General features: G+C 34.1%; 91 protein-coding genes and 1 pseudogene (2 of these 92 running past the window's edge). 35 read left to right on the top strand and 57 right to left on the bottom strand.

Annotated features, from left to right (window positions below; genetic code table 11):
- From QMG60_RS13440 to QMG60_RS13365, 16 genes are all read right to left on the bottom strand, one after another.
- Nucleotides 1–316 carry the 5' portion of a hypothetical protein gene (locus QMG60_RS13440; RefSeq protein ID WP_281865251.1) on the bottom strand. Its footprint begins 218 nt before the window's first position, so 316 of the gene's 534 nt are visible here — the first part of the coding sequence; it begins with the start codon at nucleotides 314–316; its stop codon lies off the left edge, out of view.
- Complete coding sequence (gene prfH, locus QMG60_RS13435; protein WP_281865250.1) at nucleotides 303–992, bottom strand: peptide chain release factor H; 690 nt, start codon at nucleotides 990–992, stop codon at nucleotides 303–305. Before prfH ends, QMG60_RS13440 begins: the two co-directional genes overlap by 14 nt.
- Before the next feature lie 17 nt (nucleotides 993–1009).
- On the bottom strand, nucleotides 1010–2401 hold the full coding sequence (locus QMG60_RS13430) for an RtcB family protein (protein WP_281865249.1): 1392 nt from the start codon (nucleotides 2399–2401) through the stop codon (nucleotides 1010–1012).
- 587 nt (nucleotides 2402–2988) lie between these two features.
- Complete coding sequence (locus tag QMG60_RS13425) at nucleotides 2989–3705, bottom strand: response regulator transcription factor (protein ID WP_057118447.1); 717 nt, start codon at nucleotides 3703–3705, stop codon at nucleotides 2989–2991.
- A gap of 3 nt (nucleotides 3706–3708) precedes the next feature.
- Nucleotides 3709–5292 carry a HAMP domain-containing sensor histidine kinase gene (locus tag QMG60_RS13420; protein WP_057118448.1) on the bottom strand — a complete coding sequence of 528 codons (1584 nt, stop codon included), beginning with the start codon at nucleotides 5290–5292 and terminating at the stop codon, nucleotides 3709–3711.
- A gap of 59 nt (nucleotides 5293–5351) precedes the next feature.
- A complete protein-coding gene (gene coaE / locus QMG60_RS13415; protein ID WP_057118449.1) occupies nucleotides 5352–5948 on the bottom strand; it encodes a dephospho-CoA kinase in 597 nt (198 codons plus the stop codon).
- Between the two features lie 2 nt (nucleotides 5949–5950).
- Nucleotides 5951–6949, bottom strand: coding sequence for a glycosyltransferase (locus QMG60_RS13410; RefSeq protein WP_057118450.1), 999 nt, complete (start codon nucleotides 6947–6949; stop codon nucleotides 5951–5953).
- 126 nt (nucleotides 6950–7075) lie between these two features.
- Nucleotides 7076–8266, bottom strand: coding sequence for an enoyl-ACP reductase FabV (fabV, locus tag QMG60_RS13405; RefSeq protein WP_057118451.1), 1191 nt, complete (start codon nucleotides 8264–8266; stop codon nucleotides 7076–7078).
- 21 nt (nucleotides 8267–8287) lie between these two features.
- On the bottom strand, nucleotides 8288–8809 hold the full coding sequence (locus tag QMG60_RS13400; RefSeq protein ID WP_057118452.1) for a tetratricopeptide repeat protein: 522 nt from the start codon (nucleotides 8807–8809) through the stop codon (nucleotides 8288–8290).
- 10 nt (nucleotides 8810–8819) lie between these two features.
- On the bottom strand, nucleotides 8820–10472 hold the full coding sequence (recN, locus tag QMG60_RS13395; protein WP_281865248.1) for a DNA repair protein RecN: 1653 nt from the start codon (nucleotides 10470–10472) through the stop codon (nucleotides 8820–8822).
- Nucleotides 10473–10526: 54 nt separating this feature from the next.
- Nucleotides 10527–11411 carry a DUF4835 family protein gene (locus tag QMG60_RS13390; RefSeq protein ID WP_281865247.1) on the bottom strand — a complete coding sequence of 295 codons (885 nt, stop codon included), beginning with the start codon at nucleotides 11409–11411 and terminating at the stop codon, nucleotides 10527–10529.
- A 65-nt stretch (nucleotides 11412–11476) separates the two neighbouring features.
- Entirely contained in the window at nucleotides 11477–12691 is a 1215-nt protein-coding gene (gene coaBC / locus QMG60_RS13385) for a bifunctional phosphopantothenoylcysteine decarboxylase/phosphopantothenate--cysteine ligase CoaBC (protein ID WP_281865246.1), read from the bottom strand.
- A gap of 7 nt (nucleotides 12692–12698) precedes the next feature.
- Entirely contained in the window at nucleotides 12699–13016 is a 318-nt protein-coding gene (locus QMG60_RS13380) for a DNA-directed RNA polymerase subunit omega (RefSeq protein WP_008463064.1), read from the bottom strand.
- An 8-nt stretch (nucleotides 13017–13024) separates the two neighbouring features.
- The gene (bamD, locus tag QMG60_RS13375; RefSeq protein ID WP_057118455.1) at nucleotides 13025–13819 is read right to left on the bottom strand and encodes an outer membrane protein assembly factor BamD; all 795 of its coding nucleotides are present in this window, start codon (nucleotides 13817–13819) and stop codon (nucleotides 13025–13027) included.
- 135 nt (nucleotides 13820–13954) lie between these two features.
- Nucleotides 13955–14836, bottom strand: coding sequence for a 4-hydroxy-tetrahydrodipicolinate synthase (dapA, locus tag QMG60_RS13370; protein ID WP_281865245.1), 882 nt, complete (start codon nucleotides 14834–14836; stop codon nucleotides 13955–13957).
- Nucleotides 14837–14850: 14 nt separating this feature from the next.
- The gene (locus tag QMG60_RS13365) at nucleotides 14851–15255 is read right to left on the bottom strand and encodes a hypothetical protein (RefSeq protein WP_281865244.1); all 405 of its coding nucleotides are present in this window, start codon (nucleotides 15253–15255) and stop codon (nucleotides 14851–14853) included.
- Nucleotides 15256–15410: 155 nt separating this feature from the next.
- On the opposite strand from QMG60_RS13365, the gene QMG60_RS13360 reads away from it, so the two are divergent.
- Both QMG60_RS13360 and QMG60_RS13355 read left to right on the top strand, forming a co-directional pair.
- On the top strand, nucleotides 15411–16190 hold the full coding sequence (locus tag QMG60_RS13360) for a 5'-nucleotidase (RefSeq protein WP_281865243.1): 780 nt from the start codon (nucleotides 15411–15413) through the stop codon (nucleotides 16188–16190).
- Between the two features lie 45 nt (nucleotides 16191–16235).
- On the top strand, nucleotides 16236–17147 hold the full coding sequence (locus tag QMG60_RS13355) for a metallophosphatase (protein ID WP_281865242.1): 912 nt from the start codon (nucleotides 16236–16238) through the stop codon (nucleotides 17145–17147).
- Here QMG60_RS13355 and QMG60_RS13350 read toward each other — a convergent pair.
- The 9 genes from QMG60_RS13350 to rpsF all read right to left on the bottom strand — a co-directional run bounded on the left by QMG60_RS13350 (nucleotide 17134) and on the right by rpsF (nucleotide 35684).
- Nucleotides 17134–17826 (bottom strand): lysoplasmalogenase family protein, encoded by a 693-nt coding sequence (locus QMG60_RS13350; RefSeq protein WP_281865241.1) that lies wholly within the window; start codon nucleotides 17824–17826, stop codon nucleotides 17134–17136. The two genes, QMG60_RS13355 and QMG60_RS13350, sit on opposite strands and share 14 nt — an antisense overlap.
- Nucleotides 17813–19819, bottom strand: a complete 2007-nt coding sequence (gene ligA / locus QMG60_RS13345; protein ID WP_057118461.1) for an NAD-dependent DNA ligase LigA — start codon at nucleotides 19817–19819, stop codon at nucleotides 17813–17815. The genes QMG60_RS13350 and ligA overlap by 14 nt, the downstream gene beginning before the upstream one ends.
- Before the next feature lie 238 nt (nucleotides 19820–20057).
- Complete coding sequence (locus tag QMG60_RS13340) at nucleotides 20058–21995, bottom strand: OmpA family protein (RefSeq protein WP_134141794.1); 1938 nt, start codon at nucleotides 21993–21995, stop codon at nucleotides 20058–20060.
- 11 nt (nucleotides 21996–22006) lie between these two features.
- A complete protein-coding gene (locus QMG60_RS13335) occupies nucleotides 22007–22939 on the bottom strand; it encodes a type IX secretion system membrane protein PorP/SprF (protein ID WP_057118463.1) in 933 nt (310 codons plus the stop codon).
- 47 nt (nucleotides 22940–22986) lie between these two features.
- Nucleotides 22987–32691 (bottom strand): gliding motility-associated C-terminal domain-containing protein, encoded by a 9705-nt coding sequence (locus QMG60_RS13330; RefSeq protein WP_281865240.1) that lies wholly within the window; start codon nucleotides 32689–32691, stop codon nucleotides 22987–22989.
- A 1224-nt stretch (nucleotides 32692–33915) separates the two neighbouring features.
- Nucleotides 33916–34389 (bottom strand): DUF6495 family protein, encoded by a 474-nt coding sequence (locus QMG60_RS13325; RefSeq protein ID WP_281865239.1) that lies wholly within the window; start codon nucleotides 34387–34389, stop codon nucleotides 33916–33918.
- 144 nt (nucleotides 34390–34533) lie between these two features.
- Nucleotides 34534–34974 carry a 50S ribosomal protein L9 gene (rplI, locus tag QMG60_RS13320; RefSeq protein WP_134141799.1) on the bottom strand — a complete coding sequence of 147 codons (441 nt, stop codon included), beginning with the start codon at nucleotides 34972–34974 and terminating at the stop codon, nucleotides 34534–34536.
- A 66-nt stretch (nucleotides 34975–35040) separates the two neighbouring features.
- Entirely contained in the window at nucleotides 35041–35337 is a 297-nt protein-coding gene (gene rpsR, locus QMG60_RS13315; protein ID WP_002987043.1) for a 30S ribosomal protein S18, read from the bottom strand.
- A 5-nt stretch (nucleotides 35338–35342) separates the two neighbouring features.
- Nucleotides 35343–35684, bottom strand: coding sequence for a 30S ribosomal protein S6 (rpsF, locus tag QMG60_RS13310; protein WP_041518692.1), 342 nt, complete (start codon nucleotides 35682–35684; stop codon nucleotides 35343–35345).
- Between the two features lie 177 nt (nucleotides 35685–35861).
- Here rpsF and QMG60_RS13305 point away from each other — a divergent pair, with 177 nt between their 5' ends.
- Nucleotides 35862–36560, top strand: a complete 699-nt coding sequence (locus tag QMG60_RS13305) for a LytTR family DNA-binding domain-containing protein (protein WP_057118467.1) — start codon at nucleotides 35862–35864, stop codon at nucleotides 36558–36560.
- 6 nt (nucleotides 36561–36566) lie between these two features.
- Here QMG60_RS13305 and priA read toward each other — a convergent pair whose 3' ends face one another.
- From priA to nadC, 5 genes are all read right to left on the bottom strand, one after another.
- Nucleotides 36567–39014 (bottom strand): primosomal protein N', encoded by a 2448-nt coding sequence (gene priA / locus QMG60_RS13300; protein WP_057118468.1) that lies wholly within the window; start codon nucleotides 39012–39014, stop codon nucleotides 36567–36569.
- A 24-nt stretch (nucleotides 39015–39038) separates the two neighbouring features.
- Nucleotides 39039–39785, bottom strand: coding sequence for a subclass B1 metallo-beta-lactamase (gene bla-B1-FLAV, locus QMG60_RS13295; protein WP_281865238.1), 747 nt, complete (start codon nucleotides 39783–39785; stop codon nucleotides 39039–39041).
- Between the two features lie 9 nt (nucleotides 39786–39794).
- Nucleotides 39795–40223, bottom strand: a complete 429-nt coding sequence (locus QMG60_RS13290; RefSeq protein WP_281865237.1) for a DUF2147 domain-containing protein — start codon at nucleotides 40221–40223, stop codon at nucleotides 39795–39797.
- Nucleotide 40224: 1 nt separating this feature from the next.
- Nucleotides 40225–41148: a YihY/virulence factor BrkB family protein gene (locus tag QMG60_RS13285; RefSeq protein WP_057118471.1), complete on the bottom strand. Its 924-nt coding sequence runs from the start codon at nucleotides 41146–41148 to the stop codon at nucleotides 40225–40227.
- 77 nt (nucleotides 41149–41225) lie between these two features.
- Nucleotides 41226–42083 (bottom strand): carboxylating nicotinate-nucleotide diphosphorylase, encoded by an 858-nt coding sequence (gene nadC, locus QMG60_RS13280; RefSeq protein ID WP_281865236.1) that lies wholly within the window; start codon nucleotides 42081–42083, stop codon nucleotides 41226–41228.
- Between the two features lie 338 nt (nucleotides 42084–42421).
- On the opposite strand from nadC, the gene QMG60_RS13275 reads away from it, so the two are divergent.
- From QMG60_RS13275 to rlmH, 6 genes are all read left to right on the top strand, one after another.
- Nucleotides 42422–43522, top strand: coding sequence for a DNA alkylation repair protein (locus QMG60_RS13275; RefSeq protein WP_281865235.1), 1101 nt, complete (start codon nucleotides 42422–42424; stop codon nucleotides 43520–43522).
- A gap of 442 nt (nucleotides 43523–43964) precedes the next feature.
- Entirely contained in the window at nucleotides 43965–44846 is an 882-nt protein-coding gene (locus QMG60_RS13270; protein ID WP_281865234.1) for a pirin family protein, read from the top strand.
- 2 nt (nucleotides 44847–44848) lie between these two features.
- Nucleotides 44849–45244 (top strand): OsmC family protein, encoded by a 396-nt coding sequence (locus QMG60_RS13265; protein ID WP_281865233.1) that lies wholly within the window; start codon nucleotides 44849–44851, stop codon nucleotides 45242–45244.
- A gap of 5 nt (nucleotides 45245–45249) precedes the next feature.
- A complete protein-coding gene (locus tag QMG60_RS13260; protein WP_134141808.1) occupies nucleotides 45250–45531 on the top strand; it encodes a GNAT family N-acetyltransferase in 282 nt (93 codons plus the stop codon).
- 241 nt (nucleotides 45532–45772) lie between these two features.
- Nucleotides 45773–47182 (top strand): adenosine deaminase, encoded by a 1410-nt coding sequence (locus QMG60_RS13255; protein WP_281865232.1) that lies wholly within the window; start codon nucleotides 45773–45775, stop codon nucleotides 47180–47182.
- A gap of 91 nt (nucleotides 47183–47273) precedes the next feature.
- Entirely contained in the window at nucleotides 47274–47747 is a 474-nt protein-coding gene (gene rlmH, locus QMG60_RS13250) for a 23S rRNA (pseudouridine(1915)-N(3))-methyltransferase RlmH (protein ID WP_026982293.1), read from the top strand.
- Between the two features lie 41 nt (nucleotides 47748–47788).
- Here the strand turns inward: rlmH and QMG60_RS13245 are convergent, their stop codons facing one another.
- Nucleotides 47789–48421: a hypothetical protein gene (locus QMG60_RS13245; protein ID WP_281865231.1), complete on the bottom strand. Its 633-nt coding sequence runs from the start codon at nucleotides 48419–48421 to the stop codon at nucleotides 47789–47791.
- A gap of 140 nt (nucleotides 48422–48561) precedes the next feature.
- Nucleotides 48562–49386 (bottom strand): dihydropteroate synthase, encoded by an 825-nt coding sequence (gene folP / locus QMG60_RS13240; RefSeq protein WP_281865230.1) that lies wholly within the window; start codon nucleotides 49384–49386, stop codon nucleotides 48562–48564.
- Between the two features lie 146 nt (nucleotides 49387–49532).
- Here folP and QMG60_RS13235 point away from each other — a divergent pair, with 146 nt between their 5' ends.
- The 17 genes from QMG60_RS13235 (at nucleotide 49533) to QMG60_RS13155 (ending at nucleotide 61922) form a co-directional block, all read left to right on the top strand.
- Nucleotides 49533–50075, top strand: coding sequence for a DUF1599 domain-containing protein (locus QMG60_RS13235; RefSeq protein ID WP_281865229.1), 543 nt, complete (start codon nucleotides 49533–49535; stop codon nucleotides 50073–50075).
- Between the two features lie 87 nt (nucleotides 50076–50162).
- The gene (locus QMG60_RS13230; RefSeq protein ID WP_134141814.1) at nucleotides 50163–51263 is read left to right on the top strand and encodes a BT_3928 family protein; all 1101 of its coding nucleotides are present in this window, start codon (nucleotides 50163–50165) and stop codon (nucleotides 51261–51263) included.
- Nucleotides 51264–51403: 140 nt separating this feature from the next.
- A complete protein-coding gene (locus QMG60_RS13225; protein WP_281865228.1) occupies nucleotides 51404–52063 on the top strand; it encodes an alpha/beta hydrolase in 660 nt (219 codons plus the stop codon).
- A 317-nt stretch (nucleotides 52064–52380) separates the two neighbouring features.
- Entirely contained in the window at nucleotides 52381–52878 is a 498-nt protein-coding gene (locus QMG60_RS13220; RefSeq protein WP_281865227.1) for a TlpA disulfide reductase family protein, read from the top strand.
- Between the two features lie 97 nt (nucleotides 52879–52975).
- Nucleotides 52976–53728, top strand: coding sequence for a triose-phosphate isomerase (gene tpiA / locus QMG60_RS13215; protein WP_281865226.1), 753 nt, complete (start codon nucleotides 52976–52978; stop codon nucleotides 53726–53728).
- Nucleotides 53729–53943: 215 nt separating this feature from the next.
- The gene (gene prmA, locus QMG60_RS13210; protein ID WP_281865225.1) at nucleotides 53944–54777 is read left to right on the top strand and encodes a 50S ribosomal protein L11 methyltransferase; all 834 of its coding nucleotides are present in this window, start codon (nucleotides 53944–53946) and stop codon (nucleotides 54775–54777) included.
- A gap of 37 nt (nucleotides 54778–54814) precedes the next feature.
- Nucleotides 54815–55090 carry an ATP-dependent Clp protease adaptor ClpS gene (locus QMG60_RS13205; protein WP_057118487.1) on the top strand — a complete coding sequence of 92 codons (276 nt, stop codon included), beginning with the start codon at nucleotides 54815–54817 and terminating at the stop codon, nucleotides 55088–55090.
- Between the two features lie 64 nt (nucleotides 55091–55154).
- Nucleotides 55155–56438 carry a sterol desaturase family protein gene (locus QMG60_RS13200; RefSeq protein WP_281865224.1) on the top strand — a complete coding sequence of 428 codons (1284 nt, stop codon included), beginning with the start codon at nucleotides 55155–55157 and terminating at the stop codon, nucleotides 56436–56438.
- Complete coding sequence (locus QMG60_RS13195; protein WP_281865223.1) at nucleotides 56435–57115, top strand: lysoplasmalogenase; 681 nt, start codon at nucleotides 56435–56437, stop codon at nucleotides 57113–57115. Before QMG60_RS13200 ends, QMG60_RS13195 begins: the two co-directional genes overlap by 4 nt.
- Nucleotides 57116–57179: 64 nt before the next feature.
- Complete coding sequence (locus QMG60_RS13190; protein WP_134141127.1) at nucleotides 57180–57626, top strand: 2-dehydro-3-deoxyphosphooctonate aldolase; 447 nt, start codon at nucleotides 57180–57182, stop codon at nucleotides 57624–57626.
- A 184-nt stretch (nucleotides 57627–57810) separates the two neighbouring features.
- Entirely contained in the window at nucleotides 57811–57960 is a 150-nt protein-coding gene (locus QMG60_RS13185; RefSeq protein ID WP_166669299.1) for a hypothetical protein, read from the top strand.
- A complete protein-coding gene (locus tag QMG60_RS13180) occupies nucleotides 57944–58438 on the top strand; it encodes a DUF6169 family protein (protein WP_281865222.1) in 495 nt (164 codons plus the stop codon). Before QMG60_RS13185 ends, QMG60_RS13180 begins: the two co-directional genes overlap by 17 nt.
- Nucleotides 58439–58547: 109 nt before the next feature.
- Complete coding sequence (gene kdsA / locus QMG60_RS13175) at nucleotides 58548–59366, top strand: 3-deoxy-8-phosphooctulonate synthase (protein ID WP_057118492.1); 819 nt, start codon at nucleotides 58548–58550, stop codon at nucleotides 59364–59366.
- An 18-nt stretch (nucleotides 59367–59384) separates the two neighbouring features.
- Nucleotides 59385–60290: a hypothetical protein gene (locus QMG60_RS13170; protein ID WP_281865221.1), complete on the top strand. Its 906-nt coding sequence runs from the start codon at nucleotides 59385–59387 to the stop codon at nucleotides 60288–60290.
- 99 nt (nucleotides 60291–60389) lie between these two features.
- Nucleotides 60390–61064: a YiiX family permuted papain-like enzyme gene (locus tag QMG60_RS13165; RefSeq protein ID WP_281865220.1), complete on the top strand. Its 675-nt coding sequence runs from the start codon at nucleotides 60390–60392 to the stop codon at nucleotides 61062–61064.
- A gap of 89 nt (nucleotides 61065–61153) precedes the next feature.
- Nucleotides 61154–61606, top strand: a complete 453-nt coding sequence (locus QMG60_RS13160) for a hypothetical protein (RefSeq protein WP_281865219.1) — start codon at nucleotides 61154–61156, stop codon at nucleotides 61604–61606.
- 4 nt (nucleotides 61607–61610) lie between these two features.
- Entirely contained in the window at nucleotides 61611–61922 is a 312-nt protein-coding gene (locus tag QMG60_RS13155) for a hypothetical protein (protein ID WP_281865218.1), read from the top strand.
- Nucleotides 61923–61993: 71 nt separating this feature from the next.
- Here the strand turns inward: QMG60_RS13155 and QMG60_RS13150 are convergent, their stop codons facing one another.
- The 23 genes and pseudogenes from QMG60_RS13150 to QMG60_RS13040 form a co-directional block, all read right to left on the bottom strand.
- The gene (locus tag QMG60_RS13150; protein ID WP_281865217.1) at nucleotides 61994–63385 is read right to left on the bottom strand and encodes a M20/M25/M40 family metallo-hydrolase; all 1392 of its coding nucleotides are present in this window, start codon (nucleotides 63383–63385) and stop codon (nucleotides 61994–61996) included.
- 165 nt (nucleotides 63386–63550) lie between these two features.
- The gene (locus tag QMG60_RS13145; RefSeq protein ID WP_281865216.1) at nucleotides 63551–65470 is read right to left on the bottom strand and encodes a discoidin domain-containing protein; all 1920 of its coding nucleotides are present in this window, start codon (nucleotides 65468–65470) and stop codon (nucleotides 63551–63553) included.
- Nucleotides 65471–65498: 28 nt separating this feature from the next.
- Nucleotides 65499–66287 carry a glycerophosphodiester phosphodiesterase family protein gene (locus QMG60_RS13140; RefSeq protein ID WP_281865215.1) on the bottom strand — a complete coding sequence of 263 codons (789 nt, stop codon included), beginning with the start codon at nucleotides 66285–66287 and terminating at the stop codon, nucleotides 65499–65501.
- Nucleotides 66288–66374: 87 nt separating this feature from the next.
- Nucleotides 66375–68675: a beta-glucosidase BglX gene (gene bglX / locus QMG60_RS13135; protein ID WP_281865214.1), complete on the bottom strand. Its 2301-nt coding sequence runs from the start codon at nucleotides 68673–68675 to the stop codon at nucleotides 66375–66377.
- Between the two features lie 10 nt (nucleotides 68676–68685).
- Nucleotides 68686–69399, bottom strand: coding sequence for a prolyl oligopeptidase family serine peptidase (locus QMG60_RS13130; RefSeq protein ID WP_281865213.1), 714 nt, complete (start codon nucleotides 69397–69399; stop codon nucleotides 68686–68688).
- Between the two features lie 9 nt (nucleotides 69400–69408).
- Nucleotides 69409–70782 carry a glucoamylase family protein gene (locus QMG60_RS13125; RefSeq protein WP_281865212.1) on the bottom strand — a complete coding sequence of 458 codons (1374 nt, stop codon included), beginning with the start codon at nucleotides 70780–70782 and terminating at the stop codon, nucleotides 69409–69411.
- 68 nt (nucleotides 70783–70850) lie between these two features.
- Nucleotides 70851–72326, bottom strand: a complete 1476-nt coding sequence (locus QMG60_RS13120; protein ID WP_057118503.1) for a RagB/SusD family nutrient uptake outer membrane protein — start codon at nucleotides 72324–72326, stop codon at nucleotides 70851–70853.
- A 4-nt stretch (nucleotides 72327–72330) separates the two neighbouring features.
- Nucleotides 72331–75360, bottom strand: a complete 3030-nt coding sequence (locus QMG60_RS13115; RefSeq protein ID WP_281865211.1) for a SusC/RagA family TonB-linked outer membrane protein — start codon at nucleotides 75358–75360, stop codon at nucleotides 72331–72333.
- Between the two features lie 244 nt (nucleotides 75361–75604).
- Nucleotides 75605–78349: a histidine kinase gene (locus tag QMG60_RS13110; protein ID WP_281865210.1), complete on the bottom strand. Its 2745-nt coding sequence runs from the start codon at nucleotides 78347–78349 to the stop codon at nucleotides 75605–75607.
- A gap of 98 nt (nucleotides 78350–78447) precedes the next feature.
- Nucleotides 78448–79632 carry an acetate kinase gene (locus QMG60_RS13105; RefSeq protein ID WP_281865209.1) on the bottom strand — a complete coding sequence of 395 codons (1185 nt, stop codon included), beginning with the start codon at nucleotides 79630–79632 and terminating at the stop codon, nucleotides 78448–78450.
- A gap of 96 nt (nucleotides 79633–79728) precedes the next feature.
- Entirely contained in the window at nucleotides 79729–81822 is a 2094-nt protein-coding gene (gene pta / locus QMG60_RS13100; protein ID WP_281865208.1) for a phosphate acetyltransferase, read from the bottom strand.
- Between the two features lie 67 nt (nucleotides 81823–81889).
- A complete protein-coding gene (gene corA / locus QMG60_RS13095; protein WP_281865207.1) occupies nucleotides 81890–82963 on the bottom strand; it encodes a magnesium/cobalt transporter CorA in 1074 nt (357 codons plus the stop codon).
- Nucleotides 82964–83441: 478 nt separating this feature from the next.
- Nucleotides 83442–85934: a S8 family peptidase gene (locus QMG60_RS13090; RefSeq protein ID WP_281865206.1), complete on the bottom strand. Its 2493-nt coding sequence runs from the start codon at nucleotides 85932–85934 to the stop codon at nucleotides 83442–83444.
- Between the two features lie 5 nt (nucleotides 85935–85939).
- The gene (locus tag QMG60_RS13085; RefSeq protein WP_281865205.1) at nucleotides 85940–86893 is read right to left on the bottom strand and encodes an ATP-binding protein; all 954 of its coding nucleotides are present in this window, start codon (nucleotides 86891–86893) and stop codon (nucleotides 85940–85942) included.
- Between the two features lie 583 nt (nucleotides 86894–87476).
- Nucleotides 87477–87830 carry a 3'-5' exonuclease gene (locus tag QMG60_RS13080; RefSeq protein ID WP_281865204.1) on the bottom strand — a complete coding sequence of 118 codons (354 nt, stop codon included), beginning with the start codon at nucleotides 87828–87830 and terminating at the stop codon, nucleotides 87477–87479.
- 80 nt (nucleotides 87831–87910) lie between these two features.
- Nucleotides 87911–88573: pseudogene (locus QMG60_RS13075) on the bottom strand (IS6 family transposase).
- A gap of 104 nt (nucleotides 88574–88677) precedes the next feature.
- On the bottom strand, nucleotides 88678–91488 hold the full coding sequence (galA, locus tag QMG60_RS13070) for a beta-galactosidase GalA (protein WP_281865203.1): 2811 nt from the start codon (nucleotides 91486–91488) through the stop codon (nucleotides 88678–88680).
- A gap of 40 nt (nucleotides 91489–91528) precedes the next feature.
- The gene (gene bglX / locus QMG60_RS13065) at nucleotides 91529–93796 is read right to left on the bottom strand and encodes a beta-glucosidase BglX (protein ID WP_281865202.1); all 2268 of its coding nucleotides are present in this window, start codon (nucleotides 93794–93796) and stop codon (nucleotides 91529–91531) included.
- Nucleotides 93797–93883: 87 nt separating this feature from the next.
- Nucleotides 93884–95380, bottom strand: coding sequence for a hypothetical protein (locus QMG60_RS13060; protein ID WP_281865201.1), 1497 nt, complete (start codon nucleotides 95378–95380; stop codon nucleotides 93884–93886).
- Nucleotides 95373–97661: an FAD-dependent oxidoreductase gene (locus tag QMG60_RS13055; RefSeq protein ID WP_281865200.1), complete on the bottom strand. Its 2289-nt coding sequence runs from the start codon at nucleotides 97659–97661 to the stop codon at nucleotides 95373–95375. The genes QMG60_RS13060 and QMG60_RS13055 overlap by 8 nt, the downstream gene beginning before the upstream one ends.
- On the bottom strand, nucleotides 97662–99395 hold the full coding sequence (locus QMG60_RS13050; RefSeq protein WP_281865199.1) for a hypothetical protein: 1734 nt from the start codon (nucleotides 99393–99395) through the stop codon (nucleotides 97662–97664).
- Nucleotides 99396–99423: 28 nt separating this feature from the next.
- Nucleotides 99424–101112 carry a RagB/SusD family nutrient uptake outer membrane protein gene (locus QMG60_RS13045; protein ID WP_281865198.1) on the bottom strand — a complete coding sequence of 563 codons (1689 nt, stop codon included), beginning with the start codon at nucleotides 101110–101112 and terminating at the stop codon, nucleotides 99424–99426.
- Between the two features lie 12 nt (nucleotides 101113–101124).
- Nucleotides 101125–104178 carry a TonB-dependent receptor gene (locus QMG60_RS13040; RefSeq protein ID WP_281865197.1) on the bottom strand — a complete coding sequence of 1018 codons (3054 nt, stop codon included), beginning with the start codon at nucleotides 104176–104178 and terminating at the stop codon, nucleotides 101125–101127.
- 214 nt (nucleotides 104179–104392) lie between these two features.
- Here QMG60_RS13040 and QMG60_RS13035 point away from each other — a divergent pair, with 214 nt between their 5' ends.
- Entirely contained in the window at nucleotides 104393–105568 is a 1176-nt protein-coding gene (locus QMG60_RS13035; protein WP_057118522.1) for a substrate-binding domain-containing protein, read from the top strand.
- Between the two features lie 16 nt (nucleotides 105569–105584).
- On the opposite strand, the gene QMG60_RS13030 is transcribed toward QMG60_RS13035, so the two are convergent.
- Nucleotides 105585–106589: a LacI family DNA-binding transcriptional regulator gene (locus QMG60_RS13030; RefSeq protein ID WP_281865196.1), complete on the bottom strand. Its 1005-nt coding sequence runs from the start codon at nucleotides 106587–106589 to the stop codon at nucleotides 105585–105587.
- A 252-nt stretch (nucleotides 106590–106841) separates the two neighbouring features.
- Between QMG60_RS13030 and QMG60_RS13025 the strand changes: the two genes are divergently transcribed.
- Together QMG60_RS13025 and uraH are read left to right on the top strand one after the other, a co-directional pair.
- The gene (locus QMG60_RS13025) at nucleotides 106842–109364 is read left to right on the top strand and encodes an Ig-like domain-containing protein (RefSeq protein ID WP_281865195.1); all 2523 of its coding nucleotides are present in this window, start codon (nucleotides 106842–106844) and stop codon (nucleotides 109362–109364) included.
- Nucleotides 109365–109947: 583 nt separating this feature from the next.
- Complete coding sequence (gene uraH, locus QMG60_RS13020; protein WP_281865194.1) at nucleotides 109948–110355, top strand: hydroxyisourate hydrolase; 408 nt, start codon at nucleotides 109948–109950, stop codon at nucleotides 110353–110355.
- 539 nt (nucleotides 110356–110894) lie between these two features.
- On the opposite strand, the gene QMG60_RS13015 is transcribed toward uraH, so the two are convergent.
- The gene (locus QMG60_RS13015) at nucleotides 110895–111119 is read right to left on the bottom strand and encodes a hypothetical protein (protein ID WP_281865193.1); all 225 of its coding nucleotides are present in this window, start codon (nucleotides 111117–111119) and stop codon (nucleotides 110895–110897) included.
- A 158-nt stretch (nucleotides 111120–111277) separates the two neighbouring features.
- Here QMG60_RS13015 and QMG60_RS13010 point away from each other — a divergent pair, with 158 nt between their 5' ends.
- The 6 genes in view from QMG60_RS13010 to QMG60_RS12985 are tightly spaced (at most 20 nt apart) and all read left to right on the top strand, a layout consistent with a single transcriptional unit that may run on beyond the window.
- Nucleotides 111278–111583, top strand: coding sequence for a TIGR03643 family protein (locus QMG60_RS13010; RefSeq protein WP_057118527.1), 306 nt, complete (start codon nucleotides 111278–111280; stop codon nucleotides 111581–111583).
- A 13-nt stretch (nucleotides 111584–111596) separates the two neighbouring features.
- Nucleotides 111597–112016 carry a DUF2452 domain-containing protein gene (locus tag QMG60_RS13005; protein WP_281865192.1) on the top strand — a complete coding sequence of 140 codons (420 nt, stop codon included), beginning with the start codon at nucleotides 111597–111599 and terminating at the stop codon, nucleotides 112014–112016.
- Between the two features lie 15 nt (nucleotides 112017–112031).
- Nucleotides 112032–112682 carry a flavin reductase family protein gene (locus tag QMG60_RS13000; protein WP_281865191.1) on the top strand — a complete coding sequence of 217 codons (651 nt, stop codon included), beginning with the start codon at nucleotides 112032–112034 and terminating at the stop codon, nucleotides 112680–112682.
- 20 nt (nucleotides 112683–112702) lie between these two features.
- Nucleotides 112703–114106 carry a deoxyribodipyrimidine photo-lyase gene (locus QMG60_RS12995; RefSeq protein ID WP_281865190.1) on the top strand — a complete coding sequence of 468 codons (1404 nt, stop codon included), beginning with the start codon at nucleotides 112703–112705 and terminating at the stop codon, nucleotides 114104–114106.
- Nucleotides 114051–114230 (top strand): DUF2256 domain-containing protein, encoded by a 180-nt coding sequence (locus QMG60_RS12990; RefSeq protein WP_348773894.1) that lies wholly within the window; start codon nucleotides 114051–114053, stop codon nucleotides 114228–114230. The genes QMG60_RS12995 and QMG60_RS12990 overlap by 56 nt, the downstream gene beginning before the upstream one ends.
- A 1-nt stretch (nucleotide 114231) precedes the next feature.
- A protein-coding gene (locus tag QMG60_RS12985) for a cryptochrome/photolyase family protein (RefSeq protein ID WP_281865188.1) crosses the window boundary here: on the top strand, nucleotides 114232–115343 show its 5' portion. Its footprint extends 427 nt past the window's final position; 1112 of the gene's 1539 nt are visible here — the first part of the coding sequence; it begins with the start codon at nucleotides 114232–114234; its stop codon lies beyond the right edge, outside the window.

Genomic DNA, 115343 nt, shown 5'->3' with positions numbered 1-115343 from the left:
TGTTTATTCCTTTTACAGTCAAAGCAAAATCAATTAGCTTTTCAGCTTCTTCATAATCTTCATTCACAATCAATGTCTGCAAATAATACGGATATACTTCAAGAGCATGAATATTAATAGCTAACGCTTGCTGAAAATAAGATTTTGCTTCTTCGTAATTCATTAATTGTTCTGCTTGAATTCTTCCGTATAAACATAACACCATTGTGTTTTTATCATCATAAGAAAAAGCATAATCCAAAGATTCGATTGTTCCTTCAAGCCAAAACGGATAATTATCCAAGGCCTGAAAAAGATATTTATCAGTTGTTTTCATTTCGTAAATCGTTTTTTAATTTCTGACGAGTTCCTTTGTAACTCTTCTCCGCTTTATTCTTTTTAAAATCACTTCCGGTAAAAACTCTAATAGGATTTCCACGCTCAACATTGAGTTGATTTTCCCATTGTTTACCAACATGATTTTTAAGCTGAATCAGTTTTTCTTCTTCTAATTTTTTTAATAATCTTTCTGTTGCTAGTTTTTTGTTTTGGTGTTGAGAACGACTGTCCATCGAAACAACTGCAATTCCTGTTGGAATATGTGTTGCCCGAATTGCCGAACTCACTTTATTTACATGCTGACCGCCCGCTCCAGAACTACGCATTGCCTGATATTGAATATCATTTTCTGAAACCGCTGTGTTTTTCTGCGGTTCGATTTCAAAAATTCCAATAAACCAGTTCTTGCGTTTATGCATTTTTCTAAACTGACTCTGCCCAATCCATTGAATCGTTCCAATCCACGATTTTACAAATTTCTCAGCATTTTTTCCTTTTACAGCAATTGAAGCCGTTTCAACCGTTCCATTTTCCTGACCTGCTTCGCGCTGCAGTAAAACGGTTTCTAATTGTTGATCCTGCGCCTCTTCCAAAACTTTTTTAAGCACTTGGGCAACAACCCAAGTGCATTCTGCAGGTCCGCGACCCGCTGTTATCTGAATTATTCTTTCCATTTTTTTTTAATCTCTTTTTAACGATCCATTCTAACGATCTTTGGCGTAAAAGTTCCCAAAACTTCTACTAAATCGGTTTGATTCGCCATAACTTTTGTAATGTCTTTGTACGCCATTGGAGCTTCGTCAATATTTCCTCCAATCAAGGTTACATCATTGGCTTTCAAAACCTTTTTGATCTCACTTTGCGTAAAAGTACTTTTACATTTTGCTCTCGAAAACAAACGGCCAGCTCCATGAGAGGCAGAGTTTAAACTTTCTGCATTTCCTTTACCCTTTACAATGTAGCCAGGCGCAGTCATCGAACCCGGAATAATTCCCAATTGACCTTCAGCTGCTGGCGTTGCTCCCTTCCTATGAACAATACATTCTTGACCATTTACCATTTCTTTCCAGGCAAAATTGTGGTGATTTTCTATCGTTACTACTACTCTTTTCCCAATAGCTTTGGCAATTCTTCTATGAATATCATCATGACAAGCTTTTGCATATTCTCCAGCTAAATTCATTGCAAGCCAATATTCCTGACCATCATGTGTATTCAAATCCAGCCATGCTAAATGCTGCACATTTTTTGGTAACGGACATTGCTTTGTCGCCAAATAAGTATAATGTTTGGCAATGTTTGCGCCCAAACCACGCGAACCACTATGCGAAAGAACAGCGAAATACTCCCCATTTTCGAGCTTCCACTCGTTTTCTGGGTTATCGATTTTAGCAATTCCAAATTCTACAAAATGATTTCCTCCGCCTGAAGATCCCAATTGTTTGTAAGCTTTAGGTAAAAGATTCTTCAACAGCGGAATATCTTGAAATTCACTTTTATAAAAAACGTCATGGTCTACTCTTGATGCATGCGTTTCATACATCCCAAACTTGGTATTGTCTTTTAAAATAGCCTCAAGCTGATGCTCTCTCCCTTTAAAATGAGAAGCTGGCAAATCAAATATTGAGAGACTCATTCGGCATCCAATATCAACCCCAACTCCGTATGGAATCACAGCATTATCGGTTGCTAAAACACCGCCGATTGGTAAACCATATCCAGAATGTGCGTCTGGCATTAAAGCTCCTGCAACCGAAACTGGCAGTTTCAAAGAATCATACAATTGAAATTTTGCCTGCTGATCGATTTCATTTTCACCAAAAATTGTAAAAGGAGCTCTGGTTGTTTTCAACTGATGCATCCTTACTTGAACTGGTTTTATCAAGCCTTCGGCTACTTTCCCCCAGGTTCCGTTTCCTTCGTACTTTTCAGGATTTAGCAAGACATCTTTTGCTTCTGTTAGAATAGATTCCTTTTTTTCTCTTTTTCTATATCTGTTTATCTGCCCTAAGGCGATATTTATTGAATTGTTTTTTGGAAATCCCAATTTAATCAGGTCTTTTCCAGATAATTTATTTCCCATAAATTTTTTATACTACTATTTACAGCATGCCCAAGTCCACTTAATACAAAAAGGATTAAATAAAATTTAAGCATACAAACTTTTATCCTTCCGGATAATTACTTTGAATCTTTTTTCGGGAAAATTTGAAGTGTCTAGAATAAAAAAAGCCCGAAACTAAATGTCTTCGGGCTTTTTTATATATCTAAAAATGTATTTCTAAGATTGAAATAAGCCACGAAGAAGTGCTGCACCAAATCTGTTTGGTGTGAAGCTTTGTGATGTCGATGTAAGTACAAACATTTTTTCTTCGTTTTAAAGGGTTATTATTTTTTTCGTCTGCAAATATTCAGAATTGTTTTTTGATTTTCCAAATTTATTTAAAGAAAATACATCTAAAAAAATAATTGATGAATTCTAAATATATAAAAATTAGATTATCTATCTAAAAATCAAAACCCTAACTCTAGCAATAATTCTATGTGTTTTTCTCTCTTTTCAGCAAGAAAAAAAATCATACGAATCCAAGATTTAGAGTTGTAAGCTAAAAAATGGAGCATAAAAAAAGCCCTGATTTCTCAGAGCTTATATTTTTTAGTGTGAATTTGTTATTCAGTAACTTTGCTTTTTACTACTAATCTAAAACCTTCACCGTGAATGTTTAAGATTTCAACATCTTCATCTGCTTTTAGGTATTTTCTAAGTTTAGCGATGTAAACGTCCATACTTCTTGAAGTAAAGTAGTTGTCATCTCTCCAGATTTTTGTTAAAGCTAATTCTCTTGGCATTAAGTCATTTTCATGAAGAATAAGCATTTTAAGCAATTCATTCTCTTTTGGAGATAATTTGATTGGCTCTTCATCTTGGAAAGTCAAGAATCTCAATTTTGAATTTAAATGAAACTTACCAATATTAAATTCAAATTGTACTTGTTCTGCTTTTGTATCTGCTGATTTTCTTTGAATGATTGCTTTAATTTTCATTAAAAGAACTTCAGAATCAAAAGGTTTATTTAAATAATCATCTGCACCAGCTTTATATCCTTTTAAAACATCTTCTTTCATAGACTTGGCTGTCAAAAAGATAATTGGCACTTCACTGTTCTTTTCTCTAATTTCTTTGGCCAAAGTGTAACCATCTTTATAAGGCATCATTACGTCAAGAATACATAGATCATATACGTCTTTCTTGAATTTTTCGAAACCTTCCATACCGTTTTTAGCTAAAGTAACTTCAAAGTCATTTAACATTAGATAATCTTTAAGAACTGCCCCAAAATTTAGGTCATCTTCTACTAAAAGTATTCTTTTGTTAGTATTTTCCATATTTTAATTTATTAATGGTATTTTTATTATAAAGGTGCTACCTTTTCCTTTTTCGCTTTCTACATATACTTGACCGTTGTGGTCTTCAACAATTCTCTTAACATAGGCCAAACCTAAACCGTGGCCTTTTACATTGTGCAAATCTCCTGTATGCTCTCTGTAAAACTTCTCAAAAACTCGTTTTTGAGCTATCTTACTCATTCCCAAACCATGATCTCTTACTTTTATCAAAATCATATCTTTTACATTTTCTGTAAAGATTTCAATCTCTGGTGTACCTGGTGAGTATTTGATGGCATTTTCCAAAATATTAACCAATACATTTGTAAAATGAACTTCATTTATCAAACAGGTTGTTCTTGCTGCATTATAATGCCTCACTACAGTACCCTTTCTATCCTCTAGAATTAGATTCACGTGTTCAATTGCATCATCAATAATATCATGAACTACAGTTGGCTCTTTGGTGATGTCAAGTTCTCTTTTTTCTAATTTAGAAATACGAAGAACATTTTCCACCTGTGCATGCATTCTTTTATTTTCATCTCGAATCATTTGAAGATAGCGATAAACTTTTTCTTTATCTTCTATAATTCTTGGATTTTTAATAGCATCTAATGCTAAATTTATAGTTGCAATTGGAGTTTTAAACTCATGCGTCATATTGTTTATAAAATCTGTTTTGATTTCAGAAATATGTTTTTGACGCAGTAATTGATTTAATGCACTCGTGTAAGCAACAATTATAATTAAGGTAAAAACTATTGATAAAATAGTGATACTTAATAATTCAGATAATAAAAATTTCTTTTTATGCGGAAAAGTAACTGACAATTCATATTTACTATTTCCTTCATTATCTGTATAAACTGGAATATTGTAAGTTGCATCCTTGTCATAATGAAATCCGTCAGATTTTATTTTTGTTGGAACGCCGCTGCTATAAATTCCGAATTCAAATTTGGTTTTAACTCCATATTCTTCCAGCTCTTTCTTTAATAATTTAGAAAGCTTGTCTTTTGTAATTCTTCCTTCAATTGGAGTCAAAGAGGCAATGTCTTTATATTGAATCTGCTGTTGAACTTTATTTAAAATATCCAAACTTCCAGATTTTTCATCCCTTATATCTGGAATAATACTTTGTCCTAAACTATTATTATCAATTCCATTGTTATTATAAACTTCAGTTACTCTTTTTGAACTAAAATTTTTAAAACGTTCACTGCTGAACTTTTTGTTAAAAATAGAACCATTAATATCGTAATCTTCAGATGTCAAGGTATTCGAATAAACAATTGTTTTATTCGTTTTAGTGTTTCTCTGTACGTATAGTACTTCAAGTAAATCTTCTTTTTTTGGAATTTTACCCGTACTATCTTTTATACGGTTGTATTTGTCGTAGAAACTATACTCTTCTTGTTGTTCCAGTTTGTCTGCAACATTTCCAATTACTTGAGTAACGTGGTATTTAAATTGTTCTTCATTATTCTTGAACGAAGAATTAAACCAAAATACCTGTACCAGAATTATCCCGATTAAGGACAAACTCATCAATAAAACAAGTATTCTAAAAAATAATTTATTCATCGAAACAAAATTAATATTTTAACAATATACTAAATAATACATTAACCAAATATTAACATTTAAGACTGATTTTGTTTTATATTCAAAATTTTAAGAATTTTAACAACTTCTTCTTTAGCAATTTTAAGATTATCGTTATTAATCACGAAATTGCTCATAGAAATTCGTTTTTCGTCATTCCATTGCATTTTCATCCTGCTTAAAACTTGTTCCCTTGTAGTTTTATCTCGTTCAATAACACGCTCAATCCTTACTTCTTCTGGAGCTGTAACCGTTATGATTATATCGCATTCTTTATAACGTCCGCTTTCAAATAAAATGGCAGCTTCGTAAATTACATAATCAAAATTTTTATACTCCTGCATCCATAATTCAAAATCTTGTTTTACTGCTGGATGCACAATTGCATTTAATTTTGCTAATTGTTCTTTATCATTAAAAACTATCTGAGCTAACTTTGCTCTATTTAAAACTTGTCCGTCAAAAATATCTTGGCCAAATACAGCTTTAACTTCTTTAAGAATAACATCTGACTGCATTACTCTTTTGGCTCCATCATCTGCGATATAAACTGGAATTCCCATTGCTGCAAAATAGTTTGCAATAGTTGTTTTACCGCTTCCAATCCCTCCTGTAAGACCAATAACTTTTGTCATTATTATACTTTAAAAAACATACGTGGAAAAGCTTCCTGAGGTTTCTTTTTTAATAAAATTACTTTTATAAAAGATTCCAAAAATCCTGTTCCGTAGCCATAGAACTGTTTCCACACTGCTATTACAGAAAGATATCCAATTTTAATACTTTTATTTTGGACACTTGATGTAAGAAAAATTATAACGAAATATACGAAATATAATTGTAATAAAATATCAATATTGAAAATTAACAATAAAAAAGCTAATAATAATCCTAATATAAATACTGTTGGAAAGAAGAAAGTTAGCTTATTATGTTCTGGATACCAGCTGTTTAAAATCGGTCTTGCGATACCAAATTTTTTTACTTGAAGAGAGAATTTTTCCCAGTCAATTCGACGTTTATGATACACATAAGCCTCAGAAAACAGTCTTGTTTCGAATCCTAAATTCCATAAACGGATAGATAAATCAGGATCTTCACCTGGATGAATGTTTCCAAAACCTTTTGAAGCTTCAAAAGCTTTCTTAGAAATTCCCATATTAAAACTTCGCGGCTGAAATTTATTGATCTTCTCAGAACCACCTCTAATTCCTCCTGTAGTTAAGAAAGAAGTCATTGCAAAATTGATTGCTTTCTGAATATCCGAAAAACTATCAAGCGCTTTATCTGGTCCTCCAAAGCAATCAACATATTTTTCATTTAATGCTTTACGGACTTCCGTCAAATAGTTGGAAGGAATAATACAATCTGAATCAAAAATGATAAAATAATCTCCTCTCGCCTTTTGCATTCCAAAATTACGAGAATCTCCAGGTCCTGAATTTTGTTTAAAATAGTAGGATATATTTAATTTTCCTTGATAATTCATTACCACATCTCTGCATGGTATTGAAGATCCATCTTCGACAAGAACAATTTCAAAAGCTTCATTATAATCAGATTTTGAGAGACTTTCTAAAAGTTCATCAACTTCATCTGGACGATTATACACGGGTATAATTAAGGAAAAAATCATAGCAGAATGCGCGTTATTAAAGGGTATATTTTTTAGGTTTCAAAATTTTAACAAAGATATGGTATATTCACAAAAAAACCATCAACTTTTGGTTGATGGTTTTTGCTTACTAGTAAGTAAATATTGTTATTTGATACTTTCAATTTGAACAACTTCATTTGCTTCTGCATTATAATCAACACCAGCAAATTCAAATCCGAATAAATTTAAGAAATCATTTCTATAACCTGCAAGATCACCAATTTCTGGTAATGTTTCTGTAGTTGCTTCTAACCAAAGTTTAGCCACTTTAGCCTGAACATCTTCACGCATTTCCCAGTCATCAATTCTAATTCTTCCTTTTTCATCTACAGGAACATCAGAACCATTGTATAATCTATCTTGGAATAAACGTTGAATTTGCTCGATACAACCTTCATGAATTCCTTCTTCTTTCATTATTTTGTATAAAAGAGAAATATATAACGGAATTACAGGAATTGCAGAACTTGCTTGAGTTACTAAAGCTTTATTTACAGAAACATAAGCTTTTCCTCCAATAGATTTTAAAGAATCTCCAATTGTAAACGCTGTAGCTTCTAAATGATCTTTTGCACGTCCTATCGTTCCTTTACGGTAAACCGCTTCTGTTAAAGATGGCCCGATGTAAGAATAAGCAACAGTTGTAGCTCCTTCTGCTAATAAATTTTCATTTTTTAACGCATCGATCCACATTGCCCAGTCTTCACCACCCATTACAGCAACTGTATTCTCAATATCTTCTTCATTTGCTGGAGCGATAGAAACTTCAGAAACTTTTCCTGTATGAAAATCAACAGTTTTGTTTGTAAAAGTTTGTCCAATTGGTTTTAAAACTGAACGATGTGTAACTCCGGTAGTAGGATTGGTACGTACTGGCGAAGCTAAACTATAAATAATAAGATCTACTTGTCCTAAATCAGCTTTGATTAAATCTAGAGTTTCTTTTTTAATTTCATTTGAAAACGCATCTCCGTTGATGCTTTTTGCATATAAACCTGCTTTATGAGCTTCTTTTTCAAATGCTGCAGAATTATACCATCCTGGAGAAGCAGTTTTTCCTTCAACCGGCGGTTTTTCAAAAAACACTCCAATTGTTGCAGCACCAGAACCAAAAGCACTAGTAATTCTTGAGGCCAATCCGAAACCTGTTGAAGCACCAATCACTAAAACTTTTTTAGGACCAGCAATTTCTCCTTTAGATTTTACATATTCAATTTGATTTTTAACATTTTGCTCAGCTCCCGTTGGGTGGGCAGTCAAACAAATAAATCCTCTCATTCTAGGTTCTATAATCATCTTGCAATTATTTTTTTTGTATTATTTCAATTTCAGTTTTAATTTTTCAAAAATAGACATTTTATCCTTAACCCTTTTCATATTAGCATTCATATTGTCAATAAAATTTGGGTTTAATGCATTTTTGGTTGCTGCTTTATAATAATTATAAGCCATAATATATTGACTTTCATACTCTGCCATTCTACCTAATTCACTATTGTAAGTCGAATTATCTGCATTTTCTAAATTAGCCAAAGTAAAATTAATATGCTCTTTTGCTTCGGCATATCTGCCAATATCAATTAATAAATAAGTATAATTTAAATAAGGGGCAGGATATTTAGTATCGAACTTCATCGCAAGTTTGTAATGATAAATTCCTTTCTCATAATCACTTAATTTATTGTAATAAATCCATCCTAAATGATTGTGAGCTTTTCCAAAATCAGGATACTGCGCTAAAATTTCTTCAAGTAATTCTTTTGCGTCTGCCGAATTTCCCTCAGAAATTAACGCATCTGCTTTTATAAATTGATTTTCGTAAAAACTCAAACTTTCCATTCCTATGTTTTTAATTCAATAATTGTTTTGCATGGTTTAAAGCCGAATCAGAAATATTTGCTCCAGATAACATCTGCGCAATTTCTAAAATTCGTTCTTCCTGCGATAAAAGCTTTAATTCAGACTGCGTATCATCTCCAACTGTTGATTTTGAAACTTTAAAATGAGAATCTCCTTTTGCTGCAATCTGCGGCAAATGCGTAATGGCAAATATCTGCATGCTTGCACTCATTTCTTTCATAATTTCACCCATTCTAATCGCAATTTCTCCAGAAACTCCTGTATCAATTTCGTCAAATATAAGGGTTGGCAATTTCGAATATTTTGCTAAAATAGCTTTTACAGCCAGCATAATACGAGACATCTCTCCTCCAGATGCTACTTTTTTCAACAAACCAAAATCCATTCCTTTGTTGGCAGAAAATAAAAATTGCAATTCGTCTTTTCCGTTTTGAAAGTAAACTTCAGAAGGTAATAATTCCATTTTAAAACGAACATTTGGCATTCCTAAAGTTTCTAAAATAGAAATTAATTGTTCTGAAAGCTTCGGAATTGCATTTACTCTGTTTTGGTGAATTTGAACTGCATAATTATCTAGTTCTATAGTTTTCTCCTCAATAATTTTAGATAAAGCTTCTATTTCTTCATCCATATTATCGAGTTCCAATAAACTGTTACCTAATTCAGCTTGAATTTGAAGCAGATCATCAACAGAATTTACTTGATGTTTTTTCTGCAAATTATAAATCAATTGCAATTTCTGATTTACTAACTCTAATTGCACCGGATCATTTAGCAATTTTTCCGAACAATTTTCCAGTTCTTTAGAAACATCATCGAATTCGATAGCTAAGCTTGTTACTCTTTCAAATAAATTTTGATATTCTGGTGAAAATGGAGCCACTTTCTGCAAAGCTGCTTTAATTTCATTTAAATTATGAAAAACGCCAAACTGTTCCTCGTTTGCAATTGTAAGCGATTTATCAAGAGATTCTTTGATTATTTCAACATTATTCAGCTTTTCATAATCAGCTTCTAACTCTTCTTGTTCGCCAGATTTCAATTGTGCAGATACTAATTCATTTAACAAAAATGTATTGTATTCCTGTTCCTTTCCTGAATCACTCTGCTTTTTAATCAAAGCATTCCATTTTGATTTATCCGCTTTATAAGATTTAAGCAATTTTTGATATTCTGCAATAACTCCTCCATTATTGGCAATAGCATCTATAATCTTGAATTGCACATTTTCATCTGACAATTCCTGAGTTTGCTGCTGCGAATGAATATCTATTAAATACAAACTTAAATCTTGAAGTTCCTGCAGATTAACAGGACTGTCATTTATAAAGGCACGCGATTTTCCAGAAGGCAAAATTTCACGTCTAATGATCGTTTCATCTTCATAATCCAGATCATTAGCTTCAAAAAAGTCTTTTAAATTGTATTTCGAAATTTCAAAATGTGCTTCAATAACACATTTTTCTTCTTTATTTTTTAAAGAAGTAAGATCTGCTCTTTTACCTAAAACGAGACCAATAGCACCTAAAATAATTGATTTTCCTGCTCCTGTCTCACCTGTAATTATAGAAAAACCTTTAGAAAAATCTATTGCTAGTTTTTCAATAAGAGCATAATTTTTAATTGACAGTGAAGTGATCATAGAGCAATTTTGTAAAAATAAAGGTTAAAGTAGGTTTTGAAAAATGAAACAGATTTAATATTTAATCTGTGACCATTTAGTAGAATTTAATGGCGAAACTTTGTTTAAAACATCTGTTAAATCGGTAACAGATATACTTGGTCCGCCAGAAAAAATAGAAACAATTTCATCTGATTTTGCATCAAAGAAAACTCGGGTTATAAACGCATTTGGTTTAACTGAATTTAATTTACCTATAAGCATTAATGCAGATTTTATTTTTTCTTTTGAGGCTTTTAAATCTAAACTCATACCATCTAATCCAGTATGATAAGCGTACATAGTTTGGCGTAAATCGCTGTAAGTTGGCGCAATCATATCATTAATCAAATAGTAACGATTTTGAAGTCCGTCTGACTGATTCCAGCCTTTAAATCCACCCTGTTGTGCAACATTGGCAATATTTTGAGCTGTTTGAAGATATTGATTTCCTGCACCCATTTGAAAAGTATCAGCATCCATGCCCAAGATCATATAACAGTAAAAAGATATAACAGAAACTAAGTTCGAGTCATAAGTATTTGGATTAAATAACAATGGCTCGTATTCTGTATATCTAAAATTAAAATCTTTGTCGTTGTAATTTAAAACAGGTGAAGAATACGTAGAATTAAAAATCAATCTTGAAGATTGAACCTGAACAGTCCCTGTAAATTGATCTGAACTGTTAGATGATAAAGTAATATACATCGAGCAGTTAATTCTTTCGTTTTGTTTTAAAATTGAACCTGTCCAGTCTGTTTTGTTTACAAATTCAGACAATGAGGTTTGAAGCGTTTTAAAAACCTGATTATTCGGGTTCGTAAGTCGCTCTGTATTAATAGTTACTGTACAATTTAGCTGCTGCCCTTGCACAAAACCAAAGCTTAGAAATACTAACAGCGTAACTATCTTATTCATAATTGTATAAATATTAAATTAAACATAAATTGTTTGGATTTATGTTCTCGGCGTATATTTTAAATCTAAGATTTTGAAAAATGCAGAATAACTTTATTCAAAATATCAGCCGCTACAGATTCTTTTAATTTTAATTCCATTGGTTCGATTTCAAAATTTTTATCAATAAAGGTTACTTTATTGGTCTCTTTTTTAAAACCTGCTCCTTTATCTTGTAAGGAATTTAAAACAATCAAATCTAAGTTTTTTTTCTGAATTTTCAACTTAGCATTTTCAATTTCATTTTCAGTTTCTAATGCAAATCCAATTAAAAACTGATTTTTTTTAATAGCTCCCAAAGAAGACAAGATATCTTTTGTCTTTTCAAGTTCTATCGAAAACTCAGCTACAGTTTTCTTAATTTTCTGGTCTGCAACAAATTTCGGTTTGTAATCTGCAACAGCTGCAGCTGCGATCGCCGCATCGACTTCATTAAAATACAAATGACAAGCATCGTACATTTCTTGAGCAGATACAACATCTACAACTTTAACTAAAGCGTTCTTAGCCTTATAGTGTGTTGGACCCGCAATTAAAAACACCTCTGCTCCTAGACTTGCAGCTTCATTGGCAATATCAAACCCCATTTTCCCAGAAGAATGATTTCCTATAAAACGTACGGGATCTATCGCTTCGTATGTTGGTCCTGCAGTAACTAGTATTTTTTTTCCTTTTAACGGCAGTTTACTCTCTAAATCAGCTTCTAAGAAAGCAATTATATTTTCAGGTTCAGCCATTCTTCCTTCACCAGATAAGCCACTAGCCAATTCGCCATTTTCAGCTGGAATCATTACATTTCCAAACTGTTTTAATGCCGCAAAACTGGATAAAGTTGAAGGATGCTTATACATATCCAAGTCCATTGCAGGTGCAAAATAAACTGGACATTTGGCCGATAAATAGGTTGCAATTAAAAGATTATCACAGTTTCCTGTAGCCATTTTCGATAATGTATTGGCTGTAGCGGGAGCAATCAACATAAGATCAGCCCAAAGTGCTAATTCAACATGATTGTTCCAAACTGCATCTTCATCATCTTGATTAAAGAAACTTGAATGTACTGGATTTTTAGATAACGTAGATAACGTTAATGGAGTTACAAAATCCTTAGAAGCAGGTGTCATTATCACTTGGACATGTGCACCTGCTTTTATAAAAAGTCGTACTAATGAGGCTGTTTTATAGGCTGCAATTCCACCAGAAACTCCCAGTAAAATTTTTTTCCCGTTTAAAACTGACATTATACTGTTATTTGTTTGAACTTCTGTGGTAAGTTTTACCGTCTAACCATTCTTGAACAGCTAAAGCGTGTGGTTTAGGTAATTTTTCGTAAAATTTAGAAACTTCGATTTGTTCTTTATTTTCAAAAACTTCTTCTAGACTATCATTATAAGTAGCAAACTCTTCTAATTTTTCAGTCAATTCTTTTTTAATCTCAGAATTAATTTGATTTGCTCTTTTAGCCATAATGGTAATTGCCTCATACACATTTCCTGTTGGCTCTTCAATAACTGTTTTGTTGTAAGTTATTGTGTTAACAGGAGCATTCGTCTTTTTTAAATCCATGACTTTATTTATTTAGTAAATTTTTGTAAATCTGTTTCAACTCTAGCATTCATTTCGTCTGCTTTAACTTTGTATTTTGTGTCGCTTTTAAACTTAACTAAGTTATTGTAAGCTACTTTGGCAACATTTAGGCGTTCTTCCATTTTTGAAGGTACACTATTGATTGCCAATTGATATGCTGAATCATATTTATAAAACAGCGCATCTTCTTTAAAAGGTGTTCCAGGATAATCAGCGATAAAATTATCAAAAGCAACTAAAGCTGATTTGTAATCTGAAATTGTATTGTAACCTTTAGCATTTTCATATGCTTTTTTCTCTAATTTACCATTTAACAGCTGCACAGTTTCATTTGCCTGAGCTACATATTCTGAATTTGGATAATTATCAATAAAAGCTTGTAATTTTTCTAATGCTTTTACGGTATCTGTTTGGTCTAAACTGTAAACTGGTGCAAGTTTTGAATAGCTGTATGCACCTAAAAAAGCAGCTTCCTGCACTTTTTCGCTTCGTGGATAACCTGAAACAAAACTTTCGAACTGGTAACCAGCTAAATAATATTGTTTTGTTTTATAATAAGATTGCGAAAACATGTAAAATAGCTTTTCTGCCTGAGGTTTTCCTCTATAAGATGTAGCCAATTGTTCGAAAAGACGAATCGCTTTTGAATATTTACCAGCATCATACATTTTGGTTGCCATCTCAAATTTAGCCGCAACATCTTCATTTTTTAATGCTTTTTGATACTCACTACAAGAACAAAAAAGGGCCACAACAATTAACAGCGATACTATTCTTTTCATTTTCTTACTTTTATTATGATCTCTCAGACAATTTGCCAAAGCAAAATCACACCGAAGTTTCGGTGGCAAATTTAGTTATTAATTTAGCTACTACAAAATATTTTTTAGTATAATAAAATACCGTAAAACTTACGTTTATTTAATACTGTTTTTCACAAATTCATTTAATCTTTCTGCCAATGAATCATCTACGCTTACTAAAGGAAGACGAACGGTATTATCAGCAATTCCAAGGGCTTGGAAGATTTGTTTAATTCCAGCTGGATTTCCCTGCTCAAAAATCATATCAATACTGTCTGACAAGAAATAATGGGTTTTGAATGCATCTGCCACTTTTTTATTCAATCCTAAACGAATCATTTCTGAAAATTCTTTCGGAAAACCTTGTCCAATTACAGAAATAACACCAGCGCCGCCAGCCAAAACAATTGGTAGTGCCAGCATATCATCTCCAGAAATAACTAGAAAATCTTTTGGTGCATTTTTAATAATTTGCATTGCCTGCGCCATGTCTCCTGCAGCTTCTTTAATTGCTACAACATTTTCAAAATCATTAGCAAGACGTATAACGGTTGAAGGAAGCATATTACTTGATGTTCTTCCTGGAACATTATATAGAATTACAGGAATTGGAGAAGCCTCTGCAATTGCTTTAAAATGCTGGTAAATTCCTTCCTGTGTTGGTTTATTATAATATGGTGAAACAGATAATATTGCTTCAAAAGCAGAAAAATCTCTTGTTTTTAATTCTTCAACAATCTGCATAGTATTATTCCCGCCAACTCCTAAAACTAGAGGCAGTCTTCCTTTATTTACATCGATTACAGTATTTATAACCAATTCTTTCTCTTCTGCTGTAAGGGTAGCGTTTTCTGCTGTAGTCCCCATAACAACAAGATACTCCACTCCGCCATCTATAGAGAAGTTTACAATTCGCTGTAAAGCTTCGATGTCAACTGAAAAATCTTTTTTAAATGGAGTCACAAGAGCAACACCAGTTCCTATTAATGATTGCATATTTTAATTGTAATTTATTTTATATTTTTTAAATACCTAAACAATTCTGAAACGAATAGTTTGTAATTTTCTAATTCTGTACTAATCATCCAGCGGTTCAATTTTTGATCTACAGCAGAAAATCCGACTTTAAATTTAGCTTTTGATTTATTGGTGATCATCATTAAAATGACATTTTCGACATTATAATAACTCAACAAAAGATCAAATTCTGAATTCACAAATTTGTTCAAAAAATCTTCGGTAATTTCTCCTTTCCAATTGATATGTTTTTTACCAAAAGTAGGTCTTAAATACGTTTCTTTCTCGTTAATTTTTCCTCTGTATGCAACAACTTTTATGTTTTCTGAAGCAATTCCTTTAAGCTTTAATTCGTTAATCAGCGCTTCAGAATGGTCAAAATTACTTTCATCTATCAATAAACCAATTGTTTGAACGTTCTTAGAAAAGACCTCGTTTTTATTGTTACTTAAGTTATTTTTTAATGATTTTTTTACAAAAAATTCCTTTATATAATTTAAAAACATAGTACTTTTACTAGATTACAAAATTAATTATTTAAGTTGCATTTAAAATGGTAAAACTAAAAAAGTATAACGGATTTTTGAAACTTTTTGTTATATTCTTAACACTTTTTTTTACAGTTTCCTGTAGTCAAAAAAATTACAATCTAAACAAAATTGAAGGGAAACAACTTCCTGTTACTGAAAAAACTGCTGAAACTCCAGCAATTGAAAACTTTATTAAACCTTATCGTGATCACATTAACCAAGATTTGGATAATGTTTTGGCTTATGCTCCTGAAACTTTAGACAAGAGTACAGGAAAATGGCAGACCAGCATTGGAAGTCTATTGGCTGATGTTTGCCTTCAAAGAGGAAATACCGTTTTTAAAGCCCGTGAAAATAAAGATATCGATTTGTGTCTTTTAAATCATGGTGGCATCCGCGCAATTCTTCCTAAAGGAAATGTAACTACGAGAACCGCTTTTGAAATTATGCCTTTCGAAAACAATCTGGTTGTTATAGCTTTAAAAGGGGAACAAATTTTAGAAATTGCAGCCTATATTATTAAGGAGAAAAAACCGCAGCCTTTGTCTGGAATGACTTTTACAATTGCAAAAGACAATACTGCAAAAAACATCCTAGTTCAAGGAAAACCGCTAGATGTGAACAAGACTTATTATGTAGCTACAAATGATTATTTGGCAAATGGCGGTGACAGTATGACTTTCTTTGCGAAAGGCACTCAAAAGTTTGACTTAAACTATAAACTTAGAAATGTATTGATTGATTATTTTAAAGATGTAGACACAGTTGTGGCTCCGAAAAATATCAGAATTACAGAAGAATAAAAAAATTAAAGAAAAAAGTAAGCATTCCTGCAAAAAAAATATAAAATGAAAAGAAGAGAGTTTATCGAAAAAACAGCAGCAAGCACTGCCCTACTAAGTTTAGGATTGTCTTTGAGCAGTTTTGAAACTAACGATATTAAACATTTAACAATTTTACATACTAATGATGTGCACAGCCACATTGATCCTTTTCCTGCTGATGATCCGCGTAATCCTAATATGGGCGGCGTATCTCGTCGTGCGGCATTAATAGAGTCTATTCGTAAAGAAAATTCGAATGTGCTTCTTTTAGATGCAGGAGACATTTTCCAGGGAACTCCATATTTTAATTATTATGGCGGTGAATTGGAATTTAAATTGATGAGTATGATGAAGTATGATGCTTCGACTATTGGAAACCATGATTTTGATAACGGCCTTGATGGCTTATACGCTCAGCTTCCTCACGCCACTTTTGATTTTATCTGTTCTAACTATGATTTTAAAAATACGGTTATGGAGGGACATGTAAAACCGTACAAAATCTTCAATAAAAACGGAATTAAGGTTGGTGTTTTTGGAGTTGGAATTGAATTACAAGGTTTGGTAGACAAGCAATTATACAAGGAAACTGTTTATAATAATCCTGTAGAAATTGCGCAGGACATGACACAGCTTTTGAAAAAGGAACAAAAATGTGATTTAGTAATTTGTCTTTCGCATTTGGGATATAAATATAAAGATGATCCAACTAAAATAAGCGATTTGAAATTTGCTGAACAAACTCAAGATATTGACTTAATTATTGGGGGTCATACTCATACTTTTTTAGACAAACCAACTATTGTAAAAAATAAAGCTGGTAAAGAGGTATTGGTAAATCAGGTAGGCTGTTACGGAATCAATTTAGGTCGAATAGATTTTTATTTTGATAAAGACAAACCACATACAAACCAAGGTACAACTATTGTGGTGTAGGTTTATTTTGAATTCTAGCTTTTTCTAAAAAGTATTCTACCATAAAGAAATAAGCTAGAATTTGAGTTATGTCTCGTATTAAAACCAAAACGATTGAGTACGAGAAGTATTCATTGAAAATATAGAAAATATCTGAGAAGATATAGCTTACTGCCATTAATGACATCAGTAAAGTAATATGCGTTCCTTTGGTGATGTAACTTACAAAACAGTAATAACTTAAAACACTTAAAACGATTCCGTAGAAAGTGTAAATTATGTGAAACCGTTTCATACTGTCTAATTGTAAACTCAAGACAGAAACTAATAAGTAGACAATAAAAACTACCACAATAGAAATAGGCAGAATATCGCGTTTTGTTAATTTTATTCTTTCGTGCTCTCGAATGAAGATTCTAATAATTAAAAGGTAAACGATTAAAAAACATATTACTCCCCCTATTTCAGAACTTTCAATATCCATTAAGTCATATACCTGCCCTACAAAACAAAAAAAGAAAATCACACCTTCTGATTTTCCAATTTTGAATTCATTGCTAATTAAAAAATAAATAAAAATAGCCGGGAGAACTATTGCTTTGGCATACGTCGCAAAAAAGTCTTGTTCTGTATAATCAAAAATGATTGTACATAACAATGCCAGAAAAAACAAAATTAACGACGGTTTATTCGGTTTCATTTAATTTGTTTATAAAATCTTCTTCTGATAATATAGGTATATTTAATTTAGTGGCTTTTTCTAATTTCGCTGGTCCCATATTATCTCCTGCTACAACAAAATCTGTTTTTGCAGAAATAGAGCTTCCAACTTTTCCTCCGTTATCTTCTATGGCTTTCTTCAATTCATCTCTTGAAAATTGACTAAATACTCCAGAAACCACAAATGTTTTTCCAACAAATTTCTCGGTCGCATTTGGATTTACTCTTTCTTCAATTTGAAACTGAACTCCATAATTTTTTAAGCGCTCAATGATTTTTTGATTTTCTTCATTTTCAAAAAATTCAACAACGCTTCTTGCAATTCTTTCTCCAATTTCATCAACCAAAATTAAATCCATTAATGAAGCTTTGCTTAAAGCATCGATATTTTTATAATGTTTGGCTAATTTTTTGGCTACAGTTTCTCCGACAAAACGAATTCCAAGTGCAAACAATACACTTTCGAACGGAATTTCTTTTGATTTCTGAACTCCATTTACCAAGTTTTCGGCAGATTTTTGAGCCATTCTTTCTAAATGCAGAATATCTTCTACTCTCAATTCATACAAATCTGCATAATTGTGTACTAAGCCATTTTTGAAAAGTAACGCCACAGTTTCTCCGCCTAGACCTTCGATATCCATAGCTTTTCTAGAAATGTAATGTTGAATTCTACCTATAATCTGCGGTGGACAACCGTAGAAATTAGGACAGTAATGATTGGCTTCACCCACATTTCTAACTAATTCAGTCTGGCATTCCGGGCAATAGGAAATATAATGTGTTACTTCTGAATTTTCTGGGCGTTTGGCTAAATCTACTGCAATGATTTTTGGAATAATTTCACCGCCCTTTTCTACAAAAACAGTATCATTTACCCTAATATCTAATTTTTCGATTTGATCGGCATTGTGAAGAGAAGCTCTTTTTACAATTGTTCCAGCAAGCTGCACAGGTTCTAAATTCGCAACTGGAGTTATGGCGCCAGTTCTTCCTACTTGATAGGAAATTGATTTTAATTTGGTTGAAACCTGTTCTGATTTGAATTTGTAAGCTATTGCCCAGCGCGGTGATTTTGCAGTATAACCTAATTCTTCCTGATGCTGAATGCTGTTTACTTTTATTACAACTCCATCTGTTTCGTAAGGAAGATTATGACGGTGCACATCCCAATAATCAATAAAGTCAAAAACTTCGTGCATATTATTGACTAGTTTTGCTTCTTTCGGTACTTTGAATCCCCAGCTTCTTGCAGCTTCTAAGCCTTCGAATTGTGACGAAAAAGGCAGGTTATTTCCCGTTACAAAATACAATAAACATTCTAGTGGTCGTTTTGCAACCTCAGCACTATCTTGTAATTTTAAACTTCCTGAAGCTGTATTTCTTGGGTTTGAATAAGGTGTTTCTCCAATTTCGATTAATTCCTGGTTCATTTTTTCAAAACCAGCAAGCGGCAGAATTATTTCTCCTCGAATATCAAATTTATCTGGATATTTTCCTTTTAAGTGTAAAGGAATTGATTTTATCGTTTTAATATTATTGGTTACCTCATCACCCTGAAAACCGTCTCCGCGCGTTAAGGCCTGAACTAACTTTCCGTTTTCATAGGAAATACTAATTGAAGCACCATCATATTTTAATTCGCAGGTATATTGCAGATTAACATTTCCGAGCACTCTTTGAATGCGGTTTTCCCAATCCAGCAAATCTTCTTTAGAATAGGAATTATCTAAAGAATACATTCTATATTGATGTGCTATGGTTTTAAAATTTTTGGTAACTGTTCCGCCAACGCGTTGTGTTGGTGAATTTTCATCAAAAAATTCTGGATGTTTATTTTCTAAATCTTGAAGTTCTTTCAGTTTTATATCAAAATCATAATCTGAAATCGTTGCATTATCTAACACATAATAGTTGTAATTGTGTTGATTAAGTTCATTTCGTAATGTTTGAATGGTTTCTTGAATGCTCATAAAATATTGCAAATTATAATTGTGATAAACTGAATATCAAAATTAGAATTTATTTTTGTTCAAAAGCATAAAAATTGAAAGTTTTAAAAAATCAAAAATCAGACTGCAAATTCATGCAGTCTGATTTTCTCCTTGTCCATTATTCTTAAAAAAAGAATTAATAAAAACCAACTTCCAAATGGTTTCGACGTTACATGTTTTAGAATGATAATCAATAAATTACCACGAAAACATAAAACTATTTTTGAATAATGATAAAGTCTGAACGTCTATTTAACAGGTGCTCTTCTTCTGTACATTTTACACCATTTTTACATTTATTAATTAAACGAGTTTCGCCATAACCAATTGCGCTTTCAATTCTAGAAGGATCAATGTTTTGAGAGACAATATAATCTCTTGTAGATTTAGCTCTGTTGTCTGAAAGTTTTAAATTGTAGGCGTCTTTTCCTCTAGAATCTGTATGTGATTCAATTTTGATTCTGATGTTTGGAAATTTTCGCATAATAAAAACTACTTTAGACAATTCTTCAACTGCTTTTGGCGTAATGTCGTATTTGTCGTAATCGAAATAAATTGGATTTACATCGACTTTTTCAACCCCTTGTTTTTTAACAACTAAGTCATCGTAGTTACTCAATTCAAAATTTACATCTTTGATTTCGCCTCCATTTTCTTTAGTGGTTTCAACCGTTTTATCATCACTGCTGTAGTTCGGTTTTGCCGCGATCATTTTAATTACTTTGTTGCAAGGAACTTCTATGGCATATTTTCCATCGAAATTGGTTTTTGTTTCTCCAAGAACTTCGCTGAAAGAGTTATAAGCCATTATCGTAACATCAGTCAAAGGTTTTTTACTTTTACGATCTATAGCCATTCCCGAAATACTCTGATTGCAGACTGGTTTTCCTTTTACGAAAGAATAGATATCATCATCGCCCTTTCCTCCTGCTCTATTAGAAGAAAAATATCCATAACCATCTGTTCTGTCAATTATAAAAGAAAAGTCGTCTTTGTTACTATTAACTGGTGCACCAAGATTTTTAGGGGTCGTGAAATTTCCATCTCCCAGAAATTTACTTTCATAGACATCTAAATCTCCCCAGCCATAATGTCCGTCTGAAGAGAAATACAAAGTCCCGTTTTGAAAAAATGGAAATACTTCGTTACCAATTGTATTAATGTTAGGTCCTAAATTTAAAGGCGAGCTCATAGTTCCGTCAGCTGCGATTTTTACCACGTACAAATCTGTTTCACCAAATCCTCCCGGCATGTCTGATGCGAAGAAAAGCCACTGCCCGTCTTCACTTAATGCTGGATGTCCTACGGAATAATCATCACTGTCAAAAAATACTTTCTGCGGATTCTCTAACTTATTATCAACAATTGATCCTTTGATAATCTGAAAATTATTGATTTTTGCATCGTCAACAACTAATTTGTTTTTCTTTACAATATTTGTCGAATAGTAAATCGTTTTTCCCTGAGTATCAAAACTTGCTGTTGCCTCGTGATATTTAGTCATTACATTCGGAAGAAATACTGTTTCATTAAACAAACTTCCATCGGCAGGATTTCTTTCCGCAAGATATAAATTCAGAAAAGGCTGATTGTTCCAAGTATATAGTTTTTCACTAAACTTAGTAGTGTCACGAGCCGATGTAAAAACCACATTGTCTTTGAAAAAAGTGGCTCCAAAATCTGATTTACTAGTATTAATATCTAAATTTTTAATGGTATAAAGAGGTTTTGCTTTTGCCACGCTGTCCATATATTTCTTTTGGGCAACATATCTGCTTATCTCTTTTTTATCTCCCTTTTTATCCAGATATTCTTTTGTAACTCTATCTGCTTCATCATAATCCATAACGGCTTTCATCGATTGGATATAACGCAGATAGTAAATGTCAGTCAAATTATTTCCTTGAACTTCATACAGCTTTCTATACCATTTAAGTGCATTTCTAGAATCTGAAATGAAATAGTAAGAATCGGCAGCATTTTTCAGGGTTTGAGCTGAAGGATCTTTTATGTTCTGCAAACATTCCTCATAGGCTTTAGAAGCATCTAGATAAGAAAAGTTTCTAAACAAGGCATCTGCTTTCTTTAAGTTTGTTTTTTGAGCGAAACTAAACGTAACGCTCAAAATTAAACATAGGATATATAGTTTTCTCATAGGTTTTATTTTTAGAAGAATCGAGGAGATTTAATTTTGCTTTGGTTTTTAACAAATTGATAACGCAAGATGATTTCATGCGAACCATCATTGTATTTATTCAATTGGCTTACAGTGTAATCAAAAGCATATCCAAGATAAAAACTTGGTGAAATTTGAAAACCTGCCAGTATACTCACAGAATCATCTGTTCGATAAGCTCCTCCTATAACAAACTTTTCTTGAATCATAAAATTTGCTGATATGTCTGCCGTAAGTGGTGCCCCGCTTACTGCTTTTACTAAAAATGCCGGTTTAAATTTCAAATTTGGATTCAAATCAAAAACGTAACCTCCCATTAAAAAGTAATGCAGACGATCATAATCAATAGATTCCTGAACATCGTCATAATAATCATTTCTAATAAAACTTGGAACAGAAAGCCCTACATACCATTTATCAGTATAATAATAAATTCCGGCTCCGACTGCTAATTTCATTTGATTATTGATGTTCTGATTTAACAAAACATCATCATTGTCGTAGTATCTTCCTTTAGACCAATCTATGTTTAACATTCTCATTCCTGCTTTTAATCCAAAAGCAAGTCTTTTTTCATAACCTAATGGTACTGAATAAGAGAAATTTCCATCAAGATACAGTTCATCAGAAGGACCAATTTTATCATTTACAACACTCAAACCCAAACCTATTTTTTCATTTCGAAGAGGAGAATGAATGGAAAAGGATTGTGTTTCTGGAGCTCCATCAATTCCAATCCATTGTGAACGATATAAAAGTGCTGCTTCTATGGTTCCGGTAGATCCAGCGTAAGCTGGATTTACCGCCATAGTATTATACATATACTGTGTATATTGAGGATCTTGTTGCGCTGTGGCACAAAACGTGATAAAAGAACATATTAAAATGAAATACGTTTCTAATGATTTTATATATAGTTTCATAACGATACTTATTTAGTTTAATTAATTAGATGATTAATAGAAGTGGATTATCTCATAATAGACAACCAGCCTTTTTTAACCGTTCCATCTCCAATGGTTATCACATAAAAATAAGTACCTGTTGGCAGCATATCTCCTCTATTAACAACTCCGGATACATTTGCTGTACCGTCCCAATCATTTTCATAATGCACTTTGCTGTACACTAATGCTCCCCATCTGTTGAATACTTTCAACTCGTTGTTTGGATGAGTTTCAATACAATCAATTCTGAATAGATCATTTTTCCCGTCATTGTTTGGCGTAAACTCATTGTAAACTGTTAAACAAATTGGTACTAATGTAACCGAAGCTGAATTGTTAGAAGCATCAACATCTAAAGGAGTTGAAATTTCTACAGCTGCAACGCTTGTGTAATTTCCATTAGGCAATACTTCTGCAACAATTGTCAATACTACGCTTTGGCCAGCATTTAAACTTGGTATTGTCCAAAGTTGTGTATTCGGATCATATGTTCCTGAAGTTGCAGATGAACTTACTAATTCTAAACCGCTTGGAAGTAAATCACTAACTATAGTATTTATGAAATCTCCTTCTCCAACATTGTTAACCGTTATAGTAAAGGTTACTTGATCGCCAAAATTTGGAGTCGGGTTATCTACTGTATGCGTAATTGTTAAATCTGAACAGCTTGTAACACTAACATTTAATGTTTTAATTGTTCTTTCATCACAATTGTTAACATAAGCAACGGTAACTGTTCCAGGTCCAATATCAGACCAAGAAACTGTAACAGATCCGTCAGATGTACCACCACCAGTAATTATTGTTCCTCCGTTAACTGTCCAAACATAATTAGATTTTCCATTTGCGATTGAATACGTTACTCCTTTAAATACACATGGAGTATCATCTGTAGTTGCTATTTGAACTGCAGCATCATTTTCGAATGCTATAGTAATTCCTAATCTTGGTCCGTTATCACAACCATTAAAGGTATTTGTCAATGAACTTGCGTAATACGTTGTTGCTGTAAGCGGCGTATTTGCTGCTAATGGTGTTCCTCCTGTTGCACTAGTATAGAAAACTACATTTGCTTCGTTTACTAAAATATTAGCTAACGTTGGAGCTGCATTCAAACAGAATGTTTGAGTCGTTCTTGGCGTTGTAACTACACTTGGTGTGTTTACATTTACTGTTACTGCTAATCTAGCTGGGTTTTCACAACCAATAGCACTAGAAACCGCACCATAGTAAGTACCTGTTGTCAATGCTGTTGCAGCTGGAATTGCTGTTCCTCCTGTTGGTGTGCTGTACCAAACTACATTTGCTTCATTTACTTGAATATTCGCCACTGTTGGTGAATTTAAAGTACAGAAATTTTGCGTTGTACTAGTTGTTGTTGGTGTCGCACTTGGATTAACAACTGTAACTGTCACTTGTAAACGTGTTGTGCTTTCGCATCCTGTTACAGCGTCTACAATATTTCCGAAATAAATTCCAGAAGTAAGAGCTGTTGTAGCTGGTATTGCAGTTCCGCCTGTAGCAGATGAGAACCAAGTTACATTGCTTTCATTAACTTGAATGCTGGCAACTGTTGGTGCATTTGCAGAACAGAAAGTTTGAGCGGTATTGTTAGTTGTCGGATTTATTGTGTTTCCAACTGTTACTGCTACTTGCAATCTCACACTGCTTTCACAACCTGTTGCAGGATCTTTTATAGCTCCAAAATAAGTTGCTGTTGTCAAAGCGGCTGTCGAAGCTAAGGCAGTTCCTCCTGTTTGAGTTGTATACCAAACTACGTTGCTTTCGTTCACTTGAATGTTAGCAACTGTCGGATTTGTTCCTGAACAGAAAGTCTGTGCTGCAGCATTTGTTGTTGGTGTCGCTGGATTATTCACAATTACATCAACTGTTAATCTAGCAGCGCTTTCACAGCCAGAAGCTGGATCTAAAATTGCTGCAAAATATTGACCTGTCGTTAAAGCTGTTGTAGATGGAATAACTATTCCGCCTGTTAAAGCTGTGTACCATACAATATTAGCTTCATTAGTCTGAATGTTTGCAAATGTAGGTGCATTTACCTGACAGAAGTTTTGTGTTCCTGCTGTTACCAATGTTGGTGTCGCCGGATTATTTACAATTACATCAACTGTTAATCTTAAAGCACTTTCACAGCCAGAAACTGGATCAGAAATTGCTCCAAAATATTGTCCTGTTGTTAAAGCTGTTGTAGATGGAATAACTGTTCCGCCTGTTAAAGCCGTGTACCATACAATATTAGCCTGATTCGTTTGAATACTTGCAAATGTAGGAGCATTTACCTGACAGAAGTTCTGCGTTCCTGCTGTTACCAATGTTGGTGTTCCCGGATCATTCACAATTACATCAACAGTTAATCTTGCAGAACTTTCACAGCCAGAAGCTGGATCTAAAATCGCTGCAAAATATTGTCCTGTTGTTAAAGCTGTTGTTGATGGAATTAAAGTTCCTCCTGTTAAAGCTGTGTACCATACAATATTTGTTTCATTTGTCTGAATGCTTGCAAATGTCGGTGCATCTTCCTGACAGAAGTTTTGTGTTCCTGCTGTTAACAATGTTGGTGTCGATGGATCATTTACAATTACGTCAACTGTTAATCTTGTAGCACTTTCACAGCCAGAAGCTGGATCTAAAATCGCTGCAAAATATTGGCCTGTTGTCAAAGCTGTTGTAGATGGAATTAAAGTTCCGCCTGTTAAAGCTGTGTACCATACAATATTAGTTTCATTAGTCTGAATGCTTGCAAATGTCGGCGCATTTACCTGACAGAAGTTTTGTGTTCCTGCTGTTACCAATGTTGGTGTCGCCGGATTATTTACAATTACATCAACTGTTAATCTTAAAGCACTTTCACAGCCAGAAACTGGATCAGAAATTGCTGCAAAATATTGTCCTGTTGTTAAAGCTGTTGTTGATGGAATAACTGTTCCGCCTGTTAAAGCTGTATACCACACAATATTAGCCTGATTCGTCTGAATACTTGCAAATGTAGGAGCATTTATCTGACAGAAATTTTGTGTTCCTGCTGTTACCAATGTTGGTGTTCCCGGATCATTTACAATTACATCAACTGTTAATCTTGCAGAACTTTCACAGCCAGAAGCTGGATCTAAAATCGCTGCAAAATACTGTCCTGTTGTTAAAGCTGTTGTTGATGGAATTAAAGTTCCTCCTGTCAAAGCTGTGTACCAGACAATATTAGTTTCATTAGTCTGAATACTCGCAAATGTCGGCGCATCTTCCTGACAGAAGTTTTGTGTTCCTGCTGTTACCAATGTTGGTGTTGCTGGATCATTCACAATTACATCAACTGTCAATCTTGTACCACTTTCACAGCCAGAAACCGGATCAGAAATAGCTGCAAAATACTGTCCTGTTGTTAAAGCTGTTGTTGACGGAATTAAAGTTCCTCCTATTAAAGCTGTGTACCAGACAATATTAGTTTCATTAGTCTGAATACTTGCAAATGTCGGTGCATTTACTAAACAGAAGTTTTGTGTTCCTGCTGTTACCAATGTTGGTGTTCCAAGATTAGTAACTGTAACCGTTACGGCTAATCTTACACTGCTTTCGCAGCCTGTTACAGCGTCTGTTGCTGCTGCATAATAAGTACGGCTTGTTAAAGCTGTAGTCGAAGCAATTACATTTCCTCCTGTAGGTGCATCGTACCAAACAACATTGCTTTCGTTTACTTGAATACTAGCAACTGTTGGCGTATTAGATAAACAGAAATCCTGAGTATCGTCTGTCGTTGTTGGTGTGTTTGGATCACTAATCATGATTACTGCATCTTGCAATGTTCCTGCAAGATTTTCACAAGTATTAGTACTTGAAACAGCTACATAATATGTAATTGGACTCATTGCTTTTGTTAGTCCTACAGCTGTAAGAACGCCCGCAGCATCTATTGTATAAGTTACATTATTAATAACTGCACCATTTGTAATTGGCTGCGTTTTGTTAGCATCTAAATACCAAGTAAATACAGGTGCTGTTAATGAAGGTGCTGTTGGTGTTAATGATGCTGGTAAACTATGGCAAATAGTTAAATCATCAACCAAAATATCATTTACTGTTGAAGGAGGCAGAATTGTGAATGTAATTTGTTTTCTATCTGCTGCTGCAGTTTCACAAAATTGATCTGAACTCACTCCAACATAATATGTATAAGTTCCCGGAGCTAATCCGTTTACTACTAATTGAGCTGTTGTTTCGCCAGGAATTAACACGCTTGTTGTTCCATTAAAGCTGTACCATGCATAAACTGGATTAGTTAAAACAGGCGTTCCGCTTAAACCAGTTGCTAAAGTTACAGTTCCAGACACAGAACAAACTGAAGTTGCTGTTCCTCCGTTTAAAGTGATATCAGTTAAAGCATTTACTGGAGCAGAAGCTTTTACTTCAACTGTTACTTCCCCTCTAGCAAAACTTTCACAGCCATAACGTACTGGCTGTACATAATATTTATAAATTCCTGCAGCTAAATTTGCTGGTATTGTATAGGTAAGACCTGTAGCAAGCGGATTTCCTCCAGTTTCAGCATCATACCAAATATAAGTTGAACAGGCTTCTTCTGGAATTTGAAGTGTAATGTCTGTTCCTGGGCAGACCGTAATTTTATTTTGAGGATCTGCTCCAATAACTGTTGTGTTTGCTGTTCTTTCTACAGTATGAACTCTTAAGAAATCTAATACTCCCGCAACACCTCCTAAACGAATTCTTACTCGGTCGTAAATTTCTGTTGGTGAAGATACCAGTACCATTGCCAAAGAGTTACCTGGCAGCAATCTTATGCTTAATAAATTACTCGTATTCTGAATTGGAGCTCCAACGGCAACATTCCCTAAATAACGCTGAATTGTAAATCCAGTAAGTAAATTAACATCTAAAAGCGCTCCAGGTTTAGAAATTACTATTCTTAGCGAGTCACTCACTACAGATGGAGTTTTAAATTGCACTGTTAAATCAGCCGCTGCTAATGCACCAACGCCGCTATACATAGTTGCAAAAGTTGTTACATCATTATCTGCGACATTCCATGCATCACTTACTCCTACTGCAGCCGTTACAGCTCCCACAGGAAGACCTAAGTCGGTCGTTCCGTAAAAAATATCCTGAATATCTCCAGGCGTACAAGCTACACTGGTAACTTGTCTATTATAGTGTGCATCAAAAACTTTTGTGTTTTGGGCAACACTTACAAGTGAAGCTGACTGGATACGAATTCCATCATAATCTTGTGGACCTGATGCATCTGAAGGAACAAAAGTAAATTCATAAGTATTATCTCCTGAAATTAAATTTAGTAGAGATCCAGATACTGGCTGCATTGCTCCGATATCAACTCCTCCAATAGTTCCGACTACAGATAGATTTTGACCCACAGCCAATAAACTGTATTCAGATCCAAGTTTAACAGTTACTGGCGTTCCTTTTGTTACAGTACTTGCCCAAGTTAAATTTTGCCATGTTGTACCAATTCCTAAAAGACCTAATCCTGTAGTAATTGTTGAAAATGTTTGTGGATTTCCATCGATAGCATTTGCAGGATTAGAAACTGTCCCAGTAATTATATTTCCAGTTGACTGAGCATTTGCATACACTCTCTCTGCTAATGTTTGGCAACTGCTAAGATCGATAACATTAATTATTTTTGTTGCAGTTGCTGTACAAAATCCATCATTAGCAACAGCAGTGTAAGTATAAACTCCTGGTGTATTTAAAACACCAGTTGTAAATGTAGGTCCTGTTAATGCATTTCCTTGTGGATCAAACCAAGTAATTGTTCCAGTTGAAACTGCTGCTAAAGTAACATTTGAACCAACGTTCACAGATTCTTGAGGACTAGTTACAACTAAACTAGGTAATGCTCTAATAACTACTGCTATAGTAGCTCTAGCAGAAGAACATGTATCAGTATTCAACTGAGCTTCAACTGAGTAATTTCCGCCAACGGTGATATTAGCTGCAGCATCAGCAGTTATAACATTATTTGAAGGATCATAGAAAGTATAAGTTGTATTTCCTGATGAATCAAAATTAGTAATAGCATTTCTTAAATTAGCACTTCCACAACCTTCGAGTGGAGTTGCAATTACATTTAAAGCTGTAGTTGAAGGAGCAGTAATAGTAACTTGTTTTAATGTTCCGTTCACATTCTCACAAGTACCTCCATTCAAAATAGAAACAAAATAATTGTAAGGAGCTCCCGTAGTAGTTAAACCTGAGATTGTAAGTGCTCCAGTAGTAGCATCTTTTACAAATGTTGCTCCCGGCTGAGTTGCTACTGTTGTTCCTGTTATTATTTCCTGAGTTTTATTTTGATCTGTATAATATCTAAATTGAGCTCCAGCAATAGTAGAAGTCGGTGCTATAACAGCTCCACCTGCGCAGGTAGCTTCAATAGGTGTTGTAATAACAACATCTGCATCAGTAGGAAGCGGTACAACCGTAACTGTAACTCCCTGACGCAAACTATTTACACAAGTTCCTCCACGTGTTCCTTGTAAATAATATGTTGTAGTAGAAGTTAAAGGAAGAGTTGGATTAACCGCTACAATATTTCCTCCAGTTGGTGCATCATACCATGTAAAAGTTTCTGTTCCTGTAGAAGCAGCTGTTAAAGACGCTGTTTGTCCTGCACAAATTGGAGTCGATGCTCCAGTTATTGTCGCATTCGGGAATCTATAAGAAGCCTGATAAATATATAAATTTGTCAATAGTGAAACCCCTGCATTATATCTTACTTCAACTCTATCAAATGGTGCTGTAGCAATAATACTAGCTTTAAACCTATTTCCTGAGAGTAATTGAATATTAATTAAATTATTATTGATTGCCGTTCTGTCACTATTATAAGTGGCTCCATTAAAAGTCGCTAAACTTATAAAAGATAATGCACTTACATCGAGCACACCTCCTGGGACCTCTAATTCAACATCAATAATATCACCAGTCTGACCTGGATTACCAAAAATTAATTGTTGTTCGATATATCCTCCAGTACCAATAGGAACAGAAAGCTGAGCATATGTACTAATATCTCCATCTACAGAATTATTCGGATTTGCAACAGAACATAAAACACATATCGCTGGATTAAAGTCTGTTACCTGAGTTCCTGCCTGCAAACATGTACTTGTATTAGCAATCACAATTACATTTATAGCCCCTCTCGTTGGGTTAGCACAATCAGTCGCTATACTTGAAGCCTCCACATAATACGTTTGGTTTGCAGTTAAAGCTGGACTTGGTGTATATGATGTAGTATTAGATGCTAAGACATTCCCGCCAGTTGGCGCATCCAGCCAGTTGTATCTAACTCCAGCAACAGGATTAGAAACTGATAATGTTACTGTTTGTCCAGATTGTATAATAACATCTGACGAAGCAAAAGTTGGAACGGCTGGAATAGGGCTAATAGTTAATGGTACAGCAGTACGTGTTGGTGTTGAACAACTTCCAATAACAGCCTCCACATAGTAAGTTACATTTGCTGTTAAAGCAGGTGTGGTAAAAGATGTACCAGTAAATAATAAATTCCCTCCTGTTGCATCATCGTACCAATTGTAAGTAGTACCAGCAACTGGAGTATCAACTGTTAATGTCGTTGAACGCCCACTACAAATTGTGGATGGAACTGCTGTAACAACAGGTAATACTGGATTAACTATTGATATAGCAACTGGAGTACGCTCGCCATTCACACATCCGTTTCTCGTTATTTCAACATAATAAGTTGTTGGTACAGTTATAGCAGGAGTTGTAAATGCTGCAGTAGATGCCAACGAAGCTCCGCCTGTAGCAGCACTATACCAATTAGCAGTTTCACCTACAGCAAGCGAAGCTGTTAATGTTGTTGTTTGACCACTACAAACACTTGTGTCTCCAGTAATAGTTGGAGCCTTATATCTGTAAGTTGCCTGATAAATATCTACGCTAGTTAATACTGTTGCCAAACCTCCCAATCGAATTTCCACACGATCAAAATTTGCTCCAGCAACAACACTGGCTCTAAAACGATTACCACTTAATAGTTGCAAAGTAATTAATGGATTATTAATTGCAGTTCTATCATTATTATAAGTGGCTCCATTGTAAGTTGCCAAATTAACAGCTCCTAATAATGCAACGTCTGCTAAACCGCCAGGTAATTCCAACTCTACATCTACAATATCACCAGCTTTACCTGGATTTGTAAATTGCAAAGTCTGCTGTATCCAGCCATTAATTAATCCAACAGGAACTGTAAGTCTTGCCGCTGTTGCAGGATTCCCATCTACAGAGTTATTAGGATTTGTAGAACTACACAATAAACATAAACCGTTTTGTGTGGTAGATTGACTGCTTGCTTCAAGACATCCTCCTAAAGCTGCTGGTTGAACCGTTACTGTAACAGGAACTCTAGCTGCGCTGACACAATTTCCGTTTGGACTTTCTGCTTCAACATAATATGTTTTTGTAGCAGTTAAAATTGGTGTAATAAAAGTAGCTGTATTCGTTGCAACTGCCGTTCCGCCTGAAGCCGCTTCATACCAATTTAATTGTACTCCTGGTTCAGAAGTAGTTGCGTTTAAAGTTGCATTCTGACCCGATTGAATTGTAACACTTTGTGTTAAAACTGTTGGAGTCGCAGGTACTGCTGTAGAAACAACATTTACTTGCGCACGCGTTGGGCTAATACAGCTTCCAATAGAGGCTTCTACAAAAAATGAAGTTGTCCCTAAAGAAACCGTTGGAGAATAGGTAGTTCCCGTTGCTAATACTGTACCTCCGCTCGCTGCAGAATACCAAGTATAAATAGTTCCAGGCACAGCATTTAAAACTGACAATGTCGTTTGCTGTGTTGGTCCTGTAGAACAAACCGTAAGTCCGGTATTATTAATTGCCGGTGCAACCGGATTAGAAACATTTAAAACCACAGGGACGCGAACATTTCCTTCGCATCCTGCAACTCTAGATATTCCTATATAATAAGTAGTTGTAGTTGTCAAAGCAGGAGTCGTATAAGTATTTCCTGTTGCCAATGGTGTTGTAGAAGCCGCAGAATCATACCATGCAAGAGTAGTTCCTGCTGCCGGAGTCGCAGTAAGAGTGGTTGGAGAACCAGCACAAACTGTTTGCGATAGACCACCAGTTACCGTTGGCTGAGCAAATTCTAAACGAATATCATAAATCCTCAAACTCACCAACAAACTTAATAGTCCGCCGACTTGAACTTGAATTTGATTCGCATCACCTGTCAAAGTGTATCTTGCGACTGCAACTGTGTTACCATTTAACAGGTTTAGGTTCAGCAGCGGACTGTTTAAAGGCACGCTGGAACCTACATTGACACCTGAATTTTTTGCCTGAATAGTCGCGTTCGCTAACAAACTCACATCCAGCAAGCCATTACCCGTGCCAAAGTAAATAGCAATTTGATCTCCGGCCCTCGCCGTCTGATTCAAGGTTACTGTTTCTTCAACAAAGCAACCTACACCAACGGCATTCGTCAAAGTTGCGAATGTCGTTAAGCCAGCGCTGTCATAAGCATTGGCAGGACTACTAACATTTAAACCTACACACAATAATCCACCTTGACTATTAGTTTGAGACACAGGTCTACAAATAGTCTGAGAAAATGCATTAGTGCATAAAAAGAATAAAGTTAAAAGTCCTAATAATCTCTTTTGAAGTTTGAGATTACAAAAAGTAAAATTTTTTTTCATAATTTGGAAGATTAGAAAATGGACAATAAAACACCTCTCGCAGTAAGTGCAAGCACCTACGCAATTAAACAATCAGTTAAAAATCAAATAGTTAAAACAAAATTTAAAATCTTAAAAAAAAAGTTTCAAATTATGTTTATTAAAAAAATTATGTTGAATTCGACATATCAAAATATGTCATAGAACATATCTTATCTCGAACAGATAAAAAACATTCTAGTTTTTGTGAGGAAAAATGATTATAGTCAGTTTTCCTAGAGGAGTGATTTGTTGCAGGTCTAATTTTCATAATGAAAATTTTTAGTTGAAGCAGAATTGGGGAATTCTGTTTTTGTATAATTAAATCGAATTTTCTAAGAAAGTTGATTAGTCATTCTGAGATTACTTAAACAAAAAAGATATTTAAGACTTGAAATAATTATAACAATATAAAAGATTACAGCTCTTTCCCAAGCCACCGAAATGGATAGAAAAGACACGGTAATAGAATATGTGGAGTTTTAGTTAAAAAATTAGATTTAAAAATCGCATAACGATTCATCTCATCATTATTAAGACGAAGTAAGCTTAATAGAATAAAAACTAAAGCTAAAATAAAATGAACAACTAAAGTAAATTTGATGAAGAAAGTAATTGTCAATTCCATAAGCAGGTCTATTAAGTTATAAATAATTGTAAATTTCTATCTCAATAAAACATAATTTGAATAATAATTTTAGAAGTATGAAAAACTATTTTTTATCGTTATGTTTTTGAAAAAATACCAAAGCAAAACTTTGTTTAACTTTTGTATTCTAAAATTAGAAAAAACAGAAACACAAAACAAGTGTAAAATTCTTATGTTTCACCTTTAAAAAGAAAAACAAAGAACCTTCAAACCTTTGAAACATCAGAAAAACCTACTATTTTAACATTTTTATGATGTAAAAAATTTCCTAAATAAAAGTTAAACAAAATATGTTAAAAAACAAAATTGAAATATTAATCTTACATTTATTAAAATTTTATCGACAAAATTATCCGCAATATAGACCAACTACATCTAAAATTTGAAAATCGCTTGTAAATTACTAAAATTTTGAAAGATTCAAAAAAAACAGGTAGAAGTACGCGTAAAATTTTAAATTAAAGTTTAAACAAAAGTTAAAAAGAAGCAAAAAAGGCAAACAATTAACAATCAACTGTTTGCCTTTTCAAAATCGATATACACTAAATTTTAGTAAACTACGACTCTATTATTGTATTAATCTGATTAAATAACTGGCCATCACTTAAAAATGCACCCTGTTTTATCAATTCAAAAATTGAACTATTTCGTTCTTCAGTAAATACCTTTTTCCCTACTTTCATTTCGATGTTATCAGTAAACATATTATCACTTAACCATTGAAGTCCCTCTTTAGTTAAAAAATCAGTTTCAGGAGAAAGCGATTTTAAAACAATTGATTTTATGTAAGTATCAAAACAATGAAACAAAAAGATATGATTTTTTGAAAAGTGTTCTAGATATTCAGCTCTAGTTAATACGCCTTCCCAAATTAAATCTGAAAAAACATCAAGTTCCTGCTCAGCAACTTCAGGTTTGTTAATTTTAAGCTCTTCCCATTCTTTTCTATCAATTGCCTGCGTTGCTAAAAAACTTGCAAATTCTGCATGCAGTTCATCAAATTGTTCCTTTGTTAATCTTGCGTATTTCATTTCTTTTTTAGGCTTTATGCTTTACGCTGTACGCTAGAAGCAATATGCTTTAACCATCAACATCAAGTCTAATAATTAATAATCATTTCATTAAACAAAAAAATCCCGATTTACATCGGGATTTTAGTATAGATTTTAAAACTATTACTTTTCAGCAATAATTTCGTATGGTAAGTCAACGATTACATCTCTATGTAAACGGATACTTGCGTTGTATTTTCCAGTACGTTTAACGATACCGCTAGTGATGAATTTTCTATCGATAGCATTTCCAGATTTCTCTAAAGCTTCAGCAATATCGATGTTAGTGATAGAACCAAAAAGTTTCTCTCCACCAGCTTTTGCAGTAAGTTTAATTTCAAGAGCTTTTAAAGTTTCAGCTAATGCTTTTGCATCAGCAACAATTTTAGCTTCTTTATGTGCTCTTTGTTTTAGGTTTTCAGCTAAAACTTTTTTAGCAGAAGGAGTTGCTAAAGTAGCAAAACCTTGAGGAATTAAAAAGTTACGACCGTAACCAGGTTTTACAGATACTACATCATCTTTAAATCCTAAGTTTTGTACGTCTTGTTTTAAAATAAGTTCCATGTTGTTGTCCTTATATTTTAGAAGTTAGGTTCTGTTTCAACAGAAACCAGCGACTAGAGTTTTTAATTATTTTAATAAATCGGCCACGTATGGCATTAAAGCTAAGTGACGAGCTCTTTTTACAGCTACAGAAACTTTTCTTTGGTATTTCAATGAAGTTCCAGTTAAACGACGAGGAAGAATTTTTCCTTGCTCATTAACGAATTTCAATAAGAAATCAGCATCTTTATAATCGATATATTTGATTCCTGATTTTTTGAAACGGCAATACTTTTTAGTTTTGTTAGTTTCAATGTTTAAAGGCGTTAAATATCTGATATCTCCGTCTTTTTTTCCTTTTGCAGATTGCTCTATTGTAGACATAATAATTAAGCTTTAGTAGATTTTAATTTTGCTCTTCTTCTTTCCGCCCATGAAATAGCATGCTTGTCTAAACTTACAGTCAAGAAACGCATAACTCTTTCGTCACGTCTAAATTCAGTTTCAAAAGCAATTAGAACTTCTCCAGATACTTTGAATTCGAATAAATGGTAAAAACCACTTTTTTTGTTTTGGATTTCGTAAGCCATTTTTTTCAGACCCCAATCCTCTTTCGATACCATTTCAGCTCCTCTACTAGTAAGAAATTCTTCAAATTTCGTTACTGTTTCCTTCACCTGAACCTCAGATAAAACGGGATTTAAAATGAAAACAGTTTCATAATGATTCATAAATAAAAATTTTATTTGTTAAAATTGGGTGCAAAAGTAATGATTATATTTATATATACAACACTTTTTTCCTTTTATTCGTCATAATGCAAAAAATATGCGCTCATTTTAGTTTTTTTTCCAAAAAAATAATACATTTACTACTGCTATCCTGAATTTATTCTAAATGTAAATGTTATGAAACTAAACTGTGTTGTTGTAGATGATAGTTCTATACAAAGGACAATTATTGCCAAATTGGTTAATAATCACCCAGGCTTGCATTTAATTGGTGACTTCTCTAATGCTATTGAAGCGAAAAGCTGTATCTCTTTAAATAATATCGACTTAATATTCCTTGACATAGAAATGCCTGTTATTAATGGTTTTGACTTCTTAGACGGCCTAAAATCAAAACCTCAAATTATATTCATTACTTCTAAAGCTGAATATGCTTTGAAAGCTTTCGACTATGATGCAACAGATTATTTACAGAAACCTATTGCGGTAGATCGTTTTAACGCCTCTGTTAAAAGAGCAATCGACATGCACTTGCTTAAAAAAGATGTCAAAGAAGAAGAGGGTGAACATATTTTCATCAAAAGTAATCTAAAAAAACTTAAAATTTTCACTTCTAAAATTAAATGGATTGAAGCTTTTGGAGATTACGTAAGAGTTGTGACAGAAGACGACAGCAATCTTGTTCTTTCAACAATGAAGTCTTTCGAAAATGATTTGTCAAAAGATAAATTCATTCGTGTGCACAAATCCTACATTATTAACATAGATAAAGTAGAGCGCTTTAACAGCAAGTTTGCTGAAATTGGGATAACCAAAATACCGTTAAGCCGTAACAAAAAAGAAGATTTAGTAAGAGCTCTTTCTACTTCTTCTTAATTATCATTAATAGAAATCTACATTACTCACAACTTTTATAGCTCGGTATTGAGCCACGGCCTCAAAACTATTCAACATTTTCTGAATAGTTTTTTTTGTGTTTCCGAGATGGAGGTTTTGCGGAATCTTAATTAAAATAGTCCTTATATACTCATTTCGAATTCTGCTGATAGCAGGCTCTTCTGGTCCTAAAACAGGCATTCCTAAATTTTGGCTTAAAACCTGATACAACCACATTGATCCTTCTTTTAGTTTATCAAAATCCTTGTGTTTTAAAGTCAGTTTTATAATTCTGAAATAAGGCGGATATTTATAAATCTGTCTATCATACAATTGCTCTTTATACATACCCATATAATTATGGTTTGTAACTTGCTGAATTGTATTATGGTTTGGATTATAGGTTTGAATCACTACTTTTCCTTGTTTTTCAGACCTTCCGGCTCTTCCGGCAACTTGAGTCATCATTTGAAAACTGCGTTCAAAAGCCCGAAAATCTGGATGATGCAGCATATTATCTGCATTCATAATTCCAACCAGACTTACATTATCAAAATCCAGTCCTTTGGCCAGCATTTGAGTTCCGACCAAAATATCAATTTCTCGATTTTTAAAGGTGTCAATAATCTTTTCAAAACCATATTTACCACGAGTTGTATCCTGATCCATTCTAGCGGTTTTAGCCTTCGGGAAAAGAGAGATTAACTCCTGCTCGATCTGCTCGGTACCAAACCCTTTTGTAGTCAAATCAATGCTGGAACAGCTATGACAATTAGTAGGCTTCGCTATAGAATACCCACAGTAATGACAGCGAAGCTGGTTTTTATGTTTATGATACGTCAAACTCACATCGCACTGCTGGCAATGAGGCACGTGACCGCAAGTCAAACATTCTATTATGGGAGAATATCCTCTTCTGTTTTGAAACAAAATTACTTGTTCGCCTAAAGATAAAGCTTCAGCAATTTCCTCTATTAAAAGATCACTAAAATGACCTGTCATTCTTTTTCTGAAATGTTTGTCTTTTAGGTCAACCAAAACAACTTCGGGCATGCGAACATTTTTATAACGTTCTGTAAGCGTAACCAAACCATATTTTTCATTTTGAGCATTAAAATACGTCTCAATACTTGGAGTTGCAGAACCTAAAAGAACTTTAGCATTATGAAAATTTGCTAAAACAATTGCCGCATCCCTTGCGTGGTATCTCGGTGCTGGATCAGTCTGCTTAAAAGTCTGCTCATGTTCTTCATCAACAATCAGCAGGCCTAAATCATTAAAAGGCAGAAACAAAGCTGACCTTGCTCCTATTACAATTTGTGCTTTCTCTGAATTTTCGAGTGTTTGCTTCCAAACCTCAACTCTTTCATTATTACTGTATTTCGAATGAAAAACTGCAACTTTATCTCCAAAATGAAGCCTTAAGCGTGAAACTAATTGAGTTGTAAGCGCTATTTCTGGAAGCAAATATAAAACCTGTCTTCCCGTATGAAGATACTCTTCAATTAATTTAATATAAATTTCCGTTTTTCCACTTGAAGTTACACCGTGAAGCAGACAAACTTCTTTTTCAGAAAAACTTTCTTTAATTGCCGTAAAGGCATTTTGCTGCGCTTCACTTAACTGAAGTTCTTTTTCAGATTTTTCTCCGTTAAACGAAACGCGATCATGTTGCAGATAATACTCCTCAAAAATTTCATTTTTAACCAGAGTTTTCATAACAGCCGAAGTGCAGCCTGAAACTTCTACTATTTTTTTCTCGGTTACAGGTTTCTTTTCTGAAGCGCTAATTTGAAAATAAGCCAAAACAATTTCCTTTTGTTTATTACTTTTCAAAACTTCAAGCAATTCTTGTAAACCTCGATCTGTTTCGTATTGCTGATGCAATTTCACATAGCGAACCAATTTTGGCTTATATGTTTCTTTTATTTCTTCTTCTAAAACTATAATATCTCTGGCGATTAATTTTTGAAGAATTGGCAGAATATTTTTTCGATTTAAAATTGAAGCAATTTCCTGAACTTTAAGCGAACTCTGATGTTGCAGCGCTTCATAAATCAAAAATTCATCGTCAGAAAGTTCGGAATCATTGACAATAACTTCTGGTTTATGTGAAACAATTGTTTCACTTTCTAACAATAATCCAGTTGGAAAAGCTCCACGATATACATCACCAATTCCACACATATAATAGTTAGCAACCCAAAGCCAGTGTTTGATCTGTGTTTCGGTTGCTATTGGCTTTTCATCTAAGATTTGGTGAATTTCTTTTGCCTCATATAATGTTGGTGCATTTTCATGTATATCCAGAACAAGCGCCGTATAGATTTTATTTTTACCAAAAGGCACCGCAACCCTCATTCCTTTTTTAATAAAATGGAATTCTGCCTCAGAAACGCGATATGTAAAGGTTTTTGCTAAAGAAAGCGGTAAAATAACTTCTATAAAAAACATGCAATTATATATATGAGTGGAAAATTACTTTTTTCCTAAAGATTTTTGAGCCAAATACTCATCAACCAATTTTAAAGTATGATTTAAAGATTCTGTATTAGTCCAATCTTCGTGACCTGGAATAATATAAATTGGATTTTTAAATTTTGACTTTACTTTACCTATTGATTGCTTCCATTCTTTTACATCAGAATCTCCCAAATAACCTAAATCTTTGGCATCGGCACTCTTAATAAAACAGCCTCCGTAAAGCACTTTTTCTTTCTCAAACCAAGCTACAATATTATCTGATGCGTGTCCTTTTCCTGGATAATAAACTTCAAAAGTATACTGCCCGACTGTAAAAGTTTTATCATTCGGAATTATAAATTCTGCTCTTGGTTTGTTTTCTTTTTTAAGAATATCATCCGTTAATTTTATAGTATAAGTTTTGATTCCTTTTTTTCTATAAAAATCTAATCCGCCAGCACGATCATCATGAGAATGTGTGGCAAAAAGCATCACAACCTCTTTATGATGTTTTGTTTTTATACTATCCAATAACGGTTGAAACTGAGTTTTATCCCAAGGCGCATCAAATAACACAACACCTTTGTCTGTAACCAGATACATGGCATTGGCAGAAATTTTTGTTCCCTGATAATCACTAAAAGTTCTATAAACATAAAAGTCACCTGTAAGATGACTTATTTGTAACGGCGAATTCTTAGATTGTGCAAAACTATTTGAAGCTATGACTAAGAATAAAATTATTGAAGCTAATTTTCGCATTATTTTGATTTAATTTTTCACACGTGTCCAATACTGTGTTCTTCCCATAATAGAAACTCCCACATAACCACGAAGTTTTAATTTATCTGCAGATTCTAGTGCAATATAACATTTGTATTTTTTACCGCTTGTTGGGTCTAGAATTGTTCCTCCGTTATATTCAGAACCATCTTTCTTAAGGCCGTTAATAATAACCATTCCTAAAATAGGTTTATTTTTTTCTACGCCATCACATTTAGTACAAAGATCTTTTTTATGACTTTCACGAAGAATTTCTATAACTTTTCCATAAACTTTTCCTGATTTTTCGTAGATTTCTACAATAGATTTTGCTTCACCTGTTTCGTCATCAATGGTCTTCCATTTTCCAATTACACTTTGACTTTGCATGGTCAGGGCAAAGAAGAACACTCCGATAGTTAGCATCAAATTTTTCATATTATTTTTCTTTTTTTTGTTTTAATTTTCTGATAGAAGCATTCAATTCGAACCCTAAAAGCAGAATCATACAGTTTATCCAAATATAAAACATTAGAATTAATAATGTTCCAATAGAACCATAAAGTTCGTTATATTTTGAAAATTTTATAACCCAAATCCCAAAAAAGAACGAAGATATAACAATTAAGATCGTGGTAAAAACAGAACCTATACTTATAAAAGGAACTTTATTATACTGTTTTGTTCCATAACGCAATAATATTGAAGATGTTATCAAAATCATTAAAATAACAAATAAATATCGTCCTAAAATAATCAGAGGAATCCTGTCACTTAAAACATCCTGAATGATCGTTTTTTGAATGAATACCTCAAAAACAACAATTGTTGCCACTGTCACAAACAAAATAATCGTCATAACAAGCGAAATTGCCAATGCAACCAAATACTGACTAAAAAAACCACGTTTATCAAAAACGTGTTTAGAAGATTCAAAACCGCTTAAAATTCCGTTAATACCATTTGCCATTAAAAAAATAGAAAGCAAAAATCCAGACGATAATAAGCCAGAGTGACTATTATTTAAAATATCGCTGATAATTTTACTAATCGCATCGTATGTATTTGGAGGGACACTCTGCTGCACAAACTGCAAAAAATCTTCCTGAAAATTGTCTATCGGAATAAACGGGATCAAGTTTAAAATAAACAGCGCAAAAGGAAATAAAGCCATAAAAAAGCTAAAAGAAACCGCACTCGCATGATATGAAAATGCTCCTTCAAGAATTCCTAAAGTATACATTTCAAGCAAATCATATAATGAGAAACCTTCGAGCCAAGGCAGCTTTATTCTTTTTAAAAGTCGGGCCAGGTTGCGTATTACAGGCAATTTTTCAATCCGAGCTTCTATCTCCTGCGACATATTTTTTTTGATTTTAGATTGTTGAGTTTAGATTTTAGACTGCAAACCTAACTCATAACTTATAACTCAAAACTCCACTAAAAAGCTTTTAAACTCAAATCCATGTTGTAAACTGAATGTGTTAAAGCGCCAGATGATATATAATTGACACCACAAAGAGCATATTCGCGAATTGTTTTTTCGTTGATATTTCCCGAAGATTCTGTCTGGCATTTTGTACCAATCAATTTTACTGCCGTTTTTGTGTCTTCGTAATTAAAATTGTCGATCAAGATTCTGTGAACGCCGTCACTCAACAAAATTTCTCTGATTTCATCTAAATTACGAGCTTCAACAATAATTTTTAAATCGAGATTGTTTTCTTTTAAATATTCTTTTGTTTTCGAAATTGCGCGCGTAATTCCGCCTGCAAAATCAATATGATTGTCTTTTAGCATTACCATGTCATAAAGCGCAAAACGGTGATTTTCTCCACCTCCTATTTTTACCGCCCATTTTTCAGCCGCTCTAAAATTTGGAGTTGTTTTACGTGTATCTAATATTTTAGCACCAGTTCCTTCTAAAAGCTGAACATATTGATGAGTTTTAGTAGCAATAGCCGACATTCGCTGCATAGTGTTTAAAACTACTCTCTCAGCTTTTAAAATAGACTGCGAACTTCCCGAAACTTCAAAAACAACTTCGCCATATTCTACATGCGTTCCATCTTCGATAAAAGTTTTTACTTTTAATTTTGGATCTACATGTTCAAATATCATTTTGGCGACTTCAACTCCGGCAATTATTCCCTGATCTTTTACCAATAATTTAGCCTGACCGTGTGCAGTATCTGGAATACAGGCAAGCGAACTGTAATCACCTTTACCAACATCTTCTCTAATGGCGTTGCTTATCAAAAGTTGTAATTCTGCTTGAAATTGGGCTTCACTAATCATTTTTCTATTTTTAATAAGATGCTAAATTAGGATATATTTTATGGATTTGAAAGTTTACTTTCTGCAAAAAGTTTCTTATTAACTTAAATTTATATTTAAATCGCCTATTTTTTTAAACACATAGGAACATAGATTTTTGCAGACTTTTAAAAGAAGTTCACTTATATAAATTCACATAGCAGCGCTTATAAACTATGTGTTAGAATCTAGATTTTTTTAAAACTTTTTATTGAATGTTCCTATAAAAACCTATATCTCTATGTATTAATTTTTCTAGCACAATTTACGTCATCAATTAAAAACATTAAATATCTTTGAGGTTCAATCAAGCAAAATCTATGGGGTTAATTAAAGACATTTATTCGGTTTCTTTTTACGAAAAATTTAGTCAGGCTGTCGCCGAAGTCCATCCTTCATTCAACAAACAAAAATTTATTGAAGCAATTTACGAAGACGATTTTGCTCAAAAAGAATGGAAAGAAAGAATGAAACACACCACAGTTGTGTTACACCAATTTATGCCTCAAAATTTTCCTGAAGCTGTTTTTGTAATTGATAAAATCATCGAAAATCTCAAGAAAAATAAATTTACTGAGGGCAATCTCGCATTCATATTCTTTGCAGATTATATCGAAATGTACGGTTTAGACGATTTTAAAACCTCAGCAAAAGCCTTTGTTTCGATAACACAATTTATAAGCTGTGAATTTGCTGTTCGTCCTTTTATTTTAAAGTATAAAGAACAAATGATTGACGAAATGGTAAAATGGTCACTTCACGAAAATCATCACGTACGAAGATTAGCCAGCGAAGGTTCACGCCCGAGATTACCGTGGGCAATGGCTATTCCGTTTTTAAAAAAAGACCCTTCTTCTATTCTGCCTATTTTAGAAAATCTAAAAAACGATCCTTCAGAATATGTCCGCAGAAGCGTAGCCAATAATTTAAATGATATTGCAAAAGATAATCCGCAGATTTTGCTCGAAATGGCTTCGAGATGGAAAGGTCAAACTAAAGCAACTGACGGAATTATAAAACATGGATCCAGAACATTATTAAAACAAGGTCATCCGGAAATTTTAAGCCATTATGGTTTAGAAAGCACGAATATTGAACTTTCGTCTTTTAAAATTAAAACACCGACCGTGAAAATTGGAGAATATCTGCAGTTTCAATTTCATCTCAATAATAAAAATGAAGAACCCAAAATGATTCGTTTAGAATACGCCGTTCATTATAAAAAAGCAAAAGGGCATTTAGCTAAAAAAGTTTTCAAAATCAGTGAAAAGGTCTATCATCCAAATCAATTAACTAAAATTGAAAGAAATCAGTCTTTTAAATTAATTACAACGAGAGTTTTTCATACAGGAAATCATCAACTTTCGATTATAATTAATGGAACTGAAAGTGAAGCTTTAGAGTTTGAATTGATTGATTAAAAAAAACAAATTTCGCAAATAATCAAGTTTTAGTCGTCTAGTTTGTCATTTCGACGAAGGAGAAATCTTCGAAAGAAACTCGACAAAGATTGAATTCTCGTTGTGGAACTACTTGTAGAGATTTCTCCTTCGTCGAAATGACAAAAAAACATCAAAACATCAAAATCAACTGAGAATGTACATCGCAAACAACAAGCTCCAGCGGAGCGAAATAATATCGCTCCGCTGGAGCTTTACTATTGGGATATTCTTTTTCTATAAATATTTCGTCCCGCTGGGACTACATTCATCAACTTAATTTAATAAACAAATAAAAACTTAATAAACGATTTTCCTTACTTTTATAATTCGAAAATCCAATAATAACTTTTCTTAACCTAAATTAAGTTACAGATTTCTATCACAACTGTAATTTTGTTTTCAAATCAAATCAAAATACCACATGTCAAATATCAGTTTAATTATCGAAGAACGTGCTGCCAATATCGGCAACTTTATGGTAGGCCGTTTATTGCCTTTCCGTGAAAAAAGAGCTGTTGGTCCATTTGTTTTTATCGATCATATGGGACCTGCACATTTAAGCGATCATGAAAATATGGATGTTCCGCCGCATCCGCATATCGGACTTTCGACTCTTACTTTTTTGTTTGAAGGAAGCATTATGCATCGCGATAGTTTAGGAACAGAATTAGAAATAAAACCCGGAGCTGTAAACTGGATGACCGCCGGAAAAGGAATTGTTCACTCAGAAAGAACGCCTGAATATTTAAGACATTCAGACAAAATGCTCCACGGATTACAGATTTGGGTGGCGCTTCCGAAAGAATTGGAACAAATGGATCCGAATTTCACTCATGTTGAAGCTGATGATATTCCAGCTTGGGAAGAAGATGGCGTTTCGTACAAATTAATTGCCGGAGAAGCTTTTGGCAAAAAATCTCCCGTTCCTGTTTACAGTCCGTTGTATTTTATTGAAATTAAAAGTAAAGAAGCTAAGAAGATTAACATCGGACATCATTTATTCGGCGAAAGCGGTTTGTATATTTTAGAAGGAAGTATCAAAAGCGGCGAACACGTTTACGATCCAAAACAAATCTTGATTACAAACGACAGCACACTTTGTGAGTTTGAAATTGCCGAAAACTCTACAGTTTATATCTTTGGCGGACAGCCATTTCCTGAAGAACATTTCATCTTTTGGAATTTTGTTTCTTCGGATAAAAACCTCATCGAAAAAGCAAAAACTGACTGGACAAACCAAACTTTCCCGAAAGTTCCTGGCGAAACAGAATTTGTTCCAATACCAGAACCAAGAATCAAATAAATATGGATACAATTTCAGCAAAAATAGATACGCGTTTGTATCGAACAGAAGTAAAATCAGCGAGCGAAAATGTTCTAATTTCCGATGAACCGCAAGAATTAGGAGGCAAAAATTTAGGATTGAATCCAACAGAGCTTTTGGCAGCTTCACTGGCTTCGTGCACCGTAATTACGTTGCGAATGTACATCAATCGTAAACAATGGGACGTTTCGGAAATAAATGTCAAAATTGATTTTGAAAGAGATGCTGAGCGAAGTGTATCAGTATTCACAAGAAAAATCGAAGTAATCGGCGAAGTCGACGAAACACAAAGACAACGTTTGGAAACGATTGCAAACAGCTGTCCGATTCATAAAACACTTACGCATTCAATAGAAATTAAAACCACATTAATATAATAATCATGGAAATTCAACAGATAAACGATACAAGAAAAGGATATTTTGAAGCAATAGAAGACGGAAAAGAAGCAGGAAAAATGACTTACACTTGGGCAGGAGATTCAAAATTCATAATCGACCATACAGAAGTAAGTCCAGATTTTAACGGAAAAGGTGTAGGTAAAAAATTAGTTTTAGCCGCTGTAGATTATGCAAGAGCTAACAATGTAAAAATTATTCCGCTCTGTCCTTTTGCAAAAAGTGTTTTTGATAAGGTTGAGGAAATACGTGATGTACTTTCTTAAAAGAGATGCTAAGGTTCTAAGTTGCTAAGATTCTAAGATTTTTTTAACCGCAAAGCACACAAAGAATTACGCAAAGTTCGCAAAGTTTTTTTAGGCAAAGCTTTGCGAACTTTTGCGTTTGTATTAAGCTATGTCTGGAATACAACCTTGCGTTCTTTGCGTTAAAAAACAAACACAAAGAAATTCGATTTTTAAATTTCTCCGAAAAGTCGTATATTTGCATGTAATTTAAACTTAGAGTATGACAAGGATAATTACGCTTTTCTGTATTTTTATAGCACAAATCAGCTTTTCTCAATCGGCTGAAAGTTATTTAGAAAAAATCAGAAATAATGAAGCTCTCTTAACAGCTTTTTTTCAACAAATGCCAAAAGGAGGCGATTTACACCATCATTTTTCAGGATCAATTTATGCAGAACCGCTTTTAGAAAGAGCCATTGCAGAAGACTTTTATTTGAATTTGGAAACTATGGCCGTTTCCAAAACCAAACCTGAAAAAGGAAACTGGCAGCGCTTTTCATCTCTTAAAGAAAAACTACCATTTTACGAACAACAAATTATGCAGACATGGTCGGTTAAAGATTATAATGGTTCTGTACCTTCTGATGATCAGTTTTTTGACTCTTTTATGAAATTCGAACCTACAATTGCAGGTCATTTTGCCGAAGGAATGCTCGAATTAAAAAAACGCGCCATTGCTGAAAATGTTTCTTACATCGAAACCCAATTATCAACAATTCCGTCTGATATGAATGTTTCAGATTTGACAGATTTTAATGCAAAACTTCGTCAGGCTTCTGCTCAAAAAGATGAAAAAGCAGTTTTAAAACTTTTAGACGAATTGTATAAATCAATTCAGAAAAAAGACGCTAAAAAATATGCTGAAGATTTCAATAATAATTTCCTTGCAAAACTTCACAAAGACTTAAAAATTGATGATGAGCGTTTTACAATGCGTTATCAAAACTTTGTATTGCGTTTTATGGAACCGGTTGATTTATTTAAAAATCTGGTTATCGCTTTTATTTCATCTAACGAAAGCAAACTAACTGCAGGCGTAAATATCGTTTCTCCAGAACATGGTGAAAACTCCATGAAAGATTATTGGTTACACATGGTGATGTTTAAATACTGCAATTCTAAATTTCCAAATGTAAAATATACGCTTCATGCAGGAGAACTGACTTTAGGTTTGGTTCAGCCAGAAGATTTAACATGGCATATTAATGACGCAATTTATATCGCGGGCGCTAAACGAATTGGTCACGGAGTTGACATCGCCTACGAAGCAAATTCGTATGATTTATTGAAATATATGTCTAAAAACAATATTCCGATTGAGATCAATTTAGTAAGTAATGAGTTCATTTTGAAAGTAAAAGAAAACAGACATCCGTTTACACTTTACAAAGAGTTCAATGTGCCAATTGTAATTAGTACAGACGATGCCGGAATTTTGAGAAGCAATATGACAGAGCAATATGTTTTGTTATCTAAAAGATATCCTGATGTTTCGTATGCCACAATAAAACAATATGTTTACAACAGCATCAATTACAGTTTTATTCAGGATGAAGACGTTAAAAAACGATTGGTTAAAGATTTAGATAATAGATTTAAAACTTTTGAAGCGAAGTTTTCTAAAAATTAAACTCTAAACCTAACAGGTTTTAAAAACCTGTTAGGTTTGTCCATATCTATAAAAAATAAAATTCGTGTAATTTGTGGCAAAAAAATAACTAATGAATATCAAACTTATCGCCATAGGCAAAACAGATAACAAATCTCTTCAGACTTTGATTGACGATTACACCAAACGTTTGTCATTCTACATCAAATTTGATTTGGAAATTATTCCCGATATCAAAAACGTTAAGAATTTATCTGAAAGTCAGCAGAAAGAAAAAGAAGGCGAATTAATTCTGTCTAAACTTTCGCCAACCGATCAATTGATTTTATTGGATGAAAATGGAAAAAACTTTTCCAGTGTTGGTTTTTCTGAAGAATTACAAAAGAAAATGAATTCCGGAATCAAAACGCTTGTTTTCGTAATTGGCGGACCTTACGGATTTTCAGATACAGTTTACAGCAAAGCCCAAGGAAAAATTTCGCTTTCGCTGATGACGTTTTCGCATCAAATGGTTCGTTTGTTTTTTATAGAGCAATTGTACCGCGGATTTACCATTTTACGAAATGAACCTTATCATCATCAATAGTTTTTTGTTTCTTTTGTTTCAGGTTTTCTTTGTTTCACGTATTAGAAAATGAATTCCACTGGAAGCGTATCAAGATTTTGAGTCACATCTTTTTGGAGTAGAATCTTATATTGAATATATTCCTCATAACTCATATTCTTATCAAATAAAAAGACTAAATCTGGTACTTTCACAAACTTTATACTGTAAAAATGTTTTAGTATTTCTGATATTTTTATCTCCTGATTTCCCATAAAAACTCGTTTTTTCCCTTTACCAAAATAAACCACAAAACTTCCCGCAGTAGGTTTCTCCATTTTATAAAACACTTTAGTGAAAGGCAAAAAGGATAGATTTTTTCCAATAGAATCTGCATAAGAATAATAGTTTTCGGCATTTTCGTTTTTATGCGCACTGTCGGCTCGCTTTTTTTCCTGTAATTTCATTACTTCTGGAATTACCAATTTCAAAGGCAGACGTTTGTCAATATTCAAAATCCAATTGGTCGAAATGATACTGCTTTTTCGGTTCACTTCAGCAATTGTATCTTTTCCTTCGACTTTAAAAAAGATGTAAATTGGCGAAAGATCTTGTACTTCTTTTACAATCGTGATATTTGATTTTGGAAGTAGAACGTCTTCTTTTTTTCCGCAGGAGAAAAGAAGAAAGGCAATAATTAGAGTACAGTATTTCATGCTTTTTTATTTTTTTTAATGCAAAGTTTGTCATTTCGACGAAGGAGAAATCTTCGCAAGAAACTCCACAACGAGAATTAATCTTTGTCGATTTAACAACGAAGATTTCTCCTTCGTCGAAATGACAAAAAATGTCGAGATTATGAATTCATTTTCTCAAACAAAGCCACACACTCCACTGCTTCTTTCACATCATGAACCCGAAGAATCTTCGCTCCTTTTGTCAATGCAATTGTATTCAAAAATGTGGTTCCGTTTAAGGCTTCTTGTGCTGTATTATTTAATGTTTTATAAATCATAGATTTTCTTGAAATACCAACTAAAATAGGCAGTTCTAATACATTAAAAAGCTCCATTTTCTGCATCACTTCATAATTCTGATCGGTTGTTTTGGCGAAACCGAAACCAGGATCTAAAATCAAATCGTTGATTCCTAAAGCTCTTGCTTTTTTAACTTTTTCAGAAAAGTAAAAAAGCATTTCTTTAATAATATCATCATATCGCGTCAAACTTTGCATTGTCTGCGGATTACCGCGCATGTGCATCATAATGTAAGGCACATTATATTTTGCAATTACATCAAACATTTTATCATCTAATTCGCCCGCAGCAATATCGTTTATAATAGCAGCGCCACTTTCTATACTTGCTTTTGCGACTTCGGCTCTAAAGGTGTCAATTGATAATAATGCTTTTGGAAAATGCTTTAAAATCAATTCTATAGCAGGAACAATTCGGTCGATTTCTTCTTGTTCCGATACAAATTCAGCACTTGGTTTACTGGAATAAGCACCAATATCAATAAATGCCGCACCTTCAGAAATCATTTTATCTATCTGCGAGATAATCTCGTCTTCGTTTTTATATTTTCCTCCGTCAAAGAAAGAATTTGGCGTAACATTTAAAATTCCCATTACTTTCGGAATCGATAAATCTATAAGTTCGCCCTTGCAGTTAATTGTCATTTGTTTATTTTGTTTCAGGTTTCAGGTTTCAAGTTAGTGTTAACACTTTGTTTAGAAAAAACTTGAAACAAAGCGAACCTTAAACTTGAAACTCTTAAAAAATTATCCTTATTTTTGAAGAAATTTTAGCAAATATACAGCAATAAATGAAGAATACTTCCCTTGAATTTGATAATGTAATTACGGTTTGCCGCACCTTATTTATCAATAAAATGAAAGATTACGGCAGTGCTTGGAGAATTTTAAGACTTCCGTCATTGACCGATCAAATTTTCATAAAAGCGCAAAGAATCAGAAGTTTACAGGAAAATGATGTCCGTAAAGTTGATGAAGATGAAAAAGGAGAATTTATCGGAATCATCAATTATTCTATTATGGCTTTAATTCAGTTAGAATTAGGTGTTGTTGACCAGCCTGATTTAGACGTTGAAAAAGCAACTGAATTATACGATGCTAAAGTAAAGTTAACCAAAGATTTGATGGAAGCAAAAAATCACGATTATGGCGAAGCGTGGCGTGATATGCGTGTAAGTTCTTTAACAGATTTGATTCTGCAAAAATTACTTCGCGTTAAGCAAATTGAGGATAACAAAGGTCAGACTTTAGTTTCTGAAGGAATCGATGCCAATTATCAGGATATGATTAATTATTCTGTTTTTGCTTTAATTTTAAACCCAATCAGTCAATAAAAATTCCAAAAATAAATTCCAAATTCCAACTTTTCAACATGATTTTGGAATTTGGAATTTTAAAATTGGATTTTAAATTTAATATTTATGAAAAACATCATTACTCAATTTTCCCGATTATTTGTCGGTGTACTATTTATCATTTCCGGATTAATAAAACTAAACGACCCGGTTGGTTTCTCTTATAAATTAGCTGAATATTTTAGCGAACCAGTTTTCAATATGCCTTTTTTAGAGCCGTTGGCTTTAGGCTTAGCAATTTTCTTGGTAATTTTAGAAGTAGTTTTAGGAGTAATGCTGTTAGTTGGCTATAAATCAAAATTGACAATTTGGGCATTATTACTTTTAATCGTTTTCTTCACATTCCTTACTTTCTACTCTGCTTATTTTGATGTGGTAAAAGATTGCGGTTGCTTTGGAGATGCTTTGCATTTAACACCTTGGCAGTCATTTACAAAAGATGTTGTTTTACTTTTCTTCATTTTGATTTTATTCGTTAATAAAAAATTAGTAAAACCTTTATTTTCAAAATTAGTTACCAACTTAATTACTTTAATAAGCATTGTTTTGTGCGTTTTTATGGCAGTTTGGGTTTTAAATCATAACCCGATCAAAGATTTTCGTCCGTTTAAAGTAGGCTCTAGTATCCCAAAAGGAATGGAAATTCCAGAAGGAGCTCCAAAATCTGTTGTAGAAATGATTTTCGTTTACAAAGTAAACGGCGTTGACAAAGAATTCACAGAAAAAGATTTAATGAATATTCCAGAAGGAGCAACATTTGTAGATAGAAAAGACAAAGTGATTACAGAAGGCTATGTACCGCCAATTCACGATTTTACAATGACAAAAGATGATTCTGATTATAAAGAAGAATTACTTCAAGAGCCAAAATTGGTTATTTTTGTTACTTACGATTTGACAAAATCAAATCCAGAAGGAATGAAAAAACTAGCTAAAGTTTCGGCAGATGCCAAAGCAAAAGGTTATAAAGTAATTGCAATGACTGCTTCTGGTGCTGACGAAATTTCAAAAGCTAAAAAACAATACAACTTAGATACCGATTTTTATTTCTGCGATGCAACAACTTTAAAAACAATCGAAAGAGCCAATCCAAGTATCGTTGTCCTAAGCAAAGGCGTTGTTGTGAAAAAAGTACATTACAATGATGTTGAAGATTTGAAATTGTAATATCATTTAAAATATTTAAAGCGCTGATAAACTTATTGTTTTATCAGCGCTTTATTTTTACTTGCAGTCTGTTCAAACTTAACTTTTTGATTACGAATAAAAATCTCACATGTGATCAAACAAAAAACCAAATTTAATAAATGAAAAAACTCATTAAAGCCTTAACTTTTTCGCTTACAATTTTATCTAGCATTTTATCTTTTAGCCAGGCAAAAAATGAGAACCAACGTTACATTTTCTTTTTTCACAACAAATTTGTTCAAGAAAATTCCTTAAACGCAGCTCATCCTGAATATGGAAAAGCAGAATACAATGAGATTTTAGAATCATTCAGAAAAGATAATTTTATTGTTTTTAGTGAAAAAAGAAAGAAAAACACAAATTCTGCTGAGTACGCAGAAAAGATTGTAAAACAGGTAAAAGCATTAATAAAAAAAGGCGTCCCTCCAAATCATATTACAGTAATTGGAACTTCACAGGGCGGTTATATTGCCCAGTACGTTTCGACTTATTTAGCAAATCCAGATGTGAATTTTGTCTTTATTGGATGCTTTAGAGATTCTGATATTCAAGAAATTCCGGATATTAATTTCTGCGGTAATATTTTAACCATTTACGAAACATCAGATATTTATGGCGTTTCAGCTGTCAAAAGAAAGGAAACTTCAAAACTCCAAGTAAATCACTTTAAAGAAATCGAATTGAATACCAATCTTAAACATGGTTTTCTTTTTAAAGCTTTAGACGAATGGATCGTTCCAAGTAAAAAATGGGCAAATGGAAATTATAATTTGAATTAAAAAAAATGATAATAAGGTCTTCAAAAATCAAATTTATTGAAGGCTTTTTTCATTGAAATCCGACGTTTTTTATGTCCTAAAATTGTTCTTCAATTTAAAAATTTCACCCATTTTTCAAATCTCATAAAATTCATTTAGAAAATTACACGATTTTAACCTCAACTATTACGTTTTCATTCACCTTTTTCTAACCTAAAATTGTTGTTTTGTTACAAAATAAACGACTCTTCAAATTTTGTTAATCTACATTTCGCTTTCAATTTGTTTGTTTAACTTTGTGAATTCAGTACTTAATTTTAAAATAATTTAATTTACATATGAAACAAATTGCCCTAATTGTAATTGCATTTATTACTTTTTCATGTTCACAAGCTCAGAAAACTAGTTTTTCTAAAGAAGCTTTATCCGAGAAATTATTAGGAACAGACAATAGTCAGACTACATTTAAAAACATTCTGAAAAAATATAAAGGAAAAACTTTAGTTATTGAAGTTTGGGCTTCTTGGTGTGGGGACTGTGTAAAAGCAATGCCAAAACTAAAAGAATTACAAGCTAATAATCCTAATGTTTCTTACTTATTCATTTCGGCTGATAAAACTGCTGATAAATGGAAAGCTGGAATCGAAAAACACGAATTAAACAAAGGCGATCATTATATGATGAATGATGGCATGAAAGGTCTTTTTGGAAAAGCCATTGATTTAGATTGGATTCCGAGATATATTGTTGTGGATAAAACAGGAAAAATTGTGCTTTATCGCGCTATAGAAACTGATTTCGCTAAAATAGACGAAACTTTAAAAGGATTGAAATAATTTTCAATAACAATGTCAATTCAAAAATCAATTTTAATTTTTTCTTTGACCTTACTTCATAAAACAAAAAACAAAAAAATAATATAAAACTACCAAAATGAGAAAATCGATTGTTGCAGGAAACTGGAAAATGCATAAAAATGCTGCTCAAACTGAAGAATTATTAAACGAGATAATTGCTAAAATTCCAGCAAAAACGAATGCACAAGTTATTGTAGCTCCAACATTTGTAAACTTACAAGCTGCTGCTGCAAAATTAAAAAATACAACTATTGGAGTTTCTGCTCAAAATGTTCACCAAGCTGAAGGCGGTGCATTTACAGGAGAAATTTCTGCAGATATGTTAACAAGCATTGGCGTTAACACAGTTATATTAGGTCATTCTGAGCGTCGAGCAATTTTCAACGAAACTGACGCTTTAATCGCAAATAAGGTTGATACAGCTTTAAAACATGACATGACAGTTATTTTCTGTTTTGGAGAAGAATTAAAAGACCGTCAATCTGATAATCATTTCAATATTGTTGAAAATCAATTACGTGACGGAGTTTTCCATATCGCAAAAGAATCATGGTCAAAAATTGTATTAGCTTATGAACCTGTTTGGGCTATTGGAACTGGAGAAACTGCTTCGCCTGAACAAGCGCAGGAAATGCACGAATTCATTAGAGAAACTATTCGTAAATCTTTTGGAGCTGAAATCGCTGATGAAGTTTCTATTTTATACGGTGGTTCTGTTAAACCAGAAAACGCTAAAGAAATCTTTGGTAAACCAGACGTAGATGGTGGTTTAATTGGTGGTGCTGCTTTAAAAGCTGATGACTTTTTAGCAATTGTTACTGCTATCTAATTTTAGATTTTAGATTTTAGATTTTAGATTTTAGATTTTAGATTTTAGATTTTAGATTTTAGATTTTAGATTTTAGATTTTAGATTTTAGATTTTAGATTTATACTTACAAAAACCATTCGCGATGCGAATGGTTTTTTCGTATTGGGATTTGGAATTTGGCTTTTTTAAATTGAATTTTATAATTTAAGAATTACCTTTGCAAAAAAATTATTTATGTCGAATATATATTTAGGATATCATTTTACGATTGAGCCAAAAGAACTTGGTTCGGAGATTTTAGTTGCTGAGTTGGGCGAAAAAGCGTTTGAAAGTTTTACAGAAACAGAAAACGGGATTTCGGCTTTTGTGAAGAAAGATTTATGGGACGAAAATATTCTAGACGATATTTATATTTTACAATCTGAAGAGTTTAAAATCGAATATACTGTTGAAGAAATCGATCAGGTAAACTGGAATGAGGAATGGGAAAAGAATTTTGAACCTATTGATGTTGACGGAAAATGCCATGTTCGCGCTCCTTTTCACCCAAAAACTAATGCCGAATTTGATATTGTAATCGAACCAAAAATGAGCTTTGGAACTGGTCATCATGAAACGACACACATGATGATTCAGCATTTATTAGAAATGGATGTTAAAGGTCTTAAAACTTTGGACATGGGCTGCGGAACAGCAATTTTAGCAATCTTGGCTGAAATGAAAGGTGCTAAACCAATAGACGCAATTGATATTGACAATTGGTGTTATTTGAATTCTATTGAAAATGCCGAACGCAATAATTGTAAACATATCAGCGTTTATGAGGGCGATGCAGCTTTATTGGCAGGCAAAAAATATGATTTAATTATTGCAAACATCAATAGAAATATTTTATTGAATGACATGCAGGCTTATGTTGATTGTTTGAACCCAAAAGGAATTATACTTTTTAGTGGTTTCTATGAAGAAGATATTCCGTTTATCGATGCTTCATGCGTTGAAAAAGGATTGACTTATGTTAAAAAGTTTCAAAGAAACAACTGGGTATCATTAAAATACGTAAATTAGATATTAGTAATTACATCAGTACAAAAACTTAAAAAAAATGAGTACTAAAGAAAAAGTTAGAGAAAGAATTCGCGAGAAAGAAGCAACGGGTTTCAATAACGAAATCATAGTTTACAATGATGATGTAAACACTTTTGACCACGTAATTGATACTCTTATGCGTGTATGCAGTCACACAGCTGAACAAGCTGAGCAATGCTCTTTAATTGTACATTACAACGGAAAATGCACTGTAAAAACAGGGCCAATAGACAAATTAAAACCTCAATGTACACAACTTTTAGAAGCGGGACTTAGCGCTGAAATCGTTTAGTTGAAAATATTTTAAAAAACATTCTATTTTATTCTATATTTGAATTAAATAGAATGTTTTTTTTATGGAGGAATATGGAAAGATATTGATTATTGCAATGCCTATTTTTTTGACCTTAATTATCATCGAAAAAATATACGGTATTTATATAAAAAATGACACCGCTCCTCTTATAGACAGTGTATCAAGCATAAGTTCTGGAATAACCAATTCTGTCAAAGATGTTTTGGGTCTCAGTATTACTTTTCTGTCTTACGAATGGCTGGTTTCTAAAATTGCATTACAGCATTTAGAAGCAAATGTCCTCTCCTATTTCATTGCTTTTTTTGTTATTGATTTTTACGGATATTGGAGCCATCGACTAGCACATCAAATTAACTTTCTTTGGAACAAACATGCCATTCATCACAGCAGTGAAGAGTTTAATCTTGCGTGTGCGCTTCGCCAGCCTATTGCCAGCTTGGTTAATTTATTTACGTTTTTATTGATTCCCGCAGCTCTTTTAGGTGTTCCGGCTTCTGTAATTGCGATAACACTTCCTATTCATTTGTTTTTACAATTTTGGTATCACACCAAACACATTAAAAAAATGGGATTTATTGAACAAATTCTAGTAACTCCTTCACATCATCGTGTACACCATGCGATTAATCCAGAATATTTAGACAAGAATCATTCGCAGATTTTTATTTTCTGGGATAAACTTTTTGGCACTTTCCAGGAAGAATTAGACGATGTTCCGCCAGTTTTTGGAATCACAAGACCTGCTAATACTTGGAATCCTATTAAGATTAATTTCCAGCATTTAAGCTTATTAGTAAAAGATGCCTGGCGAGCTCCTAAATGGAAAGACAAATTAACGATCTGGTTTAAACCAACTGGCTGGCGTCCGGAAAACTTTGAAGAAAAATATCCCGTAAACAAAATTGAAAATGTTTTTGATTTTGAAAAATACGGAACACAAAACTCTCAAAGATTAATCTACTGGTCTGTAATTCAAGTTTTAATCACTTTATTATTTGTAAGCTATTTATTTGAAAACATTGCCACAATTGGTTTACCGAATATCTTTATTTATGGCTTTTTTATTTTTGTTACGATCTACAGTTACTCAGAATTAATGGATAAAAGCAGATTTTCTGTTGTATGGGAAAGTTTGAGATTGATAACAGTAATCGGTATTGTGGCTTACTTTAGAGATTGGTTTGGCTTAAATCGTGTAATTCCGATTAGTAATTATGTTATTTTTACATACTTAATATTCTCTCTTTTCGTGACAATCTATTTTGTCAATATTGAATTTAAGAACAAACCAAAACCATATATCAATCATAATCCCCTATTATGAGAAACTCTTATTTTTACAAAATTTATTTAGCGTTCAGTATACTATACCTGATTATTCTGGTATCTGGTTACGAGCGATTCGATCTGTTTTTAAAACCCATATTAATACCAATTATTGGGTTTGGTGTTTATTTTTTTAGAAAATTTCCAACTAAAAATACCTTATTAAGCGCACTTGTATTTTCTTGGATTGGAGACGTTATTCTGTTATTTACAGATCTTGGTGAAATATATTTCATATTGGGTTTAGTATCTTTTTTGACAGCCCATATTATCTATTGCATATTGTTTAATAAACTGAATAAGATTAGAAAAAAGCAGAACAGGTCAGTTTTTATTTTTGGAAGCATTTTAATTGCTTTATATTTAATTGGCATGGTTTCTTTTTTAATGCCATTTTTAGGAGATTTAAAAATTCCTGTTACAATTTATGCATCAATTATTTCTATTATGCTTTTATTTGCCTTTAACGGATTTTTAGTTTGGGAAAAACCTGGTAATTTACTCGTTTTTTTAGGAGCATTTTTCTTCATTATATCGGATAGTATTTTGGCGATAAACAAATTTTATGCTCCAATTCCGAAAAGCTCATTTTTTATTATGCTGACTTATCTTCTGGCACAATATCTGATTGTAATTGGTATTTTAAAACTAAACCGCAAAAAAGTAGAAGAATAATTTTTGAGTGTTCAAAACTGTATTTGGAATACTGAAACTAACTGTTATTACAATATTATAACCCATGAAAAAAATAACCCTTTTTATTGTTTTATTAATCACTGCAACTTCTTGCGTGAGTACAAAATCAACCTTAAAAAATGTAGACGACAACGCGCCTGATTTGATTTTGAAGAAAGACAATACTTTCCTTATCACTCAATTTGCTAAAGACAAAAAATACGGTTACGATCCTGATTATCCAATAAATATATTTTTTCAAAATACTAATAGCGAAACTCTTAATGAATCTCGTTTCCTGAATGCGCTGGCGGGACCAAGCGGTGAAAAAATTACTTATACAAAATTAGAAACCTGTTGTCCGTTTCCAACCAAAAGAAGTAATATGGGCGCTGGTTTTTTGAATGTTTACGAATTGAAATGGGAAGGACAGAAAAAGCCAATTAAGCTTTATTTGAATGTTTATGAAAAAGGAATTTTAATGGTTCCTGTGGGATTGAGGCTGAAGTAAGAAATATAATTCTAAGTATAATAATTTTGATTAAGGTTATTTTGCTTTTTTAATTTTCCTATTAGTCATTGCATTACTTGGACTGAACTTTTATTTTTTTAATCGACCACTTTTATTTCTGAACATCTTTCTATTTAACTAAACATTGATTTTTATAATTAAAAAGATTTTATAAATTTGCAGTATGAAAAAGATTACAACAAATAAAGAAAGGGTCATAGAATCAGTAACAAAAATGGTTAGTGATAAAAATGTTGTACAATCATTTTTGAGAGGTCAAACGAGTATTGAAACTTTAAAACAAAAAGGTATCAAACTTGCTAATCCCCTATAATTACTTCCTAAACGAAAATCCTCAGTTCTATTATTTTATTACAAAAAACGAAATAGAATATCGTGTAGCATTTATTGTTGATGAAACTTTTAGTGCTATATCAGGATTAGATATCAATAATATTTTTCAAATTATTGTAGAAAAAATAACTGATAAAATAGAAAAGTTAGACATTCAAGTTTCCATAACTATACAATCAATTATTATTGCATTTTTCAAAAACTCACAAAATTCCATGCTTTATGTTTGTGATGATAAAGACAACAAAAGTATTAAACGATTTAAAGTTTTTAATAGATGGTATTCCAGAAGCGGGATTGAAAGTACAATTTTAAAAAAAGATAATGTAATTAACTGTAAATCCAACAATCAAAATACTATTATTTACTCTTCATTGCTTTATCATAAAGAAAATAGAAATCAAAAAACAATTATAGAAATTTATAATAAGATGCAGGAAATACTTGACGAGAAATAACTAGTGATTTCAAAAGCTATAGCCTCGCAAAGCATTCATAAAATAATCTTAAATCTTCATCTTCTATTCATAAATCATGACTACCTTTGCACTGTCAAAAAATCATATTATGAATTTACAACATATTCCACAAATTAAGCATACTGACAGCGGAAACTTCTTTTTATTGGCGGGACCTTGCGCTATCGAAGGAGAAGAAATGGCTCTTAGAATTGCTGAAAAATTAGTTGGTATTACCGACAAACTTCAGATTCCTTATGTTTTCAAGGGATCTTTCAAAAAAGCAAACCGATCTAGAATTGATAGTTTTTCTGGAATTGGTGATGAAAAAGCTTTAAAAATCTTAAGAAAAGTTTCTGAAACTTTCCATGTTCCAACGGTTACAGATATTCATACTAACGAAGATGCTGACATGGCTGCACAATATGTAGATGTTTTGCAGATTCCAGCTTTCTTGGTGCGTCAGACTGATCTTGTAGTTGCTGCTGCAAATACTGGAAAAGTAGTTAACTTAAAAAAAGGACAATTTATGAGTCCTGAGAGCATGAAACATGCTGTACAAAAAGTATTAGACTGTAATAATGAAAATGTTATGGTTACAGATCGTGGTACTATGTTTGGTTATCAAGACATGATTGTTGATTTTAGAGGTATTCCTACTATGCAGCAATATGCTTCTACGGTTCTAGATGTAACGCATTCTTTACAACAGCCAAATCAAACTGCTGGTGTTACAGGAGGAAGACCTGATATGATTGAAACTGTTGCTAAAGCTGGTATTGCAGTTGGAGTTGACGGAATTTTTATTGAAACGCATTTTGATCCGGCAAATGCAAAAAGTGATGGTGCTAATATGCTTCATTTGGACTATTTTGAAGGTTTAATGAATAAATTGGTAGCTATTAGAAAAACAGTTAACACATTTTAATTATAATACTTAAGTTCTTTGAAAACAAAAATTTTATTTTTTCTTCTGACTTGTGTTTCATTAAACGCTTTTGCTCAGGAGGAAATTCCAGTACAAAAATACGCTGCTCATAATAAAGGAAAATTCTTTGTGATGTGGGGTGGAAATAGAGAAAGCTACTCAAAATCTGATGTAAACTTTAGAGGTAAAGATTACAACTTTACAGTTGAGAATATGGCAGCTCATGACAAACCAAAAGGATGGCATGTTGATTATGTTAATCCTGCAAATATGACTATTCCACAAACCAATTTGAGGTTAGGTTATTTCTTCAGCGATCACTATAGTGTAACAATTGGTGTTGACCACATGAAATATGTAATGGCGCAGAATCAAATTGCAAACGTAAACGGAAGCATTAATTTACCTGCCGATGATCCAGCTTCAATCTATAATGGTGAATACAATAATAGACCAGTAGATATGTCTCAAGGCGGCGCTAAGGAAGGCGGCTATGATAAAGGTGAAACTCAGGTAGGTGGTCCTGCTTTTTTAATGTATGAACATACTGATGGTTTGAATTACATTAATACTGAGGTAGCGAGATTTGATGATATTTCAAAATGGTTTGGATTGCCAAATATTGATAAAGTTCAAATTAATTTAACTGAAGGTTTAGGGGCTGGAGTTTTATATCCTAAAACCAATACAACACTTTTAGGAAAAGAACGTCATGATGATTTTCATATTTCTGGTTATGGTGTTTCTGCAAAAGCTGGTTTAAATATCACCTTTTTTAAACATTTCTACGTTCAAGGAGAGTTAAAAGGTGGTTACATCAACATGCCGGATATTAAAACTACAACAAGTCCTGAAGATAAAGCTTCGCAACACTTTACTTATTTCCAACGTATTATTGCTGTTGGAGGTATTTTTAGAATCTAATATTTCGCGAAAATATATTTGTAAAATAGCTGTCAATTTATTTGGCAGCTATTTTTTTTATTATTTACTTTGTACTTCAAAGTACTTTAAATTTACTTTATGAAAAATAAAAAATATCTATTTCCGATTATTACTTTCTTCTTAAGCTTTGGCTGTGCCCTATTTGTGGCTATAAAAGTTTTTCCTAACAATCCATTTACGGGAAATGCATCCGAAAAAATTACAACTAGTAAGTTTAAAGATGGTGATATTATTTTTCAAACTTCAGAATCAAAACAATGTGAAGCGGTTCGCATAGCAACTAATTCGAAGTTTTCGCACTGCGGCATTATTTATGACATAAACGGAGAATGGTTTGTTTTTGAAGCTGTTCAACCTGTGAAACTTACACCGCTTGAAGATTGGATTAAACATGGAAGAGACAGTAAATATGTTGTGAAAAGATTAAAAAATGAAAGTATTTTGAAGCCTGAGGTTTTACAAAAAATGAAAGACTACAGTCAGCAGTTTGATGGCAAAGAATATGATGCTTATTTTGAATGGACAGACAATCGAATTTATTGTTCTGAATTAATCTGGAAAATTTATAAAAACGCAGCTGGAATTGAATTGTCTAAACTTAGAGAACTGAAAGACTTTAACTTAACCGATCCCAGAGTTCAAAAAATATTGAAAGAACGTTATGGCAATGAGATTCCGTTAGAAGAAAAAGTCGTTGCTCCTTCTGATCTTGCTGATTCTAATTTACTGAAAACTGTAGTAGACACTTATTAAAAATATAAAAAAAAGCTAGTCGATATTCTTTCTAGCTTTTTTATTTCATTATTTACTTTGAAATTCAAAGAACTTTTAAAATTCATTTTATGAGAGATTATTTAATAGAACAATTGTATGAATGTTCTAAAAAGCCTTATCAAAAATATTTCAAGAAAAATGAACCTTGGAAAATTGATAAAACCAAATTAATGGATTTTCCCGAAGAAAGCTTAGGATACGGATTGGGCGGCTTTCTTCATAACAATCATTTTGATATTCAAGAAAAATTGGAAGATCACGACATTATTCATGTTTTGACTAATACAGGAGTTTCTGTCTATGAAGAAATCGGAATGCAGTATTATTTATTTGGAAATGGAAAAAGAAGCTTGTATCTGTATATGGTAATTCTAACTGGAACTATCTTTTATCCGAAGCGAATAAACTACTTCTTTCAGCAATATAAAAGAGGTAGAAAAGCATTGCCGTTTCATTATTTGGATTTTTCAAAGATGCTGTTTATGCCGATACAATCTATTCAAAAAACTTTTAATATTTAATAAAATGAAAATAATTAACGAACAACCTTTCAAGGAAAAACAATCTCTAGAATTAACGATTGGTTCATTTGTAATTACTACATTCTTGTTTGCATTATATATTATTTCAAACGAGGATCCAACTGTTTTAGTTATTGCCTGGCCATTTGCTTTAGCGGCAATAATTGTTAATGTAATTATGTTTATTCATCTCGCAGAAAAATTTCTTCATTTACCGCAACAGCGAAAAGAGATAGGTTTTAAAATCTTGCTACTGCTTTCTAATATTCCAATAACATTCTTTTACTATTTGATTGTGATGAAATCCCGATTCTAAAAGCTTTATGTATAAAAAAAAGCTATAAGTATAACCTCATAGCTTTTTTTTATTAATGTATTTTTAAAATCTTAATTTGCTTTTTTAATGTCAATTCCGTTTTGGTCTAACAAATAGATTAGCGAAGTCATTGTTGCCGCTCCAAGCTCTAGCTCTCTTTTATTGATAGCATCAAACTTGTCATTTGCCGCATGATGATAATCGAAATAACGTTGTGAATCTGGTTTTAAACCTGCTTTAACAATTGCCTGCGAAGTTAAATGACTAATATCTGAACCTGCGTGGCCAATTGTAAAACTATGTACTAAATAGGGCTCAAAAAGATCTTTATATCCTTGAATTTTTTTAAAATTAGCATCATCTGCTTCAATTGAAAACCCTCTTGGAGAAAATCCGCCTGAATCACTTTCCAACGCAAAAATATGATTCTCCTTCTTTTGTTTTGATACTTTTTCATATTCAGCACCACCTTTTCCGCCATTTTCTTCGTTCATAAACAATACCACACGAATCGTATTCTTCGGTTTGTAGTTTAAGTTTTTTAAAATTCTGATAACTTCCATACTTTGCACTACTCCTGCTCCATCGTCATGAGAACCATCGGCCAAATCCCAAGAATCTAAGTGACCACCAACTACCATAATATTTTCTGGACTAACCGTTCCAGTCAATTCTCCAATCACATTATAAGATAATGCGTCTGGTAAAGTTTCACAAGATTGTTTGAAATAAAACTTTAAAGCTGGATTTACTCTTAAAGATTTACTCAACAACTCTGCTCCGTTTGTACTTATTGCTGCGGTTGGAATATATTGCTCTTTTGGTAAGTCACCATAACTTTGTGCACCTGTATGAGGAAAATCGTCTAATCTTAAATTCATTGAACGAACGATCGTTCCTACCGCTCCTAGTTTTGCAGCTTCTTTTGCTCCTGCATATCTTTGGTCAACACATGCTCCATAAGAAGTAAAAGTTTCAATATTTTCAGGGTTCATTGGTCTGTTGTAAAAAACAATTTTCCCTTTTACTTTATCTGCTCCTAATTCAGCTAATTCTTTAATTCCCTGCACTTCGATTATCTCTGCAGTAATCCCAGTTTTTGGAGTTGCTACAGAACCTCCTAAAGCACAAATTGGCACTACAGTTTTTATTTTTCCGTCTAAGATGTAGGCTGTTTCTTTTTCACCTCTAACCCAATGCGGCACCATAACTTCTTGAAGATATACTTTATCTAACCCGAGTGATTCTAATTGTCTTTTTGTGTAATCGACAGCCAGTTCAGCTCCTTTAGAACCCGATAATCGAGCTCCAATATCATTAGAAAGATATTCCAGCCAAGTGTAACATTTTGCTTCGGTTAAAGCTTTCTTATAAAATAATTTGATGTTTTTTTCGTCATTTGACTGAGCAGACGACAGCAATCCGTTTAAAACTAAAGCAGTTAAAAGAATCGTTTTTTTCATAGTTTCTATAGTAATTTGGAGTTTATTCTGCCTTTGGCATGTTCACAAAGGAACAAAATTCTTAAGAGTTAAGAAGCTATTTTTTCAACCTTTTCTCAAAAAAAAGCTCCAATTACAAATTCTTCAATTTGCAATCGGAGCTTTTAAATATTTAATAAATAAAGATTATTTTACTTCCATAATCTTATTTTTTGTTCCAATACCGTTTTCATTAAAAGGTTCTATGGTAAAATAATATTTTGTGCCTTTATCTAAACCTCTAAAATCGTATGAACTGTCTCCATAAACCATAATGCTGTTGTATAATTTATCTGGAGAAATTCCGTAATAAATATTATACCCAATTGCATCATTTTGTTTTTTCCAAGAAATAATTGCGTTTCTAGAATCTGCTTTGTTTCTATCCACTTTAAAAGAAGCAACTGCTTTTGGTTTTGTGGCTAAACCATTTCCAAAAACCCTGAAATCAGAAATTGCGAATAATCCAGAAGCGTTATGAATGTTTTCCATTTTGATATAACGCGCTTTAATCGCTTTTGTAAGCTCTACATAATCATGTGGTACATCTTTATCGTTTTTAGATTTATCTACAACCAGAGTCCAATTAACAGCATCATCAGACATGAATATCTTGTATTGATAATAAATATCCATTGCTTTATTGAATTGAGTTGCTTTATGATCTGCATAATTAATCTGCAAAGCATTAATTTCCATTTGTCTTCCTAAATCCATTTGAAGCCATTCTCCTGGATTACTAGTTTTAGCAGACCAATACGTTTGAATATTTTCATCTGTAAGGTTATCAGGTCCGTAACAGAACTTTTCGTATACTTTTTTACCTCCGTTATCCATTCTGTGTGTTTCTACTTCCATGCATTCTTCTGAAGAAGAAACTGTTACTGGTTTCTTATACGAAAGCAACATCCATCCTGATGAAGCTCCTTTTGTCTGATCACGCTGACTTGTTGGCAAGACAATTGGAAAATCTCCGTAAGAGGTAATAGAATACATTACATCATCTTTATCAAATCCGGCAGGAAACATATCTATACGGCGCTCAAAACGATCTTTAATAGAGATTTTACAAGTTCCCGTGTTCCAGTAATTACCAAAATTATCGGCAAAAGTATTTCCGTGCCCAGCTCCAATTACAAATCCGCCTGGTTTATAAGACATCGGATTGTGCTTTTGGTATGTAAAAGGCCCAAGTGGATTATCACCTACATGAACTCCGTTTGCATACCCTTTAAATTCTGTTGCAGGCGCGCCATACTGCATGTAATACTTTCCGTTGTGTTTGGTCATCCAAGCTCCTTCAATAAAATTTCCCCAAGGTGCTGGTTCCATATCATTATTTGGTCCGAAACGTTCCCAGCCGTGAGCTGAAGGTTCTAAAACTGCAACTTCTTTTATTTGCCCATACGGACGCTGAATATCTTCTACTTCTGTTGCTTTGTATAACTGAGCATAATCTGCCTGATTTCCTTTTGGAAGCCAAGTTTTATAATCAACCTCAACACCTACAAGAGGCAGTTTTCCGCTAGAACCATAATACATATAGACTTTTTTATCATCATCCTGAAAAATTGCAGGATCCCAAGTCGGCAGCATTGCTTTCTCTACGTGACGTATCCATCTTCCTGATTTTGGATCGGCAGTTTTCCAAATCGGATGATCTCTTTTCCAAGTTGAACCTACATAAAATAAAGTGTCGTTTACAACCCAAGCTGCAGGAGCGCATTGGTCATCATCGCCTGGCTGTCTTTGGAAACTTCCATAAACAAAATTCCAATCAGACATATCTTTACTCCAAAAGAAACCTGCCTGATTTGTCGCAAATAAATAATATTCGCCTTTATAGGTAATAATCACAGGATCTGCACTGGAACGGCGTGACTCTGGAATTCCGTTGTGATTATGAGTTGTGTAATTGTATCCAATATTAATTGGATTACAATAGGTTGTTGCTGGTTTGTTAGGATCAAACCATTCTGTTTTACCTAAATTTTGCGCCAATAAATTGTGACTAAAAAGTATCACAAATAAAATTGACAAGGTCATCAGTTTATATATCTTTTTCATTGTTAGATTTTTTTGGTAGGTTCGAAGATTATTTTTTAAGATTTAATCTTTCCTTTAGAAGTTCAGGTTCATTCGTCGTTATATAATTGAATTTATGCTCAATAATCCAATCCATATCTGCAGCTTCATTCACTGTCCAAGCATTTAGGATAATTTTGTTGTCTTTTGCTTCTTGTATCCATTCTGGATGTTTTTGAAAAACTGAATAATGATAATCTACGCCATTTATCTTATCTGCTTGTACTTCTTTTGGCGATTTATTCCCTTCTAAATATTGTAAAGAAGTTTTGGCATCAACCATTCTAATTTGTTTTAGAATATCATAATCAAAACTTATATAGCAGGTATTTTTATCTGCTTTAAGTTTTTTAATAGTTTCAACTGCCATTAATGCGGTCTTTTTTCCTCTTTCCTTACTTATTTCTGAAGGTTTTATTTCGCAGACCAAAAGAGTTTGTTTGTTGTTTCTCTTACCCTCTGAAATATATTCATGCAATGTTGGAAGTTTCTCTCCATTGGAAAGTTTAAATTTGATCAAATCTGCATAATTGGTTTCTTCAATCAGCATTTTGTTGTAATGTGCATCATGATTGATAACAAGAGAATCATCTGCAGTTCTCCAAACATCGAATTCTGAACCTGGTAATTTTAAATCAATTGCATGTCTCAATGATGCAATAGAATTTTCTGGCAGGTTATTTTTTTTCCATGCACCGCGATGTGCTACAATTGCATTTTTTTGTGAATTGCAAGAAGAAAAAGCAATCAGCATTGAGAATAAAAAAATCGAGCGGGATATTTTAAACGTATTCATCATAACCGTAGTTAAAAAATTACAAAAAAGGTTTTTCAGTTTAAAAAAAAGCCCTCCAAATGAAGGGCTTCTCACTAATCAATAAACCAACTATTTAGTTAACTCAAAACTAACTTTCTTATCGGCATTTGAATTTCCTCCAACGAAAATATCAAACTGTCCAGGTTCTGCTACGAATTGTAAATCAGAATTATAAAATTTTAAATCTTCAACAGTAATGTCGAAACTTACTGTTTGTTTTTCACCTTTTTTAAGTGTTATTTTTTGGAAACCTTTTAGTTCTCTAACTGGTCTTGTTACTGAACCAACTAAATCTCTAATGTATAATTGAACTGTTTCTTTTCCGTCAAAATTTCCAGTGTTTGTTACATCAACTGTTACTTTTACTTTTCCGCTGAAATTCATTTTATCAGAAGAAATTTTAAGGTTTGAATAATCAAAAGTAGTGTAGCTTAAACCAAATCCGAATGGAAATAACGGCTCGTTTCTTTCGTCAATATAGTTTGATCTGAATTTCTCGAATTTTCCTTCTGTGTTAGAAAGCGGTCTTCCAGTATTTTTATGAGCGTAGTAAATTGGCAATTGTCCAACACTTCTTGGAAAAGTTGAAGTTAATTTTCCTGATGGATTTACATCTCCAAATAAAACATCAGCAATAGCGTAACCTGCTTCTGTACCCGCAAACCAAGCATTTAAAATCGCTGGAACTGTTTTTTCTTCTTCAGTAATCACTAGTGGACGTCCGTCAAATAAAACTAAAACAACTGGTTTTCCTGTTTTTAATAAAGCGTTTAATAAATCTTTTTGTGCTTGTGGAATTTCCAAGTTTGTACGGCTGCTAGATTCCCCGCTCATTTCTGCAGATTCTCCAAGAGCAGCAACAATTACATCTGATTGTTGAGCAACTTTTAAAGCTTCTGCTAACAAATCTTCTTTTGAACGTGCATCACGGTGTAATGTTTTTCCAAACATTGTAGCGTTTGTTTCAAAAGTTTCATCATAATCTAAATTACTTCCTTTAGCATATAAAACTTTAGTTCCTGCTCCTGCAACTTCTTTAATACCTGCTAGTAATGAGACAGCATTTTCCATTTTAGTAGCTACACTCCAAGTTCCGGGCATATTTTCTTTAGCATCTGCTAATGGTCCGATAAGGGCGATAGTTCCTGATTTTTTAAGAGGTAATAATTGGTTTTGATTTTTCAATAAAACCAATGATTGAGAGGCAATTTGACGTGCTTCTTTTCTGCTATCCATTGTAAAGATTTCAGTTTTAGCTCTTTTTTCATCACAATATTTATACGGATCTTGGAACAATCCTAAATCATATTTTGCTTCTAAAATAAGTTTTACAGCATTATCGATTGTTTCGATTTTTACTTTTCCTTCGTCTAAAGATTTTTTCAAAGTACCTAAGAAACCTTCTCCAACCATATCCATCTCAACACCAGCGTTTAAAGCTAAAGCAGAAACTTGTTGTAAATCTCCCATTCCGTGTTCGATCATTTCAGGAATTCCTGTAAAGTCTGTTACCACAAAACCTTTGAAACCCCATTGTTTTCTAAGAACATCTGTCATTAACCATTTATTTCCTGTTGCTGGAATTCCATCAATTTCGTTGAAAGATGCCATAACCGAACCTACACCTGCATCAACTGCCGCTTTGTAAGGAGGAAAATAATCATTAAACATTCTGATATGGCTCATGTCTACAGTATTATAATCACGTCCTGCTTCTGGCGCACCGTATAAAGCGAAGTGTTTCACACAAGCTAAAATTGAGTTATTTTTTGAAAGATCATGCTGCTGATAACCGTTTACCATTGCTTTTGCGATCTGGCTTCCTAAATATGGATCTTCTCCTGAACCTTCAGAAACTCTTCCCCAACGAGGATCGCGAGAAACGTCAACCATTGGAGAGAATGTCCAGTTAATTCCGTCTGCACTTGCTTCTTTTGCAGCAATCTGTGCACTTCTTTCAATTAATCCCATATCCCAAGTACAAGATAATCCTAAAGGAATTGGGAATGTTGTTTCGTAACCGTGAATAACATCCATACCAAAAAGCAACGGAATTTTCAAACGGCTTTGTTCAACCGCAATTTTCTGTACTTCTTTAATTTTTTGAACTGATTTAATGTTAAACAAACCTCCCACTTTACCCTCAGCAATATTTTTTGCCACATTTGAGCTGTTTGCCTGCCCTGTAGTGATATCACCAGATGTTGGCAAGTTTAATTGACCCAATTTCTCGTCTAAAGTCATTTTTGACATTAATTCCGCCACAAATTCAGACTTTGGTTTAATTTTCACTGTATTTTTAGTGTTCTTTTTTTGAGCGTAACCCAAAACAGCACATCCTAAAAAAAGTAAGACTAATTTGTTTTTCATTCTATTTTATTTATTTGTTTGTATTCGTTTTTCTCTGCTGTAACATCCAGTCGTAAATAGCTGTATTATCATAAACTCTTGTCCAGCTGTCGTGATTGGCATCATCAAAAATGGTCAGCTTCAAATCTTTAGCATTACATTTTTTCAATTCTTTGTATATCGTGATCGCATAATTCACGTTTACAACATCATCCAGTAATCCGTGAAAAATTCTGGTTGGAATATTGGCTATTTCACAAGCGTGCTCTAACTGAATTAAATCTACAAAACCAGCGACAGGTACGTTTGCTGCAAATAGATCCGGATGTGCAAAAGCCAAATTCCATGAAGCCCAGCCTCCTGAGCTCAAACCAGTAATATATATTCTTTCTGAATCAATTTTGTTTTCTTTCTGGATTTTTAAAATCAGCTGATAAATCGATTCTATATCCCAATTTTCATCTTCTTTACATTGAGGAGCCAGAACGTAAGCATCTAATTGATGTGTTTTTAGATATTTTAAAGGACCATTAATTTTTACTTTTTCAAGATCATTTCCTTTTTCTCCATCACCAGAAATAAAAACTATTAAAGGCTTTTTTTCTTTTGTATTTGCGGGTTTATGTAATACATAGCCCAGCTCATACTTTGCCATTACTACTGTATTAATTTTTCCAGTTGTTTCACTTTGGCTAAAACCAAATGTCGAAATCAACAGGGATAAAAAAATTAATTTATATTTCATACTAATTTTTTAAATCCCGTATTTTCCTGATTTAAATCCAAGTTTTGTCAAACCTTGTTTTACTTCAGGTGCATTCATAAATAATTTCCATAATAGACCTGTTCTGTAGTTCTCGATCATAACTACTTCTGGTCCTTGATCGATTGCTAAATAACGTTTTGCAACCCATTTATTTCCTAAACTTAGAGCATCATAAAACCCGGCATTGCCCCAAGTTTCTTCTTTATGATTTTCGTATAGATTGCGTATGAAAGCCATTGATTCTTTCGGCGTATATACAATTGAACTGATTGCTGCGGTTGGCGAAATCACACCTTGATCATTGCTTGGCATATGTGCATTGTATCCAATAGAACCATCAGGGTTTCTGGAATATGACGCTGTTAGTCCCCAATAATCAGCACCATATCCCTCAACCTTGTTTGGATTTTCAATACAGTATTGATAATTTATTTTAGTCTGATTTACGTTTAAATCCCAGTAATTTGCATATTTATCGCTCAATTGATTTGGATCTAGACCTACATAAGAATAGTGTGCCCAGAATAAAGGACCGCCGAATTCTTCTGCACCATTATGTTTTAAAATTAAAGGAATATTATATTTTGTTTTAGGAGAAACGATGTCTCCGCTTCTCGCCCATCCTTCATGATACGCTTTCGCATCAATTGAATGTGTTGGCGAAGATGCTGCCATTAGATAAGTAATTAGACATTCATTATATCCTTGTAAAGGAAAATTCATCTGCCAGTCGTAAGTAGGTGACCAATGCCAGTACAAAACATTTTTATTGTTTGTATACCATTGCCAGTCAACACCTTTCCAAAGTGCATCGTATTTTTGAGCAACTGCTTTTTCTTTTTCAGAACCATCTTTAAGATATTCACGAACAGTAATCATTCCTGCAACCAAAAATGAAGTTTCGACTAAGTCGCCGCCATTATCCTTGGTTCCAAAAGGCTTTACTTTTCCCGTATTTCCATCGATCCAATGAGACCATGCTCCGTGAAAACGATCTGCTTTGCCTAAAAAATCTGCAATTTTGTTCAGTCTTTCTACCCCTTGTTCTTTTGTAATATAACCTTGAGACATTCCTGAAACAAGAGCCATTAAACCAAAACCAGAACCACCTGTTGTTACAATATTTGAATCATTTTCAGGATAATTTCCGTCTGGATGGTAACGTTCTCTGGCTAATCCAGAGTTTGGTTGTGCGTAATCCCAGAAGTATTTAAAAGTTTGTTTTTGAACAGCACTTAAAAGCTGCTCATCTGTTAATGTAGTAACAGAAGTATTTTCTGCTGCATTTTCTTTTGCCTTATCCGCATTCGATCCACAACCAAAAAGAGTAAAAGCTAAAAATAAAACTGAAATTCTAATCATTATAGAGATTTTTGAGATTGTAATAAAATCACTTCCTTCAAAATTTTGAAGGAAGTGATTTATGAATATTAATTATAACCAGGATTTTGAGAAGACATTCCCTCTGTTATTAAAAGGAAAGATGCCGGAATTGGAAACAATTCATTTTTACCTTCTGTGAATACTTTTCCATCTGCAGTAAAAGCATCTTTTGCCTGACCAGTTCTAACTAGGTCAAAGAATCTGTCAAATTCAAAAGCTAATTCAACTCTTCTTTCTTTCCAGATTGCAGTTCTTACTGTTGCCTGAGAAGTTGCTGGAGTATCACCTAAACCAGCTCTGTGTCTGATGATATTTAACAATGGAATTGCATCTGAAGTTTGACCTAATTCATTTAAAGCTTCTGCCTTCATTAATAATACTTCAGCGTATCTTAAATATTTAATATTAGCATCAGTTTCCCATGCGCTTGTATATGCAGAAGAATAAGCTTTAAAATTATATCTAGGATTAGGATCTACTTCTCCTTCTGGTAACACTAATTTAGGAATTACTCTTCCGTCGTATAAAGTTGTACCTCTGAAAATTATAGTTGCGTCTTTTCTAACGTCTCCAGGCTCATAAGCGTTTACTAAACTTTGAGAAGGCTGATTAAATCCCCATCCCCATGCATCACGAACACCTTGAGTATTAGAATATCCTTGAATTCCACGTGCAGGTACTGCGCCATTACCATTTATTTCAAAAATAGATTCTCCATCATTTTCTCCTTCTAGTCTAAACATTTTAGCATAATCTGGAGAAATAATATAACCTGTAACAAGATTACAGTTATCGACAACACTCTGCCATTTTTTCTGATACAAACTTACTTTTGCCAATAAAGCATAAGCTGCTCCTTTTGAAGCTCTCGCTTTATCATCACTACCATATTGAGATTTATTTGGTAAAACTGCCGCAGCCTCTGTTAAATCTTTTTCAATAAAAGCATAAACTTCAGCAGCTGTTTTACGAGTTAACTGCATTGCTTTATCTTCTGGTGATAATGGAATTTTTGATATGTGATCTACAATAGGAACTCCTCCATAGCATTTTACCAAAGTAAAATACATAAAAGCTCTTAAAAATTTAGCCTCAGCCATTAATCTTTCTCTTAATGCAGGATCAGCTTTGTCTAATTTAGGTAGAATCTCCAATGCTTGATTGCATCTATTGATCCCATCATAGTTTGCATTAAAAGTACTTTCAGCAGATGGATTCGATGCATTATATGTTAAAGCATCCAAAACATCTTTATCTGTACCTGTATCACTTGGTGTTGAACCTTTATCAGCATCATCAGATGTAATACTTGCTAATCCAATCCATCCAAAAGAACTCATATCCCAGTCTAAAAATTTACTGTAGATAGAGGTAACAAACGTTTTTGCTCCGTTGTCATTGTTAAACAACTCGATATCATCTGTAGAAATAGTCTCAGTTTGTTTAACATCTAGGTAATCATCAGCACATCCTGTAAAAGTGAATGCCGACAATACAAAGATTGATATATATATCTTTTTCATAATATTAAAATTTTAAATTAGCACCAATTACGAATGATCTTAATGTTGGATAAGCATCCAATTCAACACCTTGTGTTCCATAAGGATTACCATCTCCATTTAACTCAGGAGAGAAACCAGAATATTTCTGTGTAATAAATGGGTTGATTGCATTAAGATAGATTCTGCAAGAACTAATGAATTGATCTTCTTTAAGAGGTAGTTTATAACCTACAGTGATGTTGTTGATTCTAAAGAAATCTGCAGATTCCATATAATAAGTTGAAGCAACAGGAACAATGTTAAATGGTTTTGGATTTGGCGATGTTGTATTTGTTGGTGTCCAATAATCATTTGTCATAGAAGCTTCGATATTTTCACCTCCAAAACGCTGTGCTTTTTTACCATTGTATACTTTTGCTCCACCAGTTCCATATCCGTCAACTGAGAAATCAATGTTTTTGTAAACAAGACCTAAAGAAACTCCATAGTTAGATGTTGGTAAAATTGAACCTACATATTTTTTATCTGCTGTTGCAGATAAAGCATCTTGAGTTACTTTAGCACCAGAAGCATTATAATAAAGCATATTTCCATTTGCTGGATCTACACCTGCATATTCATAAAGATAAAAACTTCCTAATGGCTGACCAATTGAGTTATTGTATAATAATTTAGTGTCTTGACCATTTCCTAAATTACCTCCAATAACTTGAGACAATGAAACATCTTTTAAACTTGTAAGTTCATTTTTATTGTGAGAGAAGTTACCTCCAACCCAGTAGCTTAAATCGTCTGTAATTTTATCATCCCAACGTAAAGCAATTTCATAACCTTTGTTTGAAACTTCACCAACATGAGAAGGAGAAGCAGTTGTAATTCCAGAAGTTGGATAAGGTTTTACATATAAAATTACGTTATCTGTATTTTTGTTATAAACATCAAATGATCCTTTCAATCTGCTGTTCAAAAATTCGAAATCTACACCGGCAGATGCCTCTTCAGTAATTTCCCAAGTTAAAGTTGGGTCAATTTGTGAAGTAATACTTGTTCCTTCATATAAAATTGAACCTCCTAAATAACTATTTAATCCAGAATTATAACTTTGACTGTTTAATGGTACATTTTGGTTACCCAATTTACCCCAGCTTCCTCTTAATTTAATCAAATCAACTCCTTTAATATCAGACAAGAAGCTTTCTTTTGTCATAATCCATCCAAGACCTACAGATGGGAAAGTTCCCCAACGGTAATCTTTAGCAAAGTTTGAAGATCCGTCACGTCTAATAGTTCCAGTTACTAAATATCTGTCCATTAATTTATATTGGAAACGACCAAAATATGAAGCTAATTTGCTTTCGTTAAATACAACATCTTGTAAACTTGTAACTGTACCAACATAATCTACACCTTTTGAATCTTTTGAATTATATAAAGACCAGTAATTTGAATCAGGACTTACATTTTTTCTTATGATAGTTAACTTTTCTCTAGGTCCTTTTACAGAAGTTTCGATACCGGCAGTTAATTCAACATCATGAATTTTAGCAAATACTTTGTTATAAGTCAAATAGTTAGATAAGTTCCAGTTAAAATATTGTTCTCTACCTCTAGTTAATAAATTGATAGGATCAGAACTTGTATAGTCAGCATCTTTACGAGTTGGATTTGCAGCTAACCAAATATTTTTGGTATCCTCGAAATTATAATTTTTCCAAGTGTAGTATTCTCCGTTAAATTGCGAAGTAAATTTTAACCCTTCTAAGATTTCATAATCTAATTTCAAACCACCTTGAATTGTAATACTTCTTTGTTCTTCATCATAAAAATCTAATTGTGAAACTGGATTTCCAACATTGTTAAATGATGAACCAGTTGGACTTGCCAATCCGCTTGCATCTACAAAAGGAGCACCATATTGACCATTTGCAAAACGAACAGGAACAATTGATGACTGTTTGTATGCATTTGTAAATGCACTTAACGGTTTTGGTGTAGAATTAGCAGACGTAAAACTAAAGTTTTGATTTAAAGTGATTTTTTTAGAAAGCTTAAATTCATTATTATTTCTAAAACTTGTACGGCTATAATCTAAGCCATTAAGAATTGCTTTTTCTTGATAATTACCTGCACTAAAAAAGTATTTAATATTTTCAGAAGCACCAGAAATAGAGATATTATTTTGAGTGTAAGTACCTGTTCTTGTAATTTCATCAAACCAATTAGTATTAATAGGCTGGTTTGTAGAAAATTTATTAGTTCCTAAAGATGCATTAGAATAGCTTGCATATTGATTTGCATCTGCCATTTTAACCTTTTTTAGCGGCGTTCTAACACCTCCAAAACTTTCAACTTCTACAGAAACTTTATCTCCTTTTCCTTTTTTAGTAGTAATAATGATAACTCCATTCGCAGCTCTTGTACCGTAAATAGCAAGAGATGATGCATCTTTTAAGATCTCATAAGAAGTAATATCATTTGTATTGATATTATTGATGTTTTCTGTTGGCATACCATCAACAATATATAAAGGATTTCTTCCTCCTAATGCAGTACCTAAACCTCTAATAACAACAGAAGGTGTACTTCCTGGAGCATCAGAAGAAGTAACTTGAACCCCAGCAGCTTTACCTTGAATAGCCTGAGAAGCATTTAGTACCTTTGTTCTTGTAACATCTTCTGCTTTTAATGAAGTGATTGCAGAAGTATTATCAATTTTTTTTCTGGTACCGTAACCAATAACAACTACTTCTTTTAATGCAGTATCACCTGCTTCTTTCAAAGTAATCGACATAACGCCAGCAGCTGCAGGTACAGAAACTGAGTCGAAACCAAGCATAGAGATCTTTAGAGTTTCTCCAACCTTAGCATTAATGGTAAAATTACCGTCAAAGTCAGCATCAGCAGAAGTTCTAGATTCTGGAGCACTAATAATTGCACCAGGAATTCCCATTCCACTACTGTCTACTACTTTTCCTTTAATTGCTTGTGCCTGTATCATCATATATGATGGCAGTAACAAGAGAGCTAAAAAGCTAAAAATAAAATTTTTCATACAGTACGTAATCGTTTAAGTTAGTAGAGCCAAATTAAACAATTACAACGTTGTAGTACATCAAATACCACTACAACACAGCTACATCATTATGTTAAAATATTAGCATATATTAATGATAATCAACACACTAAATGTTAAATAAAATTCATTAACATAACGTTATGATGTAGTAATGATGTATTGGAATTCTGTAAAAATAGGTATGTAAAAATATAAATTCTGTAAAAAATAAAATCAAATCTTACAGACTTAATAAAAACTTTGACAGGTTTTCTTCTTGAGTCAGATTTAATTTCTTTCTTAAGCGATATCTATGCAGTTCTACACCTCGAAAAGAGATATTCATCATTGGTGCAATTTCCTTGGATGAGAGGTTCATTTTGAGATAAACACAAAGCTTAATATCCTTTGGAGTTAAGTGTGGATATTTTTTAGAAAGATTTATAATAAACTCGTTATGGATTTGATTTAAATTCGTTTCAAATGTTTCCCATTCGTGCTTATTAACCTCATTAATTTTAATAGCTTTTTTGATTTCACTTTTGAGTTTGCTAAAATCTTTTTCTTTGTCTAGAATTTCTTGAATTTTATCAATCATTTCCGTTTGTTTGGCAATTGACAAAGATTTACCAGCCACTTCAGAAGATTTTGTTTGAAGTTCAAGTTCTAAAATATGTTTTTCGTATTCCTGCAAGTTGAGTTCGTTTTCTTTCTTCAATTCCATCTCGAGAATTTCTCGTTGATGTTTTAGTTCTTCGGCCTGCAATTTTAGCTTTTGCATGTAGCGAAGCTTATTCCATTTATAATAAAAAAACAAAACCGCACTAACAACAAGCAAGTAAAGAAGAATCATCCAAAAAGAAAAATACCAGGGTTCTGCTACTTTAAACTTATAAAACGAAACCTTATCATAAGTTGATCCATCGTGCTTAAAAATTTCTACCGCATGATAACCGCTGTTTAAATTGTTTAAAACAATCGATCCATCAGAAATAGGTATATATTCTTTTTCTTTATCGAGTTTGTAAAACAGGTTTGGTTTGCTTGCTCCATAAATTCCAGAGATTACATTAATTTTTAATTCTGTATTGAATTTAATTTTTGATTCGTTCGGAATTAAAGCATCATCACTAAAAGCTTCAATTTCTACTTTTGAATTTTGTTTGTTTTCATATTCGAGTTTAAGAGAAATAAATCCGTCATCAAGATTGAATAGATAATAATTGTCATTCTTAAATATTCTTAAATTTTCATTTATCAGTTTTCCTTTATAATATTTCTCCTGAATAATATTCCAGATAAATTTATTTCCTTCCGCGTAAATGTGATATAAAATTCCATTTTGCAAAACCATAAAATGATCTTCATCTATAGAAACAACATCTGTAACATTTTTAAAACTGGCATTGAATAATTCGTTTTCTTCTAATTTATTTGAAATAGAATTGTAAGTATACCAAGAGTTATTAATGAGAAAAAGTATTTCTTTTCTAAATTCAAAAATCTTGATTCCGAAATCATTTTTTATTTTGCTTTGCTGCGTAACATTTTCGACTTTCAGCGTTTTATAATTGTCATCTAATAAAACACGATACAAACCTCGATAATTATCAGCAGCCCAAATTTCATTCTTTTTATTCTGCGCTACATATTTTATAGGTTTGGCAAGGTCTTTTATAATTTTGTAATGAGAAAGATCTGAAGGATCATCATACACTAAAATACCGCTGTAAGTCGATTGAAAATATGTATTGTTAATACTGCTTTTGGACATATTCCAACCGCCGCTAACTCCGTTTATTTTTTTTAAAACATTATTTTCATATGAAAAAGTTCCATCGTTATGCCCAATGATGTATTTGCCGTCTATAAGGGAAATATTCCATCCCTGCCCCTGCGTATTTGGCATCATATTGAATTTTCCAGAACTATACTCGAAAATACCGTGATTTGAAGCAATTAAATAACCTTTATTAATTGTTGCGACTGCATAAACAGACCCTAAGATTCCTGAATTGTCATAAAAGAAAGAGATTGGCGAGTTGACTTCAACATGAGCGATTCCGTTATCTAAGCCCAGCCATAAGTCGTTCTCTTTATCAAAACCTAAACTTAAAACCGAGTTGTTCATTAAAACATTATCACGCTCAATATTTTTATACGTATTGGTTTTTAAATCTAAAATAATAATTCCTCGATTTCCCGTTCCAATAACTAATTTTTCTCCTTTTATAAATTTTGCCACATTAATCGTAGCCGATTTTAAAGTTTCATTTATCGGATTACCCCAGCTTCTTAATCCATTATCATCCGCCACAAAAACACCTCTTTTCTGCGTAAATATGTAGGTTTTATTTTGATACTTTTCTATGGCATGAACAACGGTTTTCTTTAAAACATTCCAGCCTTTTGGATTGGAAATATACTTATCGTTCATTCTAAAAATTCCATCCTTAACAGAAGCTACGTACAAATTTTTATCTACAGCAAAACAATACGAGATAAGAAAAGGAAATTTAATTTTTTTAATCGTTTTTCCATTGTAAATAAAAACGTCATTGAAGGATTGAAAATAAAGCGAACCATTGAATCTAAAGATTTTCCAAATTTCTTCGTTATCTTTTTCATCAAATAATCTCAGATTTTTAGTGATCGAAACATAATGCATTGTTCCGTCTTTTCTATACCAATAACCAAATTCTTTATAAGAACCTGAATAGATTTTGTCGCCTTCTATTAAAATAGATCGAATAATAGTTTTATTTGGAAGGGTATATTTTTCCCACTTCACTCCATCGTAACGAAGTAAATAATGGTTGTTTGCAAAATACATAGCATCATCATTTCCCTGCGCTACATTCCAGATTTGATTATCACCCTGATAATCGGATTTACTGTAATTTTCGACGAAAGGAAGTAATTCTTGGGCTTGAAGTTGTAAAGCGATGAAAAAGAAGAAAACTGATTTAAAAAGTATCGATTTCAAGATATTCAGATTTTATTTCAAAGATACTGACAAAAATTTAATTTATAAATGCAAAAAGCTTCTCTATTGAGAAGCTCTTTTATTATTTGATCTTGTTTTTAATTCTCTAGTAACTGATAAACCTGATTTGCAATTTCATATTCTTCATCTGTTGGAACAACCAAAACTTTTACAGTTGAATCTGCTGTATTGATTTCTCTCAATTCTTTAGAACGAATTTGATTTTTTGCTGCGTCAATTTGAATCCCGAAGTAATCCATATCTGTACAGATTAGATTGCGCATAAATGAAGAATTTTCTCCAATTCCTGCTGTAAATACAATAGCATCCAATCCGTTTAAAGCTGCGGCATAAGCACCAATTGTTTTTCTAATTCTGTAGGCATTCATTAATAAAGCCAATTCACAGTCTTTATTTCCTTCCTCCGCTTTTGATTCAATATCTCTTAAATCGCTATACCCTGTTAAGCCTAGCATTCCGCTTTGTTTTAACAGAATAGAATTCACTTCATCTGGAGTATAACCTAAACTTTTAACCATATAAAAGATAACAGACTGATCTATATCACCAGCGCGTGTGCCCATAATTAAGCCATTTGATGGCGAAAATCCCATCGTGGTATCGATACTTTTTCCGTCTTTTACAGCGGTCATACTACAGCCATTTCCTAAGTGAATGGTAACTATCTTAGAATTCTTATCTAAATAACTGATCGCTTTTTCTGAAACATATTTATGACTTGTTCCATGAAAGCCATACACACGGACTTTATGTTCTGTCAAAAGGAAATTTGGAATAGCATATTTGTGTGCCTCAACTGGAATTGTCTGATGGAAAGCTGTGTCAAAAACTGCCACTTGTTTAGCATCTGCAAAAATTTCTTCTGCAACATTAATTCCAACTAAATGTGCAGGATTGTGAAGCGGAGCTAATTCAGAAAGTTCTTTAATTTTCTCTTTAACTTCATCTGTTATAATTGTTGTGTCAGAGAAATAACTTCCGCCGTGAACTACTCTATGTCCAACTGCCGCAATTTCGGATGTCGTTTTGATTACGCCGGTTTCAGAATCCAAAAGTAAATCTGCAACCTTTTGTAATCCTACTTTATGCGTTGGAATCGGCAATATTTCTTCATACGAATTTGAAGCCGTTTTAAAGGTAATATTTGAAGTTTCTAAACCAATTCGATCAATCATACCACTGCAAATTACTTCGTTTGTCGGCATGACCATTAATTGATATTTAATTGAAGAACTTCCGGAATTTATAATTAGTATTTTCATTCTTTTTAAGTTGCTAAGGTTCTAAGAAGATAAGTTTCTAAGGTTTTTAGTTTATTATTTAATTTTTAATTCTCAATTTTTAATTTTTAATTGAATTTACATTCCCTGCGCTTGAATAGCCGTAATTACAACTGTATTGATAATATCATCTACTGTACAGCCACGGCTCAAGTCATTTACAGGTTTATTTAAACCTTGTAACATTGGACCAATTGCTAAAGCTCCTGTTTCTCTTTGAACAGCTTTATAAGTATTATTTCCTGTATTTAAATCTGGGAAAATAAGCACACTTGCCTGCCCTGCTACTTCTGAGTCTGGCATTTTGCTTTTCCCAACACTTAAATCAACTGCTGCGTCATATTGTATTGGTCCTTCAATTTTTAAATCAGGGCGTTTTTGTTTTACAATTTCAGTTGCAGTTCTTACTTTTTCTACTTCATCTCCTTTTCCTGAAGATCCAGAAGAATACGAAAGCATTGCAATTTTTGGTTCTATTCCGAAAGCGGCACTTGATTCTGCTGATGAAATCGCTATTTCTGCCAATTGTTCTGCTGTTGGATTCGGATTAATAGCACAATCTCCAAACACCGAAACACGGTCTTCTAAGCACATAAAAAACACAGAAGAAACTACAGATGAATTTGGTTTAGTTTTAATGAATTGAAGTGCTGGAAGTATAGTATGCTGTGTTGTGTGAGCCGCACCAGAAACCATTCCGTCTGCGTGGCCTTTATACACCATCATCGTTCCGAAATATGAAACATCTTCCATTAAATCCCTTGCCATTGTGATACTTACGTTTTTAGCTTTTCTAAGCTCGTAATAGGTATTAGCGTAATCTTCGTAAAATTCAGATTCTATAGGATTGATAATGTTTACTTTTGAAAAATCCAGAGAAATACCAAGTTCTGTTACCTTACTTTCAATTTGTTTTTTATCACCAATAATCGAAATATCAACCACATCCATATCTAGTAATCTTGAGGCTGCAGTAATAATTCTATCATCATTTCCTTCTGGCAGTACAATATGTTTTCGATGCTGCTTGGCTCTTTTAACCATGTTGTATTGAAACATTTTTGGCGTCATGCCTTCTGCTTCAAAAGTGATTAATCTTTCTGATAAAGCCTCGTTATCAACGTATTTCTCGAAGGTTGTAATTGAAGTTTCAATTTTATGCGTGTTATTGGCATAGATTTCAGATTTAATCGAACCTATTTTATTGGTAATATGATAAGTGCCTCCATCGACAGCAATGATCGGAACAATTGCCGAAAGTCCTTCAATAAGCTTTAAAATACTTTCTTCCGGAACAATATTTCCAGTTAGAATAATTCCTGATATCGTTGGATAATTAGCCGATTCGTTTGCCTGTAAAGCGCCTAAAATAATATCTGAGCGATCTCCAGGAGTAATCACCAGAGCATTATCATTAAGATGTACTAAATAATTGTGCAGCTGCATAGCACCAACGCTAAAATGGCCAATTTCATTATTAAGATAATTTTCTCCAAACAAAACTTTAGCATGCAATTCGTTTACAATTTCCTGCATTGTCGGATTGTTCAAACTTGAAATTAAAGGAATTGTATTTACGAGAACATTCGCTGGTAAACTCTTCTGCAGACTTTTGGTAACCAATTCTATATTTTCAGGCTGTACTTTATTAGCAAATACTGATAAAACCTCAACCTCTTTTACTTTAAAAGAGTCGTAAACTAAATACAAACTATCCACAAGTTCTTCTAAAGTTTTCCCAACTCCAGAACCGATAATAATTGTTGGAATTCCAAGGTTTTTAGCAATTAAAACGTTCAAATCTAATTCGATAGAAGTTCCTTCTCCAGTAAAGCTTGTACCTTCAACTAAAACGAAATCAAATCGTTCTTCCAGCTTTTTGTATTTTTCGATTATTAAATCTAATACCTCTCCTATTTTTCCTTTATTTTTCTTTTTGATGAGTTTGCTTTTCGTGATGGCAAATGCATCTTCAAATTGAATATCGAGGTTAAAATACGACAAAACAGTTTCAATATGATTATCTACTTCTCCATCAACAAAATCTTCGATTATAGGTCTAAAATAACCTACTTTAGCTGTCTTCCCAATCAAAATACTCATTAAACCGAGCGTAATGATCGATTTACCACTATTCTGATCACTTGTCGCTATATATATTGCTTTACTCATGATTTATTTATATTTATTCTAAATAACAAATTTAATACAATTCAAATTGTTTTAGCCCTAACAAACGTTAAAACCAGCGTCTTTTTTTGAAATAGAAAATTAAGGCTATTACCAGTAAAAACATGACTCCCATAACTACGAAGTAACCATTTTGAGTTTTAAGTTCTGGCATGTTTTCAAAGTTCATTCCATACACTCCCACAATGAAAGTGAGCGGAATAAATATGGCCGAAATAATAGTCAGAGTTTTCATAATTTCGTTCATTTTTCGGCTTTGTTCCGAGAAATAAAAATTAGAAGCACTTTCTAATGCGCTCATATCAGATTCAATTTGTTCTAAAAGCTCTAAACTTTTTTGGTGAAGCCTGATAAAGAAATTAAACGTTTCTTTCTGAATAAGGCCGTTATTTTCATTATCATCTTTAATTGTTTTAAGATAATACAAAGAATCTCGAAGCGGTACAATTGACCGCTTTAAAAAATTAAAGTTATCTCTATGATTTTCGATTTTTTCCAGAATAACCGGATCGGCGCCTTTTTTGGTTAGATTGATTAATTCCTCGATTTTCTCTTCTTCATCTTCAATTGTAATGTAAAAGTTTTCCATTACGGCATCTAAAAGCAAATACAAAAGATAATCTACTTTTTTAGTTCTAACGATTCCCGCATGTGTGCGAAGGCGTTCGCGGATATGCGTAAAGAAATCACTCCTTTTTTCTTGAAAAGAAATCAGAATTCCTTCTTTTAGAATAAAACTAATTTGTTCGACACTTAGATTATCTGAATATTCAGAAGGCAGAAGCGACTTTATATTAAAAAATAAAACATTCTGCTGTTCTTCTAACTTGGTTCTTTTCGTAGTATTTAAAATATCAGCAAGAAGAAAATCATCTAATTTAAAATGTGCTCCAATTGTTTTAATGAGATTAATATCATTTAATCCGTGAACATTGAGCCAGTTATTTTTGGTATAATCAAAACAAGAGTTCAAAGCCTGAACGGTAAATTTATCATATTCTACAACGTCAATATCATCATAAACAAAAAGTTGCATTTCGGTTTCATGCTCTTTATGCGATCCTGTATACTCTAATGTAATATGCTGCAGCTTGCGGCCTTTCTTGTATTTAATCTTTCTCATTCAAAAAAATTTACAATAGTAATATTACGAAAAAGAATTCGAAGAAGAAATGACATTTGTCATTTTGCTGATAAAGATTAATAATTTGTCTAGATTTTAAATTGTAATATTTTTACTAGTTTTAATTAGGCAACAATATTCATCAAAAAAAAAAACCGAGTCATTTCTGACTCGGTTTTCATTATTGTTAAAGAAGAATTATTTTACTTATTCAAAAATAACATCGCAAGTATATCAATACTTTACAAAGCAATGGTACAAATAAGGTACAAATAAATGATAAAAACCAATTAAAAAATAACAGAAACAAAGAAGTACAAAAAAGAAGACCGCTGTAAACATTACGATTACAGCGGTGTAATACTTTTTAATAACTAATGTTAATCAGTACTTATTGGATTATTTCAAAACGACACAATCATATCCTACGACAGTTATATAAAAAATACAACCTTAGGTGTTAGTATAGCATAATATATTAAAGAATATCTAATGAAATTTGAACTTCGTTCTGAACTGCAACTTGTGCAGCTACAGTTGTATATATGTCAGCCATGTTCTCCGGTGTCTCAATAGAAACAATTAAAGAATAACGCAGTTCTGAATCGTATTTTTCCTGTTTTTTAAGCTCTTTCCACCATCCAGAGGCGAGCGGATATACAGCCAATTTGTTACAAGATGCAATTTCGGCTGCAGAACCTTTCCAATAGTTGCTGTGTACAGATCCCTTAAAAACAGTATCTGCTCCGAGAGCCCATCTGCTGGATCCTGTAGCTTTTTCAATCAAACCATCTTCTAATCTCTCAACTCCCAGATTTTCTTTTAAAACATCCTGATTGACTTTATTAGTCCTTAATTTAAAATTAGTAAAATCTTCTCTAGGATTTATTAACGCAAACTTCAATGCGGTTGATTGATATGCATACTTAGTAGTGTAACCTCTATCACCCGGATTGGGTTCAACAAAATAAGACAACGTTATTTTTAAAGTTACATCTGCGGCGCCTAAATTCTCTAAAATCTCTTTAGGCCAGGGAAACTCATAATAATGTATCTGATTAGTTTTTACTTTTCCGTCTTCGAGCTTATATGGCGTTATTTTTTCTTCAGATATGAAGGTGAGATAATTACTCTGGCATTCTATTGCTTTTTGAAGGCTAGGCACACCATATCCTACAGTTCTGAGAAGCCTTAAAACATCACCTACTTTATTAACATCTATATTAAATTGATTAATCATTTCCTGAGTCCATGATGACGAATGTATCATTAATGCCCTGAGGGTTTCTTCCCAAGCTTCAGGATATACATCTCTGATTTTAGCCAAAAAGTTTGCTGCCAAAGCTGTAGCCGCGCTTGTGGCATTCATTGTCGTAAAATAATTTCTGACAGCGCTTCTTGTAACAGTCAAGATTTCTAGATCGTCATGACCTTCAACATCTCCATTATCAAGTAGTATCAAATTACCTGCTTCGAAAACAACTTCAGGCTTAATTGGCCAGTTTGCATCCCAGGAACAAGATGTTCTGCTGTATGGGGAAAGTTCAAATTTTTGGGCAACTGTAATATTATCCAGCAGGGTCTTTTCAGTATAACCTCCAACGCTAATTGCATTCCATGCCTGAGCTGGACTTTCCACCGAAAGATTTAAATTGCTTTCAGGATAATTTCTCCAGTTAAATTCTTCTCTTACATTACCTGCACTAACCAGAAATATTTTTTTATCATTCGAATCTTCACCAAAAATTATTCTGTCTAAAACAGAGGAATATGCTGAGGGCTTGCCGAATTCAACTTGAAAGTCAGTTGTAACGGCCATGCAGAATATTCGTTTATTTTCAGGATTATTTACTATCGCACGATTTACCGCGTCAAGTGTGATCAGTGGGAATTTATTGCGTTCATTCGGATAGTCCGGATGCAAAATTTTTATAGATTCCAGCTGATGATGGATGGACAATGCACTGTTATTTTCAAGAATTGAATTTAGATTTCCGTACAGAGCGACTCCGGCCATATTTGTACCATGCCCTAAACTATCATTGACTCCCCAGTTTGGATCTACGGTCAATCTGTTTGCATCATTCAGAGCAGGCGCAATTAAATGAGGACCATTGTTTACTCCTGAGTCCATTATTGAAATAAAATTATTGGTTCTCGTGAAATTAATCAAACGTAGTGCATCCTGTATCCATGCGTTATTTTCGGTCATACTCTGGCTGAGCCAGAACGTATTCAACTCTTCCGTTTTACGAATTTCAGCAATCAGACCAAATGATGCAACAAGCTCATTTAACTGTGTGTAATCAGCTTTTACAATTACAATACATCGTTGCGGAAAACTTAAAATTTCATCCAGCATCTCTACTCCAAAGAATTCGCATATCTCTTTTAATTTGGGAAGAGACGTTTCTAAATTTAAACTCTCAACAGCGAGCCATAACTCGCACCATATTGATGCTTCACGAGGTAGGGTTTCAATAGGACTGCTCCATAGATTTTCAATTGAAGATCGGTTAACCACTTCTATTCTATCTATTAAAGGCTGATTAACTGGCTTTCCGTTTTTATCTAAAGCAATATAGTCTTCAACCTTTTTGGTAAGCTTCCCTTTTTGGTTTTCGGGAATATAGAGAGTTGCAGTCTGCTGATTCGTATCTTTTTCTATCGATACGTTTAATAATACAGCTCCACTTGAGTCTAAAGATTCGATTTTTAAACTGTCATTAGCAGCACTCTTAAAAGTAAGGTATTCTCCATCTTTGACAGGTATACCCTGCTCTGATCTAATACGTACATCTTCTGTATGAGACTGCCAAATATCGCTTAAAGAATGTAATAGTGAATTTCCATGTGCATTTCTTTGTCTCGCAGGAAGATCATCTCCACCACCTCCCGTTGGAGGCGTTGTATAACTTTGAGATGTATGGACATCACTCACAAAAAGATGCGGTTTAGAAATTTCACTCATAATTATTATAAATTATAATTGACTTTTCTGTCCTTCATCATTTGAACTAATAATTTCTGAGTAACCAAATTTTTATCCATTAAAATTATCTCTTTCAGAGCATCATTACAAGCATTTGTAATTTCCGCATGAGATAATCCTTCTGCTGCCGCAACTGTTGATTTTAAACTAAAATCACCGAGAAACTTATGGAGTTTTAGTTTAATCAACTCCTCAATCTCATTTTTATTTGGTAAGTTATAGCTAATAATATCATCAAAACGTCTAAACAACGCTGAATCTAATATCTTTATATTATTTGTAGCACCAAAAATGATGCTCTCTGATGAATCCTGTTCGATGAACTGTAAAAATGAATTCAAAACTCTCCGCATTTCCCCAACTTCATTATCCCTTGCCCTTTCTGCTCCAATGGCATCAAATTCATCAAAAAGATAGACACCCCTATTTGAAACCATCATATCGAAAATCTGTCGTAACTTCGAAGCGGTTTCCCCCATATATTTGGTCATTAATTTATCCATCATAACAACATACAATGGAAGTTTTAATTCGCCAGAAATAGCAGAAGCCGTTGCTGTTTTACCTGTTCCCGGAAGACCTGAAAGCAATACTTTCCTGCGGTTATGCAGACCGTGTTTTAGAATTTTATCACGCTGTTTATACTCCCTGATAATCCTTGCTAACTTATTAGAAACATCACTGGAAAGTATTAATTCATTTAATCTATTTTCAGGGTAATATACCAGAACTAAATCGCTTAAATCTGGATTAATACGGATTACTTTAAATCCGTCAGTTTTTGATCGGTCAACTAAATCTTGTATTTCCTTCGCAATAGACATATGTCCTTGCCTGGCTTCGTGTGCAGCTACCTGAAGAGCAATAGAAGTGAATCTCTCATTGTCATTCTTATAATGAGACTGTAATAACGATTTTAATTGTTCTGCTGTTGCCATATCGCAAAAGTAATGAAAAAAGTCTTCAAATATATTTAATTATTTGTAGGTAATTTTGTAATTTATCCAGCCTTATAAGAAGGGAATTACACAAACCTCATTCTTCCCAGTGAATCCTTAATTTTGTGGTAGCGTTTCTCGTTCCAAAGGTCTGCAAATATATCCTGAACAATATCTTGCGCATTATCGCACGAGTCGCAGTATCTAAGGAAATGAATGAACATCATCTCATAATACTGGTCAAAAAGTATCTAGGCTGAAACAGCCCTTTCCTGTACTTTACTAAGATTTCGGAATCGGTCTGCTACCTAGAAACAAAATGTTACTGGACCATAAATTTTGAAGCTTTTGGTGTCAATATACTTATTTCAGTTTAAAAAAAATAAATACCATCGCTGTCTATTTCCCGAACAGACTACATGCAAATTTTTAAAAATCATCTATGAGATATGCGTTAATTCTATTTCCCTGATGGTCGGAGCGCCAAAATTCCGGCATAAAAAAAGCCGAAAACTAATTTCTAAATTTCTTTGCAGTTTTTTTTCTTCATCCGACATTAAATCCTTACCCCGAAAAAAGGAAATCAAAATTTATATCTTAAATCCTTTATATTATTGAGCCAGATAAAAACTGAATCCTCCGCATCCTTAACTTCTCCTTTATCATTGGTTCTTTGGCTGCTTGAAACCAGAGCACACGCTTTCCTTGCCCTTGTGACTCTCACATAATGGAGATTAAGGTCCTGCTGATAGCTTAGATATTCAGGGTTTTTCCAGTCTTTACCCTCTTTAGGCCCCATAGCCGGAAAAACCCATTTGTACAGATCCAGATGGATGACAACATCATATTCAAGCCCTTTCGATTTGTGAAGGGTCAGAATATTAATTTCATGGTCAGCTGCCGGTTCATACGACTTTAAATATGCAGGATTGCCCATCACTTCCCTTAGAAGGGTAATTGATTCGGTTCTGTCGCATCTGTCAGAATCAAATATAAGAATTCTAAGTAATTTAAAAGTTAAACTGCCAATTTACAAAATGATTTAAACATAGTTTTGCCGGGATTACCATCTGATTTTTTCCAAGCATATGCACAACCTCAATTCTGCTCAATGTTCGTCTGGCCGATTCAAAACTTTTAAAACCTAATCCGTTTTGTGTGCGCCATTTTATAAATCGATTGTCTTGTTTGATAATATTGTTAAGATATTTACACTGCCGGATTTTAATTTTTGAGAATGAACGTTTGTTATAGAATTTGATCGCTGCTGTATTAGAACCGCTTTTAACAATGTTTATAACTCTTGGCGCAGTTATTACCAACTGCTTTAATTAGAAAAGACTGAGCGCTCATTCTTTGTCTTCTTCTGGTCAAAAGAAAGTCAACCGTATTGCCTAATTTATCTACTGCTCGATATAAATAACACCAAATACCTTTTACTTTGATATAGGTCTCATCTAATCTCCAGCTCGCCCCCACTCTGCCTTTTCGCTTCTTCATCTCTGACTCAAGCAAAGGTGTAAACTTATAAACCCAGCGCTGAATTGTAGCATGATCCACAAGCACTCCTCTAATTTTCATTATTTCCTCAACATCACGGTAACTAAGTGTAAATCTTAATTTAAAATACACTGCCTGAAGAATGATATATTTTGGATAACAATGACCTTTCGTATTCATTTTTTGATAGGTTTAAAATTATAAAGATAAAGTTATTCCCAAATGCGACAGAACCCTTTTATTTGAATAAATGATGCATAAAAAGATATATAATTTGACTATAATTATTCAACAGTTACGAAACCACCTAAACCGGCATTATCTCCAACAGTTGTTTCAATAAGAATACTTAACTCTCTTTGGCCTTTTCCATGAGCAAATTGTACAATAAAATCAGTTTCAGCTTCGTCTTTTTTTACTGCCAATAGTTTCCTATCCAGCCAGATTTCGGCTTTTCCTTTGAGGTCTTTAAAAACAATCTTACCTCCATTATCCTGCTGCGCCTGATAAGGAGTAAAACTGTTTCTGTAAACCGCAAAATTGCCATCAACAAAAACTCGCAGCTGACCCGCAGTAACGGACTGCCAGCTGTTCATATCATTACCGGCAATCTCTTTGTTCGGATCTGGTTTCAAGGCACTTGTTGGTGACAAAAGCCATTTATCTAAAACCATATAGGGTTTTATAACTCCAACTGAAGGAATATCTGCAACAGCTTGAACTTCTAAAGAAAGTACAGCTGATTTTAACCCAAGAGAATTTGCTTTTAAAATTAATTTTCCATTTCCACCTTCTTTACTCTGAAGAATAACTTGTGCCAGACCATTAAACAGACTTCTTTTATTCCCTTTTTCCATTTCATGAGAATTAGGATCGCCATTTCCAAGTCCAATGATTTCACCTGAACCCTGAACCTCAAACTCAATTGGCAAATCTGCTGTCTGTACCGCCATTCCCTTACTGTCCAAAACTTCAACTGTCACTGGAACAGCATCCCAGCCATCACCTTTTATCTTATTTCGGTCTGGTGTTAATCTGATCTGTGCTGGCTTACCTGTTGTTTCGATGGTAAAATGTGAAACTTTTTTTCCGTTGCTATAACCAACAGCTTCTAATTTTCCTGCTTCATATGGAACTTCCCAACTGTTCATTTCATATTGATCAACTTTTTGTTCGCTTATCACTTTTCCGTTCAAAATCAATTTAACTTTTTCGGCGTTGCTCATCGCCATTACTTTTACAGGAGTTCCTGCTTTTTCCCAGTTCCAATGCGGCACTACCTGCAATATTGGTTTGTCTTTAATCCATTGCGCCTGATGAATATAAAAAGCCGTTTTCGGGAATCCGCACAAATCCATGATTCCAAAATTTGAACCAGCCGTCGGCCAGTCAAAAGGTGATGGTTCTCCATGATAGTCGAATCCTGTCCAGATAAAACATCCTAATAAATACGGACGTTCTGCGATAGTTTTCCAAGTTTCTCGATGTGTAGCACCCCAGCTTGCTCTTTGCGTATCATAAGCATCCAAAATATGTTTTGTCAAATCTGTGGTATAATTTCCGCGAATCATATATGCAGAAGCATCCTCAGAACTGGTCAATATCATTTCTGGGTGTTCTTTGTGGAATCGGTCATAATTATCCATTTGATAATTAAAACCAACCACATCAACTGCCTGCGAAACATTTATTGGTTCAAAAAGTCCTCCGTTTGCAGCAGCGGTAACAGGCCTTGTTGTGTCCAGCTTTTTGACTTCTGCACTCATTCTTTTGACCATTTTATAGCCAATTTCAGTTCCCTGCATGGGTTCTTCATTAAAAACCGACCATAAAATAATACTCGGATGGTTTCTGTCTCTGCGTACCATCCAGGTAAGCTGGCTCATATATTCGGACGAAGAATTGAAATTTCTGTTTTCATCCATAACCAGAATACCCAATCTGTCACAGGCATCCAAAAACTCTTTTGACGGCGGATTATGGGCACAACGGTAAGCATTTGCTCCCATTGCTTTAAGTTTTTTGATTCGAAAATCCCAAAGCGAATTTGGCACCGCCACCCCGACTCCGGCATGATCCTGATGATTGCAAACTCCTTTTAATTTCAATGGTTTGTCATTGAGATAAAAACCAGAATCAGCTGTAAAACGAATAGTTCTGAATCCGCAGGTTGTGGTTAAAGTATCTGTTATCTGCCCGTTTTCTTTAACAACAATTTTGACTTTATATAATATTGGATGCTCAACTGACCATAATTCCGGATTGCTTACTTTTAGCGATAAATTTGCAACTGTTTTATCAGTCGGAGAAGCTTTAACTGCTATTTCAGCAGCAGTAATTTCATTTCCTTTTGAGTCTACAAGAGTTGAAGAAATTACGCCATCTTTACTAAGATATTCGCTATTCTGAAGCGTAACTTCAACTGGAATTTCCCATTCAGAAGTACTCTTTTTAACCGGATTGGCAAATACTCCATCAGTAATGATATGCAGAGGAGAACGCTTTACCAGCCAGGTATGGCGGTAAATACCAGCACCTTCGTACCACCAGCCTTCCTGATCAACGGCATCTACTCGTATTGAAATAACATTGAGATCATCTCCATATTTGGCCATATCAGTCATATCGATGTAAAAAGAAGTATAGCCTGACCAGTTTCTGTGCACCACATTTCCGTTTAACCAAACGGTACAGTGCGTAGAAATACCATCAAATTGAAGTTCCAGATTTTTTCCTCTGTCTTTCGGATCGATTTTAAAGGTACGTCTGTACCAGCCAATGCCGCGTTTGCGATATCCCTGCGCAAGATTGGCAGTAGAATCAATTTTTCCTTCAATAGCCCAGTCGTGAGGCAGATCTAGTATTCGCCAGTTGGTATCATCATAATCCGTTGCCGCCGCACCGCCTGCTTTTCCAGCTTTTGCATTAAAATAACTTTCCAAATGCCCTTTCACTTCCGGAAACGGAATATCTCCCAAATGAAATCTCCAGCCTTTATCCAAAGAAAGTTTTTCACGATAATTTGAAAGAGAATTCGACTGTGCAAAACTTGTTAAGCTTAACAAAGAAAAAACGAAGGTTATAATGAGTTTCATATTCTTAATTTTAAAATGATGAAATTTGTAAATTGAAGGCTTATTTTAGCTCAAATAAAGCTGCTAAAACATCACGCGAATTACCACCTACATAAACTTTGAATTTTCCTTTTTCCAGGATTGAATTTCCATTTTGATCGAAAAAAGAAAGATCATCGGGAGTAATTTTGAATTCGACAGTCGTTTTTTCTCCTGTTTTCAAAAGCAGTTTTTTAAAAGCTTTCAGTTCCTTTACCGGGCGCACTATTGAAGCCGTTACATCCTGAATATAAAGCTGTACTACTTCTTCTCCGTCATATTTACCTGAGTTTTGAAGATCTACAGAAACTGATAATAAACCTTTTTCATCCATAACTGGAGCAGACGTTTTTAAATTACTGTAGTTAAAAGTCGTATAACTCAAACCAAAACCAAAGGGATATAAAGGTTCGTTTGGAATATCATGAAATCTGGAATAAAAATCAGTTGGCTTTTCTTTAGCATCAGGTTCACCAGCGGGACGCCCCGTATTGAAATGATTGTAATAAACCGGAATCTGCCCCAAAGAATAAGGAAAACTCATTACCGTTTTTGCCGATGGATTGTATTTTCCTGATAAAACTTCTGCAATTGCGTTTCCGGTTTCTGTTCCTAAAACCCAGCATTGTACCAGTGAATCGCTCAAACTTTGGACTTCATTTAAAATCATGGGTCTTCCAGAAGAAACGAGCGTAATAATTGGTTTCCCCGTCTTTTTTAAAGCTTTTAAAAGTTCTACCTGACCTTGGGGAATAGCAATATCAGCCAATGATTTATCTTCACCCGATAAATTACCTGTAATTCCGATATTTATAATTACAACTTCTGCATTTTCTGCATTTTTTACTGCCTGATTTATTAATTCGGGAGAAGTCGAATTATCCTGTTTATAGCCATCGACAAAAGTTATATTTGAAAACTGTTTTTTTAAACCCTCATAGATAGTTACGCAGTCATGGTCATCAGCACTGGCTTTCCACATATCGACCATATCTGGTTTGCTATTGGCATAAAAACCAATCAAAGCAATCTTCTGATTTAGATTTTTAAGCGGTAAAACTTCGTTATTGTTTTTTAGAAGCAGAATGCTTTTTTTAGCTGCTTCTCTGGCAACCTTTCTGTTTTCTGCATTAAAAACATTTTCTTTCTCACGTTTTTCATCCAAAAACTTATAAGGATTTTCAAATAATCCCAGTTTGAATTTATAATACAAAATCGCTCCAACAGCTTTGTCCACTTCTGCTTCAGTTAATTTTCCTTCCTTAACTAATTCAGGCAAAAAAGCAATGGCCGTTCTGCTCTCCATATCCATCATGCTTCCTGCTTTAAGTGCTTTGTAAACCGCATCTTTTTTGTCTTCTGCATAGCCGTGGGCAATCATTTCTGCGAAAGCATTCCAGTCGCTTACCACAAATCCTTTAAAACCTAATCTGTTTTGCAGAATATCGGTAAGCAGAAAAGAATTTCCGCTGGCAGGAACCCCATCAAAAACATTGAAAGAAGTCATTACCGTTGCTGCGCCAGATTTTATAGCGGCTGTGTAAGGCGGCAGGTATTTATTGTAAAAAGCAACTCTGGAAACATCTACATTATTATATTCCCTTCCCGCTTCTACGGCTCCATAAACGGCAAAATGCTTCACGCAGGCCAAAATATCAAAGACACCATCCAAATTTCCCTGAAAGCCTTTTACCCTTGCCGCTGCAATTACAGAACCATAATATGGGTCTTCTCCTGCGCCTTCCATTACACGTCCCCATCTCGGATCATTTGAAACATCGCACATTGGTGCAAAAGCCCAGTTTAAGCCAGATGCAGCAGATTCTTTTGCAGCGATTCTGGAATTCTGAAATACCTGTTCCATATCCCAGCTGCAGGCTTCTGCAAGCGGAATTGGAAATAATGTTCTGTAACCATGAATAACGTCAAAACCAAACAAGAGCGGAATTTTTAAACGGCTTTGTTCTACTGCAATTTGTTGTACTTTTTTGATTTTAGCAACGCCAAGTGTATTCAGAAATGATCCAATTTTTCCCTGTCTGACAAGATATAATTTTTCCTGCTCTCCATCAACCTTATTATCAGGACCTGTAAACATTCCGTAATTTATTTGGTTGAGCTGCCCGGCTTTTTCTTCTAAAGTCATTCTGCCCAATAAATCTTTTACGCGTGTTTCTATTGGCGCATTTTTATCCAGGTAAACTGCTTTTTTAGTTTGCGAAAAGGCAATAGAAGTTGTGGACAACATTAGCACAGCGGTTACTGTTATCCTTTTATGAACTATTAACATAATTTTTGAAATTAGAAATCCTAAAAAAAAATCAGAACGGCTTTCTTAAGGATTATGAACTGAAAATTAAAATGTCATTTATTTCTATTATTGTTCTACCCAAAATTCAACGGCAAGATCTGGAACAATAGGATTTAAAGTTTTAGGTGATAATATACCAACTGAGATATCTCTTTGATAAGGCGTATAGCGATATCCTTTGAATTTTTTATAAGATTTAGTTTCAATATTAAATTGAAAAGGTTTTCCAGAACGGTTAGTCAGAACAATAACCTGTTTTCCCTTTGGAGTTTTGTAAGCCATTATTCTGTTATCTTTTAAAATCGTAATTTCATCAACGGCAAATCGTTTAGAATCCCAAGGCATATACTTTAGAAAACCTGCAATGGCATTAAAATTCTTTTGAAAATAATCCCAATGCCCTTTCTGAACATTTTCAAAATGATTGAAATTATTATCATTTTCGGGACGCCAGACACCTAAAGCAAAACTTTCTGCTTCTTCGTTAGTAGTTGGTTTCAGCGCATGTAGCCAAAACCATGTCGGAGAATTGGCAAATGTCATCCAATTCATAATTGTCTGGGCGGTATTGACGAAATTTCCGTCGCTTACCACATCGTTTTTGGTATAATTAAAATACTCAAACTCGTTGGTAAAAACATATTTTCCGTCTGTATTGCCGCTGTATTTTGCCGTTTCATCAATCAAAATATTAGAGTTTGAACCAATACGATGCAAAACCCAGGCATCAACATATTTTAAGGCTTCAGGATCTTTTTTGATTTCCTGCGCGATAAGCCCCAATTGTCCGTCCCAAGAATCCGTCATTATAATAGCTTCCGGAAATGCTTTTTTAATTTTTGGTGCAACGGCTTTAAACGCTTTATAATACACCTCAGCATCAAAATAATCTGTAGTAGAGAATGATTGGTTAGCCATTTTATCATTCGGATCAAACGGTTTTGCAGGCGGAGCAATATATCCTTTCGGCTTAACATGCTGTCCAGCTTCATTCTGCAGACCCCACATTTTTACTTTTAGTCCGTTTTTATCTAAAAAATTCGCATCATCAACTAATGCATTTCCAAAATCATCTAAAAAATCAGGTTCAGTACTTTTTAATGTTCCTCCGATAAAAGAATTATTTGATTTCCAATACGGTGCAAGCGACCAGTATTCTAACGAAATACCTTCCATTCCTGAACCTTTCATCAATTCTTTCAAATCATTTAGCTGATTTGGATATCTTTCCTGAAAACGCTTGCTCTCTTTATCCAAACCTCTAAAATAAAGTCCCATCGCCAGTCTGCAGTAACGAAATCCTTTCAGCATATCTTTATAAAGCCTTTTTCTCTCAGACTTTACCAGATTATTCGGAATTGCGATAACCTCATCTGGAAGTCCAATGTTTCCTGAACCGATAGCATCGTTCTGGATCTCAATTCCCAAACCCCAAATGGTCTGTTCGGGTTTGTCCAGACGAATTTTGTAATTGCCCTGATCCGGCTGCTGCGCCCATAAATGAGAACCTGCAGCCAAAACGGTAATCAAAAGTGTTTTTTGTATGATAGTATGTTTATTCATAACATCTTATTTCATAGATCTGTGCCGAAGGATCTCCATTTGTTGCATTTACCTGCACTCTAAGCTGAGCCGTTTCAATGCCTTCAAAACTGTATTTTACTTGTCTTTGGAAATTTTCTTTTACAGTTAAAACAGTTTCCCATTTACTATCTTTAAAAGCTAAAATTTCAAAGTCTTTCGGACATTGCGGATCCTGATAAAATGGTCCGTATGCGTGATATTCTCTCAGCAGATGTCCTGGAAAAGTCAGTTCTACTTCTTTAATATTTTTTGTATTTTCCCAAGTTAATTGTAAATACTGAGATAACGGCAAATTAGGATCTGATTTCCATAAATTTGTAAAACGATGTGGTCTAGTAACCCCGCTGATTACATTTTGAGGCCCAAAGCAAGGCTGTGGCGGATTCACTTTGAAACTTAACGTTTGCCCATTTCCAAATCTTCTCATTTTCTCAGCACTGATCTGATACATTGCCATGTGTCCCGATTCAATTTTTCCTGCGCACAACCATTCCAATTCTGGATTTGGTAAAATATCCAGACGAACAAATTCGCCAGCTGGAGCATTATCTAAATTAACAGGCCATTCTACCCAATGTAATCCCGGTTCTATGGATAATTCCGCTTCCGCTAAAATTTCGCCTCTATTTACGCTGTAATCCCAGATATGCTCTGACTTTTTTAGTTCGACAGAAAACTGCTGTGCTTTATCTGAATTATTTCGAAGGCAAACTTCAATTTTATTTATTTGTTTTGAACCAACAGCGATCAACTGGCCTTTTCTGTATTCTAATTTTTCAATTTCATATTGCGGCTGATCTTCCCAAATTTTGAGGCCTTCATGAGAGCCTTTGCTTTCTGGGCCTGCACCAAACAATAAAGCTTCACTGCTAGCCGTTATTTTCGCTTTAAGCGCAATATCTTTTTCATCTTTATTGGCATAATTCGGAAGAAAACATCCGTCACGTAATAACTGCTGCTGAATTTCCTCAATAATTTTAACAGGCGCTTCCGTTATCGGCAGATTATTCTGTTTGGCAATAGCCACTGCTGTTCCTGCTGCCTGTCCCATAAGCGCCGTGGTATTCATAACCCTTACCGTTCCAAGAGCGGCATGCGTAACACTTACATTTCTTCCTGCCATCATTAGATTATCCATGTCTTTAGCAATCAAACTTCTCAGCGGAATTCCATAAGGTCCTGCATAGCTTTTTACGGCATATTCTGAAAACGTAGAATAGTTCTCATTACTTGCGGGTTCACTGTTTGCAGCTAATAAACCTCCGGGAGTATGAAGATCGATAAACCAGCCTCCAAAAGCGATTTCATCATCAAAAACGGTACAGTTCTGCGGATCATGTTCAGTCATAAGATACTGCCCCATAATGCGGCGGCTTTCTCTTTTTCCTGGAACCTGACCTACCCAGTCCAAAGCGTATTCTTTAACAATTTCCTTCATTTTAGGATCTTTGTTTTTCATCCAATCCCAAACTCCAAGCGCGTGACGTGTCAATTCGTGTCTAATGGTTTCATTGTCTGTAATTGTGTTGTACGGAACTCCGATTTCAATCCACCAATAACCTCCTTTTTTTTGTTTTGGAGGTCTTCCCTGCTTGTAAAAGAAACTGGCATCTTCATAATGCATTGCCCAGTCTGGCGCTTTATAACTGCATTCTTTTCCGATATATTTTGTTTTGAAATGAATGGAACTTCCCATTACATCTTTGCTTGCTGTTTCTGGTGCGTGAGGTTCGTTAAATTCGCTTTTAGCTTCGCTTCCCAAACGGAATTCACAGCCTGCTAAATCAGCAACAATTCCGTCTCCTGATGCATCTATAAAAGTATCTGCTTCAAATAAAATATCAGTTTCTGTGTTTTGCACTCTGCCTTTTACACTTTTAATAGTACGACCTTCTTTTTCTACTTCAAACACATCAGTATTTACTTTGATCGTAAGATTTGGCGTTGATTGTGCGAGATTGTATAAAGTTAAATCCCAAATGCTGTTTGTCCAGCCATTTTCGAAAATTTCTTCGTGATTTGCTGCACGCTCGGCTATCAATAACTCCGAAATAATTCCTGTTTCTCTTGCGTAAGCATGAAATGCACAAGCTCCATGAGGAGTAACACGTATCTCGGATGAACTGTTTCCGCCAAAAACGGGACGATTCTGAATGATACAGGTTTTAGTGCCTAAACGTGCTGCCGCAACAGCCGCACAAAAACCAGCCAAACCGCCTCCAACAACTACCAGTTCATATTTTTCTTTTAAAGTCTGCATTTAAATTGATTTTATAAGTAGATTTTTTTTGTTTTTAAATTTTAAGCTCAACAGTATGACAGCACTTAGAATAAGTAATACTGCGGCAAATATTCCGATAAGGATTTGAGAATGGCCTGTAGAAAATGCCATAAGGCCAAACATAATTAATGCTAAAACACCAATGCTGTATCCTAATAACTGAGCAGGAAAAATGGCAATTTGGAAATCGCTTTCTGAACTTGGTACTTCCTCCTTAACAGTTAATTTTTCTTGAATTTGTTCAAATCCAATATCCATCGTCTTAGAACCAAACTCCATAATTGCCAGGACGATTAAAGGAACAAAAATTCCAACCCCTACTTCAAACAGCTGGCTGTTGGCATGGTAAAGATTCATAATGAAATTATTTGATTTTATGAAAATAGCCCCTTTCAACACAATTGAAACAACTACGGTAATTCCGGTTGACCACCATATCGAACTTTGTTTTATTTTTCCGAAATACAAACCCCAAAGCATTGGAAGCACCATAGCCACTACCAGTAAACCGGTAATAGTGAGGATAATCTGCTCTGCCCCTCCGAAATAAGGAATGCATACGGCAATTGCCATTATTAGAAGTCCTATTAGAAGAGAACTTATCCTTCCTATAAATACAACTTGTTTTTCGCTGGCATCAGGCGCAATGATATCTTTATAAACACTGTTTGTAATCGCTGCTGCATAAACATTTATTTCTCCGTCGATGTAACTGGCAGCTGATGAAAACATCGCGGCAACCAGTAATCCCATAAGGCCCGGAGGCAGTACCCAGGCGCAGGCCATGATATAAGCCTGCTCCGGGGCTGTATCAGGATGTGCAACACGATAGATGATTGGGGGAAGCATCCATACAATTGGACTTATGATATACAGCCATCCAAACAAATTTGAAGATTTACGGGCATTTTTAGGACTGCTCACCGCTAAAAACCGCTGAACAAAAACCCACTCCCCGCCTAATTTAAACGTATGAACAATAACCCAGCCGATTAGAAAAAGCCATGTGAAATTTCCTGATACGGGAGAAAGAAAATCTTTTGGCAATTGATCAATCACACTGGAAACACCGCCTGCTTTCTGAATGCTTAATGGCACAACAAACAAAACAGTCATCGTCAGTACCACAAACTGCACGGCATCGATAATCAAAACGGCCCATAAACCACCGCTGACGGCGTACATCAGCATCAGAAAACCTGATATGATAATGGTATAGGTAACCGATAGTTTATGCGTCTGGGGATCTGCCAGCCAATTATCCGGAGATAACGGTATGAGGGAGGCAACCACAACGGCGAAAGAATAGAGGGCAACCCCCATAGCAATGATTTTAAAAAGCATGCCGATCCACGTATAAAACTGCACTGCCCCCTGCCCGAAACGAATGGCAACATATTCCCCAACTGTACTGATATTAAGCGATGCCCATTTTTCGGCAAAAAACTTTCCAACCAAAAAAGAAGCAATTCCCGAGCACATCAATATGCTTACTGCAACAAATCCCTGTTTGTAAGAGATTCCGCCCCAGACCACAAATGTACCGGCAGAAAATGCGCTCATAAAGGCCGATAAGCCCGAAAGCCACCACGGAGACTGTTTTCTAACCGCAAACATATCCTCAGATGTTTTATTGCGTTTTGAAAGGATACCGCCGATAAGCAAGATACCGGCAGCGTAAATAATAAGTATGATATAATCTATTAATTCCATTTAAAGTAAATTATAATTTTAATCTAATTTAGTAATTTGGATTTTGTGTCAAATTAGGATTAACAGTTATTTCAATTGCAGGAATTGGCCATAAATATTGTCTGCCAGCATCAAATTTTCTGGTGGTGAAATTTTTAGCCGCTCCTGTGGCAATGTATGGGGTATAATCCGGGATGCCATCTGCATCAATTACGGGTGCACCGGCAAATGGGAATTTAGCTTTATGGATAGCATTGCCAGGAACTGGATCAGGTATACCTACACCAGGCTTGTTTAATGCTTTCTCTGCAATTTTCCATCGGATAAGGTCCATATATCTTAATCCTTCAAATGCAAATTCAACTCTTCGTTCACGGCGTATAATAGTGCGCAATTCTGTCTGATTGGTTGTAGTTACAGCAGGATATAATGTAGTCTGCCCTACCGTTTTTCCATAAGCTCTTGCTCTGACAGTATTTAGGTAAAGCAATGTAGTGGCGTCAATAGTATTCATTTCAATGTCAGCCTCGGCATAAGTCAAAAACATTTCTGCGTAACGGATAATTTTCAAATCATTGTCTTCTAATTTCCTGTCAGCCCAAGACTGATCAATACCTTTTTTCCATAAAAAACCTGAAAAACTGGCATTGATAGCATTTGCACGATTATCGTTATTTGTTACCATTGCATTATCACTTATTCTTCTTACTTTTAAAGAATCTGGATGAGGCTGGTAAATATAACCAAGCCAGATAGAACTAAAAGGAACAATGGTCTGCGCTAAACGCGGATCCCTGTTTGCAAATGGTTTTTGGGGATTATAAAGCGGAGATTTATCCACAGGCAGACCATCTGTACATTCGTAAGAATCCACTAATTCCCAAGTTGGGAATTTAGCAGCAAATCCACCGGCATTTCGAGCGATATGGTCTGGTGCAGTAAAACCATCGGAAACAACCCCATTGGCCTGGTCCCTTACTACGGTTAAAATATTTTCTTTGCATTGTTCTCCCGGCTTTAAAAACAAATCACGATAACTTGGATACAGCGTATATACATTTAAATCTATAACAGCTTTAGCCGCTGCTTTGGCAATGTCATATTTTCCCATATATAAAGCTGTTCTTGCTTTAACGGCCAGCGCAGTACCGCTTGTAAAACGCTGTATCGCACTAGCATTGTAAGAGGCAGGCAGGTTTGCAGCTGCAAAATCTAGATCTTCAAAAATAAATTGCAAAACAAGATTTTTATCTGTTCTGGTAAAAGAATACGATTCAGCTAAGGTGATCGGTGTTTTAATTAACGGCACATCACCAAAATGTGTAATTAACCTTGAATATTGATAGGCCCTGGCTAATTTAGCCTGCGCTTCAAAAGAGGCTAAGGCTGCTGCTGAGGTATTTCCGGCAGCTCTGTTTAAACTGGCAATTATGGTGTTGGCTCTTGTGATTATTTTATAGGCATCTGTCCATAATTTTTGAGCATCGGGATCACCGCTGTTCATGGTACCGTTAATTACAGCATTTGGATTGGCTCTATATAAATAATTATCGCTGTACTCTTCCTTATCATTCTGGATAAAGGAGAACCGGTACAAATCATTCACAGCAATCGTAAGCTCAGTTTCGTTGGAATAAAAGTTACCACTCGATGGATCTGATAATGGATTATAATCTAATTCCTGACAGCTGGTAAAGAACACCAGACATAATGCAGTTAAATATATTGAAATTTTCATGATAATTAATTTTTAAAATTTAACATTTAAACCTGTCATAACGGTTTTAACAATTGGATATGAAATAGCATCTACTTCAGGATCTGAACCTTTTGGAAAATGGCTGATCGTAAATACGTCGTTAGCTGCTAAATACAGGCGAAGTCCTTCCAATCCAAGCTTATCAGTGATTTTTTTACTAAAATTATATCCCAATGTGATATTTTTAATTCTTACATAGCTGCCATCAACCAGCCAAAAATCAGACATGGCATAGTTATTTCCACTGCTTGCATTAGACAATCTTGGATATTCTGCGGCTGCGTTTTGCTCCGCTGTATTGTTGACGCTCCAGAATTTGCCATCAATCAGTGTCGGCACATTCCCAAAAGTTTCCTGAAATGGCTGTACTGCATAATTGCTAAGTCTTACCTGTTGTTTGCCTACTCCATAAGCAACAAATGAAAAATCAAAAGTTTTATAAGTCAATCTGCCATTAAAACCGAAGGTGTAGCGTGGCAATGATCCACCCAAAATAACCCTGTCTTTGTCAGGCGTTATTTTGCCGTCTCCATCAATATCCATGTATTTGACATCTCCAGGTTTTACACTGGCACTTGTAACCGGAGAGCTTGCAACTTCTGCTACTGTCTGGAATATGCCGTTTGATTTATATCCATACCAAGCTGCAAATTCCTGTCCTTCAATATTTGATGTATCTCCTAATATAGAAGTTCCTTTCAAATCATCAACATTTGTTTTAGCATCGGCTAAATTCGCTCCTAAACTGTACTTCCAGTCCGATCCGATCTTGTCTGACCAATTAACAGTCACTTCAAAACCTTTTGAGCTGACTTTCCCTGCGTTTTGAAAAGGCGCATCATACCCAAGATAAAGCGGCACATTTAGTTTGAGTAAAATATCCTTAGTCTGCCTGTAAAATACATCTCCGCTTACAGTCAGCCTGTTATTTAAAAAAGTTGCATCTAAACCAATATCTGTACTTTCCTGTGTTTCCCATGTAATATCGTTAACTGCATAATTAACCTGAGAACCAGAAGTTGGAGCAACCACTGCACCATTTTGATAGAATAAAGCATTATACAAGTTAATAGTTGCCTGATAAGGATAATTTCCTATACGCTCGTTACCTGACTGTCCCCATGAAGCTCTAAACTTCAAAAAATCAACTCCAAATTCTTTAACTGATTTAAAAAAAGATTCTTCAGAAACCGTCCATCCCGCTCCCACAGAAGGAAAGAAAGCCCATCTTTGATCAGCATTAAATCTTGAAGATCCGTCATAACGACCACCTGCCTGAAAATAATATCTATTTTTGAAATTGTAAGATACCCTTCCAAAATAAGAACTTAGAGCCGTTTCATAAGCAGAGCCTCCATTGTCTCTGAATGCTAAAAGCCCAGCATCTAGATATGGAAAATTCGATAATGTATAGGTTGCGCGAGAAGCCGTTATACTTTCATTGTATGAGTAATTATTTTCATATCCCACAGTGGCATCTAAATTATGTTTCTCACTGAAGGTATTTGCGTAATTAGCAATAAACTGTCCATTAAATCTATAAAAGTAAGGTCTCTCTTCTCTCAGCGAAGAAGAAGCCGGCTGCTGTCCCACGGCAACTTTTTTCGAAGGATCTAAAGCATCAGTGAATTCAACTACTTTGATGAACTGTTTATTTGACGAAAAAATTACTGTTGGAGCAGCCTGACCTGTAATAGTCAGCCCCTTAAAAGGCTTGAAATTCACAGCAATACGACCTGTTAGATTATTCACTATATCCTTTTTAAAACCGCCGTCGCTGATTTGTGCCAATGCATTACGCCCGTCCTTACCAAGTGCAAATCTGCCATCCGAATAATAATCATCATAGATTGCAGGCATAACTCTGGCATCCAAAAAAATGTTATTATTGAAAATATTAACATCTTTACTTTCAGTTCTCACCACACTCATATCAAAACTGGCACTCAGTTTATTGCTAAATTTAAAATCATTATAAACTCCCGCGTTTAATTTTTTAAAACCACGGTTATCATACAATGCCTCACTGGAAGAATACCCAAAAGCGGCTCTTGTTTTAACATTTTCAGATCCCGATGAAAATGCAAGGTTATGAATAATCCTTGGCGCATTATTTTTAATAATAGAAGACTGCCAATCGGTATCAGGATACAAGTCAGGATTAGCTGCATTATTAGCTTTATAATTATTAATGGTAGCTTGTGAATATAAAGGAGCGGCACCGTCATTAGCCAAATACTCATTATATAACTGCATATACCTGACAGCTCCCATTGAACCTGGCTGGTTTACTGGAGTCGCCTGTGCATATTCATAACTATAATCAAAACTGGTTTTTCCAGATTTTGCTCTCTTGGTAGTAATCAATAAAACCCCAGCAGCTGCCCTTGATCCATAAATGGCTGTAGATGCAGCATCTTTCAAGGCTGTTATCGTTTCTATATCTTCAGGATTCAGGTAATCAATATTTCCTGACGGCACGCCATCAACTATTATAAGAGGATCATTTCCTCCCGTATCTCCTAATGTAGTTACCCCACGAAAGCGGATTTTTGATTGCGAACCAGGAGCAGCGCCATTTCTTGTTACCGTTACTCCTGCCATTTGCCCTTGCAAAGCATCAGAAACTTGAACTGTTCTTCGTCCAGCTATTTCCTGAGACTTAACCGTTGCAATTGCTCCTGTCAAATCTTTCTTTTTAGAAGAACCGTACCCGATTACTACAATTTCCTGCAATTCTTTACTAGAAACCTTTAATACTATATTAAGGTTCGTTTGTCCTGATAAGGGTATTGTCTGAGTTTCAAAACCCATAAAAGAAGCAACAAGAATATTTCCTTTTTCAGCTTTAATTTCAAATTTTCCATCAAAATCGGTCGTGGCACCAATTTTTGTTCCTTGGATCTGAATCGTTACACCTGGAATGATCAATCCAGACTCATCTTTAATAATTCCTTTAACAGAATTTTGTGCGTACATATTCATACAAAGCAAAAAGCCTGTAATACTTAAAACGCAGCGAAGTTTGAGAAAAAAATCGTACATAATTTGTTTTGGTTTAGATTGGTTAGTAAATTTTTAATATTGATATTTTAGAGCCAAATATTAAAAGTTCTGAGCCAAATGTAGAATTTAAAGCACATCTAAGCAACGTGTAAAATTGCGTATCAATCGTTTTTTCTATCTCAAACGTTTGCAGTATCGTTTTCGATAGATAGAAAATTTCTATCTTTGAAAAATATTTTGAATCCAAAATGCCATGCCGAGAGTTAAATGCCCTAAATGCAGCAAAGTAGAGACTGTTTTAAAGTCAGGATTTATCCGACAAAAACAGCGTTATTACTGTAAAGAATGCAACTATAATTTCACTTTAAATCATGAAAGTAGAAAAGCAAAAAATAAGACGAAGAAAAATTATCAGACAACAATAGTCGATATCGGGCAGGCAATGGGAATTTCGGCTACGACTGTCAGCCGTGCATTGAGGAATCATCCCGACATCAGTCCTGCAACAATTTTAGCAGTAAAACAGGTAGCTGTAGAAATGGAATACCGCCCTAACCTTCTTGCCCGAAATTTTGCCAATAAGCAATCACAGACAATTGGTGTTATTATCCCGCATCTGCAGTCTACTTTTTTTTCTTCGATGCTTGGAGGGATTCAGAAAATTGCTTCAAAAAACGGCTTTAAAGTCATAATATGCCAGTCGAATGAAGATTATGACACCGAATTAGAAAATGTACAAGTACTGATGGACAGTCGAGTTGACGGTCTTTTAATCTGTCACTCCTCCAGTACTATTCAATTTGATTATATAGAATCATACAGCAAAAGAGGAATTCCTATCGTCAATTTCTACCGCATCAATCCTATAAAAAGCATTTCAAAAGTTTTAGCAAAAAATACGGAAGGAGCAGAAAAAATCACCAACCACCTTTTGGAGCAGGGATGTAAACGTATAGGAATCATATTAGGTCCTAAATCTTTATCCATTACAGAAGAACGTTTGCTTGGCTATCTGAATGTCTTAAAAAAGAATAAAATTAAAATAGACAAAGAACTTATTGCTTATACAGATTATTCGAATATAAGCATTAACGGAGTGGTAGATGACTGGCTGAATCTAGATCAAAGACCCGATGCAATTTTCTGCATTTCAGACCGATCTGCCATATATGTAATCAAACATCTTAAAAAAAGAAAGGTTAAAGTACCTTCAGATATTGCTGTTGCCGGTTTTGGAAATGATCTGATGGGGGAATTAATAGATCCGCCGCTTACTACTTATAATATACAAACTTCAGTAATCGGTGAAACTACAATGCAAATGTTTTTACATCAATATAATAATGATTCTGAAACAGAAACAAAGATTCAAACAATAGACGGAGATCTTTTAATAAGAGAATCAAGCCTTAAGAGAAAAAACCAATAAATAGAAAGTCATTAAATCACTTTCTTGTAGATTGTCTAATAATCAGCTTCGGCCTAAATGAATTCTTAATTTTACGGTCAGGTGTATCCATGATAATATCATTAATTAGTATTTCAGCCGCAAGTTCTCCAAGTTTATGAGGATTTAAATCTATAGTTGTTAAAGAAGGATTCAGATAATGCGAGAAAGAATCATTCCCACATCCCGCTACAGCCAGTTCATTAGGCACGTTAATCTTCTGATGGCTTAAATAATGTATTATTTCTATTGCTCCTCTGTCATAAATACAAAAAACGGCATCTGGTTTTTCTTTTTTATGGAGTAATTGTGAAACAGCAAAAATTTCTCTTTCACGCTGCAGATCACAATAAATTATATTTTCTTTTCTAATTTTTATACCTGCCGATTCTGCTCCGGCCATACAGCCTTCAACTCGTTGTCTGCTCATAATTAAATTCTCAGGACCTGCAATAATCGCAATATTTTTATATCCTTCCTGAGCTAAATGTTCGCCAATCATAAACCCCGCAACAAACTGATCATTTGAAACAAAATGAGTATCAAGACCTAAAAGTTCTCTGTCAATTGCCAAAAGCGGAATGTTATTTTTAACAATGCTATGGTGTTCTGTAAAATTACTGGTCTCTTTAGAATGTACAATAGCGATACCGTCAACATTCAGCCCGATAAGAGTTTGAATTCCCTTAATCTCATCCATGAAAGAATCTTTTGACTGGCAGGTAACAATAAAAAACTTCTGCTCAATTGCCCTCTCCTGCATACCGCTAATGATTGAAGCATAATAACCTCGTTCAATATCGGGAACAAGAACTCCTATAATATTGCTTCTATTGCTTTTAAAGTTCTGAGCAAAAAAATTAGGCTGGTAGCCAAGGTCTTTTGCTGTATCTCTGATAATCTGTTTTGTTTTTTCTGTGATATCCGAATGATCTTTTAAAGACCTTGAAACAGTTGAAATTGAAAACCCCGTTTTCTCAGAAATATCTTTTATTGTAATCATTTTCTTCTTCATTTCACAAATATAATGATTTGTGCAAATTTTAATTTCGTTTGCGCAAAAAAAATCATTTATTCTCACAAATTATAATATTTTTTATAATAGTTTTGACTGTTTTTCAACTGATTAATAATTTCATTTTTACTGTTTTGTGACCAATTAAATTGCTTTTAAAGTAAAAAAAATGAAGTCATAAACGGATCAATAAATTAATTAACAGCTGCATAATCATTACTAACTAAAACCAAAATTATTATGAAAAAAATTAAAACTTTACTGCCCTATCCGGCATTTTTTTACAGTTCACTGCTGTTTTTGCTTTTTAATTTTACTGCCCGGTCGCAGAATTACCAATTAGTATGGTCTGATGATTTTAACGGTACCGGGGCACCAGATTCCAATAAATGGGGCTACGAACTGGGCGGTAACATCCGAAACAGCGAGCTGCAGTATTATACCAACAGCCTCAACAATGTAAAACAGAACAATGGAAACTTAGAAATTACTGTCATAAAAGAAGACTTTGGCGGTAAGCAATATACGTCTGGAAGCGTTATTTCTCTAAATAAATTTTCAGTAACATACGGGAAAATTGAAGGGCGTTTTAAAATGCCTAACGGAAAAGGATTGTGGGCCTGCTTTTGGACTTTGGGTTCCAATTTTCCGCAGATTGGATGGCCAAAATGTGGTGAAATAGACATTTTTGAGCATCTAAACAGTGAAACTATGGTTCATGGAACAACACATTGGGCAGGAGCAAATGAAATACATGTACAAGACGGTTCCACTTATAATGTTGATGTCACACAATGGCATGTGTATTCCATAACGTGGGATGCCAACTATATTAAATGGTATGTTGATGATATTTTGTACAAACAATTTAGAGTAGCAGACGGATATAATTTTACAGGCGAATTTCATAAACCTCATTATATACTTATAAATCTTCCTATTGGAGGAACTTGGCCAGGACCGCCTGATGCAACAACTGTTCTCCCTGCCACAATGTACTGCGATTATGTAAAAGTTTATAAAGATACCGATAACACTCAAATTGCAGCAACAGGTTTTTCAATATCTCCAAATACACTAACTTTAAACCAAGGGGGTAAACAGGTAATAAATACTGCATTTGTACCTGCAAATACAACAAACCAGATTGTTTCATGGTCTTCAAGCAACAGCTCAGTTGCAATTGTAAATAACTGGGGACTGGTTACCGGCACCGGTATTGGTGCGGCAACCATAACGGCAACAGCTTCCAATGGAAGTACTGCCACCTGCAGCGTTTCTGTACAGAATCTGGCTAACGTAAACAAATTAGTGAATGGAAATTTTGATGCCAATACAACGGCAACCCAGACTCCCATAGGCTGGTCTGAATGGGGAAGCGCATCAAATGCACAGACTTCAGCAGCTGCGCCTTACTCACCAGCATACAAAGGTATCCAATGGGGCACTACAGCTTACGAAGTTGCAGTCTTTCAATCATTAACTGGTATTGCTAATGGAAACTACACAATGAAAGCCTGGGTTCGCAGTTCCGGCGGCCAGAATTTTGCCACCATGTATGCAAAAGGCTACGGCGGTACCGACCAGAACTACTCTGTTGCTGCCAGTATACCTAATTGGACTCAAATACAAATCAACAATATCAAAGTTACCAACAATACCTGTGAGCTTGGGTTTTATCAATCTGCAAAAGCAAATAATTGGCTGGATTATGATAATGTTGAGTTTTATTTGTCACCAGTTGCTATTACAGCATTTGGAATTTCACAAAACAGTATGACTATGCCTATTGGAACCAACAGAGCTCTTAATACTGTTTTCACTCCGGTTAACGCTACTGATCAAAATGTAGTATGGACCTCCAGTAACAATGCAGTAGCCACAGTAAACAATTTAGGAATTATTACTGCTGTAGGTGTTGGAACGGTTACAATTACAGCTACTGCTTCTGACGGAAAAACTGCAAATTGCAGCGTATCTGTACAGGATCTTGTAAACTTTAACAAACTTAACAATGGTAATTTTGAAGCAAACACAACCACAACACAGACGCCAACAGGATGGACTGAATATGGTACTGGCTCCGCTAATGCGCAAACCTCAACAAGTTCGCCGCATTCTGGAACTTACAAAGGCACTCAGTCCTCAGCCTCAGCTTTTGAAGTTGCCGTTTTCCAGTCCCTCACCTATATTGTAAACGGGAATTATACCATGAAAGCCTGGGTACGTAGTTCTGGCGGACAAAGCACGGCGCTTATGTATGCAAAAAATTACGGAGGAAATCCATTGAATTATTATTTAAATACAAGCATACCCAACTGGACTCAGGTACAGATCAATAATATCATTGTAACAAACAATAGCTGCGAATTGGGCTTTTATCAATATACAGGTACTGCAGACAAATGGTTGGATTATGATGATGTAGAGTTTTATTTAACCTCAGCCGGATCTGCCAATACTTTAAGTTTAAAAAACGTACAAAACTTAAATTCAGAGGTAATCAATGCTTCTTTACCAGTAGAAAATTTTGTTGCTTATCCTAATCCTGTCAAATCAGGATCTACATTAAATATCTCATCAAATGACGAAGTTCCATTCGATATTTTTATTATCAATATGAACGGGGAAACTATATTTTCTAAATTGAACAATTATGATACTTCTACCGCTGTTCCAATTTCTAATTTGAATAAAGGAGTCTACTTTCTTAGGACTACAAACTCTCTAAGAACAAGGATTCAAAAAATTTTTGTAGAGTAGTTTAAAAATTGAAACAATCAATATTATGAAGGTTCCAGGCTCAAGATTAGAATCCTACTTCTCACCATAATAGTATGATAGACGAAAAGAAAGTGTTCAATCTTTCCAAAACCTTTATAAAAAGTTGTAAGACCTGCAAATCTTTAGATTCGCAGGTCTTCTTTAAGAAACTATTAAATCTTTCTAACAGTGCTCAAATCTCCTTTTATTTTCTTTTTTATACAATCGTAATTTCTCTTTTGATGTTTTTTTATTGAATATACCGCATTAAATAAAATACATTCTTAAATTTGTATGATCTACTACCTTGCAAACGCAAATTATCATTAAGCTTATGTATGCTAGACTTGAGAAATTTCTAAAAAGTAAAACAAATATAAATAAGAAGTCGCTGCTTACGATTTCTCCTGCTTTACTTTAATACAAACAAAGCGGAACGAAATCCTGCTGTATTATAATCAGATATTTAATGATTATTATTTTATAAATAAAGTCTGTGTCCGATTGTATACTAGTAATAAACCATAACAGAATATGAAATTACAACAGGAGAAATAATATTTTAACACTACAAAACAAAAACATGAAAAAGCTACTAATAATATCCATTCTGGCAGCATTCTCCACGATAATGTCTGCTCAACAAAACAACTTCCAGCTTTCAAGCCACATCTTGGATGTATCAAAAGGAAGTCCGGTCAGCGACGTTACAATACGATTAGAAAAATATGATCAACAAACAAAAATATGGTCTTTCATTGAGGAGAAAAAAACCGATATAAACGGGAGAATCACAGATTTTCTAAACTCGGAAAAATCTAATTTAGGAATTTACAAATTGACTTACTTTACAGCCGATTATTTTAAAAACAATCATGTAGAAAGTTTTTACCCCTTTATAGAAGTTGTATTTCAGATAAAGGACCAAAAACATTATCACGTTCCTATAACGCTCTCCGCTTATGGATATTCAACTTACCGAGGAAATTAATTCAGCTTGAAAAATATTTTATTTTTGAATTTTCCCAAAATTAAGTTTTAAAAAAAAGGTCCTTTCGCATCTGTCAGAATCAAATATAAGAATTTAGGTAATTTAAAAATTAGCCCGACAATTTACAAAATGATTTACACATAGATATCTCTGGTCTAATCATTTGCTTCTTAATAAGCATATTACCAGTTTAATTCCGCTAATATTCGTTCGGCCGATTCAAAACTTTTAAAACCTAATCCGTTTTGTATGTGCCGCTTGATAAAACGATGCTCCTGTTCGGCAACATGTTAAGATATTTACATTGCCGGATTTTAATCTTTGAGAACGAGCGCTTGTTGTAGACTTTGATCGCTGCTGTATTAGAACCGCTTTTATCAATGTTTATTACTCATGGTTTGTAGTTATTACTAATTACTTTAATTAGACTGGGCACCCATTCTCTGTCCTTTCTAGTCAAAAGAAAGTTAACCTTATTACCTAATTTATCAACTGCCCTATATCAATAACACCAAATACCTTTTACCTTGATATAGGTCTCATCTAATCTCCAGCCCTTCCCCGCTGCCTTTTCTCTTCTTCATCTCTGACTCAAGCAGAGGTGTAGACTTATAAACCCATAGCCGAATCGCGGCATGACCCACAAGCACCCCTTTAATTTCCATTATTCTCTCAGCATCACGGTAACTAAGTGTAAATCTTAGTTTAAAATATACTGCCTGAATATTGATATATTTTAGACAGTGATGATCTTTAGGATTCATTTGTTGATGGGTTTAAAATTATAAGATAACGTTTTCCAAATGGGGCAGAATCATATCTATGGGTTTAAAATTATATCTATTTTCAATTTTGAGGCCGCCCGCAAATGTAAAATGATTATTTTTGTTTAACATTAATTAATAATCATTAAACAAAACATATGATAAAGTCAATCATTGCAAAAATAGACCATAGTGTATTGAATGAAATTCAGATCGACAGAATTATAGAAATGGCATGGGAAGACCGAACTCCTTTTGATGCAATAAAATTTCAATTTGGTCTATCTGAAAGTGATGTGAAAGCTTTGATGAAGAAAGAATTAAAGTTCAGCAGTTACAGATTGTGGCGTGAGAGGGTTGAAAATTGTAAAACAAAACACACAGCAAAGAGACCCGAAGGTATTGACAAGTTTAAATGTAACAGGCAAAGAGCAATTTCAAATAATAAAATCTCTAAGCGTTAATAAAGTTTTACAGATGACGAAAAACGATAAACCCGATAATGTAGTTTTTTCAAAGGATCATGGCTATAATGCAAGGCTATTGCCATATGCTACAAATGTGGGCGCACCGGTAATAAAAGCAGATGATGCAGCAGGCTGGAAAAACATGGGCATAAATAAGGTAAACAAAGAATTTGAAAGTAAATTCAACGAACTGAAAATGCATTACCTGGATTTAATCGAGGAATTCCAGTGGAATGAACTGGTATACAACGCCAGATTTTCTTTTGAACCTATTGTGGGCGAAATATATCATTTATATAAAGATGCAGATGGTTCTCACTTTCTTTCACTAATAGGGCCCCAAGAATGGAATAAGGAACATGCAGGTACTTTTAGACTTAACAGCGATAAAAAATGGATACTGATCGATCTGAAAAGCTCAATCTTTTAATAAAATTTCATACTAATGAAAAACAAAATAAATTTTAAAACCAGTGATCTTGAAAAAATGGAAAAGCAGGCTGCCGTGCATTTAATAAACAGTTTAGGCGGTTTTAAAAGTGTGGCATTAGTTGGAACTTCTGATGGTGAGGGAAATACTAATTTATCCATTTTTAGTTCTTTTTTTCATATTGGTGCCAATCCTCCATTAATAGGCATGATTTTTCGCCCCAGCCCGCCAGAGCGTGATACTATGAGAAATATTATAGATACAGGATTCTATACTATTAATCATATCAGCGAACAGATATACAGGCAGGCACATCAGACATCAGCGAGATACAGCAGAGAAATTTCAGAATTTGAAGCTGCAGGACTCAGCGTGGAATATAAAAATAACTTTCCCGCTCCTTTTGTGCTCGAAAGCAGCATACAGTTAGGTATTGAATTTAAAGAAAAAATGGCCATTCCAATCAATAACACTACTATGATCATTGGGGAAATAGTCCAGATTTTTATTCCCGAAGACTGCTTGTCTGAGGATGGTTTTGTCGATTTAGAAAAAGCCAATACCGTTACATGTTCGGGTCTGGACAGCTATCATAAAACCATCCAGTTAGACCGTTTAAGCTATGCAAAACCAGATAAGGAAATTACATCACTGCTTAAAAATTGAATAAAAAAAAGATAAATATTATGTGGTTCAAACGTGATCTCCGTTTTACAGATCACGAACCCCTGTTTATGGCCCAGCGGGAAAATATTCCGCTTCTTTTAGTTTATTTTTTTGAGCCGTCGATAATGGCTTGCCTTGATTCTGATGTGCGTCACTGGCGGTTTGTTTATGAATCCTTACAGGAAATGCAGTCTAAATTAAAGTCAATTGCTGCGCAGATTTATTATTTTCATAACGAAGCTGCAACTGTTTTTGAGCGCCTATGCAGTCTTTATGATGTTCAAACGGTATTTTCGCATCAGGAAATAGGCAGTAAGGCCACTTTTGACAGGGATAATGCCATGCAGTCTTTCTTTGATAATCATAAAATACTTTGGAAACAATCGCAGCTCCATGGTGTAATCAGAAAGCTGCGATCTAAACAAGATTGGGATAAGCGCTGGGAGCAAACAATGCGTGCAATTCCTAAAATGATTGATCTGAATACTTTTAAATTTGAAAATTTAGATCCTGATCTCTATCAAAAGCTAAAAGGGAAAGTGCTTTCTAGTGAAATTAAGCAGCGAAATGAAAATTTTCAGCAGGGCGGCGAATATTGGGCCTGGCGGTATTTGCAAAGTTTTGTAAAAGAAAGACATGTCAATTACAGCCGGCATATTTCCAAACCTGGTTTAAGCCGAAAAGGCTGCAGCCGCTTATCCCCCTATTTGACCTATGGAAACATCAGTATGCGAATGGTGTATCAATATACCAATCAGTTTTATGAATCATCTTCCAGCAAAAGGGCTATACTTAATTTTGTTTCCAGACTGCATTGGCACTGCCATTTTATGCAGAAATTTGAAAATAACTGTCAAATTGAATTTGAAAATATAAACAAAGATTATGATTCCCTGGTCAAACCAAAAAACGAAACCTATATAAAAGCTTGGCAGGAAGGTAAAACCGGTGTTCCTATTGTTGATGCCTGCATGAGATGTTTAGTCCAGACAGGCTATATCAACTTTAGAATGCGGGCCATGCTGGTTTCCTTTTTTACATTCAATTTGTGGCAGGACTGGCGTGAACTGCATTATCTGGCAAGACAATTTTTAGATTACGAACCCGGAATTCATTATCCGCAGATTCAGATGCAGGCCGGTACAACAAAAGGCAGTACCATTAGAATTTATAATCCGATAAAAAACTCTCAGGAGCACGATTCAGAGGGTATTTTCATAAAAAGATGGCTGCCTGAGCTGGCTGAAATTCCACCACAATTAATTCATGAACCTTGGAAATTAAATCTTATCGAGCAGCAATTTTACAAATGCGAAATAGGTAAAGATTATCCAGAGCCCATTGTTGACATAGAAGAAACCCGGAAATATGCAAGTGATATTGTCTGGAGTTTTAGAAATAAACAGAAAAATGCGAAGAGTTAAAAAGCAAAACCTGCCCAGTAAAACCTGCGTCGTCTGCCAGAGAACATTTGCATGGAGAAAAAAATGGGAAAAGGTATGGGAAGAAGTGAAATATTGCAGTGATAAATGCAGAAGCAGTAAATAATATGGAAACCAAAACTTTAAGGCTCATTCTTGGAGATCAGTTAAATGGCAATCATTCCTGGTTTGAAACGATAGACTATTCAATAACCTATGTAATGATGGAAATCCGTACAGAGACAGACTATGCCATACACCACATACAAAAAATAACAGGGTTCTTTGCGGCAATGCGCCAGTTTTCAAATTTCCTGAAATCCAAAAAACACCATTGCATTTATCTGGAAATAAACGATAAAGATAATTTACAGTCCCTTGAGGCCAATTTATCCCTTATAATAGAGAGGGATCATTACACAAGATTCGAATACCTGCTGCCCGATGAATATCGTGTGGATGCAGTATTACAAAAATTTACATCCCAGCTTGTTATTACTTCTAAAGTTTACGATACCGAGCATTTTTTCAGCACCCGCAGTGAACTGGGAAAATTCTTTGAAGGCAAAAAAACTTATTTGATGGAAAGTTTTTATCGTGCCATTCGAAAGAAACATCGTGTACTAATGTCAGCAGACAGCCCACTGACAGGCCAGTGGAATTATGATCAGGAGAATAGAAAGAAACTGCCTAAAAATCATAAACCCGCTGCTCCTTTAGTTTTTAATAATGATGTTTCCCCTATAGTGGATGCTATTTTACGAACCGATATTAAAACGATCGGATCGATTGACAAAACAAATTTTATCTGGCCAGTAAACAGGGAACAATCCCTTGAACTCCTTGATCATTTTACAACCGAATGCCTGCCTTTATTCGGTTCTTACCAGGATGCTATGGCCCCGAATGAGTGGTCCTTATACCACTCCAGATTATCATTTTCTTTAAACACAAAAATGATTTCTCCATCTGAAGTCATACAAACAGCAATTTCAAAATGGGAGAAAAATCCTGAAATTATTGCTTACAATCAACTGGAAGGTTTTGTACGCCAGATTATCGGATGGCGGGAATACATGCGGGGTATTTACTGGCTCAAGATGCCGGAATATGCTGCATTGAATTTTTTCGGCCATACGGAAAAATTGCCTCAATGGTTCTGGACAGGCAAAACCAAAATGAACTGTCTTAAAGACGCCATAACGCAGTCCCTGACATTTGCTTATGCGCACCATATCCA

It is taken from the genome of Flavobacterium sp. GSB-24 (assembly GCF_027924665.1).
Taxonomy (GTDB): domain Bacteria; phylum Bacteroidota; class Bacteroidia; order Flavobacteriales; family Flavobacteriaceae; genus Flavobacterium.
The sequence above is the reverse complement of the archived record's forward strand: the minus strand, read 5'-3'. Positions and strand labels throughout refer to the sequence as shown.

What these genes read in the sequence shown, in the direction of transcription:
- rpsF (WP_041518692.1), bottom strand. Translation starts at nt 35,684, where the DNA reads ATGAATCATTATGAAACTGTTTTCATTTTAAATCCCGTTTTATCTGAG.
- tpiA (WP_281865226.1), top strand. Translation starts at nt 52,976, where the DNA reads ATGAGAAAATCGATTGTTGCAGGAAACTGGAAAATGCATAAAAATGCT.
- QMG60_RS13410 (WP_057118450.1), bottom strand. Translation starts at nt 6,949, where the DNA reads ATGATTTTTTCCTTAATTATACCCGTGTATAATCGTCCAGATGAAGTT.
- QMG60_RS13055 (WP_281865200.1), bottom strand. Translation starts at nt 97,661, where the DNA reads ATGCAGACTTTAAAAGAAAAATATGAACTGGTAGTTGTTGGAGGCGGT.
- fabV (WP_057118451.1), bottom strand. Translation starts at nt 8,266, where the DNA reads ATGATTATAGAACCTAGAATGAGAGGATTTATTTGTTTGACTGCCCAC.
- QMG60_RS13245 (WP_281865231.1), bottom strand. Translation starts at nt 48,421, where the DNA reads ATGAAATACTGTACTCTAATTATTGCCTTTCTTCTTTTCTCCTGCGGA.
- QMG60_RS13115 (WP_281865211.1), bottom strand. Translation starts at nt 75,360, where the DNA reads ATGAAAAATTTTATTTTTAGCTTTTTAGCTCTCTTGTTACTGCCATCA.
- QMG60_RS13005 (WP_281865192.1), top strand. Translation starts at nt 111,597, where the DNA reads ATGACGAAAAACGATAAACCCGATAATGTAGTTTTTTCAAAGGATCAT.
- QMG60_RS13045 (WP_281865198.1), bottom strand. Translation starts at nt 101,112, where the DNA reads ATGAAAATTTCAATATATTTAACTGCATTATGTCTGGTGTTCTTTACC.
- QMG60_RS13330 (WP_281865240.1), bottom strand. Translation starts at nt 32,691, where the DNA reads ATGAAAAAAAATTTTACTTTTTGTAATCTCAAACTTCAAAAGAGATTA.
- QMG60_RS13430 (WP_281865249.1), bottom strand. Translation starts at nt 2,401, where the DNA reads ATGGGAAATAAATTATCTGGAAAAGACCTGATTAAATTGGGATTTCCA.
- galA (WP_281865203.1), bottom strand. Translation starts at nt 91,488, where the DNA reads ATGAAACTCATTATAACCTTCGTTTTTTCTTTGTTAAGCTTAACAAGT.
- coaE (WP_057118449.1), bottom strand. Translation starts at nt 5,948, where the DNA reads ATGACAAAAGTTATTGGTCTTACAGGAGGGATTGGAAGCGGTAAAACA.
- prfH (WP_281865250.1), bottom strand. Translation starts at nt 992, where the DNA reads ATGGAAAGAATAATTCAGATAACAGCGGGTCGCGGACCTGCAGAATGC.
- QMG60_RS13255 (WP_281865232.1), top strand. Translation starts at nt 45,773, where the DNA reads ATGACAAGGATAATTACGCTTTTCTGTATTTTTATAGCACAAATCAGC.
- QMG60_RS12990 (WP_348773894.1), top strand. Translation starts at nt 114,051, where the DNA reads ATGCAAGTGATATTGTCTGGAGTTTTAGAAATAAACAGAAAAATGCGA.
- QMG60_RS13340 (WP_134141794.1), bottom strand. Translation starts at nt 21,995, where the DNA reads ATGAGAAAACTATATATCCTATGTTTAATTTTGAGCGTTACGTTTAGT.
- QMG60_RS13235 (WP_281865229.1), top strand. Translation starts at nt 49,533, where the DNA reads ATGAAGAATACTTCCCTTGAATTTGATAATGTAATTACGGTTTGCCGC.
- rlmH (WP_026982293.1), top strand. Translation starts at nt 47,274, where the DNA reads ATGAATATCAAACTTATCGCCATAGGCAAAACAGATAACAAATCTCTT.
- QMG60_RS13050 (WP_281865199.1), bottom strand. Translation starts at nt 99,395, where the DNA reads ATGGAATTAATAGATTATATCATACTTATTATTTACGCTGCCGGTATC.
- QMG60_RS13200 (WP_281865224.1), top strand. Translation starts at nt 55,155, where the DNA reads ATGGAGGAATATGGAAAGATATTGATTATTGCAATGCCTATTTTTTTG.
- rpsR (WP_002987043.1), bottom strand. Translation starts at nt 35,337, where the DNA reads ATGTCTACAATAGAGCAATCTGCAAAAGGAAAAAAAGACGGAGATATC.
- bglX (WP_281865214.1), bottom strand. Translation starts at nt 68,675, where the DNA reads ATGAAAAACAAATTAGTCTTACTTTTTTTAGGATGTGCTGTTTTGGGT.
- QMG60_RS13155 (WP_281865218.1), top strand. Translation starts at nt 61,611, where the DNA reads ATGAAAATAATTAACGAACAACCTTTCAAGGAAAAACAATCTCTAGAA.
- bamD (WP_057118455.1), bottom strand. Translation starts at nt 13,819, where the DNA reads ATGAAAAGAATAGTATCGCTGTTAATTGTTGTGGCCCTTTTTTGTTCT.
- QMG60_RS13290 (WP_281865237.1), bottom strand. Translation starts at nt 40,223, where the DNA reads ATGAAAAATTTGATGCTAACTATCGGAGTGTTCTTCTTTGCCCTGACC.
- QMG60_RS13275 (WP_281865235.1), top strand. Translation starts at nt 42,422, where the DNA reads ATGGGGTTAATTAAAGACATTTATTCGGTTTCTTTTTACGAAAAATTT.
- corA (WP_281865207.1), bottom strand. Translation starts at nt 82,963, where the DNA reads ATGAGAAAGATTAAATACAAGAAAGGCCGCAAGCTGCAGCATATTACA.
- QMG60_RS13080 (WP_281865204.1), bottom strand. Translation starts at nt 87,830, where the DNA reads ATGGGCAATCCTGCATATTTAAAGTCGTATGAACCGGCAGCTGACCAT.
- QMG60_RS13000 (WP_281865191.1), top strand. Translation starts at nt 112,032, where the DNA reads ATGAAAAACAAAATAAATTTTAAAACCAGTGATCTTGAAAAAATGGAA.
- QMG60_RS13305 (WP_057118467.1), top strand. Translation starts at nt 35,862, where the DNA reads ATGAAACTAAACTGTGTTGTTGTAGATGATAGTTCTATACAAAGGACA.
- pta (WP_281865208.1), bottom strand. Translation starts at nt 81,822, where the DNA reads ATGAGTAAAGCAATATATATAGCGACAAGTGATCAGAATAGTGGTAAA.
- QMG60_RS13040 (WP_281865197.1), bottom strand. Translation starts at nt 104,178, where the DNA reads ATGTACGATTTTTTTCTCAAACTTCGCTGCGTTTTAAGTATTACAGGC.
- recN (WP_281865248.1), bottom strand. Translation starts at nt 10,472, where the DNA reads ATGATCACTTCACTGTCAATTAAAAATTATGCTCTTATTGAAAAACTA.
- prmA (WP_281865225.1), top strand. Translation starts at nt 53,944, where the DNA reads ATGTCGAATATATATTTAGGATATCATTTTACGATTGAGCCAAAAGAA.
- QMG60_RS13140 (WP_281865215.1), bottom strand. Translation starts at nt 66,287, where the DNA reads ATGATGAATACGTTTAAAATATCCCGCTCGATTTTTTTATTCTCAATG.
- QMG60_RS13195 (WP_281865223.1), top strand. Translation starts at nt 56,435, where the DNA reads ATGAGAAACTCTTATTTTTACAAAATTTATTTAGCGTTCAGTATACTA.
- QMG60_RS13225 (WP_281865228.1), top strand. Translation starts at nt 51,404, where the DNA reads ATGAAAAAACTCATTAAAGCCTTAACTTTTTCGCTTACAATTTTATCT.
- QMG60_RS13010 (WP_057118527.1), top strand. Translation starts at nt 111,278, where the DNA reads ATGATAAAGTCAATCATTGCAAAAATAGACCATAGTGTATTGAATGAA.
- uraH (WP_281865194.1), top strand. Translation starts at nt 109,948, where the DNA reads ATGAAAAAGCTACTAATAATATCCATTCTGGCAGCATTCTCCACGATA.
- QMG60_RS13335 (WP_057118463.1), bottom strand. Translation starts at nt 22,939, where the DNA reads ATGAAACTATATATAAAATCATTAGAAACGTATTTCATTTTAATATGT.
- QMG60_RS13025 (WP_281865195.1), top strand. Translation starts at nt 106,842, where the DNA reads ATGAAAAAAATTAAAACTTTACTGCCCTATCCGGCATTTTTTTACAGT.
- QMG60_RS13190 (WP_134141127.1), top strand. Translation starts at nt 57,180, where the DNA reads ATGAAAAAAATAACCCTTTTTATTGTTTTATTAATCACTGCAACTTCT.
- QMG60_RS13125 (WP_281865212.1), bottom strand. Translation starts at nt 70,782, where the DNA reads ATGATTAGAATTTCAGTTTTATTTTTAGCTTTTACTCTTTTTGGTTGT.
- QMG60_RS13185 (WP_166669299.1), top strand. Translation starts at nt 57,811, where the DNA reads ATGAAAAAGATTACAACAAATAAAGAAAGGGTCATAGAATCAGTAACA.
- QMG60_RS13150 (WP_281865217.1), bottom strand. Translation starts at nt 63,385, where the DNA reads ATGAAAAAAACGATTCTTTTAACTGCTTTAGTTTTAAACGGATTGCTG.
- QMG60_RS13360 (WP_281865243.1), top strand. Translation starts at nt 15,411, where the DNA reads ATGGTAAAACTAAAAAAGTATAACGGATTTTTGAAACTTTTTGTTATA.
- QMG60_RS13160 (WP_281865219.1), top strand. Translation starts at nt 61,154, where the DNA reads ATGAGAGATTATTTAATAGAACAATTGTATGAATGTTCTAAAAAGCCT.
- QMG60_RS13060 (WP_281865201.1), bottom strand. Translation starts at nt 95,380, where the DNA reads ATGAATAAACATACTATCATACAAAAAACACTTTTGATTACCGTTTTG.
- dapA (WP_281865245.1), bottom strand. Translation starts at nt 14,836, where the DNA reads ATGCAATCATTAATAGGAACTGGTGTTGCTCTTGTGACTCCATTTAAA.
- ligA (WP_057118461.1), bottom strand. Translation starts at nt 19,819, where the DNA reads ATGAGCATTCAAGAAACCATTCAAACATTACGAAATGAACTTAATCAA.
- QMG60_RS13205 (WP_057118487.1), top strand. Translation starts at nt 54,815, where the DNA reads ATGAGTACTAAAGAAAAAGTTAGAGAAAGAATTCGCGAGAAAGAAGCA.
- QMG60_RS13035 (WP_057118522.1), top strand. Translation starts at nt 104,393, where the DNA reads ATGCCGAGAGTTAAATGCCCTAAATGCAGCAAAGTAGAGACTGTTTTA.
- QMG60_RS13220 (WP_281865227.1), top strand. Translation starts at nt 52,381, where the DNA reads ATGAAACAAATTGCCCTAATTGTAATTGCATTTATTACTTTTTCATGT.
- rplI (WP_134141799.1), bottom strand. Translation starts at nt 34,974, where the DNA reads ATGGAACTTATTTTAAAACAAGACGTACAAAACTTAGGATTTAAAGAT.
- QMG60_RS13145 (WP_281865216.1), bottom strand. Translation starts at nt 65,470, where the DNA reads ATGAAAAAGATATATAAACTGATGACCTTGTCAATTTTATTTGTGATA.
- QMG60_RS13325 (WP_281865239.1), bottom strand. Translation starts at nt 34,389, where the DNA reads ATGAAATACGCAAGATTAACAAAGGAACAATTTGATGAACTGCATGCA.
- QMG60_RS13285 (WP_057118471.1), bottom strand. Translation starts at nt 41,148, where the DNA reads ATGTCGCAGGAGATAGAAGCTCGGATTGAAAAATTGCCTGTAATACGC.
- QMG60_RS13105 (WP_281865209.1), bottom strand. Translation starts at nt 79,632, where the DNA reads ATGAAAATACTAATTATAAATTCCGGAAGTTCTTCAATTAAATATCAA.
- QMG60_RS13085 (WP_281865205.1), bottom strand. Translation starts at nt 86,893, where the DNA reads ATGGCAACAGCAGAACAATTAAAATCGTTATTACAGTCTCATTATAAG.
- coaBC (WP_281865246.1), bottom strand. Translation starts at nt 12,691, where the DNA reads ATGTCAGTTTTAAACGGGAAAAAAATTTTACTGGGAGTTTCTGGTGGA.
- QMG60_RS13030 (WP_281865196.1), bottom strand. Translation starts at nt 106,589, where the DNA reads ATGATTACAATAAAAGATATTTCTGAGAAAACGGGGTTTTCAATTTCA.
- QMG60_RS13165 (WP_281865220.1), top strand. Translation starts at nt 60,390, where the DNA reads ATGAAAAATAAAAAATATCTATTTCCGATTATTACTTTCTTCTTAAGC.
- bglX (WP_281865202.1), bottom strand. Translation starts at nt 93,796, where the DNA reads ATGTTAATAGTTCATAAAAGGATAACAGTAACCGCTGTGCTAATGTTG.
- QMG60_RS13390 (WP_281865247.1), bottom strand. Translation starts at nt 11,411, where the DNA reads ATGAATAAGATAGTTACGCTGTTAGTATTTCTAAGCTTTGGTTTTGTG.
- folP (WP_281865230.1), bottom strand. Translation starts at nt 49,386, where the DNA reads ATGACAATTAACTGCAAGGGCGAACTTATAGATTTATCGATTCCGAAA.
- nadC (WP_281865236.1), bottom strand. Translation starts at nt 42,083, where the DNA reads ATGATTAGTGAAGCCCAATTTCAAGCAGAATTACAACTTTTGATAAGC.
- QMG60_RS13270 (WP_281865234.1), top strand. Translation starts at nt 43,965, where the DNA reads ATGTCAAATATCAGTTTAATTATCGAAGAACGTGCTGCCAATATCGGC.
- QMG60_RS13355 (WP_281865242.1), top strand. Translation starts at nt 16,236, where the DNA reads ATGAAAAGAAGAGAGTTTATCGAAAAAACAGCAGCAAGCACTGCCCTA.
- QMG60_RS13230 (WP_134141814.1), top strand. Translation starts at nt 50,163, where the DNA reads ATGAAAAACATCATTACTCAATTTTCCCGATTATTTGTCGGTGTACTA.
- priA (WP_057118468.1), bottom strand. Translation starts at nt 39,014, where the DNA reads ATGTTTTTTATAGAAGTTATTTTACCGCTTTCTTTAGCAAAAACCTTT.
- QMG60_RS12995 (WP_281865190.1), top strand. Translation starts at nt 112,703, where the DNA reads ATGTGGTTCAAACGTGATCTCCGTTTTACAGATCACGAACCCCTGTTT.
- QMG60_RS13130 (WP_281865213.1), bottom strand. Translation starts at nt 69,399, where the DNA reads ATGAAATATAAATTAATTTTTTTATCCCTGTTGATTTCGACATTTGGT.
- QMG60_RS13090 (WP_281865206.1), bottom strand. Translation starts at nt 85,934, where the DNA reads ATGAGTGAAATTTCTAAACCGCATCTTTTTGTGAGTGATGTCCATACA.
- bla-B1-FLAV (WP_281865238.1), bottom strand. Translation starts at nt 39,785, where the DNA reads ATGCGAAAATTAGCTTCAATAATTTTATTCTTAGTCATAGCTTCAAAT.
- QMG60_RS13260 (WP_134141808.1), top strand. Translation starts at nt 45,250, where the DNA reads ATGGAAATTCAACAGATAAACGATACAAGAAAAGGATATTTTGAAGCA.
- QMG60_RS13350 (WP_281865241.1), bottom strand. Translation starts at nt 17,826, where the DNA reads ATGAAACCGAATAAACCGTCGTTAATTTTGTTTTTTCTGGCATTGTTA.
- QMG60_RS13265 (WP_281865233.1), top strand. Translation starts at nt 44,849, where the DNA reads ATGGATACAATTTCAGCAAAAATAGATACGCGTTTGTATCGAACAGAA.
- QMG60_RS13015 (WP_281865193.1), bottom strand. Translation starts at nt 111,119, where the DNA reads ATGAATCCTAAAGATCATCACTGTCTAAAATATATCAATATTCAGGCA.
- QMG60_RS13420 (WP_057118448.1), bottom strand. Translation starts at nt 5,292, where the DNA reads ATGAATAAATTATTTTTTAGAATACTTGTTTTATTGATGAGTTTGTCC.
- QMG60_RS13400 (WP_057118452.1), bottom strand. Translation starts at nt 8,809, where the DNA reads ATGGAAAGTTTGAGTTTTTACGAAAATCAATTTATAAAAGCAGATGCG.
- QMG60_RS13120 (WP_057118503.1), bottom strand. Translation starts at nt 72,326, where the DNA reads ATGAAAAAGATATATATATCAATCTTTGTATTGTCGGCATTCACTTTT.
- QMG60_RS13380 (WP_008463064.1), bottom strand. Translation starts at nt 13,016, where the DNA reads ATGGATTTAAAAAAGACGAATGCTCCTGTTAACACAATAACTTACAAC.
- QMG60_RS13425 (WP_057118447.1), bottom strand. Translation starts at nt 3,705, where the DNA reads ATGGAAAATACTAACAAAAGAATACTTTTAGTAGAAGATGACCTAAAT.
- kdsA (WP_057118492.1), top strand. Translation starts at nt 58,548, where the DNA reads ATGAATTTACAACATATTCCACAAATTAAGCATACTGACAGCGGAAAC.